Genomic DNA, 115343 nt, shown 5'->3' with positions numbered 1-115343 from the left:
TTTAAGCTGAGGGCAGTGGTGCTGATATAATCCAGATCTGCACTGGCATCTGTTGGTCCTACGGTATAATTAAAGGTTAGGGTGGATGTACCCGAACCACTGGTATAATTAACAGTTGCACCGGAGTTCAATGCAAGTTGAGGTGTTCCGGTTACCGTAACGGCTTCAGTGAAATTCAGGTTGATGTTAATCAGATCACCTGCTTTATAAGCGCCATTGGCGGTGGTTGAATTAGCGGAGGCGATAGTAGGAGTGATCCCGTCTATGACAATCGCTTTGTTATTTCCCAGGGAGTTTGCAGCTCCGGGAGCAGCCAGGGTTAAGGTGGCATCGGTACTTCCGGCATCTTTGATTGTTCCTCCATTGAGGCTGAGTGCGGTGGTAGATGCATAGTCAAGATCAGGAGTGCTTTGTCCACTGGCGACCGTATAATTAAAGGTAAGGGTATTTGTTCCGGTTCCATCACTATAAGAAGCATTAGCGCCTGTGTTCAGGCTCAACAGCGGTGTTCCGGTTACGTTTACGATAGTTGAAAAAGTGACATTAATGGTGATAAGATCTCCAATTTTATACGTCCCGTTAGCCGTAGAAGAAGTTACACTGCTAACGTTTGTTCCGAGTTGAAAAATAGGGTTAACACCCGGAAAGGCTGCTCCACCTGGATCCAGAGATTTTTTGTTGGCAAGCAGTTCTGTAGTGGTCCAGTTCGATTTTGTATTAATTGCGGTCAGGATGGAGGCTTTTGTTCCGATAAGTGTACCTGAGTAATTGTTAAAATCTCCGTGATAACCTGTTGGCGGAGTACCTGCAATTGTTAGTGTAACATAAAAATTTCCCGCTGCAAGCGTAGTTGGCAGGTAAGAAACGGCGGCAGTAACGGTTCCTGCTGCTTGCCATCCTGTAGTAGGATCAGGAGCATTGGTGCCAGGTAGTGCAGTAGACCAGTTCGCAAATCCGTAGATAAAGTTCGGACTGGCATCGCTACCGCTATAAAGAAACCAATTGTCTCCACCACCAGCAACGACTGTTCCTGTGGTCCAGCCCGTAGCGGTAGCAGTTCCATAGGCTTCAAGTCCTGTAGCGGTTGGAGAGGCTCCACCAGTGATGGCAATATTAAATATCGTTCCGGCTGGAATGCTGCTGGTAGTAGTCCAGGTAATGAGCCCGTCAGAACCATTTGAGACCAATGCGGATTGGTCCCAGCCCTGATCTGTAATTTTAAGTACCGTACCCGAAGGGATCACTTTTAAGGCTACAATAGCCAGATTTACTGTTGCTGAGTTCCCGTTAAAGCCTACAATAGCAAAATCTCCGGGAGTTAACTGAGCTGCGCTTTTTTTTGCAGAAAAGCAAAAGAAGCAGATGATAAATAAAGCCGCAAAAAAGCGGAGGGATAAATTTTTCATGTGAGAGCGTTAATTCTAATAAATTCTATTGGTATACCTAGTTTCTGCTAGGGAATCCGCCTTCTGTACAGATGATATAACTAATGGCGAGTGTAGGTTGCAAAATGCTGATTGGGACATTTCCTCCATTAAGTGCCGTTGTTGTGGCAACCGAACCTCCTGCCAGAGGGATATTAGGGGCTGAAGTGGTATACATAGATACTGCATCTGTGTTTACATCTTTACCGGCTCCTAATGCATTTCCGGCAACAGGAATTGGAACTGTTGCAGCGGCATTGCTGGCATTCAATGTTAACACTGAAGTTGCAAGGTGATTATGTGCAGGCATGTTGTTGATTAGAATGCTGGTGTTTTCTGTACCAGAGGACTGTCCCAATACATAGTTGCTCAGACCAGGTCCTTGTCCCCATCCAATAGGCGCTCTGCCTCTAAGGTCAGGTAAGCCAAAGGTCGTTTGACCATTTCCTCCGTAAGTGGTTCCTAAAAGTGCAAAAAGCGCGGAATTTTGGGCTATACCAATAATTTGGCCATTACAGAACATAAAACCTCTGGGTGCAAAGTTTCCTGCGAAAATTTTTACCATTCCCATGTACTCATCCATAATAATTTGTGTTTAAGTAATTTATATTTATTTAATTTATTTTTATAAGCCAATGCACAGAATAAAATTCCTGGGATACTTTCAGATAGTAACGTGCTTAAACTTCTTTTTTCCGAGCCCTGAAGATGACCAACAGGTGTACGGAAGCTAACTAAATATCAAATTTCCAGATCTCTCTGATGAATTTTATACCTGTAGTTGAGACGCTTGTGCCATTCAGCCGGTAAATCCCATATGGAATCCATCGGGTTCATAAACTGATCCGTTTTTTGCAATACAATTGTATTTGTAGCAGCAGGAATGGGCATAAGATAAGAGGGTTGAGGCGTTAATTATCTTCTAATTAGTGCTTTAACTTGCCGAAAATTGTTAGTCTTCATCCAGTCGAAGTGCTAATTTGTGATAAAACTAGCGAAAAAAATAAATATCGAGCAATATTTTTATGTTTATTTTTTGCTCATGGCCCTTTCCAGTGCCTTGATTCGTTTTTTGTTTCAACAATTTTCCTTTTGGAAGAATAGAAAAAACGCCTTCCATTTAAGCGGAAGGCATTTTTTGAATAGCCAGAAAAGCCTTTTAATTGTCGCCAGGAGACGGACCGGTATAAATCTTACCGCAAGGCGTATCAATGTGAACAGGATTTCTAGTTTCTACTAGGAAAAACGCCTTGAAAACAAATGATATAACTAATAGCTAATGTAGGCTGTAAAATACTGATCGGAACATTTCCTCCGTTTATACCTACAGTTGTCGCTACTGAACCACCTGCCAGAGGAACATTTGGTGTTGCGGTTGTATACATAGATACTGTATCTGTGTTTACATCTTTACCGGCTGCCAATGCGTTTCCGGCAACAGGAGTCGAAACTGTTGCTGCAGCATTACTCGCATTCAGTGCTAAAGTAGAGGTGGCAATGTGATTGTGTGCCGGCATATTGTTGATTAGAATACTGGTGTTCTCTGATCCAGATGCTTCTCCGAGTACATAGTTACTTAAACCAGGGCCTTGTCCCCATCCCACAGGAGCTCTGCCCCGGAGGTCAGGTAAGCCAAATGTGGTTTGACCATTTCCCCCGTAAGTAGTTCCTAAGATTGAAAAAAGTGCAGTATTTGGCGCAATGGCTACGATTTGTCCATTGCAAAACTGCCATCCTCGTGGCGGAAAATTGCCGGCAAAAGCTTTAACGACCCCTATATATTCATCCATGATAATTTATGTTTGTAGTAATCTGATTGGTTAATTCGCTGGATAATGGTCAGAATGATTAGTTTCTGCTAGGAAAAATACCTTCTGTGCAGATGATGTAGGTAATGGCTAATGTTGGTTGTAAGATGCTGATCGGGACGCTTCCTCCTGTGACACCTACTGTTGTCGCTACTGTACCCCCTGTTAGAGGAACGTTAGGTGCTGAGGTTGTATACATAGATACCGGATCCGTGTTTACATCTTTAGCAGCTCCTAATGCATTTCCGGCAACCGGAGTTGCAACAGTTGCAGCGGCATTGCTTGCATTCAATGTTAACACTGAAGTTGCAAGGTGATTGTGTGCAGGCATGTTGTTGATTAGAATGCTGGTGTTTTCTGTGCCAGAGGACTGTCCCAATACATAGTTGCTCAGACCAGGTCCTTGTCCCCATCCAATAGGCGCTCTGCCTCTAAGGTCCGGTAATGCAAAGGTAGTCTGGCCATTTCCTCCGTAAGTGGTTCCCAAAATTGAAAAAAGTGCCGTGTTTTGGGCAATTCCAATGATTTGGCCATTGCAAAGCATCCAGCCTCTTGGTGCAAAATTGCCTGCAAAAATTTTAACGATTCCTATGAACTCTTCCATAATAAATTGTGTTTATATAATTTGATTGGTTAATTTAATCGTATGAGGATCGGGATGTTTATCCCCTGAGGTAGTTTTAGATCTCAATGCGGTTAAAACTCCACGTCGAATACATTGGCTGCGCGAAAGCACCAGAAATTGTTGATACGAACCTATATTCGTGAAAACAAAAATGCACATAAAATGAAGAGAGTTAAGGCGTCAATTATCTATGTTGGTGCCGCTATTTGAAAATACGATGTCACCAATTGAGCATAAAACTAATGAAAAAAAACAGACACTAAATAATATTTTTAGGATTATTTATCAGATGGTTGTTTGTATTTAATTTTGTTTTTGTTTTTTTTACGCCATGAACGCCTCATTACCTCTTAATAAAGATCAGAAAATTATAGAAGACATTGTTCGCTTTCTCCGGGAAATCGGCTTGGAAGTAGTATTGGAGGAACATGAAGGGGAATCCTTTCTTCCCGGTATCAGGATTAAATCAGGAGGGTTAAGCATTGACCCATCACAGGTGCTTTATCCCGGGGATATCCTGCATGAAGCCGGTCATTTGGCAACACTTCCTTATGCGGTAAGGGCTGAGCTGGATGGAGTATTGCCAGATATTGACCTGCACCGGGGAGCAGAACTGATGAGTCTGGCCTGGAGTTATGCCGCCTGCCTGAAGCTTCAATTGGGTCCGGAAGTCGTTTTTCATCCGGATGGCTATAAAGGAGAGGGGGAACACCTCATCCGTAATTTTGAAGATGGAATATACCTTGGGTTACCCATGCTTCAATATCAGCAAATGGCTTATGATGAAAAAAATGCAGCAAGCTTAAATGTTGAGCCCTTTCCTTACATGCAAAATTGGGTATGCATTAAAGAAGAGGGCGATGCTTAACCGAAAAAACCGGTTTTTATTTCTTGCCTGAAGCGTTGCTTTTATAGATGAAATTGTGAAGGGAATTGGTCGTTACTTTCAGGTCTGTGGTTAAGTACCAGATGTTGTTGATCCTTTTTCCAACACTTTCTTTATCTAATGGGAACCTGGCTTGTTCTATGGTTTTGTTTTTTGAGTTAAGAATACTTCCCGCAAAATTTAAAAGTGTAAAATTGGCCATACTGGTTTCTATGTTAGGGAGGACTTGTGAGGCAAAAACGGGAAAAATTTCCTGACCTGAGCCTTTCAATTTATCAAAAATAGAGACCAATACACTCCGTTGACGCTCCGTTCTTTCGTAGTCTCCTTTACCTACGGCCCTGATTCTGGTATAAGCAACGGTCTGTTTTCCGTTCAGTTTCTGAAGCCCCGGATCTTGTACATGTACTGCCGGGATTTTTTCATAGATGGCCAGTTCGTCCAGGTAATTGTTCAGATAGGGAAGTTCCTCTGCTTTCACATTTACCATGATGCCACCCAGGGCGTCGACAATTTTTGCAGCACCGTAGAAGTCTACATTCATATAGTCTTTAATGTCCAGACCAAAGTTTTGGTTGATGGTCTTTATGGCTAGCTGAGGACCACCTATGGCATAGGCCGCATTGATCTTATCCATGCCTTTACCCTCGATTTTAACATAAGTATCCCTCATTATGGAGGCCATTTTAATTTTTCCATTGAGCTGATCGATTGAAATGATCATCACCACATCCGAGTTCCCGGCTTCTTGTTCCGTACGTCTGTCGACGGCAAACAGTGCAATGTTTATGGGGGAATTGGTCATGGTTTTTATTTTCTGCTGAACCTTTGGAGAAATGCCTAATGCTTCTGCCGACCTGTTTAATGGTACAGGAGATTTGCGCGTTGGTGTTGCAGTAGTCTGAACCTGGTTATCCTGAGCATTTGAACTAAATGAATACAGGAAAGAGAAGAAGATCACAAATATAAAAGCCTTCATTTTTTTATTTACAATTTAGGATTAGTGTATTTCAATAACCGTACCTGAGAACAAATAAAATTCTTCCTACCTTTAAAACGTTCTTAAATCCGCAGATAAAGGAAAAGAAAGATGTTTATGGACAAAGCGTATAAAATTGCAATTATAGGATTGGGTTATGTGGGTTTACCACTCGCTATTGAATTTGCTAAAAAATATAAGGTACTGGGATTTGATATCGATCAACCGAGAATTGAAGAGCTTTGTGTGGGAGAAGACCGGACAAGGGAAGCTGATCTGGTGGAACTACAAAAATTATTGAATTCGAAAAATGAAAGCTCGGGATTGAAGTTTTCCTCCCTGACTTCAGATTTGGAGTCTTGCAATATTTTCATCATCACAGTACCGACACCTATTAACCGGTTTAAAGCACCTGACCTGAGCCCCTTGTTAAAGGCTTCTGAAATGATTGGAAAGGTGTTAAAGAAGGGGGACATCGTGATTTATGAATCCACAGTATATCCGGGTTGTACAGAAGAAGATTGCGTACCTGTTTTGGAACGACATTCTGGTTTGAAATTTAATACTGACTTTTTCTGTGGTTATTCTCCGGAAAGGATCAACCCGGGAGATCGGGTGAATACACTGACAAAGATTAAGAAAGTAACATCCGGTTCTACCGAAGCAGTGGCGGAAGAGGTCGATCATTTGTATGCGCAGATTATTACTGCGGGAACACATAAAGCGCCAAGTATCAAAGTGGCCGAGGCTTCGAAAGCGATAGAAAATGCGCAAAGAGATGTAAATATTTCTTTTGTGAATGAGCTTGCACTCATCTTTGACCGAATCGGGATTGATACTACCGATGTGATTGAGGCCGCGGGGACAAAGTGGAACTTTTTAAAATATAAACCAGGACTGGTAGGGGGCCATTGTATTGGGGTTGACCCTTATTACCTGGCACATAAATCGGAATCTTTGGGTTATCATCCACAGGTTATTCTCTCGGGAAGAAGGGTAAATGATAATATGGGGATGTTTGTTGCCAATAAGGTGGTGAAGCTGATGATTGCCAAAGGGTATCCCGTAAAAGGGGAGAAGGTACTGATTCTCGGCTTTGCATTTAAAGAGAACTGTCCGGATATCCGGAATACCCGCGTCATTGATATTTATGAAGAGCTGCATCAGTTCGGAATGGAAGTAACGGTTTTTGACCCCTGGGCGGATCCCGTACTTGTCCGGAAAGAATATGGGTTTGAATTGGATAATGTTCTTATAGATAAAAACTATAAGGCGATTATTGTTGCTGTTTCTCATCAGGAATTTTTGACGCTTGATTATAAGAAATATAAAGAATCAGGTGCAATTATTTTTGACACCAAATCATTTATAGAAAGAAAATATACTGATGCAAGATTGTAAATTTTAAATAAGGGCTATTATCAAAGCCGGTAAGAAAACCCTTATTTCTGGCACGTTTTTAGATACCTATTGGAAAATAAAAAAAGCAATGCTTTATTCCCTTGTTGACGCCTTCATCCTTAATATTGGCCTTTTTGCGGGACATTTAACTCATTGTAAATCATTCTTCTCAGCGGAAGACTGTCTGGTAGAAAGAAATCCCTTAAACAATACTTTTTTTATTGTAAATGGAGATTTTTCTATTAATTTTATAGCGCTAAATAAACCCGGGGGGGTATCTAAATGAAAAAAAAATTACTAGTTATTTTACTATTGTTATCTGGCGGATCGGCATTTTCGCAAATGAATGGTGACTACAATTATTCCATTGCAGTAAGAGGTTTCAGCCTGATGCAAATGCCTAAAATTTTGAATGAAACTGATTATAGCAAATATGTAAATACGTATTTCAGCGGTGTGGTGATGAAGTTCAATGACAACCAGATCAGTTATCGCTTAGGAGGAAGTTATCTTAAGAAAACCAAGACTTTTTATAATAATTGCGAAAATTGTGAAGTGGTAAGTGGTGACGTAACCGATTATGCCTTCAAGGTGGGTTTTGAAAAGAACCTTAACTTTTCCAGAATTCAGCCTTATTTTGGGTTGGATCTTGGTTATCGTTCTAATAAGTTTATTGGATTGTCTCAAAATGCAAACACTTTAAAAGAGGCTTTACAGAACGATGCCATTTCTTCAAGTAAAGTTGAAGCGACTAAAGTTGGTTTTGTCGCTACTCCATTAATCGGAATAAAATTCAATGTGATCAATGAAGTATCTCTGTTTGTGGAAAGTAGTCTTGATTTCTTTTATTCCTATGAACGACAGGAATTCGTAACACAGGATGCGGCTAATTTCCGGACATTGGCGAAAACAAATAAAGCTGAGTTTCTGTTGAATCCTGTCTCGGTTGGGATCACCATCCATTTGGGAAGTAATAAATAGACACTTTATCCAGCGTCTTCATTTAATTTTGAAGTCGCTTTTGTCTCCTTCATAAATACATAAACAAGTAATGAGCTGAAAATGCAGCCGGTGATGTACCAGTAATAATAAGGTTCATGGCCCCAGTCTTTCAGCCATAGGGCGATATATTCTGCTGTGCCTCCAAATATGGCGACAGTTAAGGCATAAGGAAGGCCAACACCTAATGCACGTACTTCAGCCGGGAATAATTCGGCCTTTACGACTGCATTGATGCTGGTATAGCCGCTTACAATAATTAATGAAGCCATCAATAAGAGAAATGCAGTCCATTGACTGGTCGTTTGACTTAATGCCGTAAGTAATGGTACAGTGCAGGTAGTTCCGAGGATTCCAAAACCGATCAGTAATGGCCTGCGCCCTATCTTGTCTGATAAAGCACCAAATAGGGGTTGTAAACAAGCGAAAAGGAATAAAGAGAGAAAGGAAAGCAGTGTAGATTCTTCTTTAGTCATTTTTACGGTATTCACCAGGAATTTCTGCATGTAGGTGGTGTAAGTATAGAAGGCTAATGTTCCACCGAGGGTTAGTCCGACGACCGTGACCAGCGCCCGCGGGTGTTTTAAAAGTTCTTTTACGGTTCCTTTCTTTTCAGTATTCTTCTTTCTTTGATTCTCAAAAGCGGTGGTTTCATCGAGATTCTTTCTCAGGTAAAGTGCCACAATGGAGAGTATTGCCCCGAAAACAAATGGAATGCGCCAGCCCCATTCTTGAAGCTGATGTTCCGATAGCAGCACTTTTTGTAACAGAAGCTGGAGGGCAAGTGCGAGTAATTGTCCGCCTATAAGTGTAACGTATTGAAAACTGGAATAGAATCCACGACGGTTTTTTGTGGCCATTTCGCTCAGATAGGTAGCGGAAACTCCATATTCGCCGCCCACACTTAATCCTTGTAACAACCTTGCCGTTAACAGAAGGATGGGGGCAATAATGCCTATAGTGTTATAAGTCGGTGTCAAGGCGATTAAAAGGGAACCTAAGGACATGAGCAAGACAGAAAATGTCATGGATTGTTTTCGACCGATCCGGTCTGCGATTCTCCCGAATATATATCCGCCAAGAGGACGCATGAGAAATCCAAGCGCAAATATTCCTGCAGTATTTAATAGTTTTACCGTGTCATTTCCTTCGGGAAAGAAGGCAGAAGAAAAATAAATAGCAAAGGCAGAATAGGCATACCAGTCGTACCATTCCACCAGGTTTCCTACAGAGCCGCCAAAGATGGCTTTTAGGCGGCGGGGAGAGATTTTATCATTATCGCCGTCGGGATGGACCTGATCGATGTTTGCTTTCATGCCTTTTTTGTTTAGAAAACAAAAGATAAGGCTTTTAAATAAATTTTAATACCCCTGAATCATGTGAGTTTATCAAATGATACAAGGGTATGAAACTTTACTTGTTTTATCAAGCAACGATGATATAGCGTCCGTTAATGAAAAGCGTATTGGGCAATTCCACTAAGATATTGCTGAGAAGACGGGCTCGAAGAGGCAACTGGTTTGCCATCCACATATATTTCAAGTTTAGCTGAACCTGGTAGCATCGAGTTTATGCTTACTACGGCACTCTCTGCATACGCAACAGATTTCCTGACTGTTTTAGTAAATGGTAAGGCCTGATCTGTCAGGTCGGTATCAGCACCGGTCTCGTTGGTGTACCTAATATCCAGCTTGGTTAGCCCTGCGCTCAAAGCGGTCACTTTGTATTCGATAGTTACCGTTTTAGGGTAGCCCGCCCTGGGATCATCTACGTTATTTTTATCTTTTGAACAGGAGCTGGTCAACGCAGCAACCAGAAACATGAAGGCGATCTTTGTGAACAGGTTTTTTTTAAGTTGTAAAAGTCTCATGAGGTTTTGTTTTTAATAGATTATTATGTGTTACAAATCTATCATGGACTCTTTTTTCAATCAATACCGGGAAATCAGGTTTTATTTCTACCTGTATCCGGGGATAAGTATTTAGAATTCCTCATACCTGAGCAGGTACTGCCTGTATAGCCGGCTTAGTCTAAAGAGATTTTCGAGAATGACCAAAATAACTACAGGCAGGATGACAAGTTCAAAAATGTGAAATTTCCAGAAGGTGTAAGCGAAGATGAGGATTAACCGGAAGCATTCCAGGTAGTAGATCCATTTCCTTTGTTCCAGTAATGCACCACAATTGATTAGAGTGATCAGGATAAAAGAAGTGGTGAATAGTTTGTCTTCCAGATGCAGGTCAGCATAAAAGGCGGTAAAAAAACTGAGCAGGACAATGCAAAGCAAGAGTTGGAAGTTTAGGTAAGTTCTGAATTTAAAACGGTAAGAGGGTTCTGTCTTTTGCTGGAGGTATCTTCTCTCCAAAATGGGCCGGATGTTTTGATCGAGGGTGGCAGGGTTTCCGAAGATGATTTTTAGTCTTGACTTAAAATGCTTTTCTTTTTTACATGCGTCGAGAATTTCCAGGTAGTAGTGAAAGTGTTGCCATAAAAAACTGTAACTTTTTACGGGGTGGGTAAGGCCATATTTTGGGCGTTCTTCTTCCCGCTGAAAGGTTCCGAACAGCTTGTCCCAAAACACAAAAACGTCTCCGTAGTTCTTATCAAGGTATTTCTCGTCGCTGGCATGATGAACCCCATGAAGAGAAGGAGTGATGAAGATGTATTCCAGCCAGCCTAGTTTTCCGACCAGCTGTGTATGGGTAAAAAAGGAGTAGGCACCATGAACCATGAGAATGGTAATGACCATTGCCGGATGAAATCCCAGAAAAGGGATTATACACCAAAAAATATTTCGAATCAGCGCCTGGAAAACGGTGATTCTTGCCGATACGGTCAGGTTGAATTCTTCGCTCTGATGGTGAACAATATGTGCGGCCCATAAAAAATTTACCTGGTGGCCTAAGCGGTGATACCAGTACCAGACTAAGTCTGTGACCAGGATCAACGATACCCATACCCACCAGGTATTCGGAATATTAAAGAGGGCATAGTTTTTATATACCCAATAGAACAAGCTGTAGAAGCTTGCGGAGATGAATAAGTTAAGTAACCTTTCTGCAATGCCGATACTGAGGTTTGCAATTGAACTCTCATATTTAAAAACTTCCGGTCTTTTCAGGTAAATGGCGAGGCGGTATTCCAGATAGAGGAAGAGAAAAAATGCAGGGATGGCAAAGGCCAGGTAGTTTAACTGAATCATTTATGGCTTGTTTCTTATTTTTATAAAACTGAGCAGTCGCCATTGGTCAATCCCTCTTTGCAGGGTTTGCAGCTTTCCCGAACGGATCAGATAGCTGATTGCTAATGCAATTAACATGACCGGACTATTTAACAAGGCCTGCAAAACGTTGATAAAAGGCCGTAGGACTTTTTTCATGCTTTGGTTCATATTTTCCTGCTATAATTGGTAAATAAATTACCCTTCTGCGGCTTTCTTCTCCAACAACCGAGGATTGTGCTACCCTATGCCATAGCCGGCCATCGTGAATGGTCAGGTCTCCGGCCTCAGGAACAATTGCAATTTCTGCCGGATCGGGTTTGTTGTCCAGAAAATACTTTTTACGGAACAACATGCCATACAAACTTTGCTTGTGTGTTCCCGGGAGTACGCATAATCCACCGTTTTCTGGTTTCAGACTGCTTAGGTGGATGCCTACATTGAGCATAGGATTGAGCTTCTGACCCTGGAAAATATCACGGAGACCATCTGTATGCCAACCCATTTGGGTAAACTTACTTTCCGGGCCGTTAACGTAATGATTTAGGACCATGCCGTCTTTTTCTTCTGTGCCTAGTCTCGCTCCGGGACCGATTAGTTCTAACAGGGTCTCGAAACGAGGGTCATTTGGCAGTTCTGCGAACAATGGATGTTGCTGATTGATAAAGGCGAATCGTTGAACAATAGCAGAGCCATTGAGGTCTCTGCCATATTTGATAGGGATGCCATTGATTTTAATTTTTTGATCTGTAATCCATTTTTGTTGAACTTCAAGAGAAGCCTGAATGATATCATTTACAGTTTCCGGTTTGATGAAATTCCTGAAATGAATGAATCCGTTTTTGTTAAAGAAGTCCCTTTGTTCGGTCGTTATTTTATTTCCTAATGTGAATTTTATAGACAAATTTTCCATGATGATGAATTTTAATGCTAAATGTTGAGGTAAAGAGTGCCAGCTGCGGGATAAACCGTCAGGAGCTGGTGAATGATGAAATCTGTAATTTGTTAGAGATCAGCAACAACAATAGCAACAACCGGCCCTTTCGGAGAAGAGCATTCGCATGGTGTGTGCGGTATGAATATGGTTGTTATTCTTCATTGAAATAAAGTCTATTAATTTAGTAGACAATGCAAATGTAGGAAAATAATTGTCTTATCAAATTTATTTTGAAAAAATAAGGGTTATTGTTATTGCTGATACAAACGGGCTGTGATCCTTTCAATCAGGGACTTAGGAAGGAGCCTGGTGCCAAATGAGGAAACTTTATTCAGAAATCCAGGAATGATCTCGGCTTTTTTGTTAAACATTCCTTTCAGGCCGGTTGCAGCTACACTTTCTGGCGACATGTTAAATTTCTCTGCCAAATCTGCCAAAGCATCCATACCCGCACGACTGGAAAATCCTGTGGCAGTTGGGCCGGGGCAGAGACAGCTTACCGAAACAGTACTGTCTTTAAGCTCATAACGCAAAGCGCGACTGTAAGAAAGGATAAAGGTTTTACTTGCGGCATATAAAGAAAGTGTTGGTACTGCCTGATAGGCTGCGGTACTGGAAATATTTAAGATATAAGCCTGTTTTTGTTGTTTTAAAACCGGAAGTAAATGATGACTTAGTTCCAGCACAACATCAATATTGAGTCTTAACATGTTCATTTGAGCAGCGAGTGTTAACTGATCGAAATTACCCCATAGACCATAACCTGCATTGTTGATCAGAATAGATAGGGCAGGAGTCTGCCTCTTACACCAGCTGGCCACCTGATCAGCAGCGTTTTCAAGGGAAAGGTCTATAGGTAAATAAGAAGCATTTACGTTGTATTCCTCATTTATCAGTTTCGCAAGCACCTGAAGTTCGGTTTCTGAACGGGCAACCAATAAAAGATGATAACCTACGCGGGCCAGTGATAACGCAATTTGTTTTCCAATACCTTTACTTGCACCTGTTACTAAAGCATATTCATTCATGAAAGGGAATTGGGTCTATGGTAAGACTGGCTCCGCTGCAAGTTAAACCTTTTTAGAAAATGTCTCTATTTCTTCCGGGCTAAATTTTGTCAGTTTTGCGATTTGACCCGTGCTAAAGCCTTCCTCTCTCATCTTACCGACAATGAGTAACATGTTGAATTTCATGGCTTTTTCAAAACCAATTCTCTTGCCCATCCTGTACAGTGGATCTTTGTCTATTTTTAAGAAGTCTGATATTCTGGTCATCCTATAATTTATTTGGTTATAATTTTTCTATTTCTTCGGGGCTGAGTTTTGTTATTCTTGTGATTTGAAATATTGGGAGCCCTTCACGTTTCATTGCCCTGGCAGTTTCCAGGTAGATTTTGAAGCCTTTTTCGAATCCTTTTTCTACGCCAATGCAGACGCCGATTTGATAATAAGGATCGTCTTCTACGTTTAAAAAAAATGATATTCTTTCCATAATGTATTGAGTGTTTGTTTATCGTTTTTTAATTGTGGTTTAAGTGTTCTTATAGCTTTTGCATATCATCAGGAATTTCTTCTAAGATGATTAGGATTATTCTGCATATATCAAGAGGTTATTTGTTGAATCTATATCAATTATTTAACTATAACAACATTTTGTGTCTTTTTATTTTGTTTGTTTTGTTTTGCGCGAAGGATGGCTAAAAGGCTGATATCTTGAGTCGAAATGAAAGATTCGTGGAGTATTGTTGAACATAATTTTAATTTATTTGTAAAGTATTTTGTTAAATATTGTAACTAAATCACATATTTTAATGTTGTTTTATTTTTTTAGGAAATTGACTATATTGTGGGAATGATTTTTATCTGAATTAACGCCTATGTCCAATTTCATGCTTATCTGGCCACCTGAGTAATCCCTGGTAATCTTAAGGAATTCTATCTGTTACCTATTCATCCCGGAGTATGGTACAACTCAATTATTGGCTATGGATCAAAATCATCCCTATGAAGCATGCTGCTCTTATTGAATCGTTAAAAAAATATGGAACGCTAACGGATAAAAGTATTCGTTTACTAAAAGAAAGTGGGGAATGGAGGACTGTGGGAAAGAAAATTCACCTGCATTATCCTGGCGAGTTTTGTAAAAATCTTTATTTCGTTAATAATGGCTTCTTTAGGTATTATGAGCATGTAAACGATAAAGACAGAACCGTTGGTTTTAGCGGTTCCGGTGAATATATGACCTCCATTGAGAGCTTCTTTAATCGGGTCTCATCCAGGCAAGGGATTGTATGCGAAAGTAAGGCTGAAATCATTTGTTTAAATTATTTTGCCTGGAAGGCCATGTGTGAGGAAGATCCAGAATTTAATAAAATCAGTTTAAACATTTCTATTCAGAAACTAATTGAATGTAACAGACATTTAGGTATTTACGCTTCCATCAATACAAAGGAGAAATTAAGCTATCTGTGCAGTCTTTATCCGGGTATTTTAAACATGGTGTCACAAAAAAGTATAGCCAGTCATTTCCACGTATCTGAACAGGCAATGAGCAAGATCATCAAAAAGCTTAAATAGAATTATCTTCCAAAATGCCCTTTAGATTCTCAACTTATTTGATTTTTTAGCGCTTCTAATTCTATCTGAATTGAGCGCTGATTGCCCTCTGCCCATCTAAATTAGTGAAGATAAAAGCTGATTGTATGACTCAGATATTTTACCGAGACCGACTTTGCAGATTATTGAGCCTGATCGGTTCCAAGCAGGCCAGAAGTGTCGCTTTTGTAGCGAGGCGAATGGAGTGCTGTGAGCGTACCGTCAAATATCTGGTAGCCCGCCTGCGGAAGGAGGGGCATGACATCCGATATGACAAAGCTTTGAAACGGTATGTACTCCTAAAAAAAAGATGAGATGAAAAAGTTTGCAGTGTTCACGGCATTGCCGTGTCAGATAGGGAAGGAAAATACATTTGGTGGAGCGTCAGATGTTTTTCGGGAAGCCTACTTTACAGGCACAGATGAATAATTTTTTAATTTAAGAAGGAATTGATATGAAAACAAATAAGAAGGCCTGGTTAAGTGCCATGGCCACGATAGTTTTAGTAGCAGTAATCGGATTGGTGTTTGCTTTTAAGCCGTTTACAAAGGCGAAAGAGAGGGCGGAAACAAGATGGTATTATACACATCCTACATCAGCGGCGTCCATTCCTGCAGCTATTCTTAATGGAGATAACTGGGCAAAAGAAGATCCCGGTAATCAGACCGGTTGTTTAGCTTTAGGAAATATCCCATGCACTTTGTTGGTAGACGCTTCCGTAATGACATCTGAAGATTTAGAGGCCTATTTTTTAACTGAATATAGTGACAACGCCGTCACTATCCTAAATAATGCTGAATCAAAAAAGTTCGCCCCTTGATGACCGTCTGATAAAATGGGTTTAAAACCCCTATAAAGCGTAGGGGTTTTATTTTAAGTTATTTTCAACAGATTAACGCGGGTTTTGCTGCATACCTGAACGTGTAATTACATCCTGTGGAATAAGTAATGTATATCTTAAGTCGTTTGGTTCGAGTCTATAAATTTTGTTATTAAGGTTTCTTGTTAATACAATATTGCGACCTTCTTTATTTAACCTTTTTAGATCTACCCATCTGATTCCTCTAAATAACAGCTCTTTTCTGCGTTCTTTTAAGATTAGATCAAGAACCTCTTTTGCATCCAAGCCAGAGATGGGATTAAATTTGTTTTTTCTCCAACGCTTTAAAAGCAATTTGTTTAAGTCGTTTAAAGCCAGAGTAGTTTTTCCCGCTCTGGCATAAGATTCAGCCCTGTTAAGGTAAACTTCATTCGTCGCTGTTCCTCCAAATAAACCTGTTGTTCCTACTAATCGCGCTCTGAAGCCATGGGTTCCATCTGGATTGTTGCTGAATAACATCTCTTTTCTCAGGTCATCCTGATCATACATATTGTATAAATCTGGACTTACTCTTCCCCGGGTAAAGTTGAGTGCCTGACCTTCGCCAATTTCATTTTCTGCAATCACTTCTGTATTGAATCTTTTTAGCGGGTTGATCTCCGTTCCATCTAAATCATTATAATCTATAAGTTCATGATTCAGTTGTAGACAGGAATCCGCATAAAGACCTGCATTTACATAATCTCTCATCGATAGATAAGCGCGTGATAGCAAAGCATAGCAGGCCGGTTTTGATGGTCTTACTTTGCTAACAGGGTTTATGGGTAGCAATTGGATGGAAGATTTCAGGTCGTTCAATAATTGAAGGTAAGTTTCTTCTACAGAGGCTCTTTTGGACTTTATATTGAAATCTGCACTGAATCGTAATGGAAGCCCGAGATCTGAATTGGCTGTGCCTTTATCGTAGGCTGGTGTCCAGATAAAGCTGGCCTGCAGTAGTCGTTTTCCACGGTAGTATAGCGCCTGTCCTTTCAGATGATCCCATTCTGCAGAATTTTTAGGGTTTCTATTTATCTTTTGCAATCCTTCCAGTACTGTATTGCAAAAGTAGATTGTGCGATAAGTGTTACTCCAACTGTTGGCTTCACTGTCAAACTGATATTCCTTTTCCCAGGTATATATTTTTCTTTCATAATCACTATAAAGTGACTCCCAGTCGTCATTGTTTAAATAGTGGTCATCATCACTATGTTCTCCTTCATGAGGATCGGGTGCAAAAATGGGATAATTATCCAGTAAAGCCTGAAAATCGGCTAATGTGCTTGGTATAGTTAATGTCTTTTCTGGTTTTGCATCGAGGAATTTCTGACAACCTGCGCTCCCGAAAACCAAGCCACAGAAAAGGGCGAGATAAATTTTTCTTGATACCATCATGATGTTTTTTATGTATTAGGTTAAAAATTTGTCCGAAGTCCAAAAGAATAACTCCTTGGGTTCGGGATGCTTTTTTCTCCGATAAAGTCCGGATCGATCTTCTCTTTATTTGCGCTCCAAAGTATTCCCATGTTGTTTATGTTAAAGGATAAATGAATGGTTTTCATTGGAAGCCGTCTGAAATTCTCTTTATTGAGTTGATAGCTCAATTGGACATAGTGAAGCCTGATGTGGTCTCCCCGCTCCACAAGTGACTCACCAAAGGAATAAAGTGTTTGCATCTGACCAGAGAATGGATACATATAAGCCGGGACATTTGTTGTGTTTTCATCTCCGGGTTGCTTCCATCTTTTTGAGAAATCAGCATGCCCCATTCCCTGAGAATATAATGAAGAATAGTTAATGCTGTTCCTTCTAAAGTAATAGCCAAACTTATACATCATTCGAAAAGTTAGCGATAGGTTTTTATAGGAAAATGTATTGCCTATAGAGCCAAAGAGGGTTGGAATTGCGGAGCCATAGTATTTTAGATCTTCTATTTTTACACCGGATCCTACAAGAAGGTTGTAATTTTTGCTGATTTCGTTGTTGAGGTAGCCTCTTGGCTCACCTGTTTGGGGATCAAGGCCGGCCCACTTGTAAGCAAACACAGCATACGTGGGCTTTCCTTTTAGCCCGGAAACGCCTTTGGTTAAAAAGACACTTGCTTCTCTATTGCTTAAATAATATTCGGTGATCCTATCCTGATTAAAGCTGATATTAAGATTTGTGCGCCACTTAAAATCCTGGTTTATATTTAAGCTATTGAGCTCCAGATCAACTCCATGCCCCTTTGTGGAAGCGACATTTTTCATGATGGTACTGCCAATTCCGGAAGTGTAATCTAAAAGTTCGGTTCCGAAAAGATTGCCACCTTTTTTTTGATAATACTCTATGCTTCCATTAACGCGGTTTGCTGCGAAGCTAAAATCTATACCAAGATTGATCATTCTGTTGGTTTCCCATTTGAGTTCAGGGTTGGCGAATTTGTTGAATCTGGCATAGGGCGTTAAAGTATAAGGAGACAAAGCCTGATATAGAATCGTGGTGACTGCACTCTTGGAGGGGTCTACATTTCCGCTAAATCCATAGGTCAACCTCAATTTTAAATAGCTAAGGAAACTGCTCTTATAGAATGGTTCTTTGGATATTTCCCAGCTTAATCCCGATGACCATAATGGATTCCATTTGTCATTGGTATTTAGTCCGAACAAATTGGAGGCGTCTCTGCGCCCGCTTATAGAGAAGGTGTACTTATTTTTGTAGGTATAGGCAGCGTTGCTGAATAGGGATACAAACCGGGTAAGACCGTAACGAACTGGTGGTCCTGGGGGAATAAATTGCTTGGACCCGTTAATGATGCTTGGGTATTCCTGAGTATAGTCCACAAGACCGGAACTGAGTAAGTCGTGATTGTACCCATAAAGGGTTAGTCCGTTACTTCCCTGATTTGTTTCCCGAAATTCTGCCCCGGCAATCGCGGAAACACTGTGGTCATTCCAACTTTTATCCACATTTAATTGTCCTCTTAAATTATGGGCTTGCATGAGCTGATTTCTGTATTCCAGAATCCCACCCATAGGTATTTTGTAAATGGCTTCTCCGGTTTTTGAGATCTGGGTATAGGTATTGACCAAATTTCTGGAACGATAGCTCTCCTGATCATTCACCGTATTGTCAGTAGTTTGCTGACGTTGATATTGGTATCGGATGTCTGTACTTATTCCGAACGGGAGCTTATACCTAAGCCCTATATTTGCCAGTAAACTATTCTGAATGTTAGAAGTGGTATTGTGTTTATAGTCTTCAAGAGGATAATATTGCCAATCCAGGAGTTTTCCTTTTCCAATGTTTAAGGCATGAGCTGGTTTTATTAACTTCGGAAGGGCCAAAGGGTTTCCATTGTCATCTGTAAATCTTGTGTATGGTGCCAAGCTGTTTTTGTGGCCGGTGATGCTGCCATATTCTGGCCTGCCATTTTCAGATTTACTGTTTGTATAGGTAATTCCAATATTTAGTTCCAGCTGTTTTGTTGGCTTTATCATATTTTCCACCCGAAGACTGAGGCGATCATAAGGTGCGTTCAGGTTACTGATATTGCGGTCATAGCCCGAGGAAACCAACCAGGACATGATTTCTGAACCTCCATTAAGGTTTACCGCGTATTGTTGGTTGAGCGATTGTCTATAAAAATATTTATTGAACTCATCTCTTACATCTATTCTTTTCAATGCATTAAGTTGATCTCCTATTTTTTCTTTTTCCAGTCCGGATGCTGCGGCCTGTTTGATGAGTAGTTCCACGACAGGAGATAAAGCAGGTTGCAAAGGAGAATTGATGTCATTCTTATAATAGCCCTTGTTATATAGCATGGTCTCAACGTCTATAAAGTCAGAAGAGGAGATTTGCGGGATGTAAAAGAGATCCGGCTTGTCAGTTAAAGTTTGGTTGATATTGAAATCTACGCTTAGTTTTTGATTTAACTTCCCTTTTTTAGTTGTGATTACAATTACGCCATTTCCTGCACGGGCGCCCCATATAGAGGCTGCAGCAGCGTCTTTTAGAATAGTGATACTGGCAACATCATTTGGATTGATATTTTCTGTATTTCCTTCATAAGGAAAATTGTCCAGAATAATCAGAGGCTCTTTTGGTCCCTGAATCGTACTCAGTCCCCTTATCATTAATCTTCCGTTAGCCGCACTGGTATTACGATCTGCAACTACACTGTTTGCAACGCCTTCCAGTCTGTCTAATATATTCGTACTCACTTGTTCACGAAGGGTATTCTGATCAATTAAAGTAAAGGATCCTGTAGCACGTTCTTTAGGTAGTTGCTGATAACCAGTGGAAATCATAACTTCCTTTAAATTGAAGATGTCCTCTTTTAGCAGAATGATTAAAGGTGTTGTTGATGGGCTGATTACCGTAACTTCCTGGCTTTCATATCCGATATAGGAGATCTCCAAATTGATAGGTTTGCCTGTATACATTAAGCTAAAATTTCCTTTATCATCAGAAAATAAGGTTGTTTTATTGTTTTTGATCTTTATAGAAACTTTTTTTAATGGGATTTTGTCATGAAATGAAAGAATTGTTCCGTTAATTCTGGTCTGTCCCAGAGCAGCTGGCATCCAGGAAAGGAGCAGGCTGAGAATGAATAAATGCTTCATGGCACCGTCGCTATTTTAATTGGGTTGACAATTGGACTGCTTTTTTATCACGGATGACCAGAAAGTCAATCTCTCTGTAGACTTCCTTCAGGTCGAGGTTAAGTGCATGAAGTTCGTCAAGCAATGTTTTCATGTTTTCACTTGCTGGTTTCAATAGTCTTACCTCATCGTTTATTCCTGTTTCATTTAGTATCGGGATTGGAATGAACTCTTTTGAATCCAAAACGTTTGCATAGATCTGAAGGGGATAACTACTTTTAGCTGAACTGGAAACGATCGTTTTGTTCTTGTTCTTTTTGATGAGGACCAGGCATTTTGTTCTTCTTTTTTCGATTTGACCAATAAAATCAGAGTAACGATTCAAGTCTTCAAGTAGGTAGTGATATAAGTTTTCGGAATCTTTGAAGGGAATGACGAGGTCATAAGTATATAAATTATGCTCAGACCAGTTTTTTTTATCTATTACAGGAGGGCTATACGTTAAACGATCAGGATATGAGCTTGCAATGATTAATCTTTTGGACGGATGAAAATCTTGCCCGTTCTTTTTGAATAGATGACCTGCAGCAATGACATACATGGTCAGAATTGGGGAATTGCTAAAACATATTCGGGATGTTGTATTTCCTATTGGATTTCTTGTCATTCCGCTTCCCAAGCCATGTTGAAGTCCCTTGACTAGAATGGAATAATGTTGAATCTGGTCAGCTGATAACCTTTCATCCATAAACAGCGGCCTGTTTACATTCAGGTCCATCTTCGTTTCTATAGTTTTAGGCACTTCGTTAATTACCTGTGTTACATTTTCAGCCGTTATCTGGTCTGCTGAGGTAATCGCCTCTATCAATCCATCATGGCCGATCCATACATAGTGAGGAACCAATCGATGAGGGAAAAATTTCTTTAGCAAGGTGTCCTGAACAATAGAATAGATCTTTAATGCTTTTAAAGTCTTATTTGTAGATATGAACGAAGTAATTTTTTCTCTATTTTCATGGGTTGCCCCAATACTGATCATATTGTCGGAAAATTGCTTTTCCAGTTGGTGTAGGTTCGGCATCGCGTCAATGCAGACGGCGCAGGAGGTCGTCCAGAAGTCGATAATGATCAATTTACCTTTATGTTCTTTTAAAGAGATGGTTTTCTTCCCTTCTTTATGGTTGACCACCTGAAAGGACATATCCCATATTGCTTCCGGAAGCTGATCTCCTACATTTAGCGGTTTTATAGCTGGATTGGGTTTTTGTGCATCTGCATTAAAAATCAGGCATAGCACAGCCATTACGATGAGTGTTGTCGTTTTTTTCATTTTAAAAAGTTTAGTTGAATAATAAAATTAGCGGCGGAAGAATGCGGCTAGACCGGAGGACATTTGATCAGATTAAACGGGTTACATTTCATGATTTTTATTTTATAAGTTTGTATTAATTTATAATAATTTGATTATTATTCCTTAATAGTTAATTATGTGTAGTAAATGTACGCATAAACTGATTAATATACCTTATGTCATATTAATTAATATTATTACTATCGTTCTATTTGAATTATGTCAGAAAAAGAAAAGAATGTCAGAACAGAGTACGCCGGGCGGCTTAAAGCCTATCGGAAAAAGGCAAACATCTCTCAGGAGGCTTTTGCTACGGCCATAGCCGTTTACCAGCCTTATATTGCTTCTGTGGAAGCGGGTGGGTTGAGTATCGGGATCGACAAACAAGAGGAGATTGCATCCTGCTTCGGTGTCAGGTATTATCAGCTTGGGGATCCTGATTTTCCAATTCCTTCAAGAGAAGCGCTTTGGGGGAGCATTGAAGCTTATGTTAAAGCTGCTGGTATCGAAATAGGTTATCTGAAAAGTAAGACCCCAGGTCTCGCCAGTTTTATGGATGAGTTGCTACAAAGCGACTTTTTTCTGGAATGGAGGTTGGTTACTGAGGTTGTTGCCGAGCTGATGGATCGTTTTGGGCTTGAGGTTGTACCAATGCGGGTATCAGACATCCTGAATCAGAAGCCAAGGAATCTATTGATCGAGGTTAAAAAGGTTCCGAAAGAACGGTTTAATTTGTACCGGTTAAAAAGATGAGAAAAGCGCCATTAGGCGCTTTTCTCATCTTTAATTCCTTTCAATAGGGCGTAAACTGCCATGGCATGTCCATGACCTAATTCGAAATCCTGTTTTAGCCAGTTCACAATCTCTGTCGCCTTGATGTTAGTTTTCAGTTGTCCATTTTCACTGAACCCTTTTTCGTCAGCAATTTTTTTAAAATCCACAGGTCCAAGACCCGTTTTCTCTTTAATTGTTTTTAGGTATGCTTGAAATGACATCGCGTTATTGGGTTGGTTTATATAAACAAATCTAGCGGTAATATTATTTAGTGAAAATATGGATAAATGACAAAATTGAGGGGGGATTGCGACAAATAATTGTAGAGGTAACATAGTTAAGCGGATTAATCATAAAAAAGGAGAAATGATTTGGTTGGTCATTTCTCCTTTTTAAATATGTCCGAAGGTTTTCTTATGAGAAGTTGTCCTTATGGATTAATACCCGGGATTTTGTTTTGCATTATGATTAAGTGCGATTTCCAATAATGGAACGGGAAGTAATTTTCTGAAGCTTTCTATTTTTAAGACACTTTCAGCTTTTCCTAGCCTTTTTAAAGCTGAGAAGTAAACTCCCTCCATGCTCATATCTTCCTTGTACTCTTCTATCAAATAATTGATCAGTTGCTCTTTATTCCCTGCCGAAATTTTTGATTTCTGATTTCTTACCCTAACCATGTTTAAATAAGATATTGCAGCACTTAAGTTACCTGTTTGTATTTCGAGTTCTACAAGATTGAGAATGGTTTCTGTAGCCCTCATGAATGAAGGATAATTTCCCTTTTTAGCAATGAGATTAAATATACTAGAGCTGAATCCTGCACCAAGGCTACTGTCATATCCTGTATAAGTTTCGTTGTTTATAGAATTGATAAAGATGTTTTGTCTTTCGGCCAGCTTGAAAGATGGAGAATGGTATAGTAGCTCCAGATATGTTCTTGCTTCTGCATAATTGCCAGCTTGCAAGTAGTATTTGGCCAGTAGGCCGCTTCCCATAGCTGCTATCCTGCCGAATTTGCTATTTTCCAGGCTGTTAATGTCTGCACCTGCAAGGACCTTTTTTAACTCCTGAATACAATATTGGCGAACAGTTTCTGCCGAAGATACAGGAGGCACAAAAAGCATATCTTCCTGAGCAGGATCATGCATAACTACATTCCCCCAGCTATCTGTCATGATAAAATAAATATGGGATGTGAGGACAGGTGCTTCTTTACGAATCTTTGAAATTGCATTCCCATTCATGTTTTTTGCTACTCTTAAAATCGTGTTTATTTTAACAATGGCTTGATAGGCGCTACTAAATAATTCATATACCATGGGATTCTGGGAATCTATCGTATGGTTGTATAATGCTGTCAGAGACGAGTTTTTAATATCCGAGTAATCCTTTCCAGGCGCATATAGTGCCTCTAATGTATAGTATTGCTCTAAAAATTTAGCATACTGGTTTGTTGCAGCAGTCCAGGCTACGATGACATTTTCTTCATTCTCAATAATGGGTTTTTCTGGTTCTGCTGCGATGGCGAAGGAGTCTAAAATGGTTTTGAGATCCCCCAAAATATTCATTTCTTTACCTAAAGATTTATATCTGCTGATTAGGTTCGTTTTTATTTGATTAATATTAATCTTTTGGGCGGAGGTTTTAAATATGGCCTTTACAGCATCACTAAATTTACCATCAGCTTCAAGTTGTCCATTCATTATACTTAATAGCTCAGATAGAGCGGCGTCTGAATGAGATGGATTGTTCAATAAAATCACTGATAATGCCAGCAGCACTGAGGCATCCTGATTGCCATCTACAAGACTCACTGCATCTGCATCCTTGCTCAATTCTTTATTTATTCCAAGTCCACTAAGCAATTCCTTTTCCGCCTGTTTTCTGGCTGTTGAAAAATCCATTTTATCCTGCTTTACCAACTTAATGATCCGACCTGTTTCAAGATGGGTAAGCAGGTTTACATTCACTTGCTTTTTGTCGTCTACTTTAGAAATGGCATTTAGAATAATTCTTGAAGTAGACAATTGTCCTCTTAATTCGTCGTAGTAATACCCGTCGATAGAGAATTTTGCATAAGGGGAAGTCAAGACGATGTCTTTAAATTCAAATGCACCTAAATCATTTGTTGTAGTAGTTTCGTAAGTTTTGCCCGTTGGATTCAAATTGTTGTCGAGGTCAATTAAGGTTACTTTTGATCCCTGAATGAAAGGCCCTTTTTCTACAACGCCACTAATTTGTTGTTTTGGTACCATTGTTTCTTCCGGTTTTAGGATTTCTTTTTCCTTACTGCAGCCAAGAATCAGGATGCTGAGCGCTAAAAGTAGAATTTTCTTCATGTTTTGCTTTTATTTTGAGTTTATTGTCTTTTTTATTTCTATTTAATTTCTTTTTATGTGCAAAATTTCTGCCATATGAGATTTTAATGATCTCAACGATTATTTGCCGGAGTTTTGGGGATGCCTTGGGTAACCTTTACTCAAAGAGAGATAATTTATGCTCATAAAAGATGTATAGGGGGTAAGTTGATCGTTTCGAAATGTCGATTACCCTGGGATTTGTCATGGTGTTTAGCTCATAGTCGGCCTCAACTAAGGTTAATTTGATCTGAGAACAAAAGGGCCTTTTTCAACCTCACTGCTGATTATTACTTTTTTATTTACTCTCCAGGTTAAGGGATTCTCCTGTCTTGATTGTATCCAACATAGGGAACTTAATACTGATCCTTGAAATTTTCTTCATACTTATGAATCTGTGGTTTTGGTTTTATTAATTATTGTTTTTTTGTGTCGATTAGCTTTATTTAGGTTGAAAATTTATCAAAAATGCAAATTTTTGTGCAAATCTCTTTTGATTGTTCATTTTACTTTACACAAGCGTTTGGATTGTCATCATTATCTTACAATTCAAATAAATTGATATATATTTGCCTTCTTAAATTAAACCTATACTACACCAAATGAAAGTTGCATTAATTACAGGCGTCACAGGCCAGGATGGAGCATATCTTGCTGAATTTCTACTCAAAAAGGGATATTTCGTTCATGGTTTAAAGAGACGTTCGTCTTCTTTTAATACGGAACGTATAGACCATTTATATCAGGATCAACATGAGAATGATTTAAACTTCAAACTCCATTATGGTGACCTGACAGACTCTACAAATCTGATCAGAATCATTCAGGAAACACAACCTGATGAAATCTATAATCTGGCGGCAATGAGTCATGTTAAAGTGAGCTTTGAAACACCTGAATATACGGCTAATGCAGACGGTATCGGACCTTTGAGACTACTTGAAGCAGTAAGGATTTTAGGCCTTGTTGAAAAAACTAAGATTTACCAGGCTTCCACTTCTGAATTATATGGATTGGTGCAAGCTGTACCACAGAGTGAAACCACTCCTTTTTATCCACGGTCTCCGTATGCAGTTGCAAAAATGTATGGTTATTGGATCACTGTAAACTACAGAGAGGCTTATAATATGTATGCTTGTAACGGAATCCTGTTTAATCATGAGAGTCCGGTAAGGGGGGAAACTTTTGTAACCAGAAAAATTACACGTGCAGCATGCAAAATCGCCTTAGGCTTGCAAAGCTGTTTATATCTGGGTAATTTATCCGCTCAGAGGGATTGGGGACATGCAAAAGACTATGTTGAGGCGATGTGGTTGATTCTACAACAGGAAAAACCGGAAGATTATGTGATTGCTACGGGAGTAACAACTACTGTCCGAGATTTTGTAAAAATGAGTTTTGCAGAATTAGGCATAGAAATTGAGTTTAGTGGCAAAGATCAATACGAACGGGGAGTAATTATTGATGTTGACCAGGAATTGGTACAGAAATTAGGACTAAATGATGAATACCTGAAACCAGGGACCATTGTTGTCCAGGTGGACGAAAAGTATTTTAGGCCAACAGAAGTTGATCTTTTATTGGGGGATCCGACAAAAGCAAATACTCAATTGGGTTGGAAACCTAAGTATGATCTGCCTTTATTGGTTCAGGATATGGTTCATTCTGATCTTCATTTGATGAAGAAAGATGAATACCTGAAACAAGGAGGGTTTAAGACATTAAATTACTTTGAATAAAATATAAAAACTGTTGTAATGACAGAAGATGCTTGCTTTAATTGTACATCTTACTGTAATGTCCTGCTTAATATTAGGACGGGGTCACAAAATCTGATATATGAATTTTAAAAATACGATAACCGCTGTACTTTTTTTTCTTACTGTGCTTGTCGCACAAAGCGCTTATTCCCAAACTAATTATGCAAATGTCAAAGTAGACGAGCTTTCTGATGCACAGATTCTGCAGATGATAAAAAGAGCAGAGTCTATAGGGTATTCTGAAGCTCAGTTACAGCAAATGGCTGCTGCACAAGGAATGAAAGCTGATGAGGTTCAGAAACTGAAACTTAGAGTAGAGAAAATTCGTAAGCAGGGTTCTGGTGTTCAAACCGAAACTAAACCTATCAATACAGGCCGTGAAGTCACCGACACAACTGAGGGAGGAGCTGTAGATAATGAGAAGAAAGTGAAAGATGAAGAAATTGGGCCGAAAATCTTCGGTGCTGATCTTTTCAAAAATGGAACCATTACTTTTGAGCCAAATTTAAGAATGGCAACTCCCAAAGGTTACGTAATTGGTCCTGATGATAAACTACTGATAGATCTTACCGGTGATAATGAAGCAAGTTATAACCTTCAGGTCAGTCCTGATGGGGTAATTAACCTTCAGTTTGTAGGTAGAGTTGCTGTTGGGGGATTAACAATTGATCAGGCTATATCTAAGATTAGATCCTCGATGTCTAAAACTTATCCGGCTTTGCGTTCAGGAAAGACCAGTTTGTCAATTAACTTAGGGAATATAAGAAGCATTAAGGTAACCATTACAGGTCAGGCTGTGAAAACTGGAACTTACACACTTCCTTCTCTTGCTACAGTTTATAATGCATTATACGCTGCAGGTGGACCTTCTCATAACGGTACCTTTCGTAATATTCAGGTGATTCGTAACAACAAGGTCGTAACTACGATTGATGTTTATGATTTTTTATTAAAAGGAATTCAACAAGGTAATATCAGGCTACAAGATCAGGATGTGATCAATATCCCGGTTTTTGAAAAACGGGTTGAGATTTCAGGCGAAATTAAACAGCCTGCTTTTTTTGAGATTGTCAGAGGAGAAACTTTACAAAACCTGATTAACTACGCTGGTGGTTTCACTACTAATGCATATACCGCTAAAATTAAATCTTTTCAGAATACAGATAAGGAACGTCGTATTACTGATATTTCCATGCCTGAATTTACTACCTATAATCCGAAAAATGGGGATAAGTTCATTGTCGAGGCAATATTAGATAGATTCGAAAATAAGGTAGAGATAATGGGTGCTGTTTTTCGCCCCGGATCTTACGAACTGGATAAGGGCTTAACATTGAAAGGTCTGATTAATAAAGCCGATGGTTTAACAGAGGATGCTTTCTTAAACCGTGGGTACATCAATCGTCTAAATGCAGATAATACATTGCATTTACTTTCTTTTGATGTAGCTAAGATCATTGCAGGAACTGAAGCTGATATTAATCTTCAAAGAGAAGATAGGGTCACCATTTCGTCTTTATTTGATCTTCGTGATGAATACAAAGTGAGCATTCAAGGGGAAGTTAGAGCTCCAGGAACTTTTGATTACGCTGATAACATGAAATTAGAAGATGTGATTCAGATGGCTGGTGGTTTCAAAGAAGGGGCTACACCTAATAGAATTGAAATCTCCCGACGAATAAAGAATAGTGACGCCATGTCTGCATCTGCAAGAACAGCTGAGGTATTTAACGTTAGTGTTGATCAGAATCTTAGGATTGCTGACACCACATTTATATTGAAACCTTTTGATGTAGTTTCAATTAGAAGCTCCGAAGGGTATCAGGTTCAAAAGCAAGTGAAATTGGAAGGAGAAGTACTGTATCCGGGCACTTATACGATTACACAGAAGAATGAGCGAATTTCTGATCTTATTAAAAGAGCTGGCGGGTTGACTCAAACAGCTTATGCAGATGGGGCTTCTTTAAAAAGACCCGGTGCTGAGAAAATAAATCCCAATGATAAGAATGCTATAAATAATAAAGAGGAAGACGATAAAAAGTTCCTAAGCTTGAAAAGGGTACAGGAACATGGGGTTAAGGATACTGTTAAAGCAGAAGTGGAACAAAGACTTATTCAATCGGATTTAGTTGGAATAGATTTGACACGTATATTAAAAAAGCCACAATCCAGGTATGACTTGATTGTGGAGGATGGTGATATTATTCGTGTGCCGAGACAACTTCAAATTGTTAAGGTAACAGGTGAAGTCTTAAACCCAAATAGTATTGTTTATTTACCAAGCAAGAGCTTTAAGCAGTACATAAATGGGGCTGGAGGTTTTACGGCTAGTGCATTTAAAAATGGGGCGTACATTAAGTATGCGAATGGTTCCGTGGAATCTGCGAGAAGGTTTTTGTTTTTTAATAACTATCCTAAGGTTAAACCTGGTGCTGAAATTCTGGTTCCTAAGCGAGCTGAACGTGAACGAATGACTGCACAAAGTTGGATTGGAATAGGAACAGCTGTTGCTTCAATGGCAGCAATTGTAGTGTCATTGCTTAGATAAAATACTTAAGGAGATTTATAAAACTAAGTGCTACATTTTAATCCTGGATTTAGCCCCCTAATTATTGTATAATTTTTTATATAAACCACTAGAAACTACATGACGACTGAAGGTCTCAATCACAACTTAAAGGAAGAAAATGAAGGAATAAGCTTAAGAGAAATTATTCTTAAGATTCGGGATTTGTATCGCTATCTTTTAGTGAATTGGATTATAATTTTACTCGCTATTCTATTGGGTTCTACTTTAGGGCTCGTGTATACTTATTTAAAAAAGACAACTTATACAGCTGCGAGTACTTTTGTTCTTGAAGATGGTGGTGGAGGTGGTGGTGGTTTGGGGCAATATGCGGGTATAGCATCAATGGTTGGAATTGATGTTGGAGCAGGCGGAGGAGGCATTTTTCAAGGCGATAATATTATCGAACTTTATAAATCAAGAACCATGATTGAGGAAACATTGCTTAGCCCTTCTAAGCGTGACTCTGGCATTCTTTTAATAGATTCTTACATAAATTTTAATCATTTGAGAGATCGCTGGAAAAACAAGCCCGATCTTAGTGCAATAAAGTTTAACGTTTCGCCGGGATCGAGGTTTTCTAGACTTCAGGATAGTATTCTGGGCGATGTGGTTAATAACATAAATAAGTATTATCTCTCAGTTGCAAAACTAGATAAAAAACTGAGTATTATTAAGGTTGTCGTGAGTGCTCCGAATGAGTCATTTGCGAAAGATTTTAATGATCAGATTGTTAAAAATGTAAACGATTTTTATGTTAGAACTAAGACGAAAAAATCGATGGAAAACGTTGCTATTCTCCAGCAAAAAACCGATTCAGTAAGAGGAGTTATGAATGGCGCAATATATTCAGCTGCCGTTGTTGCAGATGCTACACCGAACTTAAACCCCACAAGGCAAGTTCAGCGAAGCGTTCCAATACAGCGCTCTCAATTTTCGATAGAAACGAATAAAACTGTTCTAGGTGAATTGGTTAAAAACCTTGAATTATCAAAAATTTCCTTGAGAAAAGAAACGCCATTAATACAAATTGTTGATGAGCCTGTTTTTCCTCTTGATAATGATAAACCCAGTAGAGTAAAGTTTATTATTTTAGGTGGAATAGCATTTGGGGTTCTCGCAGCTGTTTATCTGCTTCTCGCAAAGGCGGTTAAAGATCTATTGAAAGACTAGATAATTATATTACTGCATATATTAAATATTAAAAATGATTTTAAAATCTTCCATCAATCAAATTAATAATAAGGTATACAACATTCCTGAAGTTATTGATGACAAATCAGGAATTGATGAATTTCTTCAAAAAAACAAAGGAAAAAAAGTTGTTGTTGTTCAGGGACTTGGTTTTGTTGGGGCAGTAATGTCATTAATAGTAGCCAATGCTCTAACCGAAGAGTATGCTGTTATTGGTATTGATTTAGCCTCTGAGCAGTCTTATTGGAAAATCTGTGCAATAAACGAAGGCGTTTTCCCAATTATTTCATCTGACAATAAAATCAAAGAATTTTTTGACAAATCTCAGAAAAAGGAGAATTTGTACGCAACTTATGACCCCTACGCATACACAAAAGCGGATGTGGTTATCGTTGATATAAATTTAGATGTTCAAAAGGAAACGGATGAATTTGATAATAGCCTAAAAGGTTATGAAGTAAATTTGAATGCATTTAAAAGTGGAATTCATGCAATTGCCAAATCCTGCAAATCTGATGTGCTGGTGCTGGTTGAAACAACAGTGCCTCCTGGTACGTGTTTGAATATTGTTAAGCCAATATTTGATGAAGAACTGAACAAGAGAGGACTTGATTTAAATTATAAGCTGGGTCATTCTTATGAAAGGGTAATGCCGGGACCAAACTATATCGATTCTATTCAGAATTTCTATAGAGTTTATTCTGGTATAGATGATAAAAGCGCTTTGGCAACGGAAGAATTTCTCCGTACAATTATCAGTACCGATAACTACCCCCTTACGCGACTGAATTCTACAACTGCAACAGAAATGGCTAAGGTGATGGAGAATTCATTCAGGGCGATGAATATTGCATTTATTCAGGAATGGACTGAGTTTGCCGAAGATTCCAAAGTGAACCTGCAAGAGGTGATAAAAGCAATTAAGATGAGGCCTACTCATAATAATATGATGTTCCCTGGTTTAGGTGTTGGCGGATACTGCCTAACCAAAGATCCTTTATTGGCAAGTTGGTCATCTAAAAATATATTTAATATTCAAGGGTTGCCACAAAGTGAGACTGCTGTTCGCATTAATGATTTAATGCCAAACCACTCTTTTAGAAAGCTGTCCTCATTGTTTGATCAGAATCTTAAAGGCAAACAGATCTTATTATTAGGACTTTCCTATTTGAGTAATGTTGGGGATACAAGATATAGTCCTGTTGAAGTTCTTTACAACCGTCTTCAGGCCGAAGAAGCTGTCTTGTTTATTCATGATCCTTATATCACTTTCTGGGAAGAGAAAAAAGTACAGGTTGAGACTGACCTTCTTAAATTGATGGATAAGGATTATGATGCAATCGTATTTTGTACCGGACACAGTATTTACTCAAATAATAAAGATTTGGATAATTGGCTTGCTGGCTTGGATAATAAGGTTATATACGATAGCAATCTGATCCTATCTGAAAGTCAAATTAAACTCTATAGTAAAAATAACAAATTGAAAATCGTTGGAAGAGGCGATCTTTAGTAAATTAAGATATATGAAAAAAGTACTATTAATCGGAGGAGCCGGATTTATTGGCTTCAATATCACAAAGTTCCTTGCTGAAAACAGAAATTATGAAATCACAGTTGCTGATAATTTCTTTAGAGGTAAGATGGATGTACTGTTAACGGACTTGGTTGATAAATATAAAATAAGAGTAGTTAACGCGGATTTCACAAACCCAGCCTCATTTGATCAGCTAGATAAAGATTATGATCAGGTATATATGCTGGCTGCAGTAGTTGGTGTAAAGTATACTGAAGAAATACCAAATGAGCTGATTCGTATAAATGCTTTTCTTGCATTAAATACTTTGGAGTGGTTAAAAACAGCTCAATGTAAGAAAGTAGTGTTTACGTCAACAAGTGAGTGCTATGCGGGTACTATAGAGGCTTTTGATTATCAGGTCCCTACTCCCGAGTCTGTACCATTATGTATTGACGATATTACTCATCCCCGTTTTACTTATGCAGTTACAAAAATGCTGGGAGAGTCGGGTTTTATGAATTATTCGAAGGTTTTTGGATTTGAATGTACAATCGTTCGTTATCATAATGTATACGGACCAAGGATGGGCTTTAAACACGTTATTCCGCAGGTTACTCAGAGATTCCTGAAGAATGAAGATCCATTTAAGATCTATGGTTATGACCAGACCCGGTCGTTTAACTATATCGATGATGCCGTAAATGGGACTGTATTGGCCATGGAAACTCCAGGCGTGAGCGGTGAAATTTTCCATATTGGAGATATGACTGATGAACTTAAAATTGAAGAACTGATCAAGTATATCGGTGAATTGATGGACTATAAAGGAACTTATGAGTATGAGTCTGCGCCATCAGGTTCAGTATCGAGAAGATGTCCGGATATTTCTAAAGCTCAGAAAATGTTAGGATATGATCCTAAGACTTCCTGGAAAGTTGGTGTTAAAAACACTATAGAATGGTATGTAAACTATATTAATACTGGTGGAGATGTCTTCGAATAATTTTATCCCTCTGAGTATCCCTAACCTAAGTGGTAAGGAATTACAATACGTAACTGAAGCTCTGACCGACGGTTGGGTTTCTTCTGTCGGTCCACATGTGGACAAATTTGAGAAAGAATTTGCTGCTTATAATGGATCATCATATGCAATAGCTTGTATGAATGGCACTGCAGCAATACATGTTTCACTGATTATTTGCGGTGTTAAGCCTAATGATGAGGTTTTGGCACCAAATCTTACCTTTGTTGCACCATTGAATGCAATTAGTTATTGTGGAGCTTTTCCTGTGTTATTAGACTCTGATTGGTCTACTTTTGGAATCGATGTTGATAAACTTGAAAGCTTTCTGAAAAATGAAACCTTTGAAAAGGATGGATTTACTTATAACAAGACTAGTAAAAGGAGAATTAAAGCTATAATACCAATGCATTCATTGGGTTATTCTGTAGAAATGGATCCTCTGATGTTGCTATGTGAAAAATATAACATTGATGTTATTGAGGACGCAACTGAAAGCCTGGGTACTGAATACAAAGGGAAAAAAACCGGAAATTCCGGGAAGCTTGGTTGCTTTAGTTTTAATGGTAATAAAATCATGACTACTGGAGGGGGTGGGATGATCGTTACTAATAATCCTGAGTATGCAAAGCTGGCAAAGCACCTGACAACTACTGCTAAAACTGATCCCATTGAGTATGATCATGATAGTGTAGGGTATAACTATAGGTTGGTGAATGTGCTTGCAGCCATCGGCTTAGGGCAATTGGAGCAAATGGATGATTTTGTCAGGATTAAAAGGGCGAATCTATTAAAGTATAAATCTAAAATTGATGTTTTGGATGGGTTATCTATTCACACAGAGCCTAAAAACACAATCTCTAATTATTGGATGTACTCTTTAGTTCTTGAGAAAGGATATAAACATAGTGTAAGACAATTAGTTGATATTTTCTCAGAAAATAAAATCCAGACAAGACCAATATGGAAACTGATGAATAGTCTCCCTATGTATGCCTCTTGTCAATCCTATCATTGTGATATTTCTCTTGAAATTTATAATCAGGTTTTATCTATTCCATGCTCAACGAGCTTAACTGATGCGGATATTGATAGAGTCGTAAACGTTTTAAAATCTTTATAATGAATCAGGTTTTAATCATCGCGGAAGCAGGAGTAAATCATAATGGTTCTCTGGATACTGCAAAAAAGCTAATTGAAGTGGCGGCGGCATCAAAGGTAGATTATGTGAAGTTTCAGACTTTTAAAACAAGTAAATTGGTAACCAAGGCAGCGGTAAAAGCCGATTACCAGCAAGCGAATACCAAAACTGATGATTCACAATTTGAAATGCTTCAGAAACTTGAGTTATCAGAGCAGGATCATTATGCATTGATCGAACATTGCAAAGTTCATAATGTGAAATTTTTGTCAACCGCATTTGATTTGGATAGTCTAGACTTCTTAAATAAACTGGGAATGGATTTGTTTAAAATCCCTTCAGGTGAGATCACAAATCTGCCGTATTTAAAAGCTATAGGCAGATTAAAGAAGAAAGTTATTGTCTCCACCGGTATGTGTTTTATGGAGGAGATTGAGGAGGCAATTGGAGTGCTTGTTAAAGAAGGAACACCAAAGGAAGATATTACCGTTTTACATTGCAATACGGAATACCCAACTCCATATGAAGATGTTAATATTCTTGCAATGAATGCGATATCCAGAAAATTGGGTGTGTCAGTAGGTTACTCTGATCATACTCAGGGAATCGAGGTTCCAATTGCTGCCGTAGCTTTAGGTGCAACGGTAATTGAGAAACATTTTACGCTGGATCATCAGATGGAGGGCCCCGATCATTTAGCCTCTCTGGAGCCAGATGACCTTAGAAATATGGTTAGTTGCATCAGAAATATAGAGAAGTCACTTGGATCAGAGGAGAAGAAACCAAGTAATTCTGAAGTTAAGAATATTGCAATCGCACGTAAAAGTATTCACTTATCAAAGAATTTAGATGCCGGCCATATTCTGACTCAGGATGATCTTATCATGAAAAGACCAGGAGATGGCATCTCCCCTATGCGTATGGATGACATAATTGGTAAAAAGCTCCAAAATGCTTTTCCTGAAGATTATAAACTCGATCTTAACGATTTAGTATGAGAATAGCATTGATTAGTTGCGGTAGGTCTGATTATAGCATCTATTATCCATTAATGAAGGCTATTCAGGCTGAAGAAATGTTTGAATTAAACATCATTGCTTTTGGCACTCATGTTTCAAATTTTTATGGACATACCATCGACGAATTTTATAAAGATGGTTTTGAAGTAAATTACAAACTTGAATCATTGGTCCTGGGGGACAGTCAGGAGGCCATTGCAACATCTATGGGCTTGACTACCATGAAATTCGCAGCGATATGGGCAAAAGAAAAGTATGACCTTGTGATGGTGTTGGGCGATCGGTTTGAGATGTTTGCTGCAATCTCTGCAGTTGTTCCTTTTAACATTCCTGTTGCACATCTTCATGGAGGTGAAACTACTCTGGGAGCAATTGATGATCGTTTCAGGCATGCGATCACAGCGATGTCGACATATCATTTTACTTCAACCGAAGGACATCGGCAACGGGTTATTGCAATTACTAATGATGATCTGCATGTTTATAATGTAGGGGCTCTGGCATTGGATAATATTAGGCAAATGGAGCTGTTTGGTAAAGATGCATTTCTTGAAAAATATCAGATTGATTTAAATAAACCTACCTATTTATCTACGTATCATCCGGAAACGGTTTCATTGGATAAAAATATAGCATACATTGAGACACTTTTTGAAGTTTTTAAATCGTGCAGTGATAAGCAGATTGTAATTACTATGCCTAATGCTGACACAATGGGAAGTCAGATTAGAAAAAGAATCCTTGAATTAAGTGCTGACTGTACTAACGTAATACCAGTAGAGAATTTGGGTATAAAAGGATATTATTCCTGCATGAAATATTCAGAACTTTTAATTGGAAATACTTCCAGCGGAATTATAGAGGCTGCTTCATTTGGTAAATATGTTATTAACTTAGGTGACCGTCAAAAAGGACGGGAAGCTGGTGATAATGTATTCCATACTGAGGTAAAATATGAGACGATAATGGATGTGCTGGAGACTATTTCCAAGCTGCCCTTAAGGAACAGTTATAATGTCTATGGAACAGGTGAGACTACAGGTAAGATCATTAGCATCTTAAAAGAATTGAACTAATAATGGAAAAAGAGATTGTTTTAATGGGGTATTCTGGTCATGCATATGTGATCGCTGATATTCTAACAGAATGTGGTACGCCCGCCAAATTCTATTGTGATGGCAATGAAAAACAAGATAACCCTTTTGATCTGATTTTTTTAGGGCCTGAAAGAGCAGCCTTGGAATCACTTAGGAATAAAGCTTGCTTTGTTGCAATTGGTGAAAATAAAATCAGAAGGAAAATCATAGAGTTTCTCATTAGTGAGAACATCGAAATCGTTAACGCTATTCACCCTTTAGCTTATCTGTCTAAGAAATCTGTTATTGGGAAAGGAGTAATGTTGAGTGTCGGAGCCAAAATTAACGCATGCGCTCAGCTTGGAACTGGAGTAATCTGTAATACCGGATCTGTTGTTGAACATGAGTGTCAAATAGGTGATTATGTTCATATTGCACCTGGAGTGGTAATTTGCGGTAATGTGTCTATTGGTGAAAATAGTTTCATCGGGGCTAATACCGTTATAAGGCAAGGAGTAAAGATTGGTTCCAACGTAACCATTGGAGCAGGTTCAGTTGTACTTAATGATGTGGAAGACAGTTTGACGGTTGTGGGTAATCCAATTAGAATTATTTAACAGTTATGAGTGATAAAAATATAGGTAGCTATATCATCAGTAAGGAAGCGTCAGCCCGGGAAGCATTGGCTTATATTGAAGGTCTTAGCAAGGTTGATGCAGTTCTTTTTGTTATTGAGACTGACAGCAAGTTGGTTGGGTCATTAACTGACGGAGATATTCGGAGAGGGCTTTTAAACGGATTGGAAATTTCTCAGCCAATTCATTTGTTTATGAATCCAAATTTCAAATATTTAAAGCAAACGAAAAACAATATAGAGGAGATCAAAGCGTATAAAAAAGCTGAAATAAATTTGATTCCTTTGATTGATGAAGATTTTAGGCTGTTAGAAATACTTGATCTAAAGCACATTAAGACTGTGCTTCCATTGGCTGCTTTAATTATGGCTGGGGGGAAAGGAGAACGTTTAAAACCGCTAACCACAAATACCCCAAAGCCTATGCTAAAAGTAGGAGATAAACCAATTATTGAGCACAATATTGATCGTCTGATTTCATTCGGAATCAAAGATATTTATATTAGTGTAAAGTATCTGAAAGATCAGATTATCGATTATTTTGGAGACGGAAGTTCTAAAGGAGTTAATATTAGGTATATTGAGGAAACAGATGCGCTGGGAACTTTAGGAGCTTTGGCTTTAATTAATGAAATAGAATATGAAGATATACTCGTTCTGAATTCCGATATTCTCACAAATATAGATTACGAAGATTTTTATAACTATTATAAACAGCATGAAGCCACTATGGCTTTGGCCAGTATTCCTTATCATGTGAATATTCCGTATGCTGTATTAGAAACGAATGAACATAAGGTATCGGCATTTACTGAGAAGCCTAGCTATATCTACTATTCGAATGGCGGGATTTACATTCTTAAATTTAGTTTGAAGACCTGGTTTGAAAAAGGAACTTTTTTTAACGCCACGGATTTAATGGATAAGATTATCTCAGATAAAACATATTGTTTAGCCCATTACCCCTTGTTAAGTTACTGGCTTGACATTGGAAAACATCAGGATTACACAAAAGCGCAGGAAGACATTAAACATATTAATTTTTAAGGTTATTATGAAGACTTTATATATAATTCCTGCCAGGGGAGGGTCTAAAGGAATACCAAAGAAGAATATCAAACTCTTAGCCGGAAAACCATTAATTCAATACAGCATTGATCGTGTTCGGGAAGTTGCTGATGAATCTAATATCTGTGTATCCACAGATAGTGATGAAATTATTGAGGTAGTGAATAATTATAACCTGGAAGTGCCTTTTAAAAGACCTGAGTATCTTTCTGATGACAAGTCGGGAACATATGAAGTCTTATTACATGCATTAGATTTTTATAAACAAAAGAATGTATTCTATGATACGGTTATGATTGTACAACCTACATCTCCATTCCGTCTTCGCAATCATTTCTTAGAAGTATTGGATTTGTATCATGAAAATCTGGACATGGTAGTTTCTGTTGGTAAATCACATCAAAATCCATATTTTACTTTATTCGAAGAAAATAAAGATGGACTCCTGGAAAAATCAAAGGATGGGGATTATAAAACAAGACAAGAATGCCCTCCTGTTTATTTTTATAATGGATCTCTATATTTGATTAATGTGAACTCTTTGTATCAGAGTCCAATACATCAATTTAAACGGGTAAGGAAATACCTTATGGAAGAAAAGTACTCAGTGGATATTGACACCCCTTTGGATTGGTCTATTTGCGAAACCATGATTAGTCAAGGTTATATAAATTTTTAATATAAGCTATTAATAAAGCCGTTTTACCCATTTGGGAGAGGTTTCATAAGACATTGAAATGAAAACAATAAGAATTATACCCCGGTTGGATATTAAGGGGCCCAACCTTGTAAAAGGCATTCATATGGAAGGTCTGAGAGTTTTAGGAAAACCTGCGGATTTTGCTAAATATTATTATGAGAATGGTGCTGATGAACTGATGTTCATGGATGTGGTGGCTTCTTTGTATGAAAGAAATAGTTTGCATGATATTATTTCTGAAACTGCCAAAAGTATATTTATTCCAATCACTGTTGGCGGTGGTCTCAGATCTATCTCCGACATTAAAGAAGTACTTAGAGCAGGTGCGGATAAGGTTTGCTTAAATACAGCTGTTATTAATAATCCTGAGCTGATCAGGGAGGCTTCAAGGATGTTTGGTTCATCCACTATTGTTGTTGCTATTGAAGCCATTAAAGAAAGCAATGGTCAATACCTGGCTTATACTGATAATGGAAGAGAGCATACCGGCGTAGATGTTTTTGAATGGGCTCAAAAAGTCAATGATCTTGGAGCCGGAGAACTGGTAATTACCTCCGTGGATAGAGAAGGAACTGGAGAAGGATTTGATCTTGATCTTGTTTCGAGAATTAGTGCTTTGGTAACTATCCCGGTAATTGCTCATGGGGGAGCTGGGAATAAAAACCATGTCTCAGAAGTGATTACAAAAGCTGGTGCAGATGCCGTTGCAATATCCTCTTTATTACACTACCACTTTATTAAAGAAAACTCTTCATCTGTTCATAGTAATGAGGGAAATTCTGAATTTTTAAAACAAAAAAGAAGTTATCACACTTTTCAGGATTGTAAGATTGCGGAGGTGAAACAATGTTTAATTGACAATGGAATAGAATGCAGGATATGATAAATAATAATTTAAAAAAAGTAACCATTATAGATTATCACTTAGGCAATTTGTTTAGTGTAAAGCAGGCTTGTGATACTGTTGGGATCAACGCGATAATTAGTTCAAAAGCAGAAGATATAGACAATGCTGATGCTTTGATCTTACCTGGAGTAGGTGCATTCATTGAGGCTATGGATAATTTGGCAGATCTGAACCTTATTGAAACGATAAAGAAAGCTGCTGCAGAAAAAAAACCGATATTTGGAATCTGCCTTGGCCTCCAGCTGCTGTTCACTAAAAGTGAGGAATTTGGCACAGGAGAGGGGCTGAATCTCGTTCCTGGAACTATTAGGAAGTTTCCTGCGGATCTTGATGGTAGAAAGGTAAAAGTTCCGCAAATCGCCTGGAATTCAATTTATGAATTTGAAAAGAAATGGAGCGATACACCATTAATGGATGTAGTGAATAACGAATTTATGTACTTTGTTCATTCCTACTATGTAGACCCATCAAATGATATGGATATCTTAACAAAAACAAACTATGATGGGATAGAATATTGTTCAGCTATCAGTAAAGATAATATCTTTGCAACTCAGTTCCATCCAGAGAAAAGTACACTTAAAGGATTATCAATATATAAAAATTGGGCCACCCTAAATAATTTAATATAATGGAGGATAAAAAACAATTGGAAGCTTACTATGGTCTTCCGCAAGAAGTTAAGTTCTGTAAGAAATGTGTGATGTCTAATCAGCGTCCTGCATCAACAATAGAATTTAAGCATACTAAAGATAGTAAAAAAACGACCATGAACTTTGATGAGCATGGGGTTTGTGATGCTTGTAGAACTGCTGAAGCAAAAGAAAGAATCGATTGGCATAAAAGAGAAGAAGAACTACTTCAGCTATTGGATAAGCATAGAAGTAAGGACGGAAGTTATGATTGTCTTGTACCCGGAAGTGGTGGAAAAGACAGTGCTTATCAGGCCCATGTCTTAAAATACAAGTACGGAATGAACCCGTTGACATGTACCTGGCCTCCGATCTTGTATACAGATTATGGCTATAAGAATTTTCACAACTGGCTGGACTCCGGTTTCGATAACATCTCTTTCAATCGAAATGGTAAGGTAATGAAATTATTGACCAAGCTATCTATCGAAAATTTATATCACCCATTTCAGACCTTCATCCTTGGTCAGAAAAATTTGGCACCAAAAATTGCTGCACGTTACGGTATTCCATTGATTTTTTATGGAGAAAACGAAGCTGAGTATGGCAATCCAATTGCCGATAACGCAACATCTTTACGAGACAAATCATATTATAGTTATAAAAATCTGGATGAAATTTTTCTTGGAGGGGTTTCTATTCGTGAACTCAGAGAAAAATATAATGTTCCGTTGAATGATTTATTATCTTTTCTTCCGGCGGATGCCACTGAATTGGAGAAATCTAATGTAGAAATTCATTACTTGGGCTATTACCTTAAATGGACTCCTCAGGAAGTATATTATTATGCAGTGGAAAATACAGGATTTAAGGCACGTCCTTTTAGAACTCAAGGGACTTACAGTAAGTATAATAGTATCGATGACAAAATTGATGATCTACACTACTTCACTACTTATACTAAATTCGGAATAGGTAGAGCTACTTATGATGCTGCCCAGGAAATCAGAAACAGTCATATTACAAGAGAAGAAGGGGTTGCATTAGTCAAACGATTCGATGGAGAGTTTCCTGATCGCTATTTTAATGAAATCATGGAATATCTTGACATTGATCCTGATTACTTCCGTAATGAATTGGCTGACAGATTTCGCTCCCCTCACCTATGGGGTAAGGATGAAAAAGGCGATTGGAAATTAAGACATAATGTAGCTGGTACTGGCATTGAGGACTAGACTAACATGAGAATACCTGTTTATATACTGAGGAATTATCTCTTTATTGCGATAGGTATTCTCTTTTTTATTGTAGCATCATTTTTTTTTAAGCTGAATTTGTTTGGAGAGGATCTGTATGAAGATGGTTTCTTTTCTCAGATTAATTTTATATCAAACGCTGATTCTGGAATGGAAGGATTAGGGTATATTCACTATGCTCGATTTGTATCAGTTTATGCCTTTTTCATGATCTGGTTATTAAAGTTGCCAAACTTTTATAATGCAGTTTTATTGTCTGCGATTTTAATTCCAATACTTTTTTTTAATGCTAAGCAGAAGAAATTCAATCCTTTGCAACTGCTTATCTTGTTTCTGCCCTTCTTTTTCTCGATTCGTGTCAGCTTAGGAGCTTGTTCATTTGGCTATTTATATGTTTACTTATTTAGTGAACGTAAAAATTTGATTCTTCTAATCATATCATTGCTTTTCTCAATGTTAAGTTCAGGGACATTTATTTGTTATTTTCTCATTCTCTTTTTTTACAGGAAATCATTCTCAAAAAATAACCCTATTTTATTTAAAAGTCTTGTTGTAATTTTGTCTGTTAGTATTATTGTTGCTGTTCAGAATAAATATCAGGGAGTTTCAGAGGGAGCAAGTGGCTATTCTGATGAAGGAGAATCTTATACAGGACTTAGTTCAATATGGGGTTTATTGATACGAGGGACTTTGATTGAAAGCCTTAAAAAAGCCCAATATGCTCGAGCAGTTGCATATTCGGCTTTATATTTAATTGGAGTATTTCTAGTTGTGATGATAGCCAGCAAAAGAAAAATAAAAAAAGAATATTTAGGTTTTTTTATTCCTATGCTTATAATGTTTTGGTTTGAAGGGATGGGATTTATCTCTTATCAATATTGTTTATTATTATTTCCTTTATATAACATCACTATTACAAATGCAACCTTTGAAAATAGACTTGTCTAGGGCTGTAAAGACTTAAAATATCTAAAATGCAAAAACAAAAGAAGAAGGTATTATTCGTAGGTTACGGAGGGGGACATATTACTATTTTGGATAAGATTGCTGAGAGTCTTATTAATGAAGATGAATTGGATGTGTTAATACTACCGCTAAATGGTGCAATTCCATTCATCAAAAAAAAATACGATGAAGCTGTTTTTTGCCCACTCAGTAAGTTTGCCTCAATTTTTGATAAAGACATTGATAAGATTTTAGGGTATGGATCTAGTCTGTTAACTGAAAATTATAATCCAAATATTGGTTTATCCAAATTTGAATCCATGTTTTATCTTGGGCTTTCTTATTATGATCTTGTCCTGCAGACGGATGAAGAAACTGCAGCCGAGATTTATAGTAAACGAAAACGTCAGGCTTTTTATCCATACAATGTATTAACCACTATCTTTAGTCAAATAAAACCAGATTTGGTGATTACCACCACATCTCCCCGATTTGAATCAGCTGCCTTAAAGGCGGCAAAAGGCCTTGGCATACAAAGTCTTCAGATCCTGGATCTGTTCGGTGATGACTATCCTGTACCATCTGCAGATCATATCGTTGTCATGAATCAATCGGTATCGGAAAAACTCAGATCAAGAGGTAATATTGAATCTAAATTCTATCCATATGGACAACCTATTCTGGATGAAACGATAGAAACCATTAACTCACTGGATATTGAACGCTTAAAAAGAAATCGAGGTTTATCCGGAAAAAAAATCTTACTTTTTGGGCCGACGAGAAACTATGTCTTTAACGAAGATCTTTCCATTAAGGCAGAGCTGGATGGAACAGAAATGAATAATTCAATTTTTGCGATTCTGGATGAAGTTGCTGAGAAATTTGGAATTCAGATTATTTTGCGTCCTCATCCATCTGACCATGCAGATAATTATATAAAGTTTATTGCTGATAAACCTCATTATCGTGTTTGCCCTGACTTAAGCATTTATGAGGCGATTGCTATATCGGATTATGTGCTCTCATATAGCTCTACAATTGTTGTACAATCTGTTGTGTCTAATAAGAAGTCTTTTACTTTTAATCAAAATCCAGACGAATTATATCACTGGCCTGAACTTAGTAAAGATCCCTTTATTTATTCTTCCGATCTTGATGAGTTAAGGAACAATCTAATGGAAAATATGGAGAATAGAAAGATGGTTGAGCTAACGAGTTTTTTTGAAAAAGGCGCTGTCAACAAAATAAAAATTTTGATTAAAAAACTGACTAAATAATAGTGGAGCGTATAAAAAAACTACTGCTTAACACAAGTATTATATATTCTATAGGAATATTATTAGGGCGGGTAAGTGGATATATAAGGGAAATTGTAATAGCAAGTACACATCATATTTCAGCCACTTCTGATAAAATTATATTGCTTTTAACCATTCCGGATTTTATAAATAATTTGTTATCTGTTACAACGGTTGGCGCTATCATTCTTCCGCTTATTGTTCAGTTTGAAGACGAAGTTGAGGCCGTTATTTATTATTCTATTAGAAGGATACTGCTCCTGACCTCTATTTTCCTTGTTATACTGATTATTGTATTGGGTTCTATTTATCAGTTAGATACCTTTTTGCTAATCACTATTTCATTACTTTCTGTAATTCCAAATGCAATTACAGCAGTTTTTGTTCCCTACTTAAATCACAAAGACAAATTTCTTATACCATCATTAGGAACGCTTATTTTTAATGGTGTGATCATACTTTTTTTATTGTTATCAAAGCAGTTGTATGTGCTGGCCTGTGGAGTAATTGTCGCCTCAATCGTTCGGTTAGGATCGATTGTTTTTAATAGTAAGTTTGAGGGCTTAAAACTAAGCAAAATCAAAGAGGTTAAAACGGGAGCCTCTTTTTCATATAAAATGTTATTACTTTCAATTGTAAGTAACGGAATACTTTTTATTAATCCATTGATTGATAAAGTATTTGCTTCCAGGTTTTCCGGTGGTTCTCTTTCTATCCTTTCATATTCGGAAAAAATTTATTTACTCCCTGTATCTGTGTATCTCACTTCAATGGCGGTTACATCATTTCCTACCTTTGTAAGGTTATATACTACACACAAGATAAAGGAGTTCATCCGTAAGTTTAAAGAAATACTGGGAATAACATCTGCTCTTGGGCTTTTTACTGCCTTAATATTTATCATTTTTAATGACCTAATTGTACATGTATTTTATGGTATTGCAGGACTTAATGAGTCTAATATGAGAGAGATTAGTAAGGTTACAATGGGGTACGTTCCTATGCTTGTAATGTCAGGTGCAAATGCTATTGTTATAAATTCATTATATGCTATAAAAAACTTTAAGGCGGTACTTTATTTGTCTATTTTATTGGTGTTAATGAAGCTCGTATTTAATTCTATTATTTTAATTAATGAAATGGATGTTGTTTATATTCCATATAGTACATCGCTGATAGGAGTTATTCAATTGTTGGTTGGATTAGTAATGTTATACCTAAGTTTAAAGGGAGAAAAAGAGAAATGGAATTCTTGATTATAGAAAACAAGCCGGAAAGAGCCAGAATATTTGATGAGATGGGAGTCGATCGCATATTCCTAGATTTGGAGATTATAGGAAAGACCGAAAGACAAGGACATTTAGATACAGTCATTAGTCTACATCATCAGATCCAAGATATTGATCCTATCAGAAAGGAACTCAAGCGAAGTAAGCTTCTGGTTAGGTGTAATCCCATCCATGAGCACTCATTTTCAGAGATTAATGAAATTATTGATAGAGGAGCAGATATAATTATGCTACCTTTCTTCAAATCTCATTTTGAAGTGGAACGTTTTTTGGCAATAGTAGACGGAAGAGTTGGTACAACTTTGCTTTTAGAAACACCTGAAGCGTTTTGCCGAGTTGACAATATTCTTGCACTTAAAGGAATAGATGAGATTCATATTGGTTTAAATGATCTTCACCTAGGAATGGGTTTGAGTTTTATGTTTGAATTAATATCCACTGGTATTGTTGATTATCTTGTAAAAAAAATAAAAGATAAAGGACTGAAATTTGGAATAGGAGGAATTGCAAATCTGGAAGGAGGACTTATAGCGGGTAAATCTATACTTTCAGAACATGTAAGGTTAGGCTCTTCAATGGCAATTCTTTCCAGATCAATGACGAATTCATTTAATAATAACCTAGATGGAATTGGTGAAGAAGTTAAGAGACTGAGAGCTTTTGAAACCTTTCTTTTAAAACAATCTGAAGACTATTTTATAGAAGCTCATACTGATTTTGTTAATGCCGTAAATAATATCGTTGAAAAAAAAATAAAAATTCAAGGCTTTGCTTTTAATTAGTCCCCTTGTTCGATACAACCTGATAAAATGTAAGGAAAATTATTCTTAGATATAATAAGGTAGACTTATTTTTAACATATTCTAGGTCGGCATTAATTCTATTCTCAAAGGTGATGTTGCTTCTGCCACTTACTTGGGCTAAACCAGTGATCCCAGGTCTGACCTGGTGCCTCTGTTTCCATTGCTCAGGTTTGTAATCGACTTCCTGAACTGGGGTGTCTGGTCTAGGTCCTACAATGCTCATATCTCCATATAGAACGTTCAGGATTTGAGGAAGCTCATCAAGACTGGTCTTCCGGATGAACTTTCCGATTTTGGTAATTCGGCTATCATTTGTTCCCGTTGTCTGAAAATTTTCACGAAGCTTTTGCTTTTCCTCAGTACTTAAGTTTTCTGATACCTCTCCGGTAAATCTGGAAGTGCTATGGGTCATCGATCTGAACTTATATATTCTAAAAATTTTGAGATTTCTACCTACCCTTACTTGCCTGAAGAAAATGGGCCCCTTCGAGTCAATAATAATCAATACTGCAACGATAATCAAAAGAGGAGAAAGAAGGATAAGCGCAAAAAAAGCTATTAATTTGTCAAAAAATAAAATCATTCAAAAAGGCTAAAACTATATGTATAGTATCATAAACTTGTATATTCGCAAATATATATAAAAAATATGTGCGGAATAGCAGGATTAATTTGCAAGAACGGATTTGATTCATCAGTGATAAATAGCTTTGTGAAAACAATTCAACATCGCGGACCTGATGATCACGGGTTTTATAAAGTAGAAAACGCTTTTATCTTAAACACAAGACTCTCTATTATTGATATTGAAAGCGGGCATCAACCATTCATTTCGGATGATGAAAATATAGTTCTTGTTCAGAATGGGGAAATATATAATTACATAGAGCTGAAGCAAGAGCTGATTGATCTGGGGTATGCTTTCAAAAGTAGTTCTGATACCGAGGTTTTGCTGGTCGCTTATCAGGCATATGGAGCCAACTTTGTTAATAAGCTAAATGGTATGTTTGCGATTGCCATAATTGATAAAATTAAAAACAAACTTTCTTTATATAGAGACCGGCTTGGTGTAAAGCCTCTTTATATCTATCAGAAGGACGATACTGTCCTTTTCTCATCGGAGATCAAGACTTTTACGAAGTACCCTGGTTTCGATAATACAATTAATGATCAGGCAATTCATAATTTTTTGGTTTACAATTATGTTCCTATTCCCCAGACTATTTTTAAATACGTCAGTCATATTCAACCAGGATATTTTTATGAAATTGACCTTGGGAACTATTCAATAGCCAAGACGCAGTATTGGAAGCTTGAAAATTCAAAAGAAGATCTCGTTTGTTCCGACGAGGAATATTTAAAAGATATAGATGAATTGTTGCTTGATGCGACTAAAATAAGATTGAGGAGTGATGTGCCGGTTGGTGCCTTTTTAAGTGGTGGATTGGATTCCAGTTTGATTTGTGCATATATGCATAAAATTACAGGTAAACCTTTCAACACTTACACTATCGGATTTAAAGAGAAGGAATTTGATGAATCAGAGTACGCAAAATACATCACAAATAAATACGGACTGAATTATCACGAAAAGATTCTTGAGGCAGATATAGTTGAACTATGGGCAAAAACAACTTGGTATAATGATCAACCTCATGGCGATATCTCTTTTATTCCGACTTTTATCGTTTCTGAATTTGCAGCTAAGGATCATAAATTGGTCTTGACTGGTGATGGAGGAGATGAGCTATTTGCAGGATATACGAAGTATCTGTCTCTAGAGAAATATGATGTGTCCTCTAAGGCATTTTTTGATTCGATTTCGCTTTTTAGAGAGGGCGGTTTTATCAACTCTCTTTATACGAGTGAATTCAAAGAAAAAATTAATCTCGAAGGAGCTTTTAATCTTTTTTCTAATGTTATATCTAAATCATCAAATAAAGATAACATAAATCAAGCTTTATATTTTGATACAGTCCAGTTGTTACCTGGTAATAATTTGGTGAAACCAGATAAAATGGCCATGGCTAATTCATTGGAGACAAGAAGTCCTTTCTTAGACTATCGTTTCTTTGAAATGATGATGCGTGTACCTGGAAACATGAAATTGAAAAATAATGACACGAAGTACATCTTGAAAAAACTGGCTTTGAATCATTTTTCAGAAGATCATGTTTATAGAAAAAAGCAAATGTTTACAGTGCCTGTGGGAGAATGGTTCAAAACAAAACTAAGTAGTTATTTGATTGAAACGCTATCTGATGAACGATTTGTCTCCAGAAAAATATTTAATCAGGATTTGATTATTCAGATGGTTAATGAACATATTTCGGGAGAAAAAAATTACACCAGAGAATTGAGGGCTATAGTGAATTTGGAAATCTGGTTCAGACAGTTTATAGATTAAATTGATGAGATAGATATATAACTGAACAATCCGANNTCGGATTGTTCAGTTATATAAGATTTGACTTAGTCGTTCATCTACTTTGAGTTGATTAATAAGAGCTGGCTGAATTAAGTGTTTTTATATGATCATCCAATAGTTTTAGATCAGTTGCTTTAAAAAGCTCCTGAAGTTGAGTTAAGCTGGTTGCACTTACAATCGCTGTTGTAACGCTCGGGTTTGACAATAGCCATGAAATGGCTATTGTGGAAGGCTTTGAGTTTAGCTCAGCTGCTATGTGATCAAGTGCCTTTAATATATTGTGTCCACGCTCATTTAAATATTTTTGAACCCTTTTACCACGTTCACTTTTTTTGAGATCGGATTCATTTCTGTATTTCCCAGTCAGAAATCCAGATGCAAGTGAAAAGTAGGTGATAACACCAATTTTGTTTTTGATGCAGTCCTGTTCAAACTCAGTCTCATAGCGCTGTCTGTCATATAGATTATACTCCGGTTGAAGGGTATCGTAAGTTGGCAAATTGTTCTCCATGGACACTTTTAAGGATAGAAGAAACCTTTGAGGAGAAATATTTGAGGCTCCTACATACCTAATTTTCCCCTCCTTAATGAGTTGTTGATATGCTTCTAATGTCTCTTCTATTGGTGTAGTGGCATCATCGTAGTGAGATTGGTATAAATCTATGTAATCTGTTCTTAAGCGGCTTAATGAGGCCTCGGCCGCTTTGATAATGTATTGTTTTGATAGTCCACGGTTGTTGATGTCTATGATGCCTCCAACCTTTGTCGCTATCACTATAGAATCTCTGTTTCCGCGTTTTTTTTGCCAGTTGCCTATTATTTTTTCAGATTCTCCTCCAGTATTACCTGCTTTCCACGTGGAATATACATCTGCTGTATCAATAAAATTTCCACCAAGATCTTCAAGGTAGTCCAGCATCTTAAAAGATGTTTCTTCATCTATTGTCCATCCTAATACATTTCCTCCAAATGCTATTTTGCTGACAATCAGCTCCGTATTTCCAAGCTTACTTCTCATAATTGAATAGATCAAATTTTAATATAATTGAGACTCTAAGGTAGCGTATCCAAATATATTATCAATTAATTCTGACCTTTTAATCAATCGAAGACGAAATCCGAAACAGAATTTGATTTGCTCCTTAATTTCTTAATGTGTCATTTGGGCATCATTATTGCTTGTTTGTATGTAGGATTTAATAATGCTTTTTTGTCTTAAATAATTGAATAGGGAATTCTTGACAGAACAGCGCTAAAATTTTAATGGTCATATTTTGGTTTAATTATTGTTAAATTTGACGAACGTTTTTTAATATAAACCTATGTTTACTAAACTTGAAATTGTTTCACGATGGATTATTTTTACAATTGATATATGTTTAAGCCTATTTGCCCTATTATTTGCAGTCATATTACAGCATAATTTTATAATTGACAGGATAAATTTTATATCTTTTTACAAATCCGTATTATTGGTCATCGCAGTTAATTCATTGGTGTTTTATAGTGTGAAGACTTTTGCAGGTATAGTTAGATATACTTCTGCTCAGGATTCATTTAGAATACTTTTTTCTGTAATCCTGAGCTCATTGGTTCTTTTCTTTACGAATGCTATAATTATTGTTGTTTCTGGGGTGCCAGTAATCAGTAATGTTGCAATTGTAATTTATACTCTATTTAGCTTTCTGTTGCTGATCACTTACCGAGTAATAGTAAAGTATTTTTTTATGTACTTAAAGAATGCTAAATTAGACAAGATAAGAGTTATTATCTACGCTGCCGGTGAAGCTGGAGTGGCAACTAAAAGAACATTTGATCATGATGCCAAGGTAAATAAAACGATTATTGCATTTGTTGATGATGATTTACGCAAAGTCGGTAAAACGATTGATGGTGTTAGAATTCTTGATGCCAGCCAGCTTGAGCATCTTATATTAAAGCATGAAGTTGATGAAATTATCTTTGCGTCATTCTCTATCCCTCCTGATCGTAAAAATCAGATTGTTGATATTTGTCTGGAAAACGATGTTAAGATCCTGAATATTCCTTCACCTGAAGTATGGGCAAAAGGGCCGGTTACTACGGCACAAATTCAGAACTTAAACATTGAAGATCTTTTGAATAGAAAGACTATTCAAATTGATATTGATGGTATCCAAACCCAACTTAAAGATAAACGGATTCTTATTACAGGGGCAGCCGGATCAATTGGGAGCGAAGTAGTTAGGCAACTTCTTAAATTTGAAACTGGATTAATCATTCTTTGTGATCAGAGTGAAACTGCTTTGCATAATATTTATCTGGAGTTGGAAGAAGCCCATGCCAATACTAATTTTCATGCATTTATAGGCGATGTAAAGGACGAGAAAAGAATGGAATTTCTTTTTGAAACATATAAGCCTCACTACGTTTATCATGCAGCAGCATATAAACACGTCCCTTTGATGGAGGATAATCCAACTGAAGCCATTAAAACGAATGTTTTTGGAACTAAAACTATCGCGGATAAAGCAGTTAAACATGGTGTTCAAAAGTTTGTGATGATCTCTACGGATAAAGCTGTAAATCCAACTAATGTTATGGGAACTTCTAAGCGAATTGCAGAGATTTATGTGCAGTCTTTAAACAATTCCCTACACGATAGGCATCATATTTTTAGTAACGGATTAAGTTACATAAATGAGTTAGACGTGAAACCAATTACCAAATTTATCACTACTCGTTTTGGAAACGTTCTGGGTTCAAATGGATCCGTTATTCCGAGATTTAAACAACAGATAGAAAAAGGAGGACCGGTAACCGTTACACACCCTGAAATTACAAGATACTTTATGACAATTCCGGAAGCCTGCCGGTTGGTGTTAGAAGCCGGGTGTATGGGTAAAGGAGGAGAAATTTTTGTTTTTGATATGGGTAAATCTGTCAAAATTGTAGAATTGGCGAAAAAAATGATCAGACTTGCAGGTTTGATTCCCAATGAGGATATAAAAATCTCTTATTCTGGCCTTCGCCCAGGGGAAAAATTGTTTGAAGAGCTCCTTAATGATCATGAAAATACAATGCCTACCCATCATGAAAAAATAATGATTGGAAAAGTGAGGGAATATGATTTCAATAATGTACAGGATCAATTATCCATCTTATTTAAGTACGCAAGTTCAGATCATATCACTAAAGTTGTGCAGCAGATGAAGATTATTGTGCCTGAGTTTAAAAGTAAAAATTCAGTCTTTGAGGAGTTAGATTTTGCTCATGAAAAAGATATTCCTAATAAGTCCCATAGTTAATCCTCTTTATGAATTTTAAAATACGAAGCTCTTTTTCTTTAGGAATCTTAGTGTCATTATGTTTTGGTCTAAAGGGTCAAACGCCAAATATAAATGTTCCCTATTCCTTCCAATTCTATCAGAAACTAAATAAGTCTGTATATGACAGGAATACACGATTTCATTCTTCTATCAAAGGATACTATGAGGATGATTCTCTATTGAAAAATCGTTTTGATAGTCTGATGAAGGCAGGAACCGATTCATTGAATCATCGTTCATGGGTGAGAAGAAAAATAACGGAAGAGCATTTGTTAAATTTTGATGGGGACGATTTTAAAGTCTATGCCGACTTTTTGCCTGATTTTCAAATAGGTCGGGAATTCAGTGAAAAAAAGCAAACCTGGCTAAATACGAGAGGATTTCAGATTGGTGGAAAAGTTGGAGATAAGTTTTCTTTTTATACAAATGGGTTTGAGAACCAAGCTGTTTTTGCTAATTATATTACAGAGTTTGTAGATACTAGGAAGGTCGTTCCTAGCCAGATGAATGGAAAGCTCGGTAATCGTATTAAAGATTGGGCTTATGTTACTGCATTATTGTCTTTTACTCCAAATAAACATTTAAACTTTGCATTGGGGTATGATAAGAATTTCATTGGTGATGGATATCGCTCAATGTTGCTGTCGGATGTTGCTGCAAACTACTCATTCTTTAGAGTAAGGGCTAGCTTAGGCCAAGTGACTTATCAGACTATATTCGGCTATATGCTTGATCCAGGAGCCCCTAAATTGACTAATGACAAGAGATTGGGAGATAGAGGTAAATGGGCCGCAATTCATTATGTGGATTGGAATGCAACTAATCGCTTCTCTATTGGTTTTTTTCAGGCAATTACTTGGGCGGATGCAGAAGTTGAAGGAAAAAGAGGATTTGATTTTAATTATATCCATCCTTTTGTCTTTCTTCGTCCAATTGAAGGGTCGAATACGTCCTCTCCTGATAAAATGAGATTAGGCATAAACACAAAATATGAAGTGCTGGATAAAACTACAATTTACGGCCAGTTTATGATTGACGAATTTACTGCTAAGGAGTTTTTTGGAAATAAGGGATATTGGGCAAATAAATGGGCGTTGCAAATAGGATTAAGAGGATCTGATTTGTTCAAAGTCGAAGGGCTAAATTATTTGGCAGAATTTAATACAGCGAGGCCATACACCTATTCTCATTTTGATCGGATGTCAAATTATGCTGCAATGAATCAACCTTTAGCTCATCCTTTGGGTGCTAACTTTAGAGAGATCTTGGGAATGATGAATTATTCTTATAAAAGATTTGATTTCCAAGGGCAGTTGATGTATGCAAGATATGGTTTAGACCCAGAAGGGTTTAATTATGGAAAAGATATTTTTAAACCTTATGGAACAAGGGTTAGCGATTATGGGAATAGCATCGGACAAGGCATCAAGACAAATCTGTATTTTGCCGAAGGACGCGTTTCTTATCTGCTGAATCCAAAGTATAATCTTCGGATCGAGTTAGGAGGGGTATATAGAAAAGAAAGTAATACGATATCTAAAAGTACTGGATTGGTAACTTTTGGATTACGTAGTACCTTTAGAAATTTATATCAGGATTTTTAATTCCAGTCATTGTATAATTAAGAAAAATTAGGATTAGGATTCGAAAGATTGACCTTTTTAATTTTCTGCCATTTTGGAAAGTAGTTTAACTGCTTGGTAAAATAACACAAGATAAATCGACTGACCGATTGGAAATAGCAAATTTATATTTCCTTTGGGCGTTGCAAATCACTGGTTTTAAGTCAATAGTGATTAGTACTCCTCTCATAAATCGCCCATTGTTAGATATTCCGAGAAATATTTCTGGGGATTCCTTTATCGCATTATTTTTCGCAAGCACATAAATATGGTATTCAGGGCTCGTTTTTCATGAATATCGTAGAAGGTTCTTGTATTGTTCTTTAGAAAATATTGTTATCAATAAAAATGCGATTATCAGGAAGAATTTTAATATGCCAAGTTGTAACCGTTGCAGAGCTCAATCAGAAAAACAGTAGAGACAGTTCGATTATTGGGTATAAAATGTAGATGTTTTTAACCTGTGAATTTTTGGTTCAACAAAATTTGGAACAAGATTATAACGCTGTATAGTCGGAATGGTTGTTGTTGTGGTATTTGAAAGAACAATAATTTATCTCCGTTATGAAAGGTACAGCACTTCAACCAAAATATAATCGCGTCAAGGCAATTGGTTATTCCCAATGCGATTCTTTCTAATGAACTCAACGAGGCTCTTTGCCAAAGCGTGAGACTTCATCTCCAAATACATATCATCCTTTATCTAAAAGAATCTGAAAACTCTTCTAGAGTTCATTTTCAAAGAGACTATTTAAGGTTTTTAAATTTTTATAAGGAATTACCATATGGTTCATAGATGTAGTCCTTTGGATCAAATGCTGTGGAAGCTAAAACCAATAAAATAGCATCAGATGAAAAATCATGCATAATGTGCCAATCCTGTGGTTCTAAAATTAAGCACTTTTCCGGTGAGTCGAGATCGAATAATTCTACTTTTGCATTGTCATTGTTTGTTATTTTACAGGATCCCTGGATACATATCGCTGCTTGGTGGGTATTGTGATGTCTGTGACCTCCACGGTCTGAGTCATCAACAGCATAAATATAAAATAATCGCTTGATTTCGAAATTAACAACACGGTCAAGAACAGTTAGGATCCCTCTGGAATCTTTAAAGGTTTTAAGATTTATTATATGGGCCATAAATATAGTTCTTCTAAACTAGGAATATATGTGAGAATAAACTGTGGAGAGAGAAAATAAAGAGCCTTCTATCGGGATCGAACCAATGACCTACTGATTACAAGTCAGTTGCTCTACCAGCTGAGCTAAGAAGGCTTTTATTATGTCATCAAATGCGATAAATATCGCCTGATGCTCTGGTGAGGCCACAAAAGTAGAAAAATATTGTTTTCCGGCAAATTATTTTTTAAAATAATTTAACCTTTCCCAAAGGTCGTATACGCTCCCTTGGCTTTTAACTTTTTTAATCGTGGTCCTTTATGTCTGGAGGTATAAAAACGGAGTGCTTCTTCGAGTATGACAGGTTGGGGGGTAATCTTGTATAGCGCTATAAAATCCCTGTAAATTTCTACAGCTAGTTTTGGCGAATCAAAATACGGAGTATTGATCATTAACAGCAATAGGGCTTTTACCCTTTCAGTATCAATCATAAATTTCACTGCGTTTTTGGGAATCTTTGATTCATCCAGCAGGTATAGCTTTTTCAGTTCGCCATATAAGCCTATTTTTTCAATCAGGAGCTGTTGTTTTCCTTTAGCAATGAAATGAGTCACCTTAACAGTAATCTCATCCTCAGTGAGCGCTTTGGCAGGTAACAGCCTCCATAAAGGTTGGTCATAGAAAATATGGCGTATGAAGTTGATCTGATCGAGGTCATATACTGGTATACTTCGTTGCGGTAGGGTATAAGTTCCTGTTTCAGGATCTTTAAATACAGTTCGGGAAGTGATCTTTAATGTTGGATTTTCTATCTCTTTCAGATGCAGCGGAACCTCATCCATGAGAAAAGCCATATCTGCAATCCAAAACCCCAGGGCAACTCTTCGTCTCCAGACGTTATAAATGATCTCCAGATCTATGGCGTAAATATTGTAGATGAGTACAGTCTGCATATTTCGCTTAAATTTCCTTAAATATGCGGACTATTTCGTGAATAGTAAAATCCAGCTAGAACTGAAGGGTTTTATTCTTGAGAAGGATGTTCTTCAGTTTCGTTTTTTTTGTAATGGTAGGTGTCCGGTTCCCCGGTTTTATGTCTGAGGAGAATTCCTTCATCAGAAAGTAGGTTTAGCCGGTGACTAAGTGATTTACGGATGAAGCTTTTTCCAAATAACCGGATACAGTTGGCTTCAATTTCATCCAGATTTACCAGCCTTCTATCGAAGAAACCCGCTGTAATCAAAGTGAGAATAGCATTCTTAGGCCCAATTTCTTTTACGCTCGGATTGATGATTTTAAGTGTTTTTTTTCTGGAAAGAATTGGTTTTTCGGGAACAAGGTCATGGAGGTTTAGCAGGGTTTTATTTTTTCCTTTGCCAGGCTTTTTCCCCGACAGATGAGATGTATCCGTTTGATTAATGGCTTTGACGATTTTATTCAGATGTCCCAACGTATACTTAGCCGTTAGCCGTGGATTTTCCGCATTTGAAATATAACCTTCGGCGATTCCCGCTTTATTTTCAAGCGTCCGATGGGAAATCTCTTGTTTTTCGCGGGCTTCTTTGACTTTATTGATCGTCTCTAAATCAGCAGCTTTTACCTTTGAAGGTTGCCACTTTTTATCTTTTTTGGCCATTGCGCAAGAAATAGCCTTTGCAAAGACTATTGTCAGTTGAGATATTGGTGTAATCGAAAAAAAGAAGCCGTACTGATGCTGTAAACCAATCTTTTAAAGGGTGCTACCTAATAGAAAAATTAACGATTGGTGAATTATTGAAAATTACAATAACAAGGTACATAAACTAATATGTAATTTTTTTTTATATTATAGCTAATAGCCTTTGGTTGAGTATTTTGACAACTGAGTTGGGAATAAGTAGTCTTGAATCGTAATTAGAGGCCGATTTGAAATTGTGTTTTGAATGTACTTTTTTTCTTACAAATGAAAAGACCGGCAATTTGCCGGTCTTTTCATTTGTATCCATAAGAAAAATGGTATTTATGGAAGGGTGTAGCTGGCTACAACAGGAAGATGGTCTGAAGCAATGATATTTTTAATTACCTGATGAGTAGCTACTTTCAGGTGACTTCCTTTTTTTAGCAGAATGAAGTCGATTTCTTTTTCTGGATTAACCTCAGGAATTGTCGGATCACAGTTCTCTGTGCAGCTGCGCCTGAAATGTTGCTCCAATATAGCCATTGCCGGATTTGTAGCCTCAAAGTTAAAGTCCCCGGCAAGAATAACTGTTCCTTTTCTTGAGCCTAAAATCTTGTTGATTTCAGCTACCTGGAGTAAACGATGTTCCTCTTTTAGGTCAAGATGTGTGCAGGCGAAATCTAATTGCTGTCCGTTGGGTAGGGTCACATTCACAACGGCCAGGCTCCGGGCTTCTGCAGCTAGTCCTTCTTTGGAGGGTAGAGGAAAGCGTGATGCCTGGTTAATCTTAAATCTGGAAAGAATGGCAACGCCATATTCGCCTCCATCAAAATCTATTCCCTTGGAGAAGAAAGAATGCATTCCTGTTAGTGCTGCCAGTTTTTTCACCTCGTCGAGTCCATTAGCCCTTTTGGTCAGTACATCCAGTTCCTGGAGGGCCACGAGATCTGGCTGCTGACTGTTGATGACATCGGCAATAGCTTGCAAGTCAATTACTCCACTTTGTGCAGGTGGGTTTCCGTGATGAATGTTATACGTCATCACTTTTAGCGTTTTTGTCCCGGATTGTGCAACGGTGCTGAAAGCGTACATAAGAAGTAAACAAAGGGTACCTGAAAATTGAAAATATCGTTTCATAAATGCTGGATTTCTACCTTTAAAATTAGCGCTTTATTTTGAAATTCAGCGGCCGACTTCCTCTTGATATCAAACGTTTGCGCAGTCAATTTCGGGAAGATCTGAAGGATCCCGGCTATCTTAGACCTGATTTATTGGATCAGGCAGCTATGGAACGAAGAAAATTTTTAGGAGCGATATCATTAATGGGACTGGCAGGAACGTTACCTGCAACATCACTTTTGGCTGTTGAAGGAAAGCCTTTTAGTCGCGCGGGAATAGCGGGAAAAGACAGAGAGTATTGGTGGAGACTATTGTATAAAATAGGAAACCCCGTAACGGCAAACCTCGCAAATGGCAGCCTGAAAAAAAATATGAGGGTAGAAAAATCACCTACTTTCGATTCCCGTTCTATTCATGTCACTTATCTGGAAGCCGTCGGCAGAACCTTTGCAGGAATTGCCCCCTGGCTGGCTTTACCAGACGATGATACAAGGGAAGGCGTGTTTCGTAAAAAAATGAGAACAGATGCCCTGCAGGGATTGGCCCGTTGTTTTGATCCGGCAAGTCCCGATCAGCTAAATTTTAAAACAGATCATCAGCCAATTGTAGATGCAGCCTATCTGGCTCACTCTTTTTTACGCGCCCCGAAAGCATTGTGGGAGCCGCTGGATTCGACAACTAAAGAAAGAATCATCACCGCATTTAAATCATTAAGAAATAGAAAACCATTCGATAGCAACTGGTTGTTGTTTGGGGCCATGTCTGAAGCTTTTCTCCTCACATTGGGGCAGGAGCCTGATGCAGAAAGGTTAAATAAGGGGGTGAAGAAATTAAATGAATGGTATAAAGGGGACGGTTGCTATGGAGACGGGCCTAATTTCGCTTTCGACTACTATAATTCTTTTGTCATTCATCCAATGATGGTAGATACGCTAAAAGTTATGGCTGATCATGGACTGGCAACGTCAAAAGAATATGAGCTCGCCATCTCCAGAATGGAGCGATATGCTGTAGGGCAGGAGCGGATGATTTCTCCGGAGGGGACATTTCCACCGATCGGACGTTCCATTACTTACCGGACGGGAGCATTGCAGGCGTTAAGTCAGGTTGCGTTGATGGAGCGATTACCGGCAACAATAAAACCGGCACAGGTACGTGCAGCACTTACGCTGGTCAAAAAAAACATGTACGATGTACCGGGTACATTTGATGAAAACGGATGGCTGCAGTTGGGCTTCGTTGGCCATGATCCGGATATTGCAGATTATTACACTTCTACCGGAAGTCTGTATATGGCTACATTATCCTTCCTGCCTCTGGGATTACCGGCAACAAACGAATTCTGGTCGGCACCGGCCGAAGACTGGACAGCAAGAAAAGCCTGGGGAGGGAAAAAATTTGCTAAGGATTATCATGTAGATTACTAATCGATATCAATTTCAATATTAAAATTCGGATATTTAGAAATCCTTAAATAAATTTAGGATGACGGATTATTGATTCATGATAATGAACATCCCCATGTTGAAAACAATGGCTCGCGGTTTATCGTTGGTAATCTGCTTATGTTTATGGTTAAGCAGTGTTTCTTTTGCGCAAACAATCCCTAAGCAGGGAGGTCGTCCGAAGGTTGGCCTGGCACTCAGTGGTGGTGGGGCTAAGGGGATGGCGCACATCGGTTTATTAAAGCTGATTGATTCCCTGGGGATAAAAATAGATTATATTTCAGGAACCAGTGCCGGAGGAATCTTTGGCGGGCTTTATGCCATCGGTTACACACCGGATACGCTAAAAAAGATAGCGTTGAGGATCAACTGGCGTAGGGTGTTGAGTAATAAAGTCCCTTTAAATCAGATCAATATAGAAGAAAAAGATGAATACGATAACTATATGATCGAATTTCCGGTAATGGGAGGGAGACCAAGATTACCGGGCGCGTTAATTGAAGGACAATATATTTCTGAGATCCTCAATACCCTTACTTATCCTGCAAAACACATTAATGATTTTAACAAATTACCTATACCCATTACCATTACGTCCTCAGATATTGTAAATGGGGGATTGGTTTTGCAACACAAAGGCTCGCTGCCGATGGCCATTCGTGCGACTCTGGCCATACCCGCGGCTTTTGCGCCAGTTTACATTGATGGACGTTTGCTGGTTGATGGGGGCTTAGATCGTAACTTCCCCGTTCAGGAAGTGAAAGAAATGGGGGCAGATATCGTAATTGGTGGCTATACCGGATTCCGTCTTTTTACGGAAAAAGAAATTGAAAACCCAATGAAACTGATTTACCAGACCCATGCGTTCAGGTCTGTAGAGGATTCTAAAAAACAGGAGGCGATGGCAGATGTAGTCGTCGATTTTACTCAGGCGCTGACGGGCTATTCTACTGCTGATTTTTACCAGAACAGGCGCATCATTGAAATTGGTGAGAATGAAGCCAGAAAATACCTGCCGCAACTGATTAAAATTGCAGAAGAACAGAAGAAATATCCCCGGGATAGTGTCTCGCAGGTCATTAAAGATCCCAGGTTACCAGTCACAAAGATTACATATCAGAATGATAAAGGCCAGCCTTTAGATTTTCCGGTAATGGAGCAATTTGCAGCTTCGCGTCTGGGCCTGGAGACCGGAAAGGAATTAAAGGTCAAAGCAGTGAACGATGGCATTGCAGACATCTACGGGACACAGTTTTTTGATAAGGTATATTATACTTTTGAGAATAAGGGAGATACCGGCTTAACAATGAATGTTCGCCTGAAACAGGGCAAACCGGGAGTATTCAAGGCTGCAGTTCATTATGATACCGAGCAGTCTGCCGGCTTGATTGTCAATTATACCTACCGCAATATTTTTTTAAGCAAGTCCAGGTTACTGGCAACAGTAGACCTTTCTGAGCGTTTCAAAGCGCGTTTCGACTATTATAAATTCATTAGTGAAAGCAACCGGCTCTGGTTTAAGGCATCTTTTAGTTATCAGGCGCTACAGAATAACTCTATTCTGTATAGGCTGATTTCTGATGAGAATTATTTTAACAATACCATGAACACGGAATTGTCTCTTGGGTATAGCCTTGGACGCTCCAGTTATCTTTCCTTAAGCCTGAGTAATGAAAATGAAGCCATAAAAAGAGGTCCTAATCTTTTTAAAAGATTTTTTGGAGAAGGAAATGACATCCGGACACTTTATAAACATAGCAACGAAGCCTTCACATTGCTCTTCAAACAGAATACTTTAGACAACCTGTATTTTCCAAAACGGGGAAATTCATTAACGATTCAGGCGAAATATCTTGTGAACAACAGGCTCAGTACTAAAGTTCCGGATCCTGATGACGAGAAAGGGCAGTTGATTTACCAATACCTGAATCCTATGGATGGCCTTCCCGGAAATATTATGAGATTGTTCCTTAGCGAGAACTTTGTAAAACGGATCAACAGGAAGCTCTCTTTAAATGCCTCAGCTTCCTGGGGGCTCAATTATTCGGATAAATATGGGATTGACTCTTCCTATATGTATGAAAATGCCAAATTTAGCATGGGAGGAATAGATGCCAGGCAGGATGTTACACAAAATAATTTTATCGGATTAAAGCGCGGAGAGATTGGACTGGCAAGCCTGACCACCTTCGGTTTCGCTTTGCAATACAACATCAGGGGGAACTTATACCTAACCCCACAGGTTAATGTAGGCTGGGAAAATAGGGGTTGGAATCCGTTTAATGTAGCCTTTAATGACGACTACCTCTTCGGATACGGCGCTAAATTGGGCTATATGTCCTTCGTTGGTCCGATTAATTTTTCTGTAGCTAAAACGAATGGTTTTGACCGCAATCCATGGAGAATGTATTTGTCTATCGGCTTCAAGTTTTAATCTATTTGATTTCTATCGTCATTTCTATAGCTTCCAGCGGCATGTCGTCATGATACTCCAACATGGCAAGGGCTGAATAGCGGCCTTTCTTAAGGTTGGCAGGAATGGCAAGAGGGATGGTCCTGTTTGCATCCGGGAATATGGGGAACTCAATGCGCTCAAGTTTGATTTCTTCACCGGTCTCCATATTGGTTAGCTCCAGGCGGGCCTGGCATTGCAGCATGATGTTCCCGGTATTCCTGACGAAGAAATTATAACTGCCTTTTATGGATTGATCAGGACGAAGGTCAATGGCCTTCGCTTCATAATTGTGGACTCCCGGAGGGATCTGATAAAGGTGGATGCCAAACCTGAAGATCTCATTGATCACAGCATTTACCTTTCCTTTTTTCTTCTTACTGTTTTCCTGCTCCTTCACATTTTGAACAAATAACATCGCCCATTTCATTTCTTTAAGCATTAAGGTATCTGCCGGCGCATTTAGTGTTACGCGGACCTCTTTTGATGCCCTGGGCTCTATTTCTATAAAAGAATTGTCCAGTTTGATCCAGTCGGCGCAGGAGCGGCTCAAGGTCCCTGCTTTGAGGTACTGGTGATTGCCCAGGCTGTCTCTTAACCAGTCTCCCAGGGATAATTGAAACACTTGCCTTTCATTTGAGATGTTTACTATCGTAATGGTTTGTGAGGAACGCTCTCCGGCGGCGGCATTGAAGCTAAGTAAGGTTGGGTTGATGTTGACCCGCTGTGCATTGGTTATAGAAGGGCAGATTAATAAACCTGCTATTAAAGCGAAAGAGCATAAGATAGCTTTCATAATTGAGTTTTGTGTCCGGATGATCTTTGCTGGTGTTGCAATAATAATGCAGTTTTTATTTTGGGTCGATTTTTGCATCCCTTAAGAAACAGTACTGCTTTGTTTTATGAAATATTTATACCTGTCCGTATTTTTTTTTGGTTTCTTTATCAGGGCGAATGCCCAGCCTGCGGCACCTTCTCCTTGTACTGCTCTGGGAACAGAAGCCAGAAATAAGCTGACGGTTGTTTCTGAAGGAACACTAAACTTTACCCTGGGTACGCTCAATAGTTTTGAAACAGAACAGACCTATTCCAATAACATCAGACTGAATGTCTTGTCCAGAGATTCTAAATATAGACTATATGTGGCTGCAGAGCTTTCCCTGTCAGGAAGCCCTTCTACGGTGATTCCATTAAACAATTTTCAAGTCCAGACTGCTCTGGTAGGAACCAATCCCCAGAACAGGATTACGGTAAGTAATGTGACGCTTTCCGGAGCCTACCAGCAATTTGCACAGCGCAACAACGCTACGAATACCGCAGTCGATGTCTTTGACTTGACGGTGAAACTATCAGGGATGAATACTTATACTCAGGCTCCTGGTAATTATATACTTAAGTTTCACTATAGACTGTGTCATTATTAATATGAAAAATTTCATTATAACGATTGTTTTTGTTGGATGGATTATGTCATTTATTCCATCGGTTGGTATGGCCCAGCGTTATGTGACCAGAAGTCGCACAGTACAGCTATATCAGGTACTGGATGTCTCTTTAAGCAGTACCAGTTCGGTCTTTGATTTTTCTGCTTTGGCGAACTATGAAAATGGAATTACCAAGCCTGGAATGATCACGGCTACGGTTAAGGCCAATGTACCCTGGAAGCTAACGCTGACACTGGCAAGTAACACTTTATCGCCTCAGATTACCCCTACACCAATGCCTGCGAGCGTGATCGGGATCAAGGCTTCTACCGCTGCTACCTATACCCCGGTCCAAAACAATGCCCCCTTTTTTGTTCAAAACAACAGAGGATTGTATACGGTTGTCTTTGACCTGAGAGCACTTCCTGGCTATCAGTATGAAACGCAGGAATACCTTGGTGATTTTTATTTTACTGTGTCACAACAATAGTACTTTAACTCAAACTTGTTACATTTTCGTGTGGAATGTTTTTCTCAAAATTGCCCATTTTGAGAAAAGTGTGGTGTTGTTTTTCTACGTTTTTCTCCCCATTTATAGGTAATAATACCTATTTTAATGGCATGTGGTTTGTCTTTGTGTTTGCATATTAACCAACAAACAAAATTATCCAATGAAAAAAATTTTACTCAGTGTTGCACTATTTTGCGCGACATGTATGACTGTAAATGCACAAGTCGCTACAGGTACGACATCCACACGTACCCAAAACATGAAGATTGTCATCAAAGAAGTCTTCGATCTTGCCTTAACACCGGGTACATTACAAACCATTAGCTTTGACGCCCTGGCTAATTATGATGCTGCGGGTGGTATTGAGCTTGCTGCTGCAAATACAGTGAACTATAAAGCCAACCATTTGTGGAAAGTTACTGCAATTGCAAATGCACCTGAATTTACTTACGCTTCAACAACGAACAGTAAAGTAGCTGATCTTTCTCCAATGCCGACTTCTGTTTTGCAAATTCGTAAAACAGGTGGTACTTATCAGGCCCTTCCTCCAAGTACTGGTGCGGCAATTACGGTAGCATCAGGTACACGCGGTACAGGTAACTTTACCCTTGATTATAAGGCTGTTCCCGGATATACTTACCAGACAGGTGAATATACCGTTGGTGTAATCTACACCATGACCAACCAATAAGCAATTTCCGGCGTCATCATAATTTAATAAGGAAAGCCCTCCCATAAAAGGGCTTTCCTTATGATGGAATCGTTGGTAATCCTATGTGTAAAATTCGCGCTGTGAGCCTGCTTTGTCTGGCTTTTGTCTCCTTTCTGTGTTGTTCCGCTAATGCGCAATCCATTGACCTTACTTTTTTAAAAGATACGGTGGAGCAAAATGGGAATGCCTATAGTTTTAATACCGTGATTTTACGGAATACCTCTGCGGTAGCCCGGAAGTTTACTATTGAAGCACAGGCTCCTGAAGGCTGGCAATTGCTTTTCGACAACCGTAAGGTCTTCGAACTTGGCCCCAATCAAACGCTTTCCCTGCCGCTAAGGCTTGCGGCCGCCATCCAAACGGAGGCGACAGTTTACAGCGTCCGTTTATTTTTGAACGTTGCAGGATATTCTCAGAAATCAGCTTATGCTTATTATGCCAGGGTTGGCGCCAATTCAAAATGGCGGGCTTCATTACTCAATCCAAATCTGCTCTTATCGAGGGCAAGCCAGGAAAACAGCTTTCGCTTACTGCTCAGTAATAAAGGAAATGCACCCGAAGAGCTAAATGTCCGTATCAATACTTCCCTGTTACTTTTGCAGGCCAGGAACAGCTCTCTTAAGCTCGCTGCGGGAAAAGATACCATGCTTGTTTACAGTTTCAATGTTGCTGCTAAATTTCTGGATGATTTTAAAAGCCAGGAAATCGTGGTTCAGGTAACCGATCAGAAAAAACAGAACCAATTGCTCCTGCAACGAATTTCGAGCTTTGGGACCGTTTTCAGAGAGAACCCTTCCGGCTGGTATACCTTTCCGCTAAGCATCGAATTTGTGGCCCAAAATTTTACGACTGCCCAGAGCGCATTGTATATCAATAGTAACGGAAGCCTGGACTTAGATAAAGGCCGCTCTCTGAATTTTAATTACAGGACGGATAACTTTAATGCGCAATCTGATGGATCTTCAAGATACGCGTTTCTCAATTATAATTCAGCTAAATGGAAGGTTTCTGTTGGCGATCAGTCTGAATTTGGCGACTTCCTGATCGATGGTCTTGGCGCACGTCTGGGCTTTGATAATGGAAAAGGGTACCGCACTGAGCTGCTTGGCGTAGACAGCAGGCTTGGTGATTCAAAGTTGTTCCGATTGAATCAACAATTTAATTTTTCGGGAAATCAGGAGCTGGAGAACCAGACCATGGCGGGCTTTGACCGGGGAAATAAGATCAATAGTCTACTCAATATGAGTACTTATGAGTTGGGCTGGAGAAAATATAGCCGCCTCATTCTTCGTGCAGGAATCAGCAGAGAAGAATTTTACCGTTTTAGCGAGCCGCTCAGAAAAACGGGAGGTGCCCTCGCTGCGGCCTATAGCTATAGCAGTCCGGGCTTAACTGGAAGGTTCGGCCTCTCTGCTACTGATGTCAATTTTCCCGGAATTAATCGCGGTTTAAGGCAATCCAATAATGAACTGACCTTCCATTTTAAGCGGTTATCCCTGGGTTTGTTGTTCGACTATAACGAACGGCAGCTCAATCCTGCTTTGGATACAGGTACTGTGTTAAGACAACTATTGGGGGGACGTATCGCAGAATATGGACTGAAGATAGGCTGGAGATTCGATAAAGGATATGCTACATTGATCAGCTCAGTGATCAATCAGGTTCAGTCTTCCAGCGATCTGATCCTGATCAGGTCTTACAAGCTGAATTTTAATGCAGGAAAAGAATTTGGGAACAACTTCTCGGCTTCATTTTCAGGTAATCTATTGAGAAATCAGGCTCCGGATGATCCTGCTGCAAAAGCGGGGTATAGTCTTAATGCCTATGCTACACTTGCGGCACGAAATTATGGGTTCTTTGTCAGGCTGGACAATGGACCTTCTTATTATTTTGATTTTGTGAATTACCTGAACAATGGCTATTCCACCAGAAGGTTTCAGTTTTCGCCCTATTATGAGCAGTCTTTTTTTAAAGAGGTTTTGCATTTCAGGGTACAAATGGACTATACCGACGATCGTTCCCTGCCTGTTCCGGAGTTCATGGCACGTGGGGACTTAAGCCTGGACCTGAATAGCAAAGGTTTGTCCTTCCGTATTTTTGGTTCCAAGAATGTAAGGACCATTGCGGGAAACAGGTCCGACTATATGAGCATGAGTATCCGCAAAAGTTTCAATGTGCCGCTGTTGGGGATCAGGCGCTTTGTGACCATGAAGGTCCTGGTCTTTAAAGATTTTAACAGCAACGGAATCTATGATCTCGGAGATGAAAGTATCCCGGATGCGGCGATAGGAATTGCAGCGCAGAACTTCCTGAGTAACAGGAAAGGGGAGGTGAGCTATAAAAACATTAAAGCAGGGGAATATGATATAGATCTGAGCCGTGTAAACAGCGTAAAAGGGTGGATGCCCAGAAATGGATTCCGCCAGCATTATGAAATCCGCAGTTCTCAGACGGTTTATATTCCCTTTAGTCAGAGTCACTATCTTTCGGGGAAACTGAATGTTCAAAAGGACCCACGCTCTAACCTGGTCTTTCGCCCCGGTGGCATCAGGATCAGTATGACCAGCTCAGGTGGAGAGAGTTTTAGTACGCTAACGACAGAAAGCGGTGAGTTTTTTATTAACCTTCCCCAGGATACGTATAAAGTCCGGATCAGCAGCAACGTTTTTGATGAAGACTTCAGGTTGCTGTCCGACACTTTTAATGCAGATCTGCTGCATAAAAATTCGGAACACCTCATCTTTGAAGTGCGGGAACGTAAGCGGCAAATCAACATTAGAAAACAATATTAAATCTTCCATTTTATAGTTGCTAAAACTATTTAAATCTTTCCTATCTTCGTTTTGAGCTTAGCTGTGTTATTGATTTAAAGTAATTACAACCAAATATTTAAAAATGAGAAGAAGATCATTTATTCAAAAAGCAGGATTACTTGGAGCAGGGTTATTGGCCAGTGACCTGGTGTCATTTGCTGCAGAACCAGGGTTTCCTACGGTGAGGGTTCCACTCGCAAAACGTCACTTTAGCAGTAAAGCTGTAGAAAGTGCGATTACTGAATTTACATCCAAAGTAAAAAATAAAGAACTGGCCTGGTTATTCAATAACTGTTTCCCTAATACTTTAGATACTACGGTTACTTATACGGAGACAGCGGGTAAACCAGATACTTATGTGATTACCGGTGATATCGATGCAATGTGGCTGCGTGACAGTACTGCGCAGGTATGGCCTTATCTTCCTTTTTTACAAAAAGACAAACCTTTAAAAAATCTCGTTCAGGGTGTCATTAACCATCAGGTAAAATGTGTGCTTAAAGATCCTTATGCAAATGCCTTTTACAATGACCCGAACAAAGTAGGGGAATGGAAAGATGATGTGACAGACATGAAACCAGGACTACATGAGCGGAAATGGGAGATTGACTCCCTTTGTTATCCGATTCGTCTGGCTTACCGTTACTGGCAGGAAACAAAAGATACCACTCCTTTCGGTGCAGACTGGCAGGCTTCGGTAAAATTGATTTTAAAGACCTTTAAAGAGCAGCAGCGCAAAGAAAACGATGGCCCTTATACCTTCCAGAGGAGAACTTCATGGGCCACAGACGGTGTTGCCATGTCAGGATACGGTTATCCCGTAAAACCTGTAGGTTTAATCTGCTCTTCTTTCAGGCCAAGTGATGATGCCACAGTGTTCTCTTTTTTGGTGCCTTCTAACTTCTTTGCAGTAGTGAGCTTAAAACAGGCTGCTGAAATCTTCAGAGCGATAAAAGCAGATGAGCAAACGGCGAAAGACCTGGATGCACTGGCAGCAGAAGTTCAGGATGCTTTGCAGAAACATGCCATCATCAACCATGAAAAATTTGGTAAAGTATATGCATTTGAGGTGAACGGAATGGGAAGCTTCAACCTGATGGATGATGCAAATATCCCGAGCTTACTCGCACTTCCATACCTGGGTGCTGTGCCGGCGGACGACCCTGTATACCAGAATACCCGTAAAATGATTCATTCTGTAGACGACAACCCTTTCTTCTTTAAAGGCGCTGCTGCAGAAGGAATTGGCGGTCCGCATATTGGTAAAGACATGATCTGGCCAATGAGTATCATTGCAAGAGGATTAACCAGCTCGGATGATAACGAAATTAAGTTATGCCTTAAAATGCTGCAGTCTACTCATGGAGATACTGGTTTTATGCATGAATCTTTCCATAAAAACGACCCTAAGAAATTTACCCGTGCATGGTTCGCATGGACAAATACCATCTTTGGCGAATTCCTTTGGAAAACCTATAAAGAAAGACCACACCTGCTGGCTTAAATCTTATCATCCAATACCGGCCTTCTGAATTTACCTTCAGAAGGCTTTTTTATGCGATGAAACCTGGGTTGCTAAAACCTTTTTAATGCCAAAATCGCTGAATGTTTTGTAGGAAATGTTAAATAATAACCTGTTAAAAATTCTTCCCTTAAAGCCATGAAACCTTTATTTAGAACCAGCCTGATCCTGATCCTTTTGTGCAGCGGGTTAACCGGATTTACGCAACAAAAAGTAAGTATCATTCCTCAGCCTGTAAACCTTCGTTTGCTGGAGGGCAGTTTTGTGATCAATTCTGAAACAAGCATCCATCTGGATGGCGATAAAAAAATATTGAAACCTGCTTCAGCCTTTCTTCAAAGCTATATCCGGGGAATCTCGGATTACGATTTGCAGTTAAAAAAGAACAACTTAAATACCATCACCCTCAAAATTATCAATAACCCGGTAATCGGTACTGAGGGCTATACGCTGACCGTAAATAACCAGGGGATTGAGATTGCGGCAAACGGACGTGCAGGAATCATTTACGGAATGCAAAGTTTGTTTCAAACCCTCCCTCAGGTACAAACAAATAAGGAACTAAGGGTTCCGGCAATGGAGATCACCGATTATCCCCGCTTTAAATGGCGTGGAATGCACCTGGACGTTGGACGTCATTTCTTCACGGCAGAGATGGTTAAGGAATACATAGACCTCATTGCCGCTTATAAGATCAATACTTTTCACTGGCACCTGGTAGACGACCAGGGATGGCGGATAGAGATCAAAAAATATCCTGCTTTAACTGCCGTTGGTGCATGGAGAGTAGACCAGACCGATCGTCCATGGGACATCAGGCCACAGGCGATGCCAGGTCAGGAAGCTACTTACGGTGGGTATTATACCCAGAAACAAATTAAAGAGATCATCGCCTATGCGGCAGTTAGAAATGTAAATATTGTACCGGAGATAGAAATGCCGGGGCATGTGGCCTCTGCTATTGCTGCTTATCCGAATCTCAGTTGTAGTCAACGCCCTCAATTGCCATTAACTGGAGGAAATTATACGGGAGCATCCTCGAATTACTGTGCCGGAAATGAAGAAGTATTTACTTTTCTGGAAGATGTACTGACAGAAGTGCTTGCGCTGTTTCCTTCAAAATACATCCATATCGGAGGCGATGAGGTCGATAAAACCTCCTGGAAAAGTTGTGCGCGTTGCCAGGCGAGAATGAAAACATCAGGTCTGAAAAATGAAAACGAATTGCAAAGTTACTTCATCACCAGGATGGAGAAATTTCTGATCGGCAAAAAGAGAAATATGATTGGTTGGGATGAGATCCTGGAAGGTGGACTGGCGCCGGAAGCGACAGTCATGAGCTGGAGAGGTGAAGCCGGGGGGATTGAAGCCGCAAAGATGAAACACGATGTGGTGATGACTCCTGATAACCCGCTTTATTTTGACCATTATCAGGCGGGTCCTGAAGGAGAGCCTTTGGCTTTCGGTGGATTTAATACCCTGAAAAAGGTCTATAACTATGAACCCATCCCGAAAGAGCTGAACGCAGAACAGGCTAAATATGTATTGGGTGCTCAGGCCAACATCTGGACAGAGCAAATTACGACTAAGGAACACCTGGAATATATGTTGCTTCCCCGCATGTTGGCTTTGGCAGAGGTGGTATGGTCTCCGGCACAAACTAAAAACTGGAACGATTTTTCTGAACGTTTGAAGTATCATTTCAAAGGCTTCGGACAAAAGGGATATCGTTTTTCTCCGGGGAATTATACAGTAGCCATAAAGCCAGCCATCAATAACGGGAAATTAACTGCAGAATTGTTGTCGGATGCGATTAACGGCGAGATCTATTATACCCTTAACGGGGAGCAGCCAACGATAGGAAGTCTTAAATATACCGGACCGGTAAGCATAGATTCTACTGCGATCTTAAAAGCGGTTTATGCAGTAAACGGATCTGTAATGGGATTGGTCCCTGCCAAACAATCCTTCGTTTTTCATCAGGCTACAGCTAAGAATGTGGTATACAAGAATCCGGTTAGTCCAAATTACCTGGCAAATGGCCAGAATTCATTGACCGATGGAATTCGTGGAACAACCGCGGTTAACAAATACTGGCATGGGTTCAGTGGTCAGGATTTGATTGCAACGATAGACCTGGGAGCACAAACCAATATCGGGAACATCAGCCTGGGCTGTTTGCAGAATTATAAGGACTGGATCATGATGCCGCGATGGGTAAAGTTCGAACTGTCTGACGATGGAATTACTTTTAGGGATCCGAAAACTATTAACAGTCCGGTTTCTCCCGAAGAAAAGATGACTTTAATCTATGATTTTAAAGCGGTTTTCGGGCAGAAGAAAGCCCGCTTTATTCGGGTAACGGCTAAAGTGCTGGAAGCCTTGCCTAAAGGACATAGTGGGGAAGGAAAGCCTGCATGGCTGTTTGCGGATGAAATTATCGTTACAAAGTAGGGATATTTGAACATCCCGAATGGGTTGGATATTAATGGGGTAATGTTATATTTGTTATAGCGCAAAGAACATTGCCCTTGAGAGAATTCATCCCTATGAAAATACCCAATCTCCCACAGAAGGAAAAGGAAAGATTACTTGCACTAAAAGGCTATGGATTGTTGGATTCCGGAGCAGAAAAGGAGTTCGACAGGATTACAGAACTGGCCTCCCTAATTTGCGAAAGTCCGGTTTCCCTGATCACCTTGCTTGATGAAAACAGGCAATGGTTTAAGTCCAGAGTAGGAATTCAGGAATCGGAAACCCCGAGAGAACTTGCTTTTTGTCAATATACGATTCTAAATCCCGGGATCTTCGAAATAGAAGATGCCAGCAGAGACGAAAGATTCAAAGATAGTCTCCATGTAAAAGGAGACCCACACATTAGGTTTTATGCCGGATATCCGCTGGTAGACCCTGGCGGATATGCGCTTGGCTCTTTATGTGTCTTGAGTCCTGAACCGAAAGTGTTGACTGCGATGCAAAAAAATGCACTGTCCCTGCTGGCTGATCAAGCCATGGCATTAATTGTGCAGAGAAGAAAAGCAGAAGAAAGCCGTTTTTTTGATGAGTTTTATCAATTGTCTAATGACCTGATTTGTATTTCTGGCCTGGATGGCTTCCTCAGACGTGTCAACCCCGCCTTTAAACAGGTGTTGGGTTGGGATAAGGAATACCTGTTCAGCAACAGCCTTTTGACTTTTATTCATCCCGACGATTTGCAGTCTAGCCTCATCGCGCTGGAAAAGTTGTCCGCCGGAGAGAACAATACTAATTTTTCCGCAAGGTGTAGAACCTTTAATGGAGATTACAGAACCCTCCAATGGACCGTTACTCCGGAGCCTGGTACGGAAAATGTATTTGCAATAGGAAGGGACGTCACAGAAGAAAATCTGAGGATAGCACAGGTTAAAGAAAGTGAACATAACCTGAGGTCCTTTTTTGAGAATTCTCAGGGCTTGATGTGTACCCATGATCTGGACGGTCAGTTTAAAGCCGTAAATACTGCAGGTGCAGCGTTATTGGGCTATACGACAGAAGAGTTCTGTAAGATGAGCATGTCTGACCTCATCCCTGTAAAACACCATCCGCATTTGCAGACTTACCTGAAAGAAATTAAGCACAACAGAACTTCATCCGGACTGATGACCACCCTTCATAAAAATGGTTCTCATAAAGTCTGGCTTTATAATAATTTGGTAGAATCAGGCCCGGGAGGCAATCAATACGTGATTGTGAACTCTATCGACGTTACAGGGAAGCACCGCCTGGAGCAGGCCCTGGACCGGACCAAGAAGATGCTGGAGCAGACCAACCGCATGGCACAGATCGGTGGATGGGACCTGGATGTAGGACTAAATAAAGTGACCTGGTCTGAGGTGACTAAACAAATACATGAAGTAGAATACGATTTTGAACCTGATCTGGAAACTGCCCTTCATTTTTATAAAGAAGGAGAGGACAGAAATAAGATCGCTATGGCGCTGTCGCTCGCCATTACCAGGGGAGAAGCATGGGACCTTGAACTGATGATGGTCAGTGCAAAGGGAAATGAACGTTGGGTCAGGTCATTGGGACATGTGGAATTTGAAAATGAAAACCGCAAGAAAATCTTCGGTACATTTCAGGACATCACCGGGAAAAAGAGGGCAGAAATTGCCTTATTTGAAGAAAAAGCAAGGCTCCTGGCCTTTGTTACCCATGCACCGGCAGCTGTGGCGATGTTTGATAAGAAATTGCGGTACATCGCAGCAAGTAACCGCTGGATTGAAGAATACCATTTGGAAGAAACACCAATTCTTGGAAGATCTCACTATGAGGTCTTTCCTAACATCACTCAGGAATGGAAGGACATTCACAGCAGTTGTCTGAAAGGAGAGGTCTTTAAAAAAGATATGGACATCTGGCGGCCAACGGGCTGGGATCACGATCAGTGCCTTCGCTGGGAGGTCCGGCCCTGGTATCAGTTTGATGGATCTGTAGGGGGGATCATGATGTTTACCCAGGACATCACCGAAAGCAGCAGACAAAGAGGAGAGCTGCATAAAGCAAAAGAACAGGCAGAGCAGGCCAGTCTGGCGAAATCCGAATTCCTGGCCAACATGAGCCATGAAATCCGGACCCCCTTAAATGGAGTCATTGGTTTTACTGACCTGGTGCTGAAAACGGTTTTAAGCCCAACACAGGAGCAATACCTGACCATCGTTAATGAGTCTGCGAATGCGCTGTTAGGGATCATTAATGATATCCTGGACTTCTCTAAGATTGAGTCCGGAAAACTGGAACTGGATATAGAAAAATGTGACCTCTATGAACTCGGAAGTCAGGCTGTTGACATCAATACTTATCAGGCGCAGAGTAAGGACCTGGAAATGTTGTTGAACGTCTCTGAAGACCTGCCCCGTTTTATATGGACTGACGAGGTGAGGTTGAAACAGGTCCTGATCAATCTGTTGAGCAATGCGGTAAAGTTTACGGAGAAAGGCGAGATAGAACTAAAGATCGTTGCATTGGAAGCGCCGGTGGAAGACCGGACTTTGTTTCGTTTTCAGGTGAGGGATACCGGAATAGGCATCAAATTAGCAAAGCAACATCAGATATTTGAAGCTTTTTCCCAGGAAGATGGCTCCACAACAAAAAAATATGGAGGTACCGGCCTCGGGTTAACGATCTCTAATCAGTTGTTGGGTTTGATGGGGAGTAAGCTTGAGCTGATCAGCAGCCCTGGGAATGGGAGTACTTTTTTCTTTGACATTTGGCTGAAGGCAGAAGAGGGAGAGCCCCTCGAATGGACCGACCTTTCCATGATCAAACGGGTGTTGGTGGTTGATGATAATGAGAACAACAGAATCATCATTGAACACATGCTCCTGCTCAGAGGGATTAGCTCCGTGACAGTGAAAGATGGTTTTCAGGCAATGGAATTGCTCCTTAAGGGAGAGCAGTTTGACGTGATTCTGATGGATTACCATATGCCGGAGATGGACGGATTGGAAACCATCAGACAGATCCGGAAGCGGTTTAACAGCAAATCAGATACGCAACCCATCGTATTGCTTTTCAGCTCTTCGGATGATGATACCGTGGTTCGTGCCTGTGATGAGCTGGATATCAACTGCCGCCTGGTCAAACCGGTTAAAATGAGAGACATGTATTATGCCTTATCTCATTTGTATCAGGTTAACAAAACAAAGGAAAACGGCCCTGCTGAGCAAACGGAAGGAAGCAAAAAGCAAATTCATGTGCTCATTGCCGAAGATAACCTGATCAATATGCTGCTCGCCAAAACGATTGTCAGGAGAATTGCACCCAATGCGGAAATTCATGAAGCTTCAAACGGATTGGAATGCCTGGAACATTGTAAAACACAAGTTCCGGATATCATTCTGATGGATGTGCAAATGCCGGAAATGAATGGTTATGAAGCCACAGCATACATCAGAGAGAGAATGTTGCTGAAAGAATTGCCAATCATTGCGCTAACGGCGGGAAATGTGAAAGGTGAAAAAGAAAAGTGTATCCTGTCGGGAATGAATGATTTCTTATCCAAACCAGTGTTGGAGGAAGAAATTGCCCAGGCTTTTAGAAACTGGTTAAAATAAGAAGGCTGTCTGAAAGATATGAATTTCATACCGCTCAGACAGCCTTATCTATCGTAAAACTGATCAGATCAGTTTTTTATTTAGAATGCAAAACCAACACGAACACCAGTGATTACACTTGGTTTGATGTTGAAAGAGCTTCCAGCTGATTTGTGCTCAGTAGTAGTAGTAACACCAGCAGCAGTAGCTGTAGTTTTAGTTTTTCCTTCTTTTTCGTAAACAAGACCTAAACCAGCTTCAACACCTAAATACATACGTTTTGCGATGTAGTAGTCAGCACCAACAACTCCACGAAGACCAAAAGATACATAACCTGGACCTTTAGTTTCGTTGAAAACGTCTTTTGTATAACTAACACCTTTATTGGTTGTGTTTTCAGAAGTTTCTGTTCTTGAACCGGTTCCGAAAAGGATATCACCACCTACGTAAGGAGATAAACGGTCAGTACCAGTGAAGTGTTTCTCGATACCTAAGTTGATCAATACGTTAGTTGCTTTTTGAGTGAAAGTACCTTTTTGATTGGCATCAGCACCATAAGCGTTAGTTTTATCGTTAGTTGAACTTACATTGAAACCTAAACGGTAAGCAACTTTTTCTTTGTTGAAATAACGGAAACGCAATAAAGCAGCGCCATCATTCAATTTGAAATCTGTGTTGTTGATACCGCCTGTTAAACCAAATTCAGTAGTAACGTCACCTGCAACTGGTTTGAAATCCTGTGCTTGTGCTGCTACTCCAAAAATAGCCATTCCTAAAAATAATAATACTTTTTTCATAAATGTGTGTTTGATGTTAAATAGATGTTAATTAACTGTAAAATTTACGGCTGCAAAAGTAGGTTTAATAGAATTATTTATGTCAAATTATTGTCATTACAGCTTTTTTTGGCGGTAACTAACTGATAGCCTGACTGATTTTTTTGCCTTTTCCGAGTTTGTTGCTGTTATTGATTATTTGACCATTTTGTTTAATCCGTCAATTGGTATCTGAATTTAACTTTCAGATATTTAGTAGTTTGTGGCTGTTGTTTTGGCCATTATTGATCCTATCCCGAGAAAAAAACAAGGTTTGAGTTTACTTGAGTTTGTGAGGCTATTTTGTGACGAAAATGAAGGGGACTGAGCGAATGAAAAACCTTGCCTGAACGAGGCTTAGAAGTGCATTCAATCGTTTGCGTGAAATCCTGGGCTTTTAGACAGTTTATTTTCTTTTAAATAAAATATTGGGTTCTCATGTTTCAAAAATGGTTTTAGCAACTTTTCACCCTAATTCCTATGACTTAAAGCATTATACCTCTTTGTGGGAAAGCCCCCTGAAATTTAGCTTCCGCTAATTGACCTTAAATATTTCGTCAGGCACTTAATTAAACACAACCGTTTGCGTAAAGCCAAGTCCCTTATTGACCTTCATTTAGGGATTACTATACGTAACATTGGCTTAAATATTTCTTAACAACCAAATCCCATAATGGAAAAACAACAACTTTTTAAGACTAAAGGGATCTGGGTTTTAATGGCAGTGATGCTCCTGTTTCTGCAGGAAAACATTGCTGCGGTTAATCCCCGGATGCTAAAACCTAATGTGCAGCGTAACATGGCTGATATCGTGGTGAAAGGGACTGTTAAAGACAGTCAGGGGCCGTTGCCAGGTGTAACGGTGACTTTAAAATCAGACCCGGGTCGCGGAACCAGTACAGACGGCAACGGAAATTTTTCGATTAGCGTGCCTGAAGATGGTGTGCTGGTATTTAAAATGCTGAGCTATACAGTTCAGGAAATTCCTGTAAATAAACAGGCTTCGATAAATGTGACCTTAACCGCTTCCAGTAATGACCTGGAAGAAGTAGTCGTGGTAGCCTATGGTACCCAGAAAAAGGCGAGTATGACCGGGGCTGTAGCCACGATCAGCCCAAAAACATTGGCCAACAGGCCGGTAACTTCAGTACAGAATGCCTTACAGGGAATCACTCCCGGACTAACGATCTTACAACGTCCCGGCGATGTTGGCCGTACATCCGACGGAACTTCAAACAATACCGGAGCGGTATCCATCCGCGGAAGGAGCAGTCTTACCGCAGGATCAAGCCCTCTATACATCATTGATGGAATTCCGGCATCTGCACAGGAATTCGCCACATTGAATTCAAATGATATTGCCAGTATGTCTGTGTTAAAAGATGCTTCATCAGCTGCACTTTATGGTTCAAGAGCTGCAAATGGAGTAATCATGGTAACCACCAGAAGAGGAAGTGGCGAAAAGACAACCATTCAGTTCAATGCAAATTATGGTTTGCAGGCAGCAACCCGTTTACCAGAATACGTCAACTCAGGTGACTATGCAACACTTTATAATGAAGCTGCGATCAATGCAGGAGGAGCAGCACTATATACCGCAGATCAGATTGCTTTATTCAGGAATGGTTCACAACCGGATCTTTATCCAAATACAAACTGGTATAAGGAAGTGTTAAGGGAAGTAGCTCCGCAAAGTGACATCAATCTGAACATCAACTCTCCGGGCAAAATTACCAGTAGCTATTTAGGCCTTTCCTATCTGACTCAGGAATCCCTGATTCCTGGAAAAAGTCAAAACAGGATCGTAGGTAAATTAAATACCGAAAGTAAGGTGATTGCAGACTTGTTGAAAGTGGGAACAAATATCTCCTTTATCAAGCAGGACTTTAGCCGTGATGGAGCCGCAATGTCATGGACAGAGCTCAACCGTGCTTTGCCGATTACCGTGGCCCGTCAGTCGAATGGTGATTGGGGATCGATCAGTAACGGCGGACAGGCAGTGCCTAACGTTGCCGGAAATAACCAATTGCGTAAACTCGCAGAAGGTGGAAGTGCCTGGGATAAAGATAATTATTTGCAAACTGCGATTAATGCAAGCCTGACCCCGTTGAAAGGACTCTCCATTAACGGATTGGCTTCCTTGAAATATTACAACTCCAATTCCTGGGAGTTTACAAGCACCCTGTCGCCGGTGAATGATTTTCTTACTGGCGCGCCAATGGAATCGACGGCCTTGAAAATCAATAATATGAAGGAATACTGGCGTAAAAGGCAGGAACTCCTGATTCAGGGAACGGTAGATTATGAGCGTACCTTCGGACAACATTTTGGTAAATTAACCGTAGGTGCAAGTGAGGAAAATAACGTAATCAGGAATGCTTTTATTGGGAGAAAAAATTTCCCGAACAACGACATGACCACGGTTGGAAGTGGTTCCACTAATCCGGAAGATATGAATTCGGATGATGATGGTCAGGCCAATCGTTCCGGACAGCAGGAATGGGCCATCCGCTCCTTCTTTGGACGCTTTAACTACGTGTTTAACGGTAAATATCTGTTCGAAGCGAATACCAGAATCGATTATTCTTCCCGTTTTCGTGAGGATATCCGCAGGGCGATATTTCCTTCCTTCTCAGCAGGATGGAACGTCTCTAAAGAGGATTTCATGCAGAATGTCAGTTGGGTAGACAATCTGAAACTGAGGGGTTCATGGGGATCTCTTGGAAATCAGGGCGTTGTTCCGATAGGCAATTATTACAGTATGCTGGAAACAGGTTATGCTTATAGTTTCGAAGGCAATGCACAGGGTGGAACATCCCAGAATAAAATACCAAATCCTTTGGCAACATGGGAAAGGGTATACATGACCGATTTCGGAGTAGATGCCACCTTTTTTAAAGGAAAGCTGGACCTGGTAGCAGACTATTACATTAAAGATACCAAAGACCTGTTAATGCGTGTTCCGACCTTGTTAACAATTGGGGTAGAAACCAGCGGAACAAAAACGGGTTTACCTTTGGTGAATGCGGGTGCTACCAGAAATAAAGGTTTTGAACTGGGCCTGGCTTACAACGATAAAATCGGCGAAGATTTCCAGTTTAGTGTCGGTGGAAACTTTTCTGTGATCAAAAACTCAATTACCAAATTGGGTAACGGGGAAGAATTTATTGATGGCAAATTTATTCAAAGAATGGGTCAGTCTATCGGTTCTTTCTACGGTTATGAGGCTGATGGCTTGTTCAAGGATGCAGCAGACGTGGCAAATCACGTTTTTCAGACGCCAAATACAAAACCTGGTGATATCAAATACAAGGATTTAAATGGTGATGGTGTTTGGGATTCCAGAGACCGTACCGTGATAGGAAATGATGTTCCATGGTTCAACTATGGCTTCAACCTTAGTGCAAGCTATAAAGGCTTCGACCTGAATGTGCTGACTTATGGCGTGGGGAAAGTGAAAGCCTACCTTTCCGAAGAAGCAGCATTCCCGTTCTTTAACGGAGCTGGGGTAAAGAAGGGCTGGGAAAACCGCTGGACTAAAGAAAATCCAGATCCTAATGCAGACTTCCCACGTATTTTAAACTCCGGTGATGGGAAACACAACTACAATGAAATCTCTTCTTTCTGGTTGTTTAATGCGTCTTATTTTAGGGTGAGAGGCATCACACTGGGCTATACCTTACCGCAGAGTTTTGTTAAAAAGATGGGCATGACCAATCTTCGGGTATATGGAACTGCAAATAACCCCTTCACCTTTACTGCAGATAAGCGTTTGAATGATTTTGATCCGGAAATGCTATCTGGTCGTGGAGGTTATCCAGGGATTAAAACCTGGTCATTTGGTTTAAGTGCCGCTTTTTAATGAATTGAAATTATGAATATGAATAAAAGATCATCAATATATATACTTACAGCGGCACTGACTTTTACGTCTTTATCCGCCTGTCAAAAAGATTTTCTGGAACGCCCGCCATTGGATCAGGTTTCTGAAGTCACTTTCTGGAAAACTGAAAAGGACGTTTATGAAACCGTTATGGGAGTCTATGCCAAGCTTCCGGGTGATAACATGGTCTACGACGATGGTTCAACTGATAATGCCCATGTTCAGAATGCATGGGAGGGACCAGCAAGCAGTACTTCTGCAGGAACAATCTCCTCAACTGAAGATGCAGGCTGGTATTATATTGACATCCGCCGTGCAAATTATTTCCTTGAAAACGCAAACAAGGTAAAAGTGATCGCTCCTGAGCTGCTGACAAGGTATGAGGCAGAAGTACGTTTTCTACGTGCCTTCTCTTATTTCAGGCTAATGAGCTTGTTTGGGGATGTGCCTTTAATCACTAAAACATTGGCTATCGGAGAAGAAAATGTACCGAGAACACCTAAAAAAGAGGTGCTTGCTTTTGTCCTGCAGGAACTGGATGCCGTAGCTAAAATCCTACCTGCAACATATGCGGGAGGAAGACCCAACGAAAAGGGCAGAATTACCAAGGGTGCAGTACTGGCATTGAAAATGCGTGCCCATCTATATGAAGGGGACTGGAAGCCTGCGGCTGATGCTGCTGCTGAAGTCATGACAATGGGTTACGACCTGTTTACCACTACTGCTGAAGAACCTTCGGATGCTAAGGACGATTACAGCAAATGGGTAGACTTTGCTGATGCCACAGATCAGGAGAAATTCCGTAAGGGATTAAGAAGCTATGAGCGCCTTTTCCGTCAGGTGAATGAAGGAAATAAAGAGGTGATCCTTAACCGTGAGCAAATCATGCAAAAGGATGAAAATTCTTTCAATACCTATTTACCTCCGGCAACGCTGGGAGGCTGGAGCTCAGTTACACCAACACAGTCGATGGTGGATAGTTATGGCAATTACAAAACCGGTGAAGCTGTTATACCTGTAGATCCTGCGCAGCGGGCAGCCTGGTACGCTTCAGATAAAGTGGCATTTGCCAATGAATATAAAAACAGGGACCCTCGTTTTTATGCAAGTATCTTATTTGATGGTGCACCCTGGAATGCCATGAGCAAAACTACATTTACCTTTACCTGGAAACAAGGAAATAACATGTCAAAAACAGGCTATAATTTCCGTAAACTGGTAGACCCGATTGCCTACGAAGGCCAGATCGGAAACCATGCCAATGTAATTCTGATCAGATATGCAGAAGTCCTGCTGAGTTATGCTGAAGCAAAAAACGAGCTGACAGGACCAGACGCAACAATATACGATGCATTGGATAAGATCAGAACACGTGCGGGAATGCCGGTTATAGACCGCTCCAAATATGCTTCACAAGCGGCGCTGAGAGCCGTGATCAGAAGCGAACGCAGAGTGGAGCTTGCGTTGGAAGGACAGCGATATATGGACATTCGCAGGTGGAAAATTGCACCTGAGGTAATGAAAACCATTAAAAATGTTGCCAATCAACAGGTTCAGGAAAGGGTATGGACAGATAAGCTGTACCTGATGCCGGTTCCTCAAAGTCAGATTGACTTATCAAAAGGGGTGCTGACACAAACACCTGGATACAGCAAATAGTTGTTATCCGGTAAAATATCCGAGAAGGCCCCTGTGAGTTAATTCACAGGGGCCTTCTCTATATTATATTCCTGATTTCTCTTTTTTTTGCAGGAAATACGGGTATCTTTTCTTTGCGGGAAATACGGGTAACTCAATGAATATTATTGTTTAAATTTGCGCTTAAATTAGACGTTACGCTCGAAATAATGAAATTTATACTTTTAATTATAGGTTTTCATATTCTAATAATTGCTGCTGTGCTCCGGATCAGCAAACCTGGAAACAATTTTAACAGGTGCATCCGGCTTATTCTTGGACTTTCCATTCTGCACGTCATTTATAAATTGACTCATTTGTATTTCATCAGCAACTGGCTGATCCACGAAATTGCCAGTCCTATGGCCTTGCTATATGGACCATTATTGTATTTTCTGTATTTAGCGGCCGTAGAAAAGCAGATCACTGCGAAGATGGTCCTGCTCCATTGTATCCCTTTCCTCTCCTTAACCCTGTGTTATACAAGCTTAACTTATGGCCTTCCGCAAGACGATGGAGAATGGAACAGCCGAAGGTTGATGATCAATTCTTTTCATCACCTCAGCTTATCCCTTTCTTTAGTTTTTTATGCTTTTTTTACCTGGTATAAAATGCGGATAGAGCCCGCAGTAACTCCTGAAAGAGACCGTTTGATCAGCCAGCTGGTGGTAATTGAGGGGGTCTGGGCTTTCATTGTCGCTTTGCTGGCGATGGATGCCTGGTGGATAAAACTTGAATTCGCATTTAGTCCTTTGGCTTTGTTGTATGGAACCCAATTGCTCGTGGTCGGACTTCTGCTCCGCTGTCTCTTATTACAAAAGACCGCTGCAGCGCCTTATCACCAAAGCCTGCTGCCTTCACGTTACTCCAGGTCAAGCCTGGAAGAAGAAACGTTAAAAGCATACGAATATAAGCTGTACAATCACCTGGAAACATCAAAGATCTACCTTAAACCGGCACTGTCTTTAGAGTTGTTGGCAAAGGAAACCGAGATTCCGAAGCATCATTTCTCTCAATTGCTCAATGTCTACCTGGGAAAGAGCTTTTATCAGATGATTGCCGACTATCGGATCGCACATGCACTGGCACTTCTGGAGGAGGCAGGAGCTCAGTTTACGATAGAGTCATTAGCCTATGAATGTGGATTTAATTCGAAAACCTCATTCAACAGATATTTTAAGGAGAAAACAGGTTTTACACCTTCTGATTATCGCGACCTGAAAAATACTGGATTACTGAGTTGATTTTTTCCCAAAAGGGGCGTTTTTCCTACGTGGGGTGCCGAATGTCCCAGGCCACCAGCCAATACTTCTGATCTTCCGGCAATCGTATGGAGCCGGATAATCACACCTTCCCGGAGCTGCAGCTTAATTGAGGGTTAAGATAAAGGCAGACTTTCTGAAAAGATGTCTCCTAATGGTGATTTTGGATGTTTTTTTGATACGCGTTACAATATAAAAATGGTAAAATACGTTCTCAGCTGCATTCTCATTTTAACGTTTGTGACGTTATATCTCGGCTATAAAAGAAATAGCCATGGTCTTTTTCAGCAAATCATGAACCTCCATGTGGTAAGTATCCTTTTCAACGTTATTTACTTCTTTGCTGCTGAACAGCTTTCCTTAGAGAGGGACTTTTTACTCTATTTACCCTTTGCCTTTCTTTATGGTCCGGTCTTGTACTTTGCGGCACAAGCAGTATCCGGTAAGATACTCAGTCCCCGGAAAATAATGGCTCATTTGACTCCTTTCCTGTTGGGGATTGTTTTTTATATACTTCGGTGCCTCTATCCGGTATGGCTCGATGCCTCCTGGCTAAGGCACACTCACCACACGCTAAAAACCCTGACATTGCTTTTTTATGCACTGTATATTCTCTTTTTTAGTCATCAGAAAAACAAAGAAGTGTATCATGCACAATGGAAACTGATTCAGAGGTTGGGTTTTCTAACGCTCATCGGCTCCGTGATTTATGTTATTTTCGCTTATAGCAACATCGTTCATGGAAATAATGGAAATAGTGGGGATGCTTCGCCGGTGAGCGGATTCCTTTACCTTATTTTATTGACCTCAGTGCTCCTCGTTTTTCGTTATACCATCAATGGCTTCATGTCAATAGGGGCAGACAAAGATGACCCAGAGATGGAGCCTAAAGAAGGAGAGGTTAAACGTTATCAAAAAAGTATGCTTTCTGAAACGCTTTTGGATCGCTATGAACAAAATCTATATGCCCTCATGATCCAGCAAATGGTTTTTTTAGACCCGGAGTTGTCCTTGCAAACCCTTGCCAAAGAGCTTAAAATTCCTAAACATCACCTCACTCAGCTGTTGAGTCTAAGGCTTGGCGAAAATTTTTACCATTATGTCAATCGCTTTAGGATTGACTACGCCTGTAAACTCATCAATCAATCCGTAGTAGACCTGACGCTGGAAGAACTTGCCTATAAAAGCGGGTTCAATTCTAAAACTTCCTTTAACAGGTATTTTAAAAAACAGTTGGGTTGTACCCCCTCCGAATACCGTAACCTCTAGTGTAAACCCGGATGATAGAATTTATTACCTCCTGCATCATTGTTTTGTCGTTAATCACGATGTACCTGAGCTTTCATGCAGGAAAAGCAAATGCTTTTGATAAGATGGTGAATGTTGGGATCGCAGTGATCCTCTTTCATGGCATTTTCGTACTGATATGTGAGCTGTTTTTCCCCTTGCAAAGGTATATAGATGCCGCAGCACCATTTGGACTGCTCTATGGCCCGCTATGCTATTTCTCATTTTATGCCCTTTCCGGAAAATTGCCAGACAGAAACAGGCTATTTCTTCACCTGATGCCTGTTATCGTCGGTATAGGGTTTTACCTGATGATTTTGTGGTCTTCCTCCTTTCGGGATGCCTATTATTTATTGATCATAAGGGTGCTATATATTTGTGTTGAAATTTCAATGATTAGTTATACCGGACTACTCTTATTTTACAATGGAGGAGATGAAAAAGAACGCACACAGGAAGGTAAGAAGATGCTGATTACAGTACTTGTTCTCGTTTTTATGGTTGCGGTAATGTTCATCACACTTAGCTATGCGAGCAACCTTTCCAAAAGAAAGGTCAGTTGGTTATTACCGAGAATGATCATTTATTTTGCCATGTTTACGGTTATGATTTTTGCGTTTCGCTACCAGGCAGCCCGGATTTTAAAAAAAACGCAGGCATAATCGCTACGCGCAGCTGTCGTATATTCCCAATTCCCAAACATCCCTCAGCCAATTATTTAGCACCCGCAGCGGTCAAAAATTTTATCTCTTAAAGACAAAAAAGGGAAGGGTAAAATCTCTTTTTAGGTGTACCAGTTAAACGGGATGTCGTGCTTCCCGGTTTTCTGGCACATCCTAAGCCATTGTTTCATACATATTTGCGCCCATTCTGATACAACGCAGAACAGGAACAAAAATTATCGCATGAAACACGCTACTAAAATTTTTCATTATGCATCATTACTGATGTGCTTTTTATTTGCGGCCAGCTTTAGCAGTTATGCAGACGGCTCAAAGGACCTTTATCCTAAGGGCAAAAGAACAGGTGGCCGGGCCTTCCTTTACAGCAACAGTTATACAGGAAGCACAGGCAGTACCCTGGCATCATGGCCATTTAAATCTTTAGGGGTTCATTATGCCTACCTGAAAGCAGGAGAAAAGATTTATGCGGCTTCCAGCGCACAGGGAGTTGGGAATGGACGAATCCGGTTAACAGCACCAGATGGGACATCGACGACTTCAGATAATGATGCCATCGGCAGAATTGCCAATCGTACAGCCGAAAATGATGGCCCCAGGTATGACGGGCAAACAGGTGGAAACTATTATACAGCATATACTGCAGATGCGACTCAGGATGGAATCTGGAAAATAGAATTTCTGCCTTCCGGAAACCAAAATAGTACCGCTACACCTGCCGTTCCATCAGTTCTTGCAGATGACGACTGGACACAGGGCAGCAATGTGGAGCTGATTTCCGCCTGGGATGTATCCGTGAGAAATTCAACAAACACCGCCTGGATGCCGGGAAGGGTATATGCGAATGTGCTCAATTTACATATTAGCGGGACATTCACGGAAGTTCGTGGTTTTTATGGATTAATGCATGTATTAACAAAAGACGGATACGTTTATAAAGTAGATAACAATGGAAATAATGGCGTAGGTTTTACTTTTTTTGTCAACAATAAGGGTTTTTTGGATAATAAAAGAGAACCTGTTTATAAGAGTTTAGATAAGTCGACGGGGCTTGGCACATTGGTTCAGGATCCCAGGGTAGAGGATACACAATCCGATATTACACATAAAATATTTTATACCCTTCCGGGAGCAGATCTTCCTGCATTGGCATCAGGGTCCGTTCCGGGACAGGAAACCTGGTTGAAAAATACCAGACTTGAGCCAAAAGTAGAAAAACTGGGCATCATCGGTGTAGATGGCACCAACGGACAGGTCAGTAATAAAGGAGGGGACATTGTGTTTGATGCGAACCTTTCCGGAAGATACAAAATCACCATTTCCAGTCCTTTGCCTTCCACAGACCCGAACTTCTTTGTGACAAGGACGATGGAAGGCAATGCGGTGATTGGAACAAATAAGATTTTTTGGAATGGAAAAGATGGGGCAAACGTCCTCTTGCCGAGCGGTTCGGTCCCTGCAAAGCTGGTGGTCCAGCTCCAGGGCGCAGAGGTGCATTTCCCTTATATCGATATGGAAATTAATCCCAAAGGAATCATTTTGCAACTGTTACAGGCCGATCATGTCGGTGTGGAATCAGATTATGTGTATTGGGATGATTCTGATGTTAGTCAGACGGGACTGAGTGCAGAAAAATCCAATCCGATCAATGCGAGTCAGGCTTTAAACCCGGGTGGAACTTCCAGTACGGCCAACGGCCACAAATGGGGAACTTATAGCTCCAGTGGTGGAAGTAATAACAGTGGTACAGGGAGCAACAGCTTTGGAAATGAGAAGTCGATGGACACCTGGTCCTTCATTCTGGGTGCCGAAGAAACAAAAAATATCAGTGTTGAGGTGAAGCAGGTGGATTTGGAAGTCTCGGGTATTACCCCTTCAAAAACAATTGTGGCAAAGGGCGATCAGCTCAGCTATACTGTAGTGGTGAAGAATGCAGGACCAAGTGATGTCATTGGCATTAAAGACCCTATTTCAGGACTCTACGACAACAGCGGAGCACCTTTTACATTTAAATTGCCTCCGGGTTTTACCATGAACAGCATGGAATTCGTATCGGCCTGCGGTACTGAGGCTGTTCCTGTAACTTTCGATGCAGTAAGCGGATTGTATAAATCTGTTTTGAAATTACCCAGCGGTTGTGAAGGTCAATATGTCTTCAAAGGAACGGTAGGCCCGGCAATGGTGGCCGGAAATATGGAAGTATGGGCAACAATTATGCGCCCCAATGATGTGACAGATATTGATGCGACCAATCCGAATCCAAATATTCCGCCAACCGACCCTTATTTCGAATGTAGTGCATATGATCCCTTAAGTGGTCTGATCATCCCTTGTAACAACATTAAGAAAAACAATACGACAACACTGATCAATAAAATCACGGCAACAAAAGAAATTGAAGGGAACCCGGTAAAGGTGAAAGCCGGAGATCTGCTGACTTATAAAATCATCCTGGAAAACACCAATAGTACCGCTAAAACAGGTGTGACCGCAAGTGATGCCCTTCCGGCAGGACTGGTCGGTGCAACGGCAATTTCGCATGCCGGTACGTTAACAGGTACAACGATTAACTGGACCAACCTTACTGTTCCAGCTAACGGTACACTGACACTGAGCTTTAAAACCACTGTTGGTCCAAATTCAACAGGGATTACCTCCATTAAAAATATTGCGAGCGTAGTTGATCCAATAGACCCCACAACTCCTTTAACTCCAGAGGTGTTGGTGCCGGTAGAACTGATCAGCAGTTTTACTGCGGTTAAAAAAGTCACGGGAGGATTACAAAACAATAAAATTACCGCAGGATCAGAAATTACCTACAGTATTGAAGTGTCGAATACAGGAAATACGGCACTGGCTAATCTTGAGATTTCCGATATCATTCCTGGTCGTATGACTTATGTGACCGGAACAGCAGATAATGCAGGTGTTTTAACCGGAAGTACGCTAAAATGGCTGGTTAATATCCCTGTTGGCGGGGCTAAAACAGTAACTTTCAAAGTGAAGGTTGCAGACGACCTGACAGGAGTAACCGCAATTAAAAACATTGCAACAATTACTGACCCGGCAAAACCATTGACTCCGTCAAGTCCGGAAGTAGAGGTGCCAACGGATCCGTTGAGAAGCTTTACTGCAGTCAAAACGATTAGTGCAGGTTTGCAAAACAATAAGATTGTTGCCGGATCCACGATTACTTATAACATTGAGGTTAAGAATACAGGAAGTACGGAGCTGACGGGCATTAACGTCTCGGATGTGATTCCTGGAAATACTACCTACAAAGCAGGAACAGCAGATAACGGGGGCATCCTTACAGGCAATACCCTAAACTGGACCATTAATATTCCTTTTGGCCAAACCAAAAATCTCAGCTTCCAGGTGGAGGTTGCAAAAGACCTGACCGGTATTGCAGCGATCAAAAACATTGCTACAGTTACTGATCCTGCAAAGCCATTGACTCCGGTAATTCCCGAAGTGGAGGCACCAACAGATCCGTTGCGAAGTTTTACCGCAGTCAAAACGATTAGTGCAGGCTTGCAAAACAATAAAATTGTTGCCGGATCCACGATTACCTATAACATTGAGGTAACGAATACCGGAAGCACGGAGCTGACGGGAATTAACGTTTCGGATGTGATTCCTGGAAATACCACTTACAAAACAGGAACAGCAGATAACGGGGGCATCCTTACAGGCAATACTCTAAACTGGACCATTAATATTCCTTTTGGCCAAACCAAAAATCTCAGCTTCCAGGTGGAGGTTGCAAAAGACCTGACGGGCATTGCAGCGATCAAAAACGTTGCTACAGTTACTGACCCTGCAAAACCATTGACTCCTGTAATTCCTGAGGTGGAAGTCCCAACAGATCCGGTCAAAAGCTTTACTGCCACTAAAAAAATCACCGGCGGATTAAACAATAATAAAATCACTGCGGGATCTACGATCACTTATAGTATAGAAGTAACAAACACAGGAAGTACGGCATTGACAAACATCGCTGTTGCAGATAACCTGCCAGCTCATACCAGCTACGTTAACGGAACTGCCAGTCCTGGAGGTAGCCTGACCGGTAATACTTTAAACTGGTTGCTTAACCTGGCCTTTGGTGAAACGAAGACAGTGAGCTTCCAGGTAAAGGTTGCTGACGACCTTACCGGTATTGCTACGATTAAAAACGTAGCCACAGTAACTGATCCGACTACACCTGGCCATCCTCCGGTAATCCCGGAAGTAGAGGTGCCAACAGATCCGGTCAAAAGCTTTACTGCAACTAAAAAAATCACCGGCGGATTAAACAATAATAAAATCACCGCGGGATCTACCATCACTTATAGTATAGAAGTAACAAACACAGGAAGTACAGCATTGACAAACATCGCCGTTGCGGATAACCTGCCAGCTCATACCAGCTACGTTAACGGAACGGCCAGTCCTGGAGGCAGCCTGACCGGTAATACTTTAAACTGGGTGCTTAACCTGGCCTTTGGTGAAACGAAGACAGTGAGCTTCCAGGTAAAGGTTGCTGACGACCTTACCGGTATTGCTACGATTAAAAACGTAGCCACAGTAACTGATCCGACTACACCAGGCCATCCTCCGGTAATCCCGGAGGTAGACGTGCCAACAGATCCGGTCAAAAGCTTTACTGCAACTAAAAAAATCACCGGCGGATTAAACAATAATAAAATCACCGCCGGATCTACGATCACTTATAGTATAGAAGTAAAAAACACAGGAAGTACTGCATTGACAAACATCGCCGTTGCGGATAACCTGCCAGCTCATACCAGCTACGTTAACGGAACTGCGAGTCCTGGAGGTAGCCTGACGGGTAATACCTTAAACTGGGTGCTTAACCTTGCCTTTGGCGAAACGAAGACAGTGAGCTTCCAGGTGAAGGTTGCGGATGACCTTACCGGTATTGCCACGATTAAAAACGTAGCCACAGTAACCGATCCGACCACACCAGGCCATCCTCCGGTAATCCCGGAAGTGGAAGTGCCAACAGATCCGGTCAGAAGTTTTACCGCAACAAAAAAGATCAGTGGAGGTTTAAATAATAATAAAATCCTTGCCGGATCTACGATCACTTATAGTATAGAAGTAAAAAACACAGGAAGTACCGCATTGACGAATATCGCCATTGCAGACCTTATCCCGGCCCATACCACCTATGTTGAAGGCACTGTCGACTATGGAGGTGGCCTGACAGGAAACACCCTCAACTGGGTGGTTGATTTAGCCTTCGGAGAAAGCAAAACAGTTAGCTTCAAGGTAAAAGTAGCAGATGACCTGACTGGTGTTGCGACGATTAAAAACAGCGCAACAGTTACTGATCCTGCAAATCCATTGACTCCGGTAATTCCGGAAGTGGAAGCGCCAACAGATCCGGTCAAAAGTTTTACCGCAACTAAAAAAATCAGCGGCGGACTAGACAATAATAAAATCGCTGCGGGTTCTACCATCACTTATAGTATTGAAGTGAAGAATACCGGAAGCACTGCATTGACGAATGTTGCCATTGCAGATCAGATACCAGACCATACCACCTACGTTAACGGAACTGCCGATCTTGGAGGTAGCCTGATCGGTAATACCCTAAACTGGGTGGTTAACCTGGCCTTTGGCCAAAGCAAAACGGTCAGCTTCCAGGTAAAGGTTGCCGACAACCTTACTGGCGTTGCAGCGATCAAAAATGTCGCCACAGTAACCGATCCGACTACACCAGGCCATCCTCCGGTAATTCCGGAAGTAGAACTGCCTACGGATGCAAAGCGCAGCTTTACGGCGGTAAAAAGAGTGATCAGCGGTCTTGTGAATGGAAAAGTGCCATCGGGGGCCGAATTGGTCTATGCAATTGATGTGGTCAATACCGGAGGGGAAGACCTGATTGGACTAAATATCGCAGATGATCTGCCAGCAGGAACAAGTTTTGTCCGTGCAGATCAAAACGGTTCAAAAACCGGAAACCGGGTGAGCTGGACGCTGGATGTTCCTTTCGGACAAACCAAAACGGTGTTGCTAACCCTAAAAGTTGCGGATGATTTAACAACTGTGGAAACAATTGTGAATAAAGCAACGGTAACCGATCCAAAAGATCCGGCAAACCCGAAAACGCCGGAAGTAACCGTAGCTACAGAACAAAAAGCAACCATCAGCTTATCGAAAACTGCCATTGCAGGAGATTACGATAAGGTAGGGAAGGTAATCGGTTACAACCTGGTATTGAAAAATACAGGAAATGTAGCGGTAAAAGACATCATCATTACCGATGATAATGCAGATGCAGGAAGCATCAGCCCCGCAAACATTGCCAGTCTCGCACCTAACGAAACGGTCAATATCACAGCGAAACATACCCTTACCCAGGAAGATCTGGATAAAGGATTTGTAAGTAACCTGGCGAAAGCAAGGGGTAAAGATCCTAAAAACAAAGAGGTATATGCAGAATCGAAAGATCCTTCGCCGGTACCGGGAGCCCCAACAGACCCTGCCTGTAAAGATTGTACCGTCACGCCGACAACTCAAAAGGGAGCGCTTAGCTTATCGAAAACGGCGGCCACAGGAACACATAATAAAGTAGGTGGCCTGATCAACTATAACCTGGTATTGAAAAATACAGGAAATGTAACCCTCAAAAATATCATCATTACGGATAACAATGCAGATGCAGGAAGCATCAGTCCGGCAAGTATTGCCAGTCTGGGACCTAACGAAACGGTAAGTATTACTGCGAAACATACCCTGACTCAGGCCGATCTGGATAGGGGCTTTGTGAGTAACCTGGCGAAAGCAGATGGTAAAGATCCTAACAACAAAGAGGTACATGCGGAGTCGAAAGATCCTTCGCCGGTACCGGGAGCACCAACGGATCCGCTTTGTAAAGATTGTACTGTGACCCCAACAGAACAGCTGGCCGGAATCAACCTGGTTAAGAAAATTACCAATAAAGGAACCGGTGAGCAGGATGCTTTCATCCTGAACGATAAGATTGAATACACTTTCCTCATCAAAAACACAGGAAATACAACCTTAAACGGAATCACCTTAAATGACCCATTATTGGGAGCCGCGGCAATTCAGATCCCCGGATCTTTAGCTCCGGGAGAAAGTGTTAGCCATAAGGAATATTATACCATCACTGCCGCAGATATTGCCATTGGTAAAGTAACCAATCAGGCAACTGTAAAGGCAAAAGATCCTAAAGGAAAAGACGTTTCCGCTGTATCGGGAACAGATGCCGGAAATAACGATCCGACGGTGATTCCTCTGGCTAAACCACCGGTCGCCAAAGATGACCTGGCAAAAGCAGAACAAAATAAACCGGTTAAAATCGAAGTACAGAAAAATGATGAGCCTGGAAACAGCGCAATCATTCCGGGAAGTACAAAGATCGTTACCCAGCCTAAAAACGGTACACTTACCCTGAACCCGGACGGAACGGTCACTTATACGCCAAACCCGGGCTTTACCGGAACAGATGGGTTTGTCTATACCGTAACGGATAAAAACGGACAGATTTCTAATCCGGCAACCGTAAAAATTGAGGTAACTCCTTCTAAACCGGTGGCTATGGACGATGTGGCGGAGACGCAGTTCAATAAAGAAATCGAAATTCCTCTGCTGCATAACGATAAAACGGATGGTGCTGATTTCGAAAAGCCAACGGTAGAAATTATTGAACAGCCGAAGAATGGGGTGCTGAAGAAAAATCCGGATGGTACCGTAGTTTATGTGCCTAACAGTGGCTTCACAGGGAAAGACAGCTTTACTTATAAGGTTAAAGATGCCAACGGAAACTGGACGAATATAGCCACAGCAAACATCACGATTAAAGGCTTCTTTATCCCGAACGTCATTACCCCTAACGGCGACGGAAAGAACGATGAGTTTGTAATTGTAGGTCTGGAAGAATTCAATAATGCCGAACTGACCATTTTTAACAGATGGGGAAATGAAGTATACCACAATGGCAATTACAGAAATACCTGGACCGGAGAGGGATTGAACGAAGGAACCTATTACTACCTGATCCGATTGAAAAAGGAAGGCAAAGTGGAGGTTTATAAAGGATGGGTATTAATAAAAAGATAGTTGATCAAATCATGAATAAGGACATCATAAAAAAAGGAGTACTGGCACTTGGACTAACGGTTGCAGGCTTGCTTCCGGCAAAAGCCCAGCAAAACATTCAGTTCTCCCAGTATATCTTTAACGCGCTGAGTGTTAACCCTGCTTATGCAGGATATAAAGAGGAATGGTTCGCTCAAATGGCTTTAAGAAGTCAGTGGAGCGGATTGGATGGAGCTCCCCAAACGGGGCAGCTTTCTATCGATGGGATTGCAGATCCGACACGCAAGAATATTGGCCTGGGCCTGCAGCTTAGCGCCGATAAGCTGGGCGCACAATCTTCTACCTCTGTCTATGCAAACTATGCTTATCGCCTGAGGCTGGACGCAGAAGATACCCGGCGACTGAGCTTTGGGATCGGTCTTGGTTTGGCACAATATGGATTAGATGGCAATAAACTGAGGCCAAAAGATCCCGACGACAGGGAATTGCCCATCGGAAAGATCAGCAGTACTATTCCGGACATGCGCTTTGGGGTGTACTATAGCAGTCCCAAATGGTATGTCGGAGCATCGGTGATGGATATGTTTTCGGGAGATAAATCGAATGGCATCTTCAAATGGGATGGCAATACTGTGGATAACCTGAAACGTAAACGCCATTTTTACCTGATTGCAGGAACCCTGTTCAACCTGTCTGAAGACACGAAATTGAGGCCAAGCTTACTGCTGAAGGAAGATTTTAAAGGCCCCACAAGTCTCGACCTCAGCGCTATGGTCATCTTCGGAGAACGGTTCTGGTTAGGAGGCTCCTTCCGTACGGGACTTTCTTTATGGGACAAAGACTATACTAAAGGGCAGAGCCTGAGTCATCAGAATTCTGTATCTGCCATCACACAGTTTTATGTGACAGAGCGGTTTAGAATCGGTTATTCTTATGATTATATCACAAGCAAATTGAGCAGTATCCAGAACGGAACACATGAGATTACCGTTGGGATGACCTTCCCTGGTAAAGGCAAACGTTTACTTAGTCCAAGATTTTTTTAACATGATGAAATTTACTTATACCTTCCTGACCACAGCATTATTGTTATGCTTTTATGGATCTGCTGAAGCACAGGAACAACCCGACCTGAGAGCGAGGGCCAACCGCCTTTTTCAGGAATATCAATATGCGAATGCCGCTAAAGGATACCTGAAATTGGTGGTTGTAAAAAAACCAAGGCTAATGGATATGGAGCGTCTGGCCATTTGCTACCGGAAAATGAACAATTTTGAAGATGCCGAAACCTGGTATGCCCGTATCATTGCCGATCCGAAAAGCAATGCCGAAAACCTGATCCTTTATGGAGAGGTGCTGAAAACAAATGCCAAATATGAACAGGCAAAAAAAGTATTGCAGGAGTATGCCACCAAAACGGGAAAGCAGCAGGCGGTAGCCAACGAATTGGCAGGATGTGATTCTGCACAGGTCTGGATGGCCCGGCCAACTGCCCATAAGCTGAAAAATGAAGCGCAAATCAATACGCAAAATGCAGAATTTTCTGCCTTTCCTCAGGGAACAACCCTCTACTATGCCGGAGAACCGGAAACGGCGCTGACAGACAAAACATATGGCTGGACGGGAAATTCATTCCTGAAAATCTTTACCGCCGGACTTGGATCAGAAAATGAGCTTTCCAATCCTTCACAGGCCATGGATAACCTCAATACGGAAAGCTATCATATGGGCCCGGTGACAGGAAATAAAGCAGGAGATGTCTTATTCATTACTCGTACTTATCCCGGAAAAAAAGGAGAAATAAGCAAGGAGAACAAGCGGAGCTATAAAACCAATACGCTGGAATTGTTTATCCGAAAAAAGGTAAACGGCGTATGGCAGGAAGCAGAAGCCTTTCCCTATAATAAGGTGCAGGAATATTCTGTTGGACATGCAGCACTCAGTACTGATGAAAAAACCCTGTATTTTGTTTCTGATATGCCGGGAGGCTTCGGAGGAACAGACATCTGGTATGTTACTGCAAATGCCGATGGCAGCTGGTCTGCGCCGCTAAATGCAGGAAAGGACATCAATACCCCCGCCAATGAACTGTTTCCGGCAATTGGCCCCGATGGGACATTGTTCTATTCCACCAGCGGCCTGCCGGGAATGGGAGGCCTCGATATTTTTAGCAGCAAAGGTCAGGCTTCAGGCTGGAGCAAACCACAAAATCTGAGATTCCCCCTAAACTCTGCTGCGGATGATTTTGCCTTCGTAATCAACGGGGCAAACACCGCAGGTTTTATTTCTTCCAATCGTAAAGGAGGTAAAGGGGATGACGATATTTATTCCTTCAGCCAGCAGAAGGTAAGAATTATACTGGCTTTAGCGGGGATTACCTTTAACAAAAAAACAGGAGAGCGGCTTCCCGCAGCTGCGGTCACTTTATTTAGCGGAGGACGAACCATTACCGGCAAACAAAACAGCAAGGAGGATGGAACCTTTTTCTTTGAGCTGGAAGCAGGTGCTGATTATCGTGTTCTGGCTACAAAAGAAGGCTTTTACGCAGACTCTACCAGCCTGAGTACGCTTGGGCTAACCAAATCAGATACCCTCAGGGTAGCTTTAAACCTGAATCCGCTGTTTGAGAAAGGTAAGGTGTTGAGGTTAGAGAACATCCATTATGATTTTGATAAGGCCAATATCCGTGTGGATGCTGCTAAAATCCTGAATGAACTGGTTCGTACCATGCGCGACAATCCAACCTTAAAAATTGAGTTGGGCAGCCATACCGATTCCCGTGGGGTAGATATATATAACCTGGACTTGTCACAAAGAAGGGCAAATTCGGTGGTAAACTACCTTGTTTCCAGAGGGATTTCCCGCGATCGTATGACTGCTATGGGATATGGAGAACAAAAGTTACTTAACCGTTGCGCAAACGGAGTGGCTTGTTCTGTTGCAGAACATCAGGCAAACCGCCGGACAGAATTTAAGGTCCTGGCATTTTAACCCCTTGCAGGGAAACAGTCGCCATGCCAGGAGGCTGTTAATCAAAAAGAAAAGGGAGATNNATCTCCCTTTTCTTTTTGATACGAAAATCGTTATTTCTTTAAGATGCGATTGTTGCAGTCGTCCTTCTTACAGCCGTTTTTTTTACAGCGGTAATGATGGCATTCGTGTCAAATCCGCACAGTGCCCATAATTCAGGTTGTTCACCATGGTCTATAAACTCATCAGGAATCCCCAAACGCACCACATGTGAGTTGTATTGATGATCTGCCATAAACTCGAGTACAGCACTTCCCATACCACCCTGCAGACAGCCATCTTCTACTGTGATCACATTTTTATAGCGTTTGAAAACATCATGTAACAGCGCTTCATCTAACGGTTTCACAAAACGCATGTCGTAATGTGCCGGATGAATGCCCTCACTGTTCAGTTCTTTACAAGCTTCAACAGCAAAGTTTCCAACATGTCCGATCGTTAATATCGCCACATCTTCTCCATCGCAGATTTTTCTGCCTTTTCCAATCTCCAGTGTTTTAAATGGACGCTTCCAGTCGGTAAGCACCCCGTTTCCTCTCGGGTAACGGATTGAGAATGGCCCTGCATTTTCCTGCTGTGCAGTGTACATAAGGTTTCTCAGCTCTTCCTCATTCATTGGAGCAGCAACGGTCATATTTGGAATACAACGCATGTAAGCAAGGTCATAAGCCCCATGGTGGGTTGCCCCATCTGAGCCTGCAAAACCAGCCCGGTCCAAACAGAATACCACATTAAGGTTCTGAATGGCCACATCATGAATCACCTGATCATAGGCCCTTTGCATAAAGCTGGAATAGATGTTACAGAAAGGAACGAGTCCCTGTGTAGCCAATCCCGCAGAAAAGGTCACCGCATGTTGTTCTGCAATACCCACATCAAATGCACGGGTAGGCATGGCTTTCATCATGATGTTCATGGAAGAGCCCGAAGGCATGGCAGGAGTAATCCCGACAATCTTTTTATTCGCTTCAGCAAGTTCTACCAGGGTATGTCCGAAAACATCCTGATATTTCGGTGGCTGAGGCTTATCCGAAACCGGCTTTTTAATTTCTCCGGTGATTTTATCAAATAATCCGGGTGCATGCCATTTGGTCTGGTCTTTTTCCGCAAGCGCAAAGCCTTTTCCTTTTACCGTTACACAATGTAACAGTTTAGGGCCGGGAATGTCTTTCAGATCAGAGATGATTTGTGCCAGACGCTGTACATCATGACCATCCACAGGACCAAAATACCTGAAGTTTAAGGCTTCAAATAAATTGCTTTGTTTCAACAATGTGCCTTTAATGCTTTTCTCAATCTTCTTTACAAACTTGTGCGCATTTGGCCCCAGTTCAGAAAGCTTGATCAAAACATTGGAAATGTCGTCCCGAAAGCGGTTGTATGATTTAGAAGTGGTAATGCTCGTTAAATATTCCTTTAAAGCGCCAACGTTAGGGTCAATAGACATGCAGTTGTCGTTCAGGATCACCAGCAGGTTAGAATTTTCGATACCCGCATGGTTTAGTCCTTCAAAAGCCAGTCCGGCAGTCATGGCCCCGTCGCCGATCACCGCAACATGCTGACGGTCTGTTTCTCCTTTATAATGAGAAGCTACAGCCATTCCCAGCGCAGCAGAAATAGAGGTGGAGGAGTGGCCAACACCAAAGGTGTCGTATTCACTTTCACTGATCTTAGGAAAACCACTGATCCCGTTCATGATCCGGTTGGTATGAAAAACCGACTTTCTTCCGGTCAGGATCTTATGGCCATAAGCCTGGTGTCCAACATCCCAAACTAATTTGTCGTAAGGCGTGTTTAAAGCATAATGTAAGGCTACTGTAAGTTCTACAACACCCAGACTTGCGCCAAAATGCCCCCCGTTTACGCTCACCACATCAATAATGTACTGACGCAGCTCCTGACAGATTTGTTCAAGGTCTTGTTCTTTATACTGCTTTAAATCAGCAGGATAATTAATGTTTGGTAATAATGGACGGGTAATATCTTCCATGCAGTGTTTTATAGAATAGAAGTACAAAGTAAGGTATTTTGTTGCCAAACTAAGAAGGAAAATCATTAATTTTACAAATTAATACTTCAATAAATGACTAGAGATACTTTAATTTTTGATTTGATTGACAGGGAATTGGACCGTCAGGAAAATGGCCTTGAACTGATCGCTTCTGAAAACTTTGTAAGCAAGCAGGTAATGGAAGCCGCAGGATCGTGTTTAACAAATAAATATGCCGAAGGCCTTCCGGGAAAACGATATTATGGCGGTTGCCAGATCGTAGATGAGGTAGAAACCTTGGCTATTGACCGTGCCAAACAACTTTTTGGTGCAGAATGGGTAAACGTTCAGCCGCATTCAGGTGCTCAGGCAAATGCTGCGGTAATGCTTGCGATCATTCAGCCGGGAGATAAAATCTTAGGATTTGACCTTTCTCATGGCGGGCACTTAACCCATGGTTCACCGGTTAACTTTTCAGGAAAACTGTATCAGCCTTTATTTTATGGCGTTAAAAAAGAAGACGGACTGATCGACTATGCTAAACTGGAAGAAATTGCTTTAGCAGAACGTCCTAAACTGATCATTTGCGGTGCTTCGGCTTACTCAAGAGAGTGGGATTATGCATTCATCCGCAGTGTAGCTGATAAAATTGGTGCATTGGTGCTTGCTGATATTTCACACCCTGCAGGAATGATTGCCCGTGGATTACTGGCCAACCCGCTTCCACATTGCCATATTGTAACGACTACCACCCATAAAACCCTTCGCGGGCCTCGTGGCGGACTGATCATGATGGGTAAAGATTTTGAAAATCCTTTCGGATTGAAAACTCCTAAAGGAGAAACAAGAATGATGTCTTCTGTATTGGATATGGCAGTGTTCCCTGGAACACAAGGCGGTCCCCTGGAGCACATCATCGCAGCAAAAGCGATCGCTTTCGGCGAAGCATTAAGCGACGAATATTTAACGTACATCAAACAGGTGAAATCCAATGCTCAGGCAATGGCTAAAGCCTTTGTTGCAAAAGGTTATGGCATCATCTCAGGTGGTACAGACAACCATTTGATGTTAATTGATCTGCGCAATAAAAATATAACTGGAAAAGCAGCGGAGAATGCGCTGGAAAAAGCAGATATTACCGTGAATAAGAATATGGTTCCTTTTGACGATAAATCGCCTTTTGTAACTTCAGGTATCCGTGTCGGAACTGCAGCGATTACAACAAGGGGCTTTAAAGAAGCTGAAATGGAAACTATAGTTGATCTGATTGATCAGGTAATTACCAATGCGGAGGATGAGAACAATTTGAAGGTGGTAAAGGAAAAAGTAATTAACCTGGTAAGTCGGTTCCCCTTATATAAATAAACCGGGACTGAATTGCTTAAATGTTAACTAATAGCCAGAATTCATCAACTAATGAGAAAGAACGCTTAAGGGCGTTGCGTGATTACGATATATTGGATACTCCTCCGGAGAACGAATTCGATAATATCACCAAGCTGGCCAGCTTGATCTGCAACACACCTATAGCGTTGATCGTATTAGTTGATGAAAACCGGTTATGGTTTAAATCTGTGATAGGCCTTCAGTGTAAAGAAGTGCCGAGAGATGTCTCTTTTGCAGAGTATGTCATGCAGAGCGATGAAGTGTTCGAGGTCTGTGATGCCCTCAGCGATGAACGCTTTATCAACCATCCCGCCGTGATAGACGGAAGCCAGGTCAGGTATTATGCAGGTTCGCCGCTGATTGACGAGAACGGCTTTAAGCTCGGAACGATCTGTGTGTTCGATCAGGTCCCGAAAAAGCTAAGTAAGGAACAAAAAGAAGGCCTTCAAATCCTTGCCAAAGAAATCATTACCCATATTTCCCTCAGGAAAAAAGCGTTCGAACTGAACATCAAAAATCAGCGCTTTGAAGAATTACTCAATATTTCTACCGTATCCCCCGAAATCCATTGTATCCTGGATGATAAGGGCGAACTGTTGTTTGTCAACAGTGCGATTACCAATGTGCTCGAATACGAAGTAGAAGAAGCGATAGGGCTAAGCGCCTGGGGGCTTTGCTACCGGGAAGACATCACAAGGGTGGTGAATACCATCGAGGCAGGTCTCTCTGCCGGAATCAAGCAGTTTAATGTAGATTTCAGGATTGTCAGTAAAAGCGGGCTCATTCGCTGGCTGAGCTGGAATATGGTCTGTAAAAACAGGCGCTGGTACGCTTATGGCAGAGACATTACCGAGAATAAACGGGTGGAAAATGAGCTGATGAAGCTCTCTTTCGTAGCCAGTAAGGTCAATAATGCCGTCGTAATTAACGATGCCAGTAACCATGTGACCTGGGTGAATGCCGCTTTCGAAAAAATTACCGGCTTTACACTGGAAGACATGAAAGGCAACCGGCTCGGCGACCTGATCCAGGGGCCGGGAACGGACCTGGAGCTCATCGAACAGGCCAGAGAGCTGACCAATAATAACCAGTCCTTTACCGTTGACCTTTTAGCCTACCGCAAGGATAAACAACCCATCTGGTTGTCTATTTATAATACGGTGGTCTTTAATGACGAAGGGAAAGTAGAGATCGAAGTAGAGATCATTCTCGACATTACAGAAAAGAAAAAAGCGGAAGAAGAACTGCAATTGCTGTCTTTAGTGGCCAGTAAAACCGATACGGGAGTAAACATCTCCGATGAAAATGGGAATACCACCTGGATCAATCATTCCCTGGAGAAATTAACCGGTTACTCTTTAAGCGAGTTGCAGGGGCTTCAGCTGGGTGATATCCTTGCTCCTAACGGGGTCGCCCAAAGGGAACTTATTGTGGCCTCCAGAGAGAAAGCCAATAATAAGGAGTCTTATGCAATAGAAGTACAGGCAAGGAAGAAATCAGGGGAGTCTATCTGGCTTTCTGTTTCCAATACCCCTATCGTGAATGAGAAAGGGAAGGTAGAACGGCAGATCGACCTGATTACCGATATTTCCCAGCGAAAACAGGTGGAAAAAGAAATGGTAGAAGCCAAGGAGCAGGCCTTGCAGCTTAGTGCGGCAAAGGAAATGTTCCTTTCTGTGATGAGTCATGAAATCAGAACGCCCCTGAATGCGGTGATTGGAATGGCACACCTGCTGCTGGACAATGATCCGAAAGAATCCCAGCTCCATGACCTTAACCTGCTGCGGTTCTCCGCAGAAAACCTGTTGAACATCATCAATGACATCCTGGACCTTACCAAAATGGAGACCGGAAATGTGCAGCTGGAAACCATTCCGTTCAGCTTAAAAGAGCTGGCTTCAGACGTGGTGAGTTCCTTACATATGACCGTATCCGGGCGAAATAATAAACTGGAGCTGATCTGCGATGAACATATTCCGAAGTACATTAAAGGCGATAAAACGCGTTTGTATCAGGTATTGATGAATTTGCTGGGTAATTCCATCAAATTTACCCAAAACGGAAGCATTGTATTGCAGATCCGTCAGCTGACAGAGGATGATAAAAATGTATTGCTTTATTTTGAGGTACGGGATACCGGAATCGGAATCGCACAGGAAAAACTAGCTTACATCTTTGAGCCCTTCATTCAGGCCAGAACAGACATCTCCAGGAAGTATGGCGGAACCGGATTGGGACTAACCATTACCAGAAAGATGCTGGAGCTCTATGGCGCCGATATTCATGTGGAGAGTGAAGAAGGAAAAGGAACGGTGTTTTATTTCTCTATTTCTTTTGAAAAGGCATCGGATTACATTCCTCAGGTAAAGACCTTGAAGCAACCGGATATGTTTACCGATAAACGGATTCTTGTGGTCGATGACAATGAAATCAATGCGCTGATTGCAAAACGAATATTTGGCAAATGGGGGCTGAACCTGGATTTTGCATCCAATGGGGAGGAGGCGATAGAAAAAGTGGCTGCTAATTTTTACGACCTGATCTTTATGGACATTAAAATGCCGGGAATCGATGGCTTTGAAACTACGAGCATAATTCGTGGGATGGAGGGTTCCTATTTTAAAAATGTACCGATTGTTGCCTTGACTGCCTCAACGCTCCATGATGAGCACAATAAGTTCAATGAATGCGGTATGAACGGGCATATCTTAAAGCCATTTAAGCCCGAAGAAATGCGGAACATTCTTTCCGAATACCTGAGGTAAAATTAAAGCCCAATTTCTTTTATTAAAAAATCTGCCCTTTCTGCAATGGATACTTTTGGAATTTCTATGGTCTGGTAGCCAAGTTTTGTATACACGTTTTGCATCATTTTGCAGGTTTCCACAGCCTCAGGAAAAGATTGTTTGCGTTCGGTATCGTTGCTGTAGATCTCTTCCCAGGGAGGGGTGATAAAAACGAGGGGATGGTAACGCAGGTTTTTAGCTATTTCTTTCATTTCCCCGCTCGGTTGCAGTCTGCAGAGCTCCATATAACCCATTACATCAGGAATACCCCGGTCAAAAAAAACCGGTTGTTGCTGTTCTCCGCAGGTCAGGAAGTCCTGATGCGCTTGCCGGAACATGAGCTCCCCAAACAACATGGGTGATTTCCAGGGAAGGGCGATGCCTTTAATTTTCATTTGATGAATGATGATTGGTCTGCCGGCTTCGGGGATGCAGGTGTATCCCCGCCTTTCCAGCTCTTCCAAAAGGGAGGTTTTGCCCATTCCTGGTCCACCGGTAAGCACAAAAAAGTTCTTTCTGTTTACTGTTTTCATAGAAATGTATTTGTCTTTTATAGCTTTTAATGCTATTGTACGGATGATCATGGCTGTTTATCAGCACGATCCTTATGGTGATTTTATTGAAACTGCGCCAATTGTAGACTTATTTTTCAGGAATATTGAAGATTGCTCAAAAAGCGATTGAATTCAACGTTTTCAATGAATGAATTACTGGAAGATCAACATGAAATATCGGGAATAAAAAGCGATTTTTTTGAAAAGATAAAGGGCCGATATCTCACGAGCGTGAAAGTATCGACCCTTAAATTAACGCTCTCAAGGACAAAGTAAAGGAAAAGAAATCAATTGGCAAAATTTATTTTTAAATAATTTAATTTTCATAGAATTGGGCCGCAGGGGAGGGGATTTGCGGATTCTGGTAAAAGTAAAGGGCCGATATTTCTGTATAGAAAATATCAGCCCTTACCATCTAAATTAACGCTCTCAAATATATAAACGAGCTTATTCGCAGAATGTTATAAGCGGAACTGTTTTTTTACCCGACAAAGGCCAGGGTGGCAAAGCTGACTTTATCAACACCACACTTTAACAGTTCCAATCCACAGGCTTCCAGAGTGGCTCCGGTAGTGAGGACATCGTCTACCAGCAAGATGTGTTTTCCTTGCAGTTCTTCTTTATTTCTGACTTCAAAAGCTTTTGACATGTTTTCAAATCTGAGGGATCTTCCTTTTTTAGTCTGACTATCGGTAGGGGTCTTTCGCATCAGGTGGGCCTTGCTCACCGGGACTTGCAATACCCTGGAAATCCCTTCAGCAATGCCTGCACTTTGGTTGTATCCGCGTTGCCGTTCTCTTTTTTTATGGAGGGGCACCGGAATCAGCAGGTCAAGGTTGCTATAATAGGGGGAAAGTAGAAGTCTTTCGCCAAGCAACTGCCCCAGCTTGAGCCCAAGTTCCGGCTGATTACCGTATTTCAAATGATGAATGATCTGCTGGACATTGCCGTGTTTTCTGAAAAACAACATCGCCATTGCGGCATGACAGGGAATGCGGCCCCAGAACTGACGGGCTACTTTATTTTCCTCATGTAAATGATGATCCGTATAAGGGAGATGGTAGAGGCAGCTGCTGCAAAGCTGAGATTCACCGGCATAAAGCGAAGCTCCGCAAGCACAGCAGAGGTTTGGAAATAATAGACTTAGTAAGTCGTCAAAATACTTTCGGAAGAGGAACATGGGCTAATCTATAAGAATTAGCCATTCCATGGTTGAAAAACTGTTTAATTTTGTTCTTTCACCGCCAGTTGTCCACAGGCAGCATCGATGTCTTTACCCCTGCTCCTTCTGATGTTGGTATTTACACCCTGGCTCTTCAGGTAATTTGAAAAGGCATCAATTTTGTCTCCCTCTGCGTTGAGAAAATCTGCAAACTGGATCGGGTTATACTCAATCAGGTTTACTTTACAAGGCACATGTTTACAAAACTTAGCCAGTTCCATGGCATCTTCTATCTCATCATTGAAATGATTGAAGACGATATATTCGTAGGTAACCGGGTTCTTGGTTTTAGAGAAATAATATTTTAACGCTTCTTCCAGCGCCTTTAAAGAGTTTTGTTCATTGATCGGCATGATCTCATTTCTCTTTTTATCGTTGGCGGCATGAAGCGAAATTGCCAGGTTAAACTTAACGCCATCATCACCCAGTTTTTTAATCATCTTGGCAATTCCCGCAGTAGATACCGTAATGCGCTTGTAGGACATGTTTAAACCATCCGGTGAGGTAATGCGGTCAATGGATTTTAATACATTGGCATAATTCAGCAGGGGTTCGCCCATTCCCATATATACGATATTGGTTAGCGGGGCATTGTAGTTTTTCTTGGCTTGCTGATCGATCAGCACTACCTGATCATAGATCTCATCGGCATTCAGGTTCCGTTTGCGGTCCATATAGCCTGTAGCACAGAATTTGCAGGTTAAGCTGCATCCTACCTGGGAGCTCACACAGGCAGTCATACGCTCTTCCATAGGGATCAAAACTCCCTCTACGATGTTCCCGTCATATAACCTGAAGGTGTTCTTTATGGTATGGTCATTACTGAACTGAGAGTTGTTTACTTCGACTACATTGATCGCGTAATTTTCTGTAAGTTTCTTTCTAAGGTCTTTAGAAAGGTTACTCATCTCCTCAAAAGTGCGGGCTGATTTCTCCCATAGCCATTGGTAAACCTGTTTGGCACGGTAAGAAGGTTCCTGCATTGCTATAAAGTGCTGTTGCAGTTGAGGAAGATCCAATGAACGGATGTCTGTTTTTTTTGTAGTCGTAAGCATTTGCTGCAAAGTTACCTAAAAAAAGAATAAGCCAGACAAAATTGATTTTGCTGGCTTAATATTGTGTGGATTACCATCAAATTATGACGGTTAAATTATGTTAACGCTTTGGACCTCTGCTTTTTCCAGGTGTTCCCTGCTTTCCTTTCGAAGGTCTTACCGGTCTTTTGCTTGGTCCGTTTGTTTTATTCCAGTCATTGCTCGAAGCAGATGAAGCACCACGGTATGGGCTTCCTGATTTTTGCTCTGATCTCGGTTTTCCGGAAGATCTTGGGCCTGAAGTGCTTTCTCCTGCGGCTCCGGCTCTTGGTCCTCTGGAAGGTCTGCCTGAAGCAGTTTTCCGGTGTACCGGTTTCTCTTCAGCCGCTTCAACAGGTTTTTTATTTACCCTCTTTGGAGCGGTATCTGCCAAAGAACTGGATTTGGCTACCAGGTTATAGATTCCTGTTTGTTCTTCCGGAGTCAATTCTCTCCATTCGCCCAGAGGAATTCCTTTAAGGCCAATGTTCATGATCCTGGTACGCTCCAGTTTGGTCACTTCAAATCCGAAATATTCGCACATTCTTCTGATCTGACGGTTTAATCCCTGAACAAGAATGATTTTGAAAACAAATGTACTTTCTTTGGTTACTTTACATTTCTTCGTCATCACGCCCAATACAGGAACGCCTTTGGCCATACCGGCAATGAACTGCTCTGTTAGTGGTTTATTTACCGTAACTACGTATTCTTTTTCATGGTTGTTTCCTGCACGAAGAATTTTATTGACAAGATCTCCGTTATTGGTCAGGAAAATCAGTCCCTGGGAATCTTTGTCCAGACGGCCGATCGGGAAAACCCGGTCACTATGGTTCACATGGTCTACCATATTGCTTTTTACCCCGGCCTCAGTAGTACTGGTGATGCCGACAGGTTTATTGTAAGCGATTAAGATAGAATGATCTACTTCTTTAGGTTCAATCGTCTGGCCATTAACGGTTATGATATCTCCAAAAAATACTTTGTCGCCTACCTTGGCTTTGCGGCCATTGATAAATACATTTCCTTGTTCTATATATCTGTCTGCAGCTCTTCTGGAGCACAGACCGCTCTCACTAATGTATTTATTTAATCGGGTAGTAGAATCAGACATAGATATGGGTATAAATTATTTCAGTTTACAAAGAACCGAATTTATACCCATATATGCTATCAAAATATTTTAAAGCTGATGATTCTAAAAATTAACCTCATCGGCACTAGGGCCATAAGAGCCGGGGATCGGAATGTCCAGCAGACGGAGAAATACGCCCAGCTGTGCCCTATGGTGGATAATTTGTGAATAAGCATGGCGCACAAGTTCTGCTTTTGATAATTTCACATAAATTTGTTCCCCATTCCTTAAAATCCATTCTCCGGACAATAATTCTTCATTTGCTTTCCTGAGATGAGATCTTCCATCTTCCAGCTTGGCTTCAAAGAAGGCCATTAACTCCTCATTGCTGTTGATTTCTTTTTTTTCATAAGGTGTTTTGCCAAAATCAAGCTCATCAGTAGTGACTGCCAGTGTAACCCATGTTGGTAATTCTGCAATATGTGCGGTAAGGGTTTCTATCGTCATGCTCTTGGGATGCGGCTGCCAGCCAAGTTTGTCTGTAGGAACAATCGACAGCATTTTGCGGGTGGTTACAGCCTCTTCTTCCAGTTCTTTCAGGAACGTTTTAATCATATCCATAATCTTGTGTTTTGTTTAAATGTCTGCCACAAAGAAAAGAGGGGGCACTGTCAACCCTATGGCAGTCTGTTTTTCCGATCTGAATAAATTTTAAGAAAGGTCTGGTGTGCCCAAATTCAATATTTCTGTTGTTCAACTCCGGGAAGCCTGGGATGATCAGGACATTATTATCTGATTATTTATAATGGTATTACTATTATAAATGTTATTGACTGTTGTTGTTTAATAATTTACCGGAAGCATTTTCATGTATTCGCTTAAAGGCATGTGCGCTGTTTTCCTGAAAGGGAGATCGGTTTGGCAAACTTTTACAATCCTGGAGACCCGGAAATCCCGGTATTCTTTGCGCAAATGACACCAGCCTATTAAATGCCAGTTAAAGGCATAGAAGATCAATCCTATCGCTTCGACTTCGCGTTTACTGGTCTCTTTGCTGTTGTTGCTATATTCTATTGTAATGATGCATTGTGCAGATATGGCGTTTTGTAAGAGGGAAAGGTATTCAAATTCATTATTTATGGACTGTGGTAATTGCAGCTTGATGTTGTTGTTCAGAAATTCCAGCTTTTCTTTTTGGGAATTTCTCAGGACGGCCTTTACTTTATTTAAGGCATTGGTATAGTGGTTTAGGATGGATTTATCCGCAAAACCGGCAACCAGTCTTTCCATGATCAGCAAGGCATTTGCCTCTTCTGAATTAAAGGAAACGGGAGGAAGGAAATACCCTTGTACAATGTAATACCCTTTGGGTTGTTCAAAACTGATTGGGATTCCCTGCTCTGCCAAAGCTTTGATGTCCCGGTAGACCGTTCGTACACTAATTTCAAAGCGGTCTGCGATCTGGTCTGCAGTGACGTATTTCTTTGTTTGAAGTAAAAGCAGGATACCAAAAAGTCGGTCAATGCGGTTCATGAGGTTTTGATTATGGGCTGATAAAGTTAAACATCTTATGCTTTTTAATACGCTAAATATAAAAAGGAATTTAAATGGACATTTAAAACTGAAAGAGGTAGTTTGGTCGAATTTGGAGTTTTAAGTTGAATTATTTTACAGGTTTTCCGGAAGACTTCATGTTTGATATGACAGAGGAAGGGCTGGAAAATTGGTTGTCACACTTTGCGACCTCCAAAGAAAGCTGTGGAGATGTTTTTTCACCATGCAGGATGGATTTCATTACTTTTTCGCAGTAACTTAATACTGGATTTATGTTTAACTAAGCCATAAATCTCTGAACTTTTCAGGAGAAATGTCTTTTCTTTGTGAATATGGTTTCCTACATTTCTGCCTCCTACATCTATCCCGTATCTGCAGCCCCTTTGAAAGATGGGGTGATCGCCATTGATTCCAACGGTTTAATTAAAGAAATCTTAACTGCAGCTGAAGCAGCAGCAAAAGGAATTACAGACATTACTTATTATAAGGGGGTATTGGTTCCTGGCTTTGTCAACACCCATTGCCACCTGGAGCTTTCTCATTTAAAAGGTAAGATCGCCAAACATACCGGGCTTCCCGGATTTGTAGAGCAGGTGATCCGCCAAAGGCAGGCAGAAGATACAGAGGTTATTGCTGCGATGGAAGAGGCGGACCGTAAGATGTATGAAAACGGAATTGTTGCGGTGGGTGATATCTCCAATAAAATCATTTCTAAAGAAGTGAAGGAAATCAGCGGCATTCATTACCATACCTTTATTGAGGCGATGGGCTTCAATCCGGTTAAAGCCGAAGAAATTATCAAGGCTGCAATTGAATTGAAAAATGCATTTAAACCTTTGGTAGGCTCGATCGTTCCACATGCTCCTTATTCTGTTTCTGATGAATTGTTTCAGCAGATTCGCAGGGAAGGAGAAAAGAGCAATGACCTGATCAGCATCCATAATCAGGAAACCCCTGATGAAAATGCTTTTTTTGAAAATAAAACAGGAAGTTTTTTGAAGCTGTATCAGTTTCTTGGACTGAATATTGATTTTTTTGAAGCAACAGGGAAAACTTCTCTGGCTTCTTATCTGCCTAAACTTTCAACTGCACAAAAAACATTATTGGTACACAATACTTTTACCAGTAAGTCAGATCTTGATTTTGCTTCGGCTCAACATCCTTCCCTGTACTGGTGCTTATGTCCGAATGCTAACTTATATATAGAAGATAAATTGCCGGAATTACAACTCCTCCAGGAGGCAAATGTTAAAATTACACTAGGTACTGATAGCCTGGCGAGCAATGATCAGTTGAGCATCATTGAAGAAATGAAAACCTTACAGGATCATTTTAAAATCTCTTTTGATGAGCTCCTGAAATGGGCCACATGGAATGGTGCGGAGTTCTTAGGAATTGAAAATCATTTTGGTAGTTTAGCTGTTGGAAAAACGCCCGGTATCGTCCTGTTGGAAACTGTGGATAACTACGTGGATAACCCTGTGGATAACTGTGTGGATATCCTGGTGACTGGCAAAATTAAAAGAATAGCTTAGTTGATATGTCGAACAGAATTACAACCTTATTTAAGATACAATATCCTGTTATTCAGGCGGGAATGATTTGGTGCAGCGGTTGGGAACTCGCTTCTGCAGTTTCCAATGCTGGTGGATTGGGAATTATCGGTGCAGGATCTATGTATCCGGAAGTGTTGAAAACTCATATCCGAAAATGCAAAAATGCCAGCTCAAAACCTTTTGCAGTAAACGTCCCGTTGCTTTATCCCAATGTGGAAGAAATCATGAACATCATCGTGGAGGAAGGGGTAAAGATCGTATTCAGTTCTGCGGGAAATCCGGCGAGCTGGACCAGTTTTTTGAAAGAAAAAGGAATTACAGTGGTACATGTCATTGCCAATACGAAGTTTGCTTTAAAAGCGGAGGCTTGTGGAGTTGATGCCATCGTTGCGGAAGGCTTTGAAGCCGGAGGCCACAATGGGAGGGAAGAAACCACCACCTTATGTCTGATTCCGATGGTAAAAGATCAGGTGAAGATTCCGGTGATTGCTGCCGGAGGAATTGGAACTGGCAGGGCCATGCTTGCTGCTTTTGCTTTAGGTGCTGAGGGCGTACAGATCGGATCGGCATTTGCGGTAGCAGAGGAATCTTCTGCACATCCGGACTTTAAAAACCGGATCATTGGCGCTGCAGAGGGCGACACCAAATTGAGAATGAAAAAATTAGTGCCGGTTCGGCTGCTCAAAAATACTTTTGATGAAACCATTGCTCAGGCAGAAGCCGAAGGGGCACATGCGGAAACATTGAAACAGCTTTTAGGGCGTGCACGCGCGAAATTAGGTATGTTTGAAGGAAATTTGGAAGAAGGAGAGCTGGAAATCGGACAGGTATCCGCTATGTTAAAGGGAATTAAACCTGCTGCAGCCATCCTCGATGAGATTTGGCAGGAGTTTTTAACGGAGAAGCAGCGCATCAGTTCACTGAAATTTTAAGACAATTAGAAATAATATTTGAGTTATAAATGAAACACATCAAGATAAGAATTACCGGAAAAGTGCAGGGTGTATCTTTCAGGGCAACCACAAAAGCAATCGCAGATCAGATGGGGGTCCGTGGAATGATCAGAAATGAGAAAGATGGGAGTGTGTATATGGAAGCAGAAGGTGATGATACTTCACTCGAGGTTTTTCAGGAGTGGTGTAATGAAGGGCCGGACAGGGCAAAGATCGAAAATGTAGAAGTGACTTCAGGGGAACTGAAGAACTACCGTAATTTTGAAATCATCAAAAAGTAGCACGTGTCTGTTTTAAAAAAATTCCTTGGTCAGACCGCAATTTATGGTTTAAGTACTGTATTTTCCAGGCTGTTTAATTTTATCCTGACGCCGATCTATACCGGCAAATTTGCTGCGGGCACTTATGGGATCTTTACCACCATGTATGCTTATGCCTCATTGATCAATGCGGTGCTGGCTTTCGGAATGGAAAGTACCTATTTCCGGTACCTGAATAAGCATGAGGATAAAAAGCAGGAGGTATATAACAACTCCTTTCTGTGTATTGCTTTTATATCTGTTTTATTTTTAGTGACCGGGCTGGTCTTTTCCAATCCCATAGCGAATTACCTGACCGACGACCCAAAACAGCTGGCCGACTATAAAAGTTATGTTCAGTTTTTCATCTGGATCTTATTTATCGATGCGATATGTGTGATCCCCTTTGCCAAGTTAAGGGCCGATAACAAAGCTTTTAAATACAGCCTGATTAAGTTCATGAACATCGGTTTTTTTGTAGGCTTTAACCTCTTGTTTATTTATGTGATCCCATTGATGATTAAACATCAATGGCCAATGGGAGAGTGGTTTGCGTCCTGGTACAGAGGGGTCTGGGTGGGTTATGTCTTCATCGCCAATCTGATCGCAAGTCTGGTGACTTTTGTCTTGCTGTTGCCGGAGTTTTTAAAGATTCAGCTTAAATTTGATAAGGAATTGTTTGGAAAGATGTTCTCTTATTCCTGGCCGATCCTGGTGGCTAACCTTTCCTTTATCGTGAATGAAAACCTGGATAAAATTGTCCTGAGCAGGTTATTGCCGGATTCGATTGCGGATCATGAGGTCGGAATTTATGGCGCTGTTTGCAAGATTGCTATTTTCATCAGCATCTTTATCACTGCTTTCAGATTAGGGGCAGAGCCTTTCTTTTTTAGTCATGCTAAAAATGCAAATGCTAAAAAGACCTATGCAACGATCTTACATTATTTTGTAATCGCTTTGGCGGTATTATTTGTAGGGCTCATTGCCAACATTGAACTGTTGAAACACTTTATCCGTAAGGAAGAGTACTGGGTAGGATTGCCTGCAGTTCCTTATTTGCTGTTCGGTTATGTTTGTCTTGGGATTTATATGAACCTTTCCATCTGGTACCGCCTGTCGGACCAGACCCGCTTTGGATTGTACATTTCCATCGTAGGCGCATCGATCACTATCCTGTTGAATTTTATCCTGATTCCTAAATTCAGCTATATGGGCTCCGCATGGGTGTCTATGCTGGCTTATTTTGTCATGATGGTGATTTCCTATGTTCTCGGACAAAAATATTACCCCATTCCTTATAACCTGAAAAGGATTCTGGCTTACCTGGTCATCTCGGTAATTCTGGTGATTTTATCTTTCTGGGTATTTAACAGAAACATTTATATCGGAAACGCCATGCTGCTCGTTTTCATAGCGGGCATTGCTTATCTTGAAAAGGATGAGTTGAAAGCGATCCTGTTAAAAAAATAAAAAGATTAACAACAATATATACAACAATGAAGATTAATATCATTAACAATTCCGGACATGCCTTGCCTCAATATGAAACTGCTCATGCTGCGGGGATGGACATGCGCGCTTTTACAGAAACTGAAATCACCATTAAACCTTTACAACGTGTTTTGATTCCAACAGGTTTACATATTGAGCTGCCTGTAGGCTTTGAAGCGCAGATCCGTCCGCGCAGTGGATTGGCTTATAAACATGGCATCAGTATTGTGAATTCTCCGGGAACGATTGATGCCGATTACCGTGGAGAGATTAAAGTATTGTTGGTGAACCTTTCTGATACTGATTTTGTTGTGAATAACGGCGACAGGATTGCACAGATGGTGATTGCTAAACATGAAACCATTTCATGGGAAGCGGTGGAAGAGCTAAGCGACACTGCACGTGGTGCAGGTGGATACGGACACACCGGAAAATAAAAAATAAAAATGAAGCAAAGGTCTCTTTTACTGCCATTACTTTTTGCAGGCCTGTCGGCTGTTGCACAGCAACCTGTGAATCCGGTATTGGATAGCAATGCAGTAAAAAACCTTTTTTTTGCCGGCCTGAGAGAAAAGCTGAATGAAAATTATAGCAAGGCCGGTGAAAGCTTTAATAAAATATTAACCATAGACCCGAATAATGCAGCCGTGCATTACGAAATTGCGAACCTGAACTACCGGCAGAATAAGCTGGAAGAAGCAGAAGTTTCGATTAAAAAGTCGGTCGCACTGGATGCCAATAATCTTTGGTACTGGAAGCTCCTGGCCGAATTGTATAAGCGCAAAGGGAATATGGAAGGACTGGTGACGGTCTTCACGCAAATGATCCGGTTGTCGCCGGAGAATGATGCTTATTATTTTGACAAGTCCAATGCTTACCTTTTGATGGGGAAGACGGAAGAAGCCTTAAAAGGTTATGAAGTTCTGGAGCAGAAATTCGGGCCTTCAAAAGCGCTGACCGAGGCCCGTCAGAGGATCACTCTGGGGACAGGAAAAGCGGCAACGAAACAGGAAGTCGACAAGATGCTTGCGGAAGGGCAGGACGATGTTAAAGGGCTGTTGGAAATGAGTGAGTCCCTGATGGAAAAAGGACAGTATGAAACGGCTTTGCCCTTGCTTCAGAAGGCAAAAACAGTAGCTCCTGAAGAGTATGAGGTAGACCTTGCCCTTGCCGATTATTACCGGAATTCAAAAAACAGTACCGCTGCAGGACAGTCATTGAGGACGGCTTTTGCCAATTCGGGAATGCCGGCAGAAAGAAAGATCAAGATTGTGATGATGCTGGCCGGAGGAGCGGCCAGAAATAAAGCCAGGATGCAGGAGGCAGGAGAACTGGCAAAGATTATGGTTGGGGCCAACCCTTCGGATCCCAAGGCCCAGGCCTTATATGGGGATGTCTTATACCAACAGGGAAACCTTTCTGCCGCACTGGAGCAGTATCAGTCTGTGTTAAAAAAGACAGAAGACGTATACGCGGTCTGGGAACAGGTTTTAAATATCCAGACGAGCCTTGGATTATATAAAGAGGCGGTGAAAACCGGAGATGCCGCCCTGGGAATCTATCCCAATCAAGCCATCATTTATTACTATACCGCTTTTGCCTTGCACCGCGACAATCAGAACGCAGCAGCACTGAGCAATATCAAAACAGCTTTACAGCTGGATGGCGACAATAAAGACCTTCAGGCATTGATTCTGGGGTTACAGGGTGAAATCCTGATCGATGAACAGAAGTTTTCCGAAGCCAATACTGCTTTTGATAAGGCGGTAGCACTTGCACCAACGAATTACCTGTTGCTGAATAACTATGCTTTTTACCTCGCCCTGCGAAACCAGCACCTGGCTAAAGCAGAATCCCTGATTGCTAAAGCGGCGGCCGCAATGCCGGGCAACCCTTCTGTGGCGGATACTTATGCACTGGTATTACTCAAACTGGAAAAATACGATCAGGCTAAAGTATGGGCGGAACAGGCTTTACAAAATAACAGCGCTAAAAATGGACTTTACCTGGAGCATTATGGCGATATTCTGTTCTTAAAAGGAGAAAAGGAACTTGCATTGGTCCAATGGCAAAAAGCAAAGGAAGCGGGAAATGACTCTGGAATATTAAACCGAAAGATCAATGAAAAGAAATATATTAAATAAAGTACTGCTGCTGACATTGCTGGTTTGCCTGTTGGCTGCCTGTAAAACAAAAAAGAAAGTAGTGGTTGTGGTGCCTCCGGCAACGGATTCCGTAGTAGTCGATCGTAAAAAGTCGGAAACATTAAAGCTGCTGCAGCAAAAAGATGTGGCCTTTACAAGTTTATCTTTAAAAGGAAAAGCAATTCTGGACATCAACGGAACTTCGAATAATGTCAATATGAACATTCGCATCAGGAAAGATGAGGGCATTTGGGTAAGCGTTACCGGATTGATGGGAATTGAAGGTGCCCGTGCGCTGATTACCCCGGATAGCATCAAGGTGCTGAATAAATTGCAAGGGGTATACCTCAAGAAGCCCTTTAATTATGTACACCGCTTTTCGAATAAGCAGGTGAACTTTAAAATGCTTCAGGCGATCTTATCGGGAAATACCATTGGCGAGCTCATGACGGAAAGTTCCGACCTGCAGTTTGAAAACGGGGTTTGGGTGTTAGAGGGTGAGCAGGCAGAGCTGGGTTACCGTGTTTTGTTCAATACCTTAATGAAGGTTTCAGAGAACAACCTGAACGACCTGAAGTCCTGGAAAGCTTTAAAGGTTGTTTATGGAGATTATCAAAATATGAACGGTGCTTTATTTCCTACAACTTTAAGTATCAATTCGATGGCAGGTACACAGAAGATAAATCTTAAACTGGATTTTTCAAAAGTAGAAAGCAATGTTCCCCTGGAATTTCCGTTTAATGTTCCAGGTAAGTATGAAGTAATAAACTGATTTTTTTCCTACTTTTGACGCAATGAAGCTAAATAAATTACTTTTACTCCTATTATTTGTATGCTCCGCAACCATCGCCGTTGCGCAAAACAGTTCAGAGCTTAAAAGAAAAAAGGAAGCTATTCAGCGCGAAATAGAACTCTTGCAGAGAAACCTTACCAAGACTGCAAAGAACAAGAAACTTACTCAGGCCCAGATCAATGCATTAAACACACAAATCAGTTTAATGCAGAACAAGATCACGGTCATCAATTCTGAGATCAAAAACCTTGACAATCAGATTCATGAGAATACCAATACCGTAATTAACCTGAAAGGACAGCTTTCACAGCTGAAAAAGGAATATGCAGGAATGATCCGTTTTGCACAGCGCAACCGGAATGCTTACGAAAAGATGATGTTTGTCTTTGCTTCCAGTGATTTCAACCAGGCTTATAAGCGGATTAAATACCTTCAGCAATTTGGTCAATACCGTAAAAAACAGGCCGGATATATTCAGGGAACACAGAAAGACCTGAACTATAAGATCGTGGTCCTGGATAAAAATTTAAAGGAAAAAAGCAGTCTTCTGCATGAACAGGAGAATGAAAAAGATAAGCTGGGCAAGAATAAAAACGAACAGGCTCAGGTGCTGAACAAGATTAGTAAGCAGGAAAAACAATACAAACAGGACATTGTAACCCGGAAAAAACAACAGGCACAGATTGACCGGAGTATCCGTGCAGCCATTGTTCGTGAGATTGCCATCGCCAGAAAGAAAGCCGAAGAGGCGGCGAGGGCTGCAGAAAGAGCTGCGGCGGCAAAAGCTGCTGCGGAAAGGGCCGCGGCAATAGCGAAAGCCAAGGCTGAAAATAAACCAGCCCCGGTAGCAGTTGTTGCCAAGCCAAAGACAGTAACAGCGAACAGCAGTAACAACTACCTTACGGCAACTCCGGAAGCTGCAAAGTTATCTGCCGCATTTGAAAGCAACCGCGGGTCTTTACCCTGGCCGGTGGCTACAGGAACGACGACGGAAAGCTTTGGAAAGCATAAAGTTGGGCAGGCGGGTTACGATAATGCCGGAATTACCATTCAAACCAGTGAAGGTGCTGCGGTAAGATCGGTGTTTAACGGAAAAGTTACCAAAGTCGGAAATGCCCTTGGAAGGTATTACGTGCTGATCAAACACGGACAGTTTTTTACGGTTTATCAGAACCTGAAATCTGTGAGTGTAGGACAGGGAGACGAGGTGAGTACAAAACAGACGATTGGTACAGTAGCCTCATCGGGCGATATGCCGGAGCTGCAATTTCAGATCTACAGAGGGGCAGTAGCTCAAAATCCTGCAGGATGGCTTTCTGCAAAATAGAGGATTGAGCAATAAATGTTTATATTTGTATTATAGATTTAAAAAAATAGGGTAAAATGTATACAGGGACAGTATTGGAATTCTTAAATATGGGCGGAGGAGAGATCATGCTCATCCTGGCTGTAGTGCTTTTGTTATTTGGTGGTAAAAAATTACCGGAACTGGCGCGGGGCTTAGGAAAAGGAATCCGCGATTTTAAAGATGCTTCTGAAGGTGTAAAAAGAGAAATCCACCGCAACATTAATTCCGTAGGTATAGTGGACGACATTGATTCGATCATTAAAGACACGAACAGCAATGACCGTCACCACCCAAAAGAAACTAGCCTGGAAGAACAAATGTATCCTGGCAGCACAGCTGCTAAAGAAGGAATAGACTTAGATAAAAAGGAAACCCTTGCTAGTAACACGGAGAATCCTAAAATAGAAACAGATAAAACACAACTTTAACTAAAATATCATGTTAAACACAACCATATTAATCGCTGGCTTAGGTGGTGCAGAAATCGCCATTATTCTTGTTATTGTTTTACTACTTTTCGGTGGTAAAAAAATCCCTGAATTGATGCGTGGTTTAGGTAAAGGTATTAAAGA

The 115343-nt window shown here is 40.6% G+C and carries 88 protein-coding genes and 1 tRNA gene (2 of these 89 running past the window's edge); 56 read left to right on the top strand and 33 right to left on the bottom strand.

The window, feature by feature from the left end:
- The 4 genes from DBR43_RS23935 to DBR43_RS23920 all read right to left on the bottom strand — a co-directional run.
- Nucleotides 1–1406: the 5' portion of an MBG domain-containing protein gene (locus tag DBR43_RS23935; RefSeq protein ID WP_124585587.1), read on the bottom strand. The gene continues 7288 nt to the left of window position 1, outside the view; 1406 of the gene's 8694 nt are visible here — the first part of the coding sequence; its start codon is at nt 1404–1406; the stop codon falls past the left edge of the window.
- 37 nt (nt 1407–1443) lie between these two features.
- Nucleotides 1444–2007 carry a phage tail protein gene (locus tag DBR43_RS23930; RefSeq protein ID WP_124585585.1) on the bottom strand — a complete coding sequence of 188 codons (564 nt, stop codon included), beginning with the start codon at nt 2005–2007 and terminating at the stop codon, nt 1444–1446.
- A 643-nt stretch (nt 2008–2650) separates the two neighbouring features.
- Nucleotides 2651–3214 carry a phage tail protein gene (locus DBR43_RS23925; protein WP_199757123.1) on the bottom strand — a complete coding sequence of 188 codons (564 nt, stop codon included), beginning with the start codon at nt 3212–3214 and terminating at the stop codon, nt 2651–2653.
- A gap of 58 nt (nt 3215–3272) precedes the next feature.
- The gene (locus DBR43_RS23920; protein ID WP_199757122.1) at nt 3273–3836 is read right to left on the bottom strand and encodes a phage tail protein; all 564 of its coding nucleotides are present in this window, start codon (nt 3834–3836) and stop codon (nt 3273–3275) included.
- A gap of 352 nt (nt 3837–4188) precedes the next feature.
- Here DBR43_RS23920 and DBR43_RS23915 point away from each other — a divergent pair, with 352 nt between their 5' ends.
- Nucleotides 4189–4725, top strand: coding sequence for a hypothetical protein (locus tag DBR43_RS23915; protein WP_124585579.1), 537 nt, complete (start codon nt 4189–4191; stop codon nt 4723–4725).
- Nucleotides 4726–4741: 16 nt separating this feature from the next.
- Here the strand turns inward: DBR43_RS23915 and DBR43_RS23910 are convergent, their stop codons facing one another.
- Nucleotides 4742–5722: an LCP family protein gene (locus DBR43_RS23910; RefSeq protein WP_124585577.1), complete on the bottom strand. Its 981-nt coding sequence runs from the start codon at nt 5720–5722 to the stop codon at nt 4742–4744.
- A gap of 117 nt (nt 5723–5839) precedes the next feature.
- Between DBR43_RS23910 and DBR43_RS23905 the strand changes: the two genes are divergently transcribed.
- Nucleotides 5840–7123, top strand: a complete 1284-nt coding sequence (locus DBR43_RS23905; RefSeq protein WP_124585576.1) for a nucleotide sugar dehydrogenase — start codon at nt 5840–5842, stop codon at nt 7121–7123.
- A gap of 282 nt (nt 7124–7405) precedes the next feature.
- Entirely contained in the window at nt 7406–8104 is a 699-nt protein-coding gene (locus DBR43_RS23900) for a hypothetical protein (protein WP_124585574.1), read from the top strand.
- A gap of 5 nt (nt 8105–8109) precedes the next feature.
- On the opposite strand, the gene DBR43_RS23895 is transcribed toward DBR43_RS23900, so the two are convergent.
- From DBR43_RS23895 to DBR43_RS23865, 7 genes are all read right to left on the bottom strand, one after another.
- Entirely contained in the window at nt 8110–9438 is a 1329-nt protein-coding gene (locus DBR43_RS23895; RefSeq protein WP_124585572.1) for an MFS transporter, read from the bottom strand.
- A gap of 134 nt (nt 9439–9572) precedes the next feature.
- Nucleotides 9573–9992, bottom strand: a complete 420-nt coding sequence (locus DBR43_RS23890) for a hypothetical protein (RefSeq protein ID WP_124585570.1) — start codon at nt 9990–9992, stop codon at nt 9573–9575.
- Between the two features lie 111 nt (nt 9993–10103).
- Nucleotides 10104–11324: a sterol desaturase family protein gene (locus DBR43_RS23885; protein ID WP_124585568.1), complete on the bottom strand. Its 1221-nt coding sequence runs from the start codon at nt 11322–11324 to the stop codon at nt 10104–10106.
- 124 nt (nt 11325–11448) lie between these two features.
- Complete coding sequence (locus tag DBR43_RS23880) at nt 11449–12255, bottom strand: phytanoyl-CoA dioxygenase family protein (RefSeq protein WP_124585566.1); 807 nt, start codon at nt 12253–12255, stop codon at nt 11449–11451.
- A gap of 275 nt (nt 12256–12530) precedes the next feature.
- Entirely contained in the window at nt 12531–13307 is a 777-nt protein-coding gene (locus DBR43_RS23875) for an SDR family NAD(P)-dependent oxidoreductase (protein ID WP_124585564.1), read from the bottom strand.
- Between the two features lie 42 nt (nt 13308–13349).
- Nucleotides 13350–13553 carry a hypothetical protein gene (locus DBR43_RS23870; RefSeq protein ID WP_124585562.1) on the bottom strand — a complete coding sequence of 68 codons (204 nt, stop codon included), beginning with the start codon at nt 13551–13553 and terminating at the stop codon, nt 13350–13352.
- A 16-nt stretch (nt 13554–13569) separates the two neighbouring features.
- Entirely contained in the window at nt 13570–13770 is a 201-nt protein-coding gene (locus DBR43_RS23865) for a hypothetical protein (RefSeq protein ID WP_124585560.1), read from the bottom strand.
- A 512-nt stretch (nt 13771–14282) separates the two neighbouring features.
- Between DBR43_RS23865 and DBR43_RS23860 the strand changes: the two genes are divergently transcribed.
- Entirely contained in the window at nt 14283–14855 is a 573-nt protein-coding gene (locus DBR43_RS23860) for a Crp/Fnr family transcriptional regulator (protein ID WP_124585558.1), read from the top strand.
- A 472-nt stretch (nt 14856–15327) separates the two neighbouring features.
- Nucleotides 15328–15693, top strand: coding sequence for a hypothetical protein (locus tag DBR43_RS23855; RefSeq protein ID WP_124585555.1), 366 nt, complete (start codon nt 15328–15330; stop codon nt 15691–15693).
- Nucleotides 15694–15765: 72 nt separating this feature from the next.
- On the opposite strand, the gene DBR43_RS23850 is transcribed toward DBR43_RS23855, so the two are convergent.
- Genes DBR43_RS23850 through DBR43_RS23840 form a run of 3 tightly spaced genes read right to left on the bottom strand, consistent with a single transcriptional unit; the run spans nt 15766 to nt 21648 of the window.
- Nucleotides 15766–17127 (bottom strand): RagB/SusD family nutrient uptake outer membrane protein, encoded by a 1362-nt coding sequence (locus DBR43_RS23850; RefSeq protein ID WP_124585547.1) that lies wholly within the window; start codon nt 17125–17127, stop codon nt 15766–15768.
- 20 nt (nt 17128–17147) lie between these two features.
- Nucleotides 17148–20339, bottom strand: coding sequence for a SusC/RagA family TonB-linked outer membrane protein (locus DBR43_RS23845; RefSeq protein ID WP_124585545.1), 3192 nt, complete (start codon nt 20337–20339; stop codon nt 17148–17150).
- 10 nt (nt 20340–20349) lie between these two features.
- Nucleotides 20350–21648 carry a TlpA family protein disulfide reductase gene (locus DBR43_RS23840; RefSeq protein ID WP_124585543.1) on the bottom strand — a complete coding sequence of 433 codons (1299 nt, stop codon included), beginning with the start codon at nt 21646–21648 and terminating at the stop codon, nt 20350–20352.
- Nucleotides 21649–21888: 240 nt separating this feature from the next.
- Between DBR43_RS23840 and DBR43_RS23835 the strand changes: the two genes are divergently transcribed.
- Nucleotides 21889–22422: a helix-turn-helix domain-containing protein gene (locus tag DBR43_RS23835; protein WP_124585541.1), complete on the top strand. Its 534-nt coding sequence runs from the start codon at nt 21889–21891 to the stop codon at nt 22420–22422.
- Nucleotides 22423–22433: 11 nt separating this feature from the next.
- On the opposite strand, the gene DBR43_RS23830 is transcribed toward DBR43_RS23835, so the two are convergent.
- Both DBR43_RS23830 and DBR43_RS23825 read right to left on the bottom strand, forming a co-directional pair.
- Nucleotides 22434–22778, bottom strand: a complete 345-nt coding sequence (locus tag DBR43_RS23830; RefSeq protein ID WP_233603181.1) for a DUF4287 domain-containing protein — start codon at nt 22776–22778, stop codon at nt 22434–22436.
- A gap of 102 nt (nt 22779–22880) precedes the next feature.
- Nucleotides 22881–24782, bottom strand: coding sequence for a RagB/SusD family nutrient uptake outer membrane protein (locus tag DBR43_RS23825; RefSeq protein WP_124585539.1), 1902 nt, complete (start codon nt 24780–24782; stop codon nt 22881–22883).
- A gap of 620 nt (nt 24783–25402) precedes the next feature.
- On the opposite strand from DBR43_RS23825, the gene gmd reads away from it, so the two are divergent.
- The 18 genes from gmd to DBR43_RS23735 all read left to right on the top strand — a co-directional run bounded on the left by gmd (nt 25403) and on the right by DBR43_RS23735 (nt 45607).
- Nucleotides 25403–26539: a GDP-mannose 4,6-dehydratase gene (gmd, locus tag DBR43_RS23820; RefSeq protein WP_124585537.1), complete on the top strand. Its 1137-nt coding sequence runs from the start codon at nt 25403–25405 to the stop codon at nt 26537–26539.
- Between the two features lie 100 nt (nt 26540–26639).
- Nucleotides 26640–29108 (top strand): SLBB domain-containing protein, encoded by a 2469-nt coding sequence (locus DBR43_RS23815; protein WP_124585535.1) that lies wholly within the window; start codon nt 26640–26642, stop codon nt 29106–29108.
- 99 nt (nt 29109–29207) lie between these two features.
- Nucleotides 29208–30299 (top strand): lipopolysaccharide biosynthesis protein, encoded by a 1092-nt coding sequence (locus tag DBR43_RS23810; protein WP_124585533.1) that lies wholly within the window; start codon nt 29208–29210, stop codon nt 30297–30299.
- Nucleotides 30300–30333: 34 nt separating this feature from the next.
- Nucleotides 30334–31833 carry a nucleotide sugar dehydrogenase gene (locus DBR43_RS23805; protein ID WP_124585531.1) on the top strand — a complete coding sequence of 500 codons (1500 nt, stop codon included), beginning with the start codon at nt 30334–30336 and terminating at the stop codon, nt 31831–31833.
- 13 nt (nt 31834–31846) lie between these two features.
- A complete protein-coding gene (locus tag DBR43_RS23800; protein WP_124585529.1) occupies nt 31847–32842 on the top strand; it encodes an NAD-dependent epimerase/dehydratase family protein in 996 nt (331 codons plus the stop codon).
- Nucleotides 32829–33983 carry a LegC family aminotransferase gene (locus DBR43_RS23795; RefSeq protein WP_124585527.1) on the top strand — a complete coding sequence of 385 codons (1155 nt, stop codon included), beginning with the start codon at nt 32829–32831 and terminating at the stop codon, nt 33981–33983. Before DBR43_RS23800 ends, DBR43_RS23795 begins: the two co-directional genes overlap by 14 nt.
- Nucleotides 33983–34999 carry an N-acetylneuraminate synthase gene (neuB, locus tag DBR43_RS23790; RefSeq protein WP_124585525.1) on the top strand — a complete coding sequence of 339 codons (1017 nt, stop codon included), beginning with the start codon at nt 33983–33985 and terminating at the stop codon, nt 34997–34999. Before DBR43_RS23795 ends, neuB begins: the two co-directional genes overlap by 1 nt.
- Nucleotides 34996–36096, top strand: coding sequence for a UDP-N-acetylglucosamine 2-epimerase (gene neuC / locus DBR43_RS23785; protein ID WP_124585523.1), 1101 nt, complete (start codon nt 34996–34998; stop codon nt 36094–36096). The genes neuB and neuC overlap by 4 nt, the downstream gene beginning before the upstream one ends.
- Nucleotides 36097–36098: 2 nt before the next feature.
- Entirely contained in the window at nt 36099–36713 is a 615-nt protein-coding gene (locus DBR43_RS23780) for an acetyltransferase (protein ID WP_124585521.1), read from the top strand.
- 5 nt (nt 36714–36718) lie between these two features.
- A complete protein-coding gene (locus DBR43_RS23775) occupies nt 36719–37777 on the top strand; it encodes a nucleotidyltransferase family protein (protein WP_124585518.1) in 1059 nt (352 codons plus the stop codon).
- Between the two features lie 7 nt (nt 37778–37784).
- Nucleotides 37785–38477: a cytidylyltransferase domain-containing protein gene (locus tag DBR43_RS23770; RefSeq protein WP_124585517.1), complete on the top strand. Its 693-nt coding sequence runs from the start codon at nt 37785–37787 to the stop codon at nt 38475–38477.
- Nucleotides 38478–38535: 58 nt separating this feature from the next.
- Nucleotides 38536–39381 carry an imidazole glycerol phosphate synthase subunit HisF gene (gene hisF, locus DBR43_RS23765; protein WP_073239010.1) on the top strand — a complete coding sequence of 282 codons (846 nt, stop codon included), beginning with the start codon at nt 38536–38538 and terminating at the stop codon, nt 39379–39381.
- On the top strand, nt 39378–40037 hold the full coding sequence (gene hisH, locus DBR43_RS23760; RefSeq protein ID WP_124585515.1) for an imidazole glycerol phosphate synthase subunit HisH: 660 nt from the start codon (nt 39378–39380) through the stop codon (nt 40035–40037). Before hisF ends, hisH begins: the two co-directional genes overlap by 4 nt.
- A complete protein-coding gene (locus tag DBR43_RS23755; RefSeq protein ID WP_073239012.1) occupies nt 40037–41272 on the top strand; it encodes an N-acetyl sugar amidotransferase in 1236 nt (411 codons plus the stop codon). Before hisH ends, DBR43_RS23755 begins: the two co-directional genes overlap by 1 nt.
- 6 nt (nt 41273–41278) lie before the next feature.
- Nucleotides 41279–42241, top strand: a complete 963-nt coding sequence (locus DBR43_RS23750; protein ID WP_124585513.1) for a hypothetical protein — start codon at nt 41279–41281, stop codon at nt 42239–42241.
- A 26-nt stretch (nt 42242–42267) separates the two neighbouring features.
- Complete coding sequence (locus DBR43_RS23745; protein WP_124585511.1) at nt 42268–43515, top strand: hypothetical protein; 1248 nt, start codon at nt 42268–42270, stop codon at nt 43513–43515.
- Nucleotides 43516–43517: 2 nt separating this feature from the next.
- Nucleotides 43518–44792: a lipid II flippase MurJ gene (locus DBR43_RS23740; protein WP_158622585.1), complete on the top strand. Its 1275-nt coding sequence runs from the start codon at nt 43518–43520 to the stop codon at nt 44790–44792.
- The gene (locus DBR43_RS23735) at nt 44780–45607 is read left to right on the top strand and encodes an aldolase/citrate lyase family protein (protein ID WP_124585507.1); all 828 of its coding nucleotides are present in this window, start codon (nt 44780–44782) and stop codon (nt 45605–45607) included. Before DBR43_RS23740 ends, DBR43_RS23735 begins: the two co-directional genes overlap by 13 nt.
- Here DBR43_RS23735 and DBR43_RS23730 read toward each other — a convergent pair.
- Nucleotides 45600–46211 carry a sugar transferase gene (locus tag DBR43_RS23730; protein ID WP_124585505.1) on the bottom strand — a complete coding sequence of 204 codons (612 nt, stop codon included), beginning with the start codon at nt 46209–46211 and terminating at the stop codon, nt 45600–45602. The two genes, DBR43_RS23735 and DBR43_RS23730, sit on opposite strands and share 8 nt — an antisense overlap.
- A 66-nt stretch (nt 46212–46277) precedes the next feature.
- Here DBR43_RS23730 and asnB point away from each other — a divergent pair, with 66 nt between their 5' ends.
- The gene (asnB, locus tag DBR43_RS23725) at nt 46278–48035 is read left to right on the top strand and encodes an asparagine synthase (glutamine-hydrolyzing) (protein WP_124585503.1); all 1758 of its coding nucleotides are present in this window, start codon (nt 46278–46280) and stop codon (nt 48033–48035) included.
- Between the two features lie 91 nt (nt 48036–48126).
- Here the strand turns inward: asnB and DBR43_RS23720 are convergent, their stop codons facing one another.
- Nucleotides 48127–49074 carry an aldo/keto reductase gene (locus DBR43_RS23720; RefSeq protein ID WP_317126006.1) on the bottom strand — a complete coding sequence of 316 codons (948 nt, stop codon included), beginning with the start codon at nt 49072–49074 and terminating at the stop codon, nt 48127–48129.
- A 304-nt stretch (nt 49075–49378) separates the two neighbouring features.
- Here DBR43_RS23720 and DBR43_RS23715 point away from each other — a divergent pair, with 304 nt between their 5' ends.
- Both DBR43_RS23715 and DBR43_RS23710 read left to right on the top strand, forming a co-directional pair.
- Nucleotides 49379–51343, top strand: a complete 1965-nt coding sequence (locus tag DBR43_RS23715; RefSeq protein ID WP_124585501.1) for a polysaccharide biosynthesis protein — start codon at nt 49379–49381, stop codon at nt 51341–51343.
- An 8-nt stretch (nt 51344–51351) separates the two neighbouring features.
- Nucleotides 51352–52968 carry a gliding motility protein RemB gene (locus DBR43_RS23710; RefSeq protein ID WP_233603179.1) on the top strand — a complete coding sequence of 539 codons (1617 nt, stop codon included), beginning with the start codon at nt 51352–51354 and terminating at the stop codon, nt 52966–52968.
- Between the two features lie 786 nt (nt 52969–53754).
- On the opposite strand, the gene DBR43_RS23705 is transcribed toward DBR43_RS23710, so the two are convergent.
- The 5 genes from DBR43_RS23705 to DBR43_RS23685 form a co-directional block, all read right to left on the bottom strand.
- Nucleotides 53755–54129 carry a sugar 3,4-ketoisomerase gene (locus DBR43_RS23705; RefSeq protein WP_124585499.1) on the bottom strand — a complete coding sequence of 125 codons (375 nt, stop codon included), beginning with the start codon at nt 54127–54129 and terminating at the stop codon, nt 53755–53757.
- Nucleotides 54130–54191: 62 nt separating this feature from the next.
- Nucleotides 54192–54264: transfer RNA gene (locus tag DBR43_RS23700), tRNA-Thr, on the bottom strand.
- A gap of 101 nt (nt 54265–54365) precedes the next feature.
- A complete protein-coding gene (locus DBR43_RS23695; protein WP_124585497.1) occupies nt 54366–55061 on the bottom strand; it encodes a hypothetical protein in 696 nt (231 codons plus the stop codon).
- Between the two features lie 71 nt (nt 55062–55132).
- The gene (locus tag DBR43_RS23690) at nt 55133–55744 is read right to left on the bottom strand and encodes a helix-turn-helix transcriptional regulator (RefSeq protein ID WP_124585494.1); all 612 of its coding nucleotides are present in this window, start codon (nt 55742–55744) and stop codon (nt 55133–55135) included.
- Nucleotides 55745–56107: 363 nt separating this feature from the next.
- Entirely contained in the window at nt 56108–56902 is a 795-nt protein-coding gene (locus DBR43_RS23685; protein WP_199757121.1) for an endonuclease/exonuclease/phosphatase family protein, read from the bottom strand.
- 149 nt (nt 56903–57051) lie between these two features.
- Between DBR43_RS23685 and DBR43_RS23680 the strand changes: the two genes are divergently transcribed.
- Together DBR43_RS23680 and DBR43_RS23675 are read left to right on the top strand one after the other, a co-directional pair.
- Nucleotides 57052–58311, top strand: coding sequence for a DUF2264 domain-containing protein (locus tag DBR43_RS23680; protein WP_124585493.1), 1260 nt, complete (start codon nt 57052–57054; stop codon nt 58309–58311).
- A gap of 106 nt (nt 58312–58417) precedes the next feature.
- Nucleotides 58418–60763 (top strand): patatin-like phospholipase family protein, encoded by a 2346-nt coding sequence (locus DBR43_RS23675; protein ID WP_158622584.1) that lies wholly within the window; start codon nt 58418–58420, stop codon nt 60761–60763.
- 1 nt (nt 60764) lies between these two features.
- On the opposite strand, the gene DBR43_RS23670 is transcribed toward DBR43_RS23675, so the two are convergent.
- Nucleotides 60765–61577, bottom strand: coding sequence for a hypothetical protein (locus tag DBR43_RS23670; RefSeq protein ID WP_124585489.1), 813 nt, complete (start codon nt 61575–61577; stop codon nt 60765–60767).
- A 106-nt stretch (nt 61578–61683) separates the two neighbouring features.
- Between DBR43_RS23670 and DBR43_RS23665 the strand changes: the two genes are divergently transcribed.
- From DBR43_RS23665 to DBR43_RS23635, 7 genes are all read left to right on the top strand, one after another.
- The gene (locus tag DBR43_RS23665; protein ID WP_124585487.1) at nt 61684–62205 is read left to right on the top strand and encodes a hypothetical protein; all 522 of its coding nucleotides are present in this window, start codon (nt 61684–61686) and stop codon (nt 62203–62205) included.
- A gap of 1 nt (nt 62206) precedes the next feature.
- A complete protein-coding gene (locus tag DBR43_RS23660; RefSeq protein ID WP_124585485.1) occupies nt 62207–62695 on the top strand; it encodes a hypothetical protein in 489 nt (162 codons plus the stop codon).
- A gap of 181 nt (nt 62696–62876) precedes the next feature.
- A complete protein-coding gene (locus DBR43_RS23655) occupies nt 62877–63407 on the top strand; it encodes a hypothetical protein (protein WP_124585483.1) in 531 nt (176 codons plus the stop codon).
- 83 nt (nt 63408–63490) lie between these two features.
- Nucleotides 63491–66220 (top strand): hypothetical protein, encoded by a 2730-nt coding sequence (locus DBR43_RS23650; protein WP_124585481.1) that lies wholly within the window; start codon nt 63491–63493, stop codon nt 66218–66220.
- A 103-nt stretch (nt 66221–66323) separates the two neighbouring features.
- On the top strand, nt 66324–67745 hold the full coding sequence (locus DBR43_RS23645; RefSeq protein WP_124585479.1) for a glycoside hydrolase family 125 protein: 1422 nt from the start codon (nt 66324–66326) through the stop codon (nt 67743–67745).
- A gap of 156 nt (nt 67746–67901) precedes the next feature.
- Nucleotides 67902–70217, top strand: coding sequence for a glycoside hydrolase family 20 protein (locus DBR43_RS23640; protein WP_124585477.1), 2316 nt, complete (start codon nt 67902–67904; stop codon nt 70215–70217).
- Nucleotides 70218–70312: 95 nt separating this feature from the next.
- Nucleotides 70313–73858, top strand: coding sequence for a response regulator (locus tag DBR43_RS23635; protein WP_124585475.1), 3546 nt, complete (start codon nt 70313–70315; stop codon nt 73856–73858).
- Between the two features lie 80 nt (nt 73859–73938).
- Here DBR43_RS23635 and DBR43_RS23630 read toward each other — a convergent pair whose 3' ends face one another.
- On the bottom strand, nt 73939–74634 hold the full coding sequence (locus tag DBR43_RS23630) for a hypothetical protein (protein WP_124585473.1): 696 nt from the start codon (nt 74632–74634) through the stop codon (nt 73939–73941).
- Nucleotides 74635–75325: 691 nt separating this feature from the next.
- Here DBR43_RS23630 and DBR43_RS23625 point away from each other — a divergent pair.
- The 8 genes from DBR43_RS23625 (at nt 75326) to DBR43_RS23590 (ending at nt 94508) form a co-directional block, all read left to right on the top strand.
- Nucleotides 75326–78514, top strand: a complete 3189-nt coding sequence (locus DBR43_RS23625; RefSeq protein WP_124585471.1) for a SusC/RagA family TonB-linked outer membrane protein — start codon at nt 75326–75328, stop codon at nt 78512–78514.
- An 18-nt stretch (nt 78515–78532) separates the two neighbouring features.
- Nucleotides 78533–80194 (top strand): RagB/SusD family nutrient uptake outer membrane protein, encoded by a 1662-nt coding sequence (locus DBR43_RS23620; protein WP_158622583.1) that lies wholly within the window; start codon nt 78533–78535, stop codon nt 80192–80194.
- A 188-nt stretch (nt 80195–80382) separates the two neighbouring features.
- Complete coding sequence (locus DBR43_RS23615) at nt 80383–81456, top strand: helix-turn-helix domain-containing protein (protein WP_124585467.1); 1074 nt, start codon at nt 80383–80385, stop codon at nt 81454–81456.
- A 216-nt stretch (nt 81457–81672) separates the two neighbouring features.
- Entirely contained in the window at nt 81673–82743 is a 1071-nt protein-coding gene (locus tag DBR43_RS23610) for a helix-turn-helix domain-containing protein (protein ID WP_158622582.1), read from the top strand.
- An 11-nt stretch (nt 82744–82754) separates the two neighbouring features.
- A complete protein-coding gene (locus DBR43_RS23605; protein WP_124585463.1) occupies nt 82755–83423 on the top strand; it encodes a hypothetical protein in 669 nt (222 codons plus the stop codon).
- Between the two features lie 243 nt (nt 83424–83666).
- The gene (locus tag DBR43_RS23600) at nt 83667–91538 is read left to right on the top strand and encodes an Ig-like domain-containing protein (protein WP_158622581.1); all 7872 of its coding nucleotides are present in this window, start codon (nt 83667–83669) and stop codon (nt 91536–91538) included.
- Nucleotides 91539–91549: 11 nt separating this feature from the next.
- Nucleotides 91550–92563: a type IX secretion system membrane protein PorP/SprF gene (locus tag DBR43_RS23595; RefSeq protein WP_124585459.1), complete on the top strand. Its 1014-nt coding sequence runs from the start codon at nt 91550–91552 to the stop codon at nt 92561–92563.
- Nucleotide 92564: 1 nt separating this feature from the next.
- Complete coding sequence (locus tag DBR43_RS23590; RefSeq protein WP_233603178.1) at nt 92565–94508, top strand: OmpA family protein; 1944 nt, start codon at nt 92565–92567, stop codon at nt 94506–94508.
- A 100-nt stretch (nt 94509–94608) separates the two neighbouring features.
- On the opposite strand, the gene dxs is transcribed toward DBR43_RS23590, so the two are convergent.
- A complete protein-coding gene (gene dxs, locus DBR43_RS23585; protein ID WP_124585457.1) occupies nt 94609–96537 on the bottom strand; it encodes a 1-deoxy-D-xylulose-5-phosphate synthase in 1929 nt (642 codons plus the stop codon).
- Between the two features lie 93 nt (nt 96538–96630).
- Here dxs and glyA point away from each other — a divergent pair, with 93 nt between their 5' ends.
- A complete protein-coding gene (gene glyA, locus DBR43_RS23580) occupies nt 96631–97902 on the top strand; it encodes a serine hydroxymethyltransferase (protein ID WP_124585455.1) in 1272 nt (423 codons plus the stop codon).
- 20 nt (nt 97903–97922) lie between these two features.
- Nucleotides 97923–100688, top strand: a complete 2766-nt coding sequence (locus tag DBR43_RS23575) for a PAS domain S-box protein (protein WP_124585453.1) — start codon at nt 97923–97925, stop codon at nt 100686–100688.
- A 2-nt stretch (nt 100689–100690) separates the two neighbouring features.
- Here DBR43_RS23575 and DBR43_RS23570 read toward each other — a convergent pair whose 3' ends face one another.
- The 6 genes from DBR43_RS23570 to DBR43_RS23545 form a co-directional block, all read right to left on the bottom strand.
- Nucleotides 100691–101242 carry an AAA family ATPase gene (locus tag DBR43_RS23570; protein ID WP_158622580.1) on the bottom strand — a complete coding sequence of 184 codons (552 nt, stop codon included), beginning with the start codon at nt 101240–101242 and terminating at the stop codon, nt 100691–100693.
- A gap of 502 nt (nt 101243–101744) precedes the next feature.
- Nucleotides 101745–102443, bottom strand: a complete 699-nt coding sequence (locus DBR43_RS23565) for a ComF family protein (RefSeq protein ID WP_124585449.1) — start codon at nt 102441–102443, stop codon at nt 101745–101747.
- Nucleotides 102444–102487: 44 nt separating this feature from the next.
- Nucleotides 102488–103540, bottom strand: coding sequence for a 23S rRNA (adenine(2503)-C(2))-methyltransferase RlmN (rlmN, locus tag DBR43_RS23560; RefSeq protein ID WP_074608405.1), 1053 nt, complete (start codon nt 103538–103540; stop codon nt 102488–102490).
- Nucleotides 103541–103640: 100 nt separating this feature from the next.
- Nucleotides 103641–104672: a 23S rRNA pseudouridine(2604) synthase RluF gene (gene rluF / locus DBR43_RS23555; RefSeq protein WP_124585447.1), complete on the bottom strand. Its 1032-nt coding sequence runs from the start codon at nt 104670–104672 to the stop codon at nt 103641–103643.
- A gap of 84 nt (nt 104673–104756) precedes the next feature.
- Entirely contained in the window at nt 104757–105254 is a 498-nt protein-coding gene (locus DBR43_RS23550; RefSeq protein ID WP_124585445.1) for a DinB family protein, read from the bottom strand.
- Nucleotides 105255–105476: 222 nt separating this feature from the next.
- Nucleotides 105477–106166: a helix-turn-helix transcriptional regulator gene (locus tag DBR43_RS23545; protein ID WP_124585443.1), complete on the bottom strand. Its 690-nt coding sequence runs from the start codon at nt 106164–106166 to the stop codon at nt 105477–105479.
- Between the two features lie 353 nt (nt 106167–106519).
- Between DBR43_RS23545 and DBR43_RS23535 the strand changes: the two genes are divergently transcribed.
- The 10 genes in view from DBR43_RS23535 to DBR43_RS23490 are tightly spaced (at most 56 nt apart) and all read left to right on the top strand, a layout consistent with a single transcriptional unit that may run on beyond the window.
- Nucleotides 106520–107722: an amidohydrolase family protein gene (locus DBR43_RS23535; protein WP_124585441.1), complete on the top strand. Its 1203-nt coding sequence runs from the start codon at nt 106520–106522 to the stop codon at nt 107720–107722.
- Between the two features lie 5 nt (nt 107723–107727).
- On the top strand, nt 107728–108675 hold the full coding sequence (locus DBR43_RS23530) for an NAD(P)H-dependent flavin oxidoreductase (RefSeq protein ID WP_124585439.1): 948 nt from the start codon (nt 107728–107730) through the stop codon (nt 108673–108675).
- 29 nt (nt 108676–108704) lie between these two features.
- The gene (locus DBR43_RS23525; protein ID WP_124585438.1) at nt 108705–108977 is read left to right on the top strand and encodes an acylphosphatase; all 273 of its coding nucleotides are present in this window, start codon (nt 108705–108707) and stop codon (nt 108975–108977) included.
- Between the two features lie 3 nt (nt 108978–108980).
- On the top strand, nt 108981–110465 hold the full coding sequence (locus tag DBR43_RS23520) for a lipopolysaccharide biosynthesis protein (RefSeq protein ID WP_124585436.1): 1485 nt from the start codon (nt 108981–108983) through the stop codon (nt 110463–110465).
- A gap of 26 nt (nt 110466–110491) precedes the next feature.
- Nucleotides 110492–110923, top strand: coding sequence for a dUTP diphosphatase (gene dut / locus DBR43_RS23515; protein ID WP_124585434.1), 432 nt, complete (start codon nt 110492–110494; stop codon nt 110921–110923).
- Between the two features lie 9 nt (nt 110924–110932).
- Nucleotides 110933–112630 carry a tetratricopeptide repeat protein gene (locus DBR43_RS23510; RefSeq protein WP_124585432.1) on the top strand — a complete coding sequence of 566 codons (1698 nt, stop codon included), beginning with the start codon at nt 110933–110935 and terminating at the stop codon, nt 112628–112630.
- A complete protein-coding gene (locus DBR43_RS23505; RefSeq protein WP_124585430.1) occupies nt 112608–113402 on the top strand; it encodes a DUF4292 domain-containing protein in 795 nt (264 codons plus the stop codon). The genes DBR43_RS23510 and DBR43_RS23505 overlap by 23 nt, the downstream gene beginning before the upstream one ends.
- Before the next feature lie 22 nt (nt 113403–113424).
- Nucleotides 113425–114750 carry a murein hydrolase activator EnvC family protein gene (locus DBR43_RS23500; protein ID WP_124585428.1) on the top strand — a complete coding sequence of 442 codons (1326 nt, stop codon included), beginning with the start codon at nt 113425–113427 and terminating at the stop codon, nt 114748–114750.
- Nucleotides 114751–114806: 56 nt separating this feature from the next.
- Nucleotides 114807–115199 (top strand): twin-arginine translocase TatA/TatE family subunit, encoded by a 393-nt coding sequence (gene tatA, locus DBR43_RS23495; protein WP_124585426.1) that lies wholly within the window; start codon nt 114807–114809, stop codon nt 115197–115199.
- A gap of 10 nt (nt 115200–115209) precedes the next feature.
- Nucleotides 115210–115343, top strand: the 5' portion of a protein-coding gene (locus DBR43_RS23490; protein ID WP_074608439.1) for a twin-arginine translocase TatA/TatE family subunit. Its footprint extends 79 nt past the window's final position; the window shows 134 of its 213 coding nt (coding positions 1–134); the start codon lies at nt 115210–115212; the stop codon falls past the right edge of the window.

It is taken from the genome of Pedobacter sp. KBW06, assembly GCF_003852525.1.
In the GTDB taxonomy this organism is placed as follows: domain Bacteria; phylum Bacteroidota; class Bacteroidia; order Sphingobacteriales; family Sphingobacteriaceae; genus Pedobacter.
The sequence above is the reverse complement of the archived record's forward strand: the minus strand, read 5'-3'. Positions and strand labels throughout refer to the sequence as shown.

Excerpts from the sequence above, each read along its gene's own strand:
- DBR43_RS23930 (WP_124585585.1), bottom strand. The coding sequence starts at position 2,007 with ATGGATGAGTACATGGGAATGGTAAAAATTTTCGCAGGAAACTTTGCA.
- DBR43_RS23925 (WP_199757123.1), bottom strand. The coding sequence starts at position 3,214 with ATGGATGAATATATAGGGGTCGTTAAAGCTTTTGCCGGCAATTTTCCG.
- DBR43_RS23920 (WP_199757122.1), bottom strand. The coding sequence starts at position 3,836 with ATGGAAGAGTTCATAGGAATCGTTAAAATTTTTGCAGGCAATTTTGCA.
- DBR43_RS23915 (WP_124585579.1), top strand. The coding sequence starts at position 4,189 with ATGAACGCCTCATTACCTCTTAATAAAGATCAGAAAATTATAGAAGAC.
- DBR43_RS23910 (WP_124585577.1), bottom strand. The coding sequence starts at position 5,722 with ATGAAGGCTTTTATATTTGTGATCTTCTTCTCTTTCCTGTATTCATTT.
- DBR43_RS23905 (WP_124585576.1), top strand. The coding sequence starts at position 5,840 with ATGGACAAAGCGTATAAAATTGCAATTATAGGATTGGGTTATGTGGGT.
- DBR43_RS23900 (WP_124585574.1), top strand. The coding sequence starts at position 7,406 with ATGAAAAAAAAATTACTAGTTATTTTACTATTGTTATCTGGCGGATCG.
- DBR43_RS23895 (WP_124585572.1), bottom strand. The coding sequence starts at position 9,438 with ATGAAAGCAAACATCGATCAGGTCCATCCCGACGGCGATAATGATAAA.
- DBR43_RS23890 (WP_124585570.1), bottom strand. The coding sequence starts at position 9,992 with ATGAGACTTTTACAACTTAAAAAAAACCTGTTCACAAAGATCGCCTTC.
- DBR43_RS23885 (WP_124585568.1), bottom strand. The coding sequence starts at position 11,324 with ATGATTCAGTTAAACTACCTGGCCTTTGCCATCCCTGCATTTTTTCTC.
- DBR43_RS23880 (WP_124585566.1), bottom strand. The coding sequence starts at position 12,255 with ATGGAAAATTTGTCTATAAAATTCACATTAGGAAATAAAATAACGACC.
- DBR43_RS23875 (WP_124585564.1), bottom strand. The coding sequence starts at position 13,307 with ATGAATGAATATGCTTTAGTAACAGGTGCAAGTAAAGGTATTGGAAAA.
- DBR43_RS23870 (WP_124585562.1), bottom strand. The coding sequence starts at position 13,553 with ATGACCAGAATATCAGACTTCTTAAAAATAGACAAAGATCCACTGTAC.
- DBR43_RS23865 (WP_124585560.1), bottom strand. The coding sequence starts at position 13,770 with ATGGAAAGAATATCATTTTTTTTAAACGTAGAAGACGATCCTTATTAT.
- DBR43_RS23860 (WP_124585558.1), top strand. The coding sequence starts at position 14,283 with ATGAAGCATGCTGCTCTTATTGAATCGTTAAAAAAATATGGAACGCTA.
- DBR43_RS23855 (WP_124585555.1), top strand. The coding sequence starts at position 15,328 with ATGAAAACAAATAAGAAGGCCTGGTTAAGTGCCATGGCCACGATAGTT.
- DBR43_RS23850 (WP_124585547.1), bottom strand. The coding sequence starts at position 17,127 with ATGATGGTATCAAGAAAAATTTATCTCGCCCTTTTCTGTGGCTTGGTT.
- DBR43_RS23845 (WP_124585545.1), bottom strand. The coding sequence starts at position 20,339 with ATGAAGCATTTATTCATTCTCAGCCTGCTCCTTTCCTGGATGCCAGCT.
- DBR43_RS23840 (WP_124585543.1), bottom strand. The coding sequence starts at position 21,648 with ATGAAAAAAACGACAACACTCATCGTAATGGCTGTGCTATGCCTGATT.
- DBR43_RS23835 (WP_124585541.1), top strand. The coding sequence starts at position 21,889 with ATGTCAGAAAAAGAAAAGAATGTCAGAACAGAGTACGCCGGGCGGCTT.
- DBR43_RS23830 (WP_233603181.1), bottom strand. The coding sequence starts at position 22,778 with ATGTTACCTCTACAATTATTTGTCGCAATCCCCCCTCAATTTTGTCAT.
- DBR43_RS23825 (WP_124585539.1), bottom strand. The coding sequence starts at position 24,782 with ATGAAGAAAATTCTACTTTTAGCGCTCAGCATCCTGATTCTTGGCTGC.
- gmd (WP_124585537.1), top strand. The coding sequence starts at position 25,403 with ATGAAAGTTGCATTAATTACAGGCGTCACAGGCCAGGATGGAGCATAT.
- DBR43_RS23815 (WP_124585535.1), top strand. The coding sequence starts at position 26,640 with ATGAATTTTAAAAATACGATAACCGCTGTACTTTTTTTTCTTACTGTG.
- DBR43_RS23810 (WP_124585533.1), top strand. The coding sequence starts at position 29,208 with ATGACGACTGAAGGTCTCAATCACAACTTAAAGGAAGAAAATGAAGGA.
- DBR43_RS23805 (WP_124585531.1), top strand. The coding sequence starts at position 30,334 with ATGATTTTAAAATCTTCCATCAATCAAATTAATAATAAGGTATACAAC.
- DBR43_RS23800 (WP_124585529.1), top strand. The coding sequence starts at position 31,847 with ATGAAAAAAGTACTATTAATCGGAGGAGCCGGATTTATTGGCTTCAAT.
- DBR43_RS23795 (WP_124585527.1), top strand. The coding sequence starts at position 32,829 with ATGTCTTCGAATAATTTTATCCCTCTGAGTATCCCTAACCTAAGTGGT.
- neuB (WP_124585525.1), top strand. The coding sequence starts at position 33,983 with ATGAATCAGGTTTTAATCATCGCGGAAGCAGGAGTAAATCATAATGGT.
- neuC (WP_124585523.1), top strand. The coding sequence starts at position 34,996 with ATGAGAATAGCATTGATTAGTTGCGGTAGGTCTGATTATAGCATCTAT.
- DBR43_RS23780 (WP_124585521.1), top strand. The coding sequence starts at position 36,099 with ATGGAAAAAGAGATTGTTTTAATGGGGTATTCTGGTCATGCATATGTG.
- DBR43_RS23775 (WP_124585518.1), top strand. The coding sequence starts at position 36,719 with ATGAGTGATAAAAATATAGGTAGCTATATCATCAGTAAGGAAGCGTCA.
- DBR43_RS23770 (WP_124585517.1), top strand. The coding sequence starts at position 37,785 with ATGAAGACTTTATATATAATTCCTGCCAGGGGAGGGTCTAAAGGAATA.
- hisF (WP_073239010.1), top strand. The coding sequence starts at position 38,536 with ATGAAAACAATAAGAATTATACCCCGGTTGGATATTAAGGGGCCCAAC.
- hisH (WP_124585515.1), top strand. The coding sequence starts at position 39,378 with ATGATAAATAATAATTTAAAAAAAGTAACCATTATAGATTATCACTTA.
- DBR43_RS23755 (WP_073239012.1), top strand. The coding sequence starts at position 40,037 with ATGGAGGATAAAAAACAATTGGAAGCTTACTATGGTCTTCCGCAAGAA.
- DBR43_RS23750 (WP_124585513.1), top strand. The coding sequence starts at position 41,279 with ATGAGAATACCTGTTTATATACTGAGGAATTATCTCTTTATTGCGATA.
- DBR43_RS23745 (WP_124585511.1), top strand. The coding sequence starts at position 42,268 with ATGCAAAAACAAAAGAAGAAGGTATTATTCGTAGGTTACGGAGGGGGA.
- DBR43_RS23735 (WP_124585507.1), top strand. The coding sequence starts at position 44,780 with ATGGAATTCTTGATTATAGAAAACAAGCCGGAAAGAGCCAGAATATTT.
- DBR43_RS23730 (WP_124585505.1), bottom strand. The coding sequence starts at position 46,211 with ATGATTTTATTTTTTGACAAATTAATAGCTTTTTTTGCGCTTATCCTT.
- asnB (WP_124585503.1), top strand. The coding sequence starts at position 46,278 with ATGTGCGGAATAGCAGGATTAATTTGCAAGAACGGATTTGATTCATCA.
- DBR43_RS23720 (WP_317126006.1), bottom strand. The coding sequence starts at position 49,074 with ATGAGAAGTAAGCTTGGAAATACGGAGCTGATTGTCAGCAAAATAGCA.
- DBR43_RS23715 (WP_124585501.1), top strand. The coding sequence starts at position 49,379 with ATGTTTACTAAACTTGAAATTGTTTCACGATGGATTATTTTTACAATT.
- DBR43_RS23710 (WP_233603179.1), top strand. The coding sequence starts at position 51,352 with ATGAATTTTAAAATACGAAGCTCTTTTTCTTTAGGAATCTTAGTGTCA.
- DBR43_RS23705 (WP_124585499.1), bottom strand. The coding sequence starts at position 54,129 with ATGGCCCATATAATAAATCTTAAAACCTTTAAAGATTCCAGAGGGATC.
- DBR43_RS23695 (WP_124585497.1), bottom strand. The coding sequence starts at position 55,061 with ATGCAGACTGTACTCATCTACAATATTTACGCCATAGATCTGGAGATC.
- DBR43_RS23690 (WP_124585494.1), bottom strand. The coding sequence starts at position 55,744 with ATGGCCAAAAAAGATAAAAAGTGGCAACCTTCAAAGGTAAAAGCTGCT.
- DBR43_RS23685 (WP_199757121.1), bottom strand. The coding sequence starts at position 56,902 with ATGAAACGATATTTTCAATTTTCAGGTACCCTTTGTTTACTTCTTATG.
- DBR43_RS23680 (WP_124585493.1), top strand. The coding sequence starts at position 57,052 with ATGGAACGAAGAAAATTTTTAGGAGCGATATCATTAATGGGACTGGCA.
- DBR43_RS23675 (WP_158622584.1), top strand. The coding sequence starts at position 58,418 with ATGGCTCGCGGTTTATCGTTGGTAATCTGCTTATGTTTATGGTTAAGC.
- DBR43_RS23670 (WP_124585489.1), bottom strand. The coding sequence starts at position 61,577 with ATGAAAGCTATCTTATGCTCTTTCGCTTTAATAGCAGGTTTATTAATC.
- DBR43_RS23665 (WP_124585487.1), top strand. The coding sequence starts at position 61,684 with ATGAAATATTTATACCTGTCCGTATTTTTTTTTGGTTTCTTTATCAGG.
- DBR43_RS23660 (WP_124585485.1), top strand. The coding sequence starts at position 62,207 with ATGAAAAATTTCATTATAACGATTGTTTTTGTTGGATGGATTATGTCA.
- DBR43_RS23655 (WP_124585483.1), top strand. The coding sequence starts at position 62,877 with ATGAAAAAAATTTTACTCAGTGTTGCACTATTTTGCGCGACATGTATG.
- DBR43_RS23650 (WP_124585481.1), top strand. The coding sequence starts at position 63,491 with ATGTGTAAAATTCGCGCTGTGAGCCTGCTTTGTCTGGCTTTTGTCTCC.
- DBR43_RS23645 (WP_124585479.1), top strand. The coding sequence starts at position 66,324 with ATGAGAAGAAGATCATTTATTCAAAAAGCAGGATTACTTGGAGCAGGG.
- DBR43_RS23640 (WP_124585477.1), top strand. The coding sequence starts at position 67,902 with ATGAAACCTTTATTTAGAACCAGCCTGATCCTGATCCTTTTGTGCAGC.
- DBR43_RS23635 (WP_124585475.1), top strand. The coding sequence starts at position 70,313 with ATGAAAATACCCAATCTCCCACAGAAGGAAAAGGAAAGATTACTTGCA.
- DBR43_RS23630 (WP_124585473.1), bottom strand. The coding sequence starts at position 74,634 with ATGAAAAAAGTATTATTATTTTTAGGAATGGCTATTTTTGGAGTAGCA.
- DBR43_RS23625 (WP_124585471.1), top strand. The coding sequence starts at position 75,326 with ATGGAAAAACAACAACTTTTTAAGACTAAAGGGATCTGGGTTTTAATG.
- DBR43_RS23620 (WP_158622583.1), top strand. The coding sequence starts at position 78,533 with ATGAATAAAAGATCATCAATATATATACTTACAGCGGCACTGACTTTT.
- DBR43_RS23615 (WP_124585467.1), top strand. The coding sequence starts at position 80,383 with ATGAAATTTATACTTTTAATTATAGGTTTTCATATTCTAATAATTGCT.
- DBR43_RS23610 (WP_158622582.1), top strand. The coding sequence starts at position 81,673 with ATGGTAAAATACGTTCTCAGCTGCATTCTCATTTTAACGTTTGTGACG.
- DBR43_RS23605 (WP_124585463.1), top strand. The coding sequence starts at position 82,755 with ATGATAGAATTTATTACCTCCTGCATCATTGTTTTGTCGTTAATCACG.
- DBR43_RS23600 (WP_158622581.1), top strand. The coding sequence starts at position 83,667 with ATGAAACACGCTACTAAAATTTTTCATTATGCATCATTACTGATGTGC.
- DBR43_RS23595 (WP_124585459.1), top strand. The coding sequence starts at position 91,550 with ATGAATAAGGACATCATAAAAAAAGGAGTACTGGCACTTGGACTAACG.
- DBR43_RS23590 (WP_233603178.1), top strand. The coding sequence starts at position 92,565 with ATGATGAAATTTACTTATACCTTCCTGACCACAGCATTATTGTTATGC.
- dxs (WP_124585457.1), bottom strand. The coding sequence starts at position 96,537 with ATGGAAGATATTACCCGTCCATTATTACCAAACATTAATTATCCTGCT.
- glyA (WP_124585455.1), top strand. The coding sequence starts at position 96,631 with ATGACTAGAGATACTTTAATTTTTGATTTGATTGACAGGGAATTGGAC.
- DBR43_RS23575 (WP_124585453.1), top strand. The coding sequence starts at position 97,923 with ATGTTAACTAATAGCCAGAATTCATCAACTAATGAGAAAGAACGCTTA.
- DBR43_RS23570 (WP_158622580.1), bottom strand. The coding sequence starts at position 101,242 with ATGAAAACAGTAAACAGAAAGAACTTTTTTGTGCTTACCGGTGGACCA.
- DBR43_RS23565 (WP_124585449.1), bottom strand. The coding sequence starts at position 102,443 with ATGTTCCTCTTCCGAAAGTATTTTGACGACTTACTAAGTCTATTATTT.
- rlmN (WP_074608405.1), bottom strand. The coding sequence starts at position 103,540 with ATGCTTACGACTACAAAAAAAACAGACATCCGTTCATTGGATCTTCCT.
- rluF (WP_124585447.1), bottom strand. The coding sequence starts at position 104,672 with ATGTCTGATTCTACTACCCGATTAAATAAATACATTAGTGAGAGCGGT.
- DBR43_RS23550 (WP_124585445.1), bottom strand. The coding sequence starts at position 105,254 with ATGGATATGATTAAAACGTTCCTGAAAGAACTGGAAGAAGAGGCTGTA.
- DBR43_RS23545 (WP_124585443.1), bottom strand. The coding sequence starts at position 106,166 with ATGAACCGCATTGACCGACTTTTTGGTATCCTGCTTTTACTTCAAACA.
- DBR43_RS23535 (WP_124585441.1), top strand. The coding sequence starts at position 106,520 with ATGGTTTCCTACATTTCTGCCTCCTACATCTATCCCGTATCTGCAGCC.
- DBR43_RS23530 (WP_124585439.1), top strand. The coding sequence starts at position 107,728 with ATGTCGAACAGAATTACAACCTTATTTAAGATACAATATCCTGTTATT.
- DBR43_RS23525 (WP_124585438.1), top strand. The coding sequence starts at position 108,705 with ATGAAACACATCAAGATAAGAATTACCGGAAAAGTGCAGGGTGTATCT.
- dut (WP_124585434.1), top strand. The coding sequence starts at position 110,492 with ATGAAGATTAATATCATTAACAATTCCGGACATGCCTTGCCTCAATAT.
- DBR43_RS23510 (WP_124585432.1), top strand. The coding sequence starts at position 110,933 with ATGAAGCAAAGGTCTCTTTTACTGCCATTACTTTTTGCAGGCCTGTCG.
- DBR43_RS23505 (WP_124585430.1), top strand. The coding sequence starts at position 112,608 with ATGAAAAGAAATATATTAAATAAAGTACTGCTGCTGACATTGCTGGTT.
- DBR43_RS23500 (WP_124585428.1), top strand. The coding sequence starts at position 113,425 with ATGAAGCTAAATAAATTACTTTTACTCCTATTATTTGTATGCTCCGCA.
- tatA (WP_124585426.1), top strand. The coding sequence starts at position 114,807 with ATGTATACAGGGACAGTATTGGAATTCTTAAATATGGGCGGAGGAGAG.